This window comes from Burkholderia reimsis (assembly GCF_003294055.1).
GTDB lineage: Bacteria > Pseudomonadota > Gammaproteobacteria > Burkholderiales > Burkholderiaceae > Burkholderia > Burkholderia cepacia.
Genome location: NZ_QMFZ01000004.1, coordinates 227059 through 316649, shown reverse-complemented (window position 1 = coordinate 316649; position 89591 = coordinate 227059). Strand labels below are relative to the sequence as shown.

Annotated in this window: 81 protein-coding genes, 1 other RNA gene and 1 pseudogene (1 of these 83 running past the window's edge); 28 read left to right on the top strand and 55 right to left on the bottom strand. The window is 66.7% G+C overall.

Annotated features, from left to right (window positions below; genetic code table 11):
* From DPV79_RS08110 to DPV79_RS08095, 4 genes are all read right to left on the bottom strand, one after another.
* On the bottom strand, positions 1–142 hold a 142-nt coding region (locus DPV79_RS08110; protein ID WP_479891151.1), incomplete at its 3' end, for a thiolase family protein.
* Positions 143–241: 99 nt separating this feature from the next.
* A complete protein-coding gene (locus DPV79_RS08105; protein ID WP_113045134.1) occupies positions 242–2107 on the bottom strand; it encodes a PHA/PHB synthase family protein in 1866 nt (621 codons plus the stop codon).
* Positions 2108–2466: 359 nt separating this feature from the next.
* Positions 2467–3306 (bottom strand): peptidoglycan editing factor PgeF, encoded by an 840-nt coding sequence (gene pgeF / locus DPV79_RS08100; protein WP_113045138.1) that lies wholly within the window; start codon positions 3304–3306, stop codon positions 2467–2469.
* A gap of 6 nt (positions 3307–3312) precedes the next feature.
* Complete coding sequence (locus DPV79_RS08095) at positions 3313–4521, bottom strand: RluA family pseudouridine synthase (protein ID WP_042977625.1); 1209 nt, start codon at positions 4519–4521, stop codon at positions 3313–3315.
* Between the two features lie 41 nt (positions 4522–4562).
* Between DPV79_RS08095 and DPV79_RS08090 the strand changes: the two genes are divergently transcribed.
* Positions 4563–5387: an outer membrane protein assembly factor BamD gene (locus DPV79_RS08090; RefSeq protein WP_021163132.1), complete on the top strand. Its 825-nt coding sequence runs from the start codon at positions 4563–4565 to the stop codon at positions 5385–5387.
* Positions 5388–5507: 120 nt separating this feature from the next.
* On the opposite strand, the gene yoaA is transcribed toward DPV79_RS08090, so the two are convergent.
* The 3 genes from yoaA to DPV79_RS08075 all read right to left on the bottom strand — a co-directional run bounded on the left by yoaA (position 5508) and on the right by DPV79_RS08075 (position 8855).
* Entirely contained in the window at positions 5508–7754 is a 2247-nt protein-coding gene (yoaA, locus tag DPV79_RS08085) for a DNA repair helicase YoaA (protein ID WP_021163130.1), read from the bottom strand.
* Positions 7755–7809: 55 nt separating this feature from the next.
* Entirely contained in the window at positions 7810–8025 is a 216-nt protein-coding gene (locus DPV79_RS08080; RefSeq protein ID WP_006478692.1) for an HP1242/YdcH family protein, read from the bottom strand.
* A 77-nt stretch (positions 8026–8102) separates the two neighbouring features.
* Positions 8103–8855, bottom strand: a complete 753-nt coding sequence (locus tag DPV79_RS08075; protein ID WP_113045133.1) for a hypothetical protein — start codon at positions 8853–8855, stop codon at positions 8103–8105.
* A 160-nt stretch (positions 8856–9015) separates the two neighbouring features.
* On the opposite strand from DPV79_RS08075, the gene DPV79_RS08070 reads away from it, so the two are divergent.
* Entirely contained in the window at positions 9016–11340 is a 2325-nt protein-coding gene (locus DPV79_RS08070) for a Tex family protein (RefSeq protein ID WP_059489917.1), read from the top strand.
* Between the two features lie 411 nt (positions 11341–11751).
* Positions 11752–12780 (top strand): terpene synthase family protein, encoded by a 1029-nt coding sequence (locus DPV79_RS08065; protein WP_060217551.1) that lies wholly within the window; start codon positions 11752–11754, stop codon positions 12778–12780.
* Positions 12781–12802: 22 nt separating this feature from the next.
* Here the strand turns inward: DPV79_RS08065 and DPV79_RS08060 are convergent, their stop codons facing one another.
* The 17 genes from DPV79_RS08060 to ndk all read right to left on the bottom strand — a co-directional run bounded on the left by DPV79_RS08060 (position 12803) and on the right by ndk (position 31529).
* Complete coding sequence (locus DPV79_RS08060; protein WP_021163125.1) at positions 12803–14719, bottom strand: potassium transporter Kup; 1917 nt, start codon at positions 14717–14719, stop codon at positions 12803–12805.
* 276 nt (positions 14720–14995) lie between these two features.
* On the bottom strand, positions 14996–15592 hold the full coding sequence (locus DPV79_RS08050) for a phosphoribosyltransferase (RefSeq protein WP_021163124.1): 597 nt from the start codon (positions 15590–15592) through the stop codon (positions 14996–14998).
* A 6-nt stretch (positions 15593–15598) separates the two neighbouring features.
* The gene (locus DPV79_RS08045; protein ID WP_011352252.1) at positions 15599–16945 is read right to left on the bottom strand and encodes an adenylosuccinate synthase; all 1347 of its coding nucleotides are present in this window, start codon (positions 16943–16945) and stop codon (positions 15599–15601) included.
* A 113-nt stretch (positions 16946–17058) separates the two neighbouring features.
* Entirely contained in the window at positions 17059–18207 is a 1149-nt protein-coding gene (locus tag DPV79_RS08040) for an ATP phosphoribosyltransferase regulatory subunit (RefSeq protein ID WP_059687423.1), read from the bottom strand.
* Between the two features lie 103 nt (positions 18208–18310).
* Positions 18311–18502, bottom strand: a complete 192-nt coding sequence (locus DPV79_RS08035; RefSeq protein ID WP_011352254.1) for a DUF2065 domain-containing protein — start codon at positions 18500–18502, stop codon at positions 18311–18313.
* Between the two features lie 36 nt (positions 18503–18538).
* Positions 18539–19438 carry a protease modulator HflC gene (gene hflC / locus DPV79_RS08030; protein ID WP_069253581.1) on the bottom strand — a complete coding sequence of 300 codons (900 nt, stop codon included), beginning with the start codon at positions 19436–19438 and terminating at the stop codon, positions 18539–18541.
* A 15-nt stretch (positions 19439–19453) separates the two neighbouring features.
* The gene (gene hflK / locus DPV79_RS08025) at positions 19454–20794 is read right to left on the bottom strand and encodes an FtsH protease activity modulator HflK (RefSeq protein ID WP_021163120.1); all 1341 of its coding nucleotides are present in this window, start codon (positions 20792–20794) and stop codon (positions 19454–19456) included.
* Positions 20795–20841: 47 nt separating this feature from the next.
* Positions 20842–22017 (bottom strand): GTPase HflX, encoded by a 1176-nt coding sequence (gene hflX, locus DPV79_RS08020; RefSeq protein ID WP_175829770.1) that lies wholly within the window; start codon positions 22015–22017, stop codon positions 20842–20844.
* A 72-nt stretch (positions 22018–22089) separates the two neighbouring features.
* A complete protein-coding gene (gene hfq / locus DPV79_RS08015; protein WP_006399927.1) occupies positions 22090–22329 on the bottom strand; it encodes an RNA chaperone Hfq in 240 nt (79 codons plus the stop codon).
* Between the two features lie 155 nt (positions 22330–22484).
* Positions 22485–23822, bottom strand: coding sequence for a ribosome biogenesis GTPase Der (gene der / locus DPV79_RS08010; protein WP_051392374.1), 1338 nt, complete (start codon positions 23820–23822; stop codon positions 22485–22487).
* A gap of 247 nt (positions 23823–24069) precedes the next feature.
* Entirely contained in the window at positions 24070–25215 is a 1146-nt protein-coding gene (gene bamB, locus DPV79_RS08000; RefSeq protein ID WP_042977620.1) for an outer membrane protein assembly factor BamB, read from the bottom strand.
* 41 nt (positions 25216–25256) lie between these two features.
* Complete coding sequence (locus DPV79_RS07995; RefSeq protein ID WP_021163115.1) at positions 25257–25886, bottom strand: tetratricopeptide repeat protein; 630 nt, start codon at positions 25884–25886, stop codon at positions 25257–25259.
* Positions 25887–25941: 55 nt separating this feature from the next.
* A complete protein-coding gene (gene hisS / locus DPV79_RS07990; protein ID WP_027787236.1) occupies positions 25942–27282 on the bottom strand; it encodes a histidine--tRNA ligase in 1341 nt (446 codons plus the stop codon).
* A 16-nt stretch (positions 27283–27298) separates the two neighbouring features.
* Positions 27299–28603: a flavodoxin-dependent (E)-4-hydroxy-3-methylbut-2-enyl-diphosphate synthase gene (gene ispG, locus DPV79_RS07985; RefSeq protein ID WP_027787235.1), complete on the bottom strand. Its 1305-nt coding sequence runs from the start codon at positions 28601–28603 to the stop codon at positions 27299–27301.
* A 112-nt stretch (positions 28604–28715) separates the two neighbouring features.
* Positions 28716–29744, bottom strand: a complete 1029-nt coding sequence (locus DPV79_RS07980; RefSeq protein WP_113045132.1) for a helix-turn-helix domain-containing protein — start codon at positions 29742–29744, stop codon at positions 28716–28718.
* Positions 29745–29908: 164 nt separating this feature from the next.
* Positions 29909–31048 carry a dual-specificity RNA methyltransferase RlmN gene (gene rlmN / locus DPV79_RS07975; protein WP_048021097.1) on the bottom strand — a complete coding sequence of 380 codons (1140 nt, stop codon included), beginning with the start codon at positions 31046–31048 and terminating at the stop codon, positions 29909–29911.
* 55 nt (positions 31049–31103) lie between these two features.
* Positions 31104–31529: a nucleoside-diphosphate kinase gene (ndk, locus tag DPV79_RS07970; RefSeq protein WP_006478674.1), complete on the bottom strand. Its 426-nt coding sequence runs from the start codon at positions 31527–31529 to the stop codon at positions 31104–31106.
* Positions 31530–31778: 249 nt separating this feature from the next.
* Between ndk and DPV79_RS07965 the strand changes: the two genes are divergently transcribed.
* A complete protein-coding gene (locus DPV79_RS07965; RefSeq protein WP_006761414.1) occupies positions 31779–32477 on the top strand; it encodes a Bax inhibitor-1/YccA family protein in 699 nt (232 codons plus the stop codon).
* Between the two features lie 65 nt (positions 32478–32542).
* On the opposite strand, the gene rlmD is transcribed toward DPV79_RS07965, so the two are convergent.
* Positions 32543–33940, bottom strand: a complete 1398-nt coding sequence (gene rlmD, locus DPV79_RS07960) for a 23S rRNA (uracil(1939)-C(5))-methyltransferase RlmD (protein WP_081052719.1) — start codon at positions 33938–33940, stop codon at positions 32543–32545.
* A gap of 211 nt (positions 33941–34151) precedes the next feature.
* Here rlmD and DPV79_RS07955 point away from each other — a divergent pair, with 211 nt between their 5' ends.
* On the top strand, positions 34152–35006 hold the full coding sequence (locus DPV79_RS07955; protein ID WP_113045131.1) for an endonuclease/exonuclease/phosphatase family protein: 855 nt from the start codon (positions 34152–34154) through the stop codon (positions 35004–35006).
* A 30-nt stretch (positions 35007–35036) separates the two neighbouring features.
* Here the strand turns inward: DPV79_RS07955 and DPV79_RS07950 are convergent, their stop codons facing one another.
* The 10 genes from DPV79_RS07950 to ffs form a co-directional block, all read right to left on the bottom strand.
* Positions 35037–35813 carry a 3'-5' exonuclease gene (locus DPV79_RS07950; protein WP_021163110.1) on the bottom strand — a complete coding sequence of 259 codons (777 nt, stop codon included), beginning with the start codon at positions 35811–35813 and terminating at the stop codon, positions 35037–35039.
* A gap of 3 nt (positions 35814–35816) precedes the next feature.
* Complete coding sequence (gene rpoS / locus DPV79_RS07945) at positions 35817–36905, bottom strand: RNA polymerase sigma factor RpoS (protein WP_048021092.1); 1089 nt, start codon at positions 36903–36905, stop codon at positions 35817–35819.
* A gap of 11 nt (positions 36906–36916) precedes the next feature.
* Positions 36917–37801 (bottom strand): peptidoglycan DD-metalloendopeptidase family protein, encoded by an 885-nt coding sequence (locus tag DPV79_RS07940; protein ID WP_059489929.1) that lies wholly within the window; start codon positions 37799–37801, stop codon positions 36917–36919.
* A 5-nt stretch (positions 37802–37806) separates the two neighbouring features.
* Positions 37807–38739 carry a protein-L-isoaspartate(D-aspartate) O-methyltransferase gene (locus tag DPV79_RS07935; RefSeq protein WP_048021145.1) on the bottom strand — a complete coding sequence of 311 codons (933 nt, stop codon included), beginning with the start codon at positions 38737–38739 and terminating at the stop codon, positions 37807–37809.
* On the bottom strand, positions 38736–39497 hold the full coding sequence (gene surE, locus DPV79_RS07930) for a 5'/3'-nucleotidase SurE (protein WP_027787227.1): 762 nt from the start codon (positions 39495–39497) through the stop codon (positions 38736–38738). The genes DPV79_RS07935 and surE overlap by 4 nt, the downstream gene beginning before the upstream one ends.
* A 222-nt stretch (positions 39498–39719) precedes the next feature.
* The gene (locus DPV79_RS07925; RefSeq protein ID WP_113045130.1) at positions 39720–40925 is read right to left on the bottom strand and encodes a CaiB/BaiF CoA transferase family protein; all 1206 of its coding nucleotides are present in this window, start codon (positions 40923–40925) and stop codon (positions 39720–39722) included.
* Between the two features lie 48 nt (positions 40926–40973).
* Positions 40974–41570, bottom strand: a complete 597-nt coding sequence (recR, locus tag DPV79_RS07920; protein WP_006478665.1) for a recombination mediator RecR — start codon at positions 41568–41570, stop codon at positions 40974–40976.
* 31 nt (positions 41571–41601) lie between these two features.
* A complete protein-coding gene (locus DPV79_RS07915; RefSeq protein WP_006482124.1) occupies positions 41602–41928 on the bottom strand; it encodes a YbaB/EbfC family nucleoid-associated protein in 327 nt (108 codons plus the stop codon).
* A gap of 92 nt (positions 41929–42020) precedes the next feature.
* Positions 42021–44381, bottom strand: coding sequence for a DNA polymerase III subunit gamma/tau (locus tag DPV79_RS07910; RefSeq protein ID WP_113045129.1), 2361 nt, complete (start codon positions 44379–44381; stop codon positions 42021–42023).
* Positions 44382–44508: 127 nt separating this feature from the next.
* An RNA gene (gene ffs / locus DPV79_RS07905) (signal recognition particle sRNA small type) lies at positions 44509–44607 on the bottom strand.
* Between the two features lie 400 nt (positions 44608–45007).
* On the opposite strand from ffs, the gene trxA reads away from it, so the two are divergent.
* From trxA to DPV79_RS07860, 8 genes are all read left to right on the top strand, one after another.
* Positions 45008–45334 (top strand): thioredoxin TrxA, encoded by a 327-nt coding sequence (gene trxA, locus DPV79_RS07900; RefSeq protein WP_006402348.1) that lies wholly within the window; start codon positions 45008–45010, stop codon positions 45332–45334.
* Between the two features lie 193 nt (positions 45335–45527).
* Positions 45528–46790, top strand: a complete 1263-nt coding sequence (rho, locus tag DPV79_RS07895; RefSeq protein ID WP_006478662.1) for a transcription termination factor Rho — start codon at positions 45528–45530, stop codon at positions 46788–46790.
* A 133-nt stretch (positions 46791–46923) separates the two neighbouring features.
* Positions 46924–47424, top strand: a complete 501-nt coding sequence (locus DPV79_RS07890) for a MerR family transcriptional regulator (protein WP_113045128.1) — start codon at positions 46924–46926, stop codon at positions 47422–47424.
* A complete protein-coding gene (locus DPV79_RS07885; protein ID WP_113045127.1) occupies positions 47421–48977 on the top strand; it encodes an MFS transporter in 1557 nt (518 codons plus the stop codon). Before DPV79_RS07890 ends, DPV79_RS07885 begins: the two co-directional genes overlap by 4 nt.
* A gap of 38 nt (positions 48978–49015) precedes the next feature.
* The gene (locus tag DPV79_RS07880; protein ID WP_059687412.1) at positions 49016–49849 is read left to right on the top strand and encodes a M90 family metallopeptidase; all 834 of its coding nucleotides are present in this window, start codon (positions 49016–49018) and stop codon (positions 49847–49849) included.
* Between the two features lie 157 nt (positions 49850–50006).
* Positions 50007–50267, top strand: coding sequence for a type B 50S ribosomal protein L31 (locus DPV79_RS07875; protein WP_021156486.1), 261 nt, complete (start codon positions 50007–50009; stop codon positions 50265–50267).
* Positions 50268–50411: 144 nt separating this feature from the next.
* Positions 50412–52244, top strand: coding sequence for an ArnT family glycosyltransferase (locus DPV79_RS07865; RefSeq protein WP_113045126.1), 1833 nt, complete (start codon positions 50412–50414; stop codon positions 52242–52244).
* 2 nt (positions 52245–52246) lie between these two features.
* On the top strand, positions 52247–53602 hold the full coding sequence (locus DPV79_RS07860; protein ID WP_113045125.1) for an MATE family efflux transporter: 1356 nt from the start codon (positions 52247–52249) through the stop codon (positions 53600–53602).
* An 11-nt stretch (positions 53603–53613) separates the two neighbouring features.
* On the opposite strand, the gene lipA is transcribed toward DPV79_RS07860, so the two are convergent.
* From lipA to DPV79_RS07830, 6 genes are all read right to left on the bottom strand, one after another.
* Complete coding sequence (gene lipA, locus DPV79_RS07855) at positions 53614–54579, bottom strand: lipoyl synthase (protein WP_059489942.1); 966 nt, start codon at positions 54577–54579, stop codon at positions 53614–53616.
* A gap of 2 nt (positions 54580–54581) precedes the next feature.
* Complete coding sequence (locus DPV79_RS07850; RefSeq protein ID WP_113045124.1) at positions 54582–55697, bottom strand: acetoin dehydrogenase dihydrolipoyllysine-residue acetyltransferase subunit; 1116 nt, start codon at positions 55695–55697, stop codon at positions 54582–54584.
* 4 nt (positions 55698–55701) lie between these two features.
* Complete coding sequence (locus DPV79_RS07845) at positions 55702–56706, bottom strand: alpha-ketoacid dehydrogenase subunit beta (protein WP_021156489.1); 1005 nt, start codon at positions 56704–56706, stop codon at positions 55702–55704.
* A gap of 54 nt (positions 56707–56760) precedes the next feature.
* Positions 56761–57744: a thiamine pyrophosphate-dependent dehydrogenase E1 component subunit alpha gene (locus DPV79_RS07840; protein ID WP_021156490.1), complete on the bottom strand. Its 984-nt coding sequence runs from the start codon at positions 57742–57744 to the stop codon at positions 56761–56763.
* A gap of 77 nt (positions 57745–57821) precedes the next feature.
* Positions 57822–58598, bottom strand: coding sequence for an SDR family NAD(P)-dependent oxidoreductase (locus DPV79_RS07835; protein WP_113045123.1), 777 nt, complete (start codon positions 58596–58598; stop codon positions 57822–57824).
* Positions 58599–58657: 59 nt separating this feature from the next.
* Positions 58658–59716 (bottom strand): ATP-NAD kinase family protein, encoded by a 1059-nt coding sequence (locus DPV79_RS07830; RefSeq protein WP_021156492.1) that lies wholly within the window; start codon positions 59714–59716, stop codon positions 58658–58660.
* A 535-nt stretch (positions 59717–60251) separates the two neighbouring features.
* On the opposite strand from DPV79_RS07830, the gene DPV79_RS07825 reads away from it, so the two are divergent.
* On the top strand, positions 60252–62168 hold the full coding sequence (locus tag DPV79_RS07825; protein WP_059494235.1) for a sigma-54-dependent Fis family transcriptional regulator: 1917 nt from the start codon (positions 60252–60254) through the stop codon (positions 62166–62168).
* A gap of 25 nt (positions 62169–62193) precedes the next feature.
* Here the strand turns inward: DPV79_RS07825 and DPV79_RS07820 are convergent, their stop codons facing one another.
* Together DPV79_RS07820 and DPV79_RS07815 are read right to left on the bottom strand one after the other, a co-directional pair.
* The gene (locus tag DPV79_RS07820; protein ID WP_048021065.1) at positions 62194–62637 is read right to left on the bottom strand and encodes a carboxymuconolactone decarboxylase family protein; all 444 of its coding nucleotides are present in this window, start codon (positions 62635–62637) and stop codon (positions 62194–62196) included.
* Entirely contained in the window at positions 62621–63082 is a 462-nt protein-coding gene (locus DPV79_RS07815; RefSeq protein WP_060320209.1) for a MerR family transcriptional regulator, read from the bottom strand. The genes DPV79_RS07820 and DPV79_RS07815 overlap by 17 nt, the downstream gene beginning before the upstream one ends.
* Positions 63083–63372: 290 nt before the next feature.
* Between DPV79_RS07815 and DPV79_RS07810 the strand changes: the two genes are divergently transcribed.
* Together DPV79_RS07810 and DPV79_RS07805 are read left to right on the top strand one after the other, a co-directional pair.
* Complete coding sequence (locus tag DPV79_RS07810) at positions 63373–63984, top strand: ComEA family DNA-binding protein (protein ID WP_059489950.1); 612 nt, start codon at positions 63373–63375, stop codon at positions 63982–63984.
* Positions 63985–64072: 88 nt separating this feature from the next.
* A complete protein-coding gene (locus DPV79_RS07805; RefSeq protein ID WP_059651699.1) occupies positions 64073–64504 on the top strand; it encodes a YidB family protein in 432 nt (143 codons plus the stop codon).
* A 128-nt stretch (positions 64505–64632) separates the two neighbouring features.
* Here DPV79_RS07805 and clpB read toward each other — a convergent pair whose 3' ends face one another.
* Both clpB and DPV79_RS07795 read right to left on the bottom strand, forming a co-directional pair.
* Positions 64633–67230 (bottom strand): ATP-dependent chaperone ClpB, encoded by a 2598-nt coding sequence (gene clpB / locus DPV79_RS07800; protein WP_027787209.1) that lies wholly within the window; start codon positions 67228–67230, stop codon positions 64633–64635.
* A gap of 157 nt (positions 67231–67387) precedes the next feature.
* Positions 67388–67906: an Rrf2 family transcriptional regulator gene (locus tag DPV79_RS07795; protein ID WP_113045122.1), complete on the bottom strand. Its 519-nt coding sequence runs from the start codon at positions 67904–67906 to the stop codon at positions 67388–67390.
* A gap of 252 nt (positions 67907–68158) precedes the next feature.
* Between DPV79_RS07795 and DPV79_RS07790 the strand changes: the two genes are divergently transcribed.
* Positions 68159–68728 (top strand): group III truncated hemoglobin, encoded by a 570-nt coding sequence (locus tag DPV79_RS07790; RefSeq protein WP_113045121.1) that lies wholly within the window; start codon positions 68159–68161, stop codon positions 68726–68728.
* Positions 68729–68820: 92 nt separating this feature from the next.
* Here the strand turns inward: DPV79_RS07790 and DPV79_RS07785 are convergent, their stop codons facing one another.
* The 6 genes from DPV79_RS07785 to DPV79_RS07760 form a co-directional block, all read right to left on the bottom strand.
* Positions 68821–69297 (bottom strand): molybdenum cofactor biosynthesis protein MoaE, encoded by a 477-nt coding sequence (locus DPV79_RS07785; RefSeq protein ID WP_113045120.1) that lies wholly within the window; start codon positions 69295–69297, stop codon positions 68821–68823.
* Positions 69298–69307: 10 nt separating this feature from the next.
* Positions 69308–69565: a molybdopterin converting factor subunit 1 gene (gene moaD, locus DPV79_RS07780; RefSeq protein ID WP_059687399.1), complete on the bottom strand. Its 258-nt coding sequence runs from the start codon at positions 69563–69565 to the stop codon at positions 69308–69310.
* Positions 69566–69584: 19 nt separating this feature from the next.
* Positions 69585–70832, bottom strand: a complete 1248-nt coding sequence (locus DPV79_RS07775; RefSeq protein ID WP_113045119.1) for a molybdopterin molybdotransferase MoeA — start codon at positions 70830–70832, stop codon at positions 69585–69587.
* 251 nt (positions 70833–71083) lie between these two features.
* Positions 71084–72535, bottom strand: coding sequence for a threonine synthase (thrC, locus tag DPV79_RS07770; protein ID WP_059494224.1), 1452 nt, complete (start codon positions 72533–72535; stop codon positions 71084–71086).
* Between the two features lie 14 nt (positions 72536–72549).
* Positions 72550–73878: a homoserine dehydrogenase gene (locus DPV79_RS07765; protein ID WP_021156505.1), complete on the bottom strand. Its 1329-nt coding sequence runs from the start codon at positions 73876–73878 to the stop codon at positions 72550–72552.
* Between the two features lie 52 nt (positions 73879–73930).
* Positions 73931–75169 carry a pyridoxal phosphate-dependent aminotransferase gene (locus tag DPV79_RS07760; protein ID WP_021156506.1) on the bottom strand — a complete coding sequence of 413 codons (1239 nt, stop codon included), beginning with the start codon at positions 75167–75169 and terminating at the stop codon, positions 73931–73933.
* A gap of 316 nt (positions 75170–75485) precedes the next feature.
* Between DPV79_RS07760 and DPV79_RS07755 the strand changes: the two genes are divergently transcribed.
* The 9 genes from DPV79_RS07755 (at position 75486) to DPV79_RS07715 (ending at position 83847) form a co-directional block, all read left to right on the top strand.
* On the top strand, positions 75486–75860 hold the full coding sequence (locus DPV79_RS07755; RefSeq protein WP_021156508.1) for an Mth938-like domain-containing protein: 375 nt from the start codon (positions 75486–75488) through the stop codon (positions 75858–75860).
* A 123-nt stretch (positions 75861–75983) separates the two neighbouring features.
* Entirely contained in the window at positions 75984–77660 is a 1677-nt protein-coding gene (locus DPV79_RS07750; RefSeq protein WP_048021053.1) for a glycosyltransferase family 39 protein, read from the top strand.
* Positions 77661–77673: 13 nt separating this feature from the next.
* Positions 77674–78045, top strand: a complete 372-nt coding sequence (locus DPV79_RS07745) for an EamA family transporter (RefSeq protein ID WP_027787200.1) — start codon at positions 77674–77676, stop codon at positions 78043–78045.
* A gap of 130 nt (positions 78046–78175) precedes the next feature.
* Positions 78176–79327, top strand: a complete 1152-nt coding sequence (locus DPV79_RS07740) for a DegT/DnrJ/EryC1/StrS family aminotransferase (RefSeq protein WP_060067653.1) — start codon at positions 78176–78178, stop codon at positions 79325–79327.
* Between the two features lie 6 nt (positions 79328–79333).
* Positions 79334–80371, top strand: a complete 1038-nt coding sequence (locus tag DPV79_RS07735) for a glycosyltransferase (protein WP_027787198.1) — start codon at positions 79334–79336, stop codon at positions 80369–80371.
* On the top strand, positions 80368–81315 hold the full coding sequence (locus DPV79_RS07730) for a formyltransferase (RefSeq protein ID WP_091920893.1): 948 nt from the start codon (positions 80368–80370) through the stop codon (positions 81313–81315). The genes DPV79_RS07735 and DPV79_RS07730 overlap by 4 nt, the downstream gene beginning before the upstream one ends.
* Positions 81312–82367, top strand: a complete 1056-nt coding sequence (locus tag DPV79_RS07725; RefSeq protein WP_006482864.1) for a bifunctional UDP-4-keto-pentose/UDP-xylose synthase — start codon at positions 81312–81314, stop codon at positions 82365–82367. The genes DPV79_RS07730 and DPV79_RS07725 overlap by 4 nt, the downstream gene beginning before the upstream one ends.
* 13 nt (positions 82368–82380) lie before the next feature.
* Positions 82381–83277: a polysaccharide deacetylase family protein gene (locus DPV79_RS07720; protein WP_021156515.1), complete on the top strand. Its 897-nt coding sequence runs from the start codon at positions 82381–82383 to the stop codon at positions 83275–83277.
* Between the two features lie 108 nt (positions 83278–83385).
* Positions 83386–83847, top strand: a complete 462-nt coding sequence (locus tag DPV79_RS07715; protein WP_011657063.1) for a peroxiredoxin — start codon at positions 83386–83388, stop codon at positions 83845–83847.
* Positions 83848–84045: 198 nt separating this feature from the next.
* On the opposite strand, the pseudogene DPV79_RS43750 reads toward DPV79_RS07715, so the two are convergent.
* Positions 84046–84287 (bottom strand): annotated as a pseudogene (locus DPV79_RS43750) (hypothetical protein); the annotation flags it as partial.
* On the opposite strand from DPV79_RS43750, the gene DPV79_RS07705 reads away from it, so the two are divergent.
* Together DPV79_RS07705 and DPV79_RS07700 are read left to right on the top strand one after the other, a co-directional pair.
* Positions 84183–85985 (top strand): PhoH family protein, encoded by a 1803-nt coding sequence (locus tag DPV79_RS07705; protein ID WP_042972757.1) that lies wholly within the window; start codon positions 84183–84185, stop codon positions 85983–85985. The pseudogene DPV79_RS43750 and the gene DPV79_RS07705 overlap by 105 nt on opposite strands.
* Before the next feature lie 239 nt (positions 85986–86224).
* Positions 86225–87307 (top strand): C40 family peptidase, encoded by a 1083-nt coding sequence (locus DPV79_RS07700; RefSeq protein ID WP_113045118.1) that lies wholly within the window; start codon positions 86225–86227, stop codon positions 87305–87307.
* A gap of 144 nt (positions 87308–87451) precedes the next feature.
* Here DPV79_RS07700 and DPV79_RS07695 read toward each other — a convergent pair whose 3' ends face one another.
* The 3 genes from DPV79_RS07695 to DPV79_RS07685 form a co-directional block, all read right to left on the bottom strand.
* Entirely contained in the window at positions 87452–88462 is a 1011-nt protein-coding gene (locus DPV79_RS07695) for an inorganic phosphate transporter (RefSeq protein ID WP_021156518.1), read from the bottom strand.
* Positions 88463–88472: 10 nt separating this feature from the next.
* Positions 88473–89099, bottom strand: a complete 627-nt coding sequence (locus DPV79_RS07690) for a DUF47 domain-containing protein (protein WP_006478627.1) — start codon at positions 89097–89099, stop codon at positions 88473–88475.
* Between the two features lie 138 nt (positions 89100–89237).
* Positions 89238–89591, bottom strand: the end of a protein-coding gene (locus tag DPV79_RS07685; RefSeq protein WP_006486249.1) for a replicative DNA helicase. It continues 1029 nt past the right edge of the window; only the last 354 of its 1383 coding nucleotides appear in the window; its start codon lies beyond the right edge, outside the window; its stop codon occupies positions 89238–89240.

Sequence of the window (89591 nt, the reverse complement as noted above, 5' to 3'; positions counted from 1 at the left end):
CCTGCTCGGGCTTCACGCCCGCGCGCTCCAGCACCGCGCGGATCACCGTCGCGCCCAGTTCGGGCGCCGCAATCTTCGCAAGCGAACCGCCGAATTTGCCGACCGCGGTCCGCGCGGCCGATACGATCACTACGTCCGTCATTTCCCTTTCCTCCAGGCCCGCACGACACGGCGCATCGCTACCGGCCCTGTTAAAAAAACTGCGGTGCACCGGACAGCGTGCGCCGCTGTCCGTCTTTCGTCAATCGCGCTGCAATACGTACCGGCCCGGCGCCGGCTCGATCACCGGGAACTGTGCGGAACCGGGCTGGGCAGGCGGCGCCACCTTGCGGCCGCCGTACTGGTCGAGCCACTCGACCCAGGTCGTCCACCAGCTTCCCGGATGCTCGGTCGCACCGGCAAACCAGTCGTCCGCCGATTCGGGCAGGTCGCTGTCGTTGATCCAGTAGCTGCGCTTCTTCTTCGCCGGCGGATTGATCACGCCCGCGATGTGCCCCGACGCGCCGAGCACGAACTTCAGCGGGCCCGACAGGATCGACGTCGACGCATAGGCCGTCTGCCACGGCACGATGTGATCCTCGCGCGAGCCGTAGATGAAGGTCGGCACGTCGATCAGCGTCAGGTCGACCGATTCGCCGCACACGGTCAACGCGCCCGGCTCGCGCAACTTGTTCTCGAGATAGGTATTGCGCAGGTACCACGCGTACATCGGGCCCGGCAGGCTCGTCGAATCGCCGTTCCAGTACAGCAGGTCGAACGGCGCCGGCGTGCGGCCCTTCAGGTAGTTGTCGACGACGTAGTTCCACACGAGGTCGTTCGGCCGCAGGAACGAGAACGTGTTCGCGAACTCGACACCGCGCATCAGCCCCGGCTGCGTGCCGTTCTTGCCGCCGATGGTCTGCTCGCGCATCTGCACGTGCGCCTCGTCGACGAACACGTCGAGGATGCCGGTATCGCTGAAGTCGAGCATCGCGGTGAGCAGCGTCATCGACGCGACCGGATGTTCGCCGCGCGCGGCGAGCACCGCGAGCGCAGTCGCGAGCATCGTGCCGCCGACGCAGAAGCCGAGCGTGTTGATCTGCTCGCGGCCGCTCACCTGCTGCACGGCGTCGATCGCCGCGAGCAGCCCTTCGTTCATGTAGTCGTCCCACGTCTTGTGCGCGACCGATGCGTCCGCGTTGCGCCACGACACGAGGAACACCTGATGGCCGTTCGACAGCGCATGCGCGACGAGCGAATTCTCGGGCTGCAGGTCGAGGATGTAGAACTTGTTGATGCACGGCGGGACGATCAGGAGCGGCCGCTCGAACACCTTGTCCGTCTTCGGCGTGTACTGGATCAGCTGGATCAGGTCGTTCTCGTAGACGACCGCACCTTCAGTACACCCGAGGTTCTTGCCGACCACGAACTGCGATTCGTCGGTCTGCGAAATCTTGCCGCGCTGCAGGTCGCCGAGCAGGTTCATCATCCCCTGCCGCAGACTTTCGCCCTGCGTCTCGAGAATCGATTTCTGTGCGTCGGGATTGAGTGCGAGGAAGTTGCTCGGCGCGGCGGCGGCCGTCCACTGCTGGACCGTGAAACGAATGCGCTCGCGCGTCTTCGGATCGGTCTGAAGCGCGTCGGCCAGTTCCTGCAGATAGCGCGCGTTGAGCAGATACCAGGCCGCCGCGAACGCATGCGCCGGCGACGCCTTCCATGCATCGCCGCTGAAGCGGCGGTCCTTCAGTTCGGGCGACTCGAGCTTCGCGGCGGCGGCCTGCTGCATCAGCGCCATGCAATCGCGCGCGTAGTCGGCCTGCAACGACTGAAGCCGCTCGGGGGGAATCGCGGCGGCCGGCAGCTTCAGCCCGGCAAACGGCGACGCCATCGCGCCGAAATCGGGCATCGACGGCACCTGGAACGGAAATGAGGTCGGAAACTGGAATGTCGCGAACGGATTCACGGTGGCCGACGCAGTCGCGGCACGTGCCGGATCCGCAAAACCGCGCCACGCGTTCAACCACGACTCGAACATCTGCTGCATCGGCTGGGCGGCCGGATCGAAACCAATGCTGCCCGAGGAAGTGCCCGCCTCAGCGGACGTCGACGATTTTTTCGATGCTGTCATTACCTGCCTTACCGGTGATTCGTGAGCGTCTATCGTGAAATCCTGCTCGCGCGCGGCGTGCCGGCTGCGAGCCGGGCCGTCATGCTCTGGAGAGGCGTCTCCAGATTCTGCCGCAGTGCGGTATTTTTATCATTATCGTTTTCCCCATGTGAAGCGCCATATCAAACCGCTGAACAATTCCGCACGGAGATAATCCTCGCGCAACAGGCGGGACAAGGGTTCCGGCGAAACATAAAACATTTTGATTGACTTGACTTCGCATTTTTCATTCAGCCGCGCACGTAACGCGGCATGGCCACAGCAAAATCGAGATAACCCGATTTTGCAGCGCGACAAATTCCGCGCCCATGCGCATCCCGTCAATCCGCCAGCCAGATCGCCGCCGCCATGCGGCCCGTCACGCGATCGCGCCGGTACGAATAGAAGCGCGTCTGCTCGGTGACCGTGCAGGCCGTCCCGCCGCTCACGTGCGCCACGCCCGCACGGGCAAGACGCAAGCGCGCGAGCGCGTAGAGATCGGCCAGGAACTTGCCGGTCGCGCCATCGATCGCGACGAACGCAAGCCGGGTTTCATCATGCTCCGACTGCGGGGCCGTGTCGAGAAACGCGTCACGCACGTCGGCGCCGACCTCGAACGCTCGCGGGCCGATCGCCGGCCCGAGGTAAGCATGAAGCGCGTCCGTTGCACCGCCCGCGAGTGCCGCGACCCGCGCCGCCGTCTGTTCGACGATGCCGGCCGCGAGCCCGCGCCAGCCCGCATGCGCGGCGCCGACGGCGCGGCCCTGCATGTCGCACAGCAGCACGGGCAGGCAATCCGCGACCATCACGACGCAGACGGCGCCGGCACGGTCGGTGACACTCGCGTCGGCCTGCACCGGCGCGACCGCCGCGTCTGCCGCCGCGATCACCTCGTCCGCGCGCACGATCTGCGCGCCGTGAACCTGCTCGAGCCACGCGGCGCTCGACTGGCCAGCCAGCGCGAGCAGGCGCGCGCGATTCGCGGCGACACGAGCCGGATCGTCACCGGTATGCAGGCCGAGATTCATCCCGCCCGGCAGAGCTTCCGCGCCCTGCCAGCGCCCGTACGGGCCTTCGCTCACCCCACCGTCGCGCGTCGTGATCAGCGCGCGCACGCGCGGCGACACCTGCCAGTCGGGCTGTACGCAGTCCTGCCACGTCAACGGCGCCAGGTTCGTCATCGGCACTCACTCCTCCTCATCGTCCAGGTACGGCTCATCGTCGTGATACTCGCCGCCGAAATCGTCATCGTCGTAGACACCGTCATCGTCGTCGAATTCCTCGTCGCCCTGCCCGAAGCCGAGCGCCGCGACGAGGGCGTTCATGTCGTCCGGCAGCGGGCAGCGCCACTGCATCGCCTTGCCCGTGACCGGGTGTACGAGACCGAGCCGCCATGCATGCAGCGCCTGCCGCGCGAAACCGTCCGGCAACGGCGCGACCGAGCGCTTGCCGCGCGCACGCCCGTACACGGGGTCGCCGAGCAGCGGGTGGCCGGCATGCGCGCAGTGCACGCGGATCTGGTGCGTGCGGCCGGTCTCGAGATCGCACTGGATCGCCGAAACCGGCTGACGTTGCCACAGGCATGTGTCAACCGTGCGGAAATGCGTGCGCGCGGGCTTGCCCGATGCGCCGGTGACGACGGCCATGCGCGTGCGTTCGCGCGGATCGCGGCCGATCGGCGCATCGATCGTGCCTTCCTCGGGCATCGTGCCCCACACGAGCGCGAAATAGCGGCGTTTCACCGTGCGGGCCTGCAACTGGCGCACGAGATCCGTCTGCGCGGCCAGCGTACGCGCCACCACCATCAGGCCCGATGTCTCCTTGTCGAGCCGGTGGACGATCCCCGCGCGCGGCAGGCCGGCCGCCGCGTCGCCATAGCGATGCAGCAGCCCGTTGAGGATCGTGCCGCTCCAGTTGCCGGCGGCCGGATGCACGACGAGGCCGGCCGGCTTGTTGATGACGACGAGCGCGTCGTCCTCGTAGATCACGTCGAGCGGCACCGGTTCCGGTGTAAAGGCGAGCTGCTCGGGGAGCAGGTCGGGCACGAGCTCGATCCTGGCGCCGAGCGGCACCGGCTGGCGGATCTTCGCCGGCGCGCCGTCGACGAGCACGCGCTGCGCCTCGATCCAGCTCTGCAGGCGGCTACGCGAGAATTCAGGGAACAGTTGGGCGAGCGCCTTGTCGAGGCGCTCACCCGCGAGCGACAGCGGCACTTCGACGACGCGCGGCGCGTCGTCGGCCGCCGCGGACGGCACGACGGGCGCCTGCATGGCGTCGCCGGCCAGATCGTCATCGAGGGAATCCCCCGACGCAGCGTCGGCGGGCCGATCGCTTGGGCTATAATCTTCGCGATTTGGTGTGCCCGGCTGGGCATTCTGCGAACTTGAACGGGTCATTTAGACTGGGTCACCGAGACTTGAAGCTAGGACATGCGAGCATGATGAATTCGACCAAACGCACGGCCAGAACCGTCGCCGCCCGGGCTGCGGCGGTAGCGGCCGCGGCCCTCATCGCCGGCTGCCACGGCTTGCCGCAGAAGCAGGACGAGACGGCTACCTGGTCGAACAACAAATTATACTCAGAGGCCCAGGACGCACTGTCCGGCGGCGACTGGGGCAAGTGCGCGAAATATTTCGAATCGCTGCAAGGTCGCGATCCGTTCGGCCACTTCGCGCAACAGGCGCAGATCAACGTTGCGTACTGCAACTGGAAGGACAACGAAGCGGCCGCCGCCGACCAGGCCGTCGATCGCTTCATCCAGCTCCACCCGGATCATCCGGATATCCCGTACGCGTACTACCTGAAGGGGATGATCCACTTCAACGACGATCTCGGCCTGTTCGGCCGGTTCTCCGGCCAGGACATGAGCGAGCGCGATCCGCAGGCACTGCGTGAATCGTACGATGCGTTCAAGGTCGTCGTCGACCGCTTCCCGAAGAGCAAGTACGCGCCCGACGCCGCCGCACGGATGCGCTACATCGTCAACGCACTCGCGTCGCACGAAGTGCACGCGGCCGACTACTACTACCGGCGTGGCGCCTACGTCGCGGCCATCAACCGTGCGCAGCTCGCGATCAAGGACTACAAGGGCGCCCCGGCGATCGAGGACGCGCTGCACATCATGATCCTGTCGTACGGCAAGCTGAACCAGCCGCAACTCGCCGAGGACACGAAGCGCGTGCTCGCAGGCACGTTCCCCGACAGCCCGTACGTCACGGGCCACTCGCGCCCCGGCGCGAAGAAGTCGTGGTGGCAGTTCTGACGAAAGCACCATGCAGCGCCCGCTGCACGAACAAAAAACCCGGCCGTCGAGCCGGGTTTTTTATTGGCGCCGCGCTCAGGCAGCGTCGGTGCGAGCGCGCGACGAGCGCCGCGCGCGTCGTCACGTGCGCTTTGCGGAACGGTGCTCGTCGAAGAAGTCCTGGACGACCGCGATCTCGCGAGTCCGCTTGAACGGCGGCAGGCTCTGCCAGATCCGGCGCCCGTAGGGCTTGTCGACGAGCCGCGTGTCGCAGATCATCAGCACGCCGCGATCCGTCTCCGCGCGAATCAGGCGGCCCGCGCCCTGCTTCAGCGTGATCACGGCCTGCGGCAACTGGTGCACGGCGAACGGGCTCAGCCCCTTCTTCGTCAGCGCATCGAGGCGCGCGGCGAGCACCGGATCGTCCGGCGGCGCGAACGGCAGCTTGTCGATCACGACGAGCGACAGCGCATCGCCGCGCACGTCGACGCCTTCCCAGAAACTCTGGCTGCCGACCAGGATCGCATTGCCGTATGCACGGAAACGGTCGAGCAGTTCGGTACGGCTCGCATCGCCCTGCACGAGCAGCGGCGTGTTCCAGCCGCGCGATTCGATCACGTCGCGCAGCTTCGACGCGATCCGGTCGACCGCGCGCAGCGTCGTGCACAGCATGAAGACGCCGCCACCGGACGCCTCGATCGCCGGCAGCGCGGCGTCGAAGACGGCATCGGTAAACGCCGGCGAAGACGGTTGCGGCAGGTTGCGCGGCACGTACAGCAGCCCTTGCGACTGGTAGTCGAACGGGCTCGCGAGCGTCATCGAGCGACGCGAGCTGAGGCCCATCTGTGCCGCGTAGTGCGTGAAATCGCCGCGCACCGACAGCGTGGCCGACGTGAACACCCATGCACGCGGCACACCCGCGCGCTGCTTGGCAAAGATCGGCGCGACCGACAGCGGCGTTTCGTGCAGCTGGACCGTGTGCGCGAACACTTCGACCCAGCGCACCTTCTCGTTCGGATCGCCGTCGGATGCCGCCTTGTCGCCGGCCGCCGCCGCATCGGCCTTCGCGGCCGCCTCCGTCGCGCCGGGCGCGACCCAGCCGGCCAGCAGGTCCTGCAGTTCGCGTGCGCGCCGCAGGCACGCGCCGAGCGATTCCGCCCGTTCGGCCTGGCTGGCAAGCGCCGACGCAAGCGCATCGAGCGCGGCCTCGAGCGCGTCGAGCGCGCCGAACATCGGGTGATCGTCGCCGAGCTGGGCGAGCGACATCCGGACGATCTGGTCGTTCGCGAACGCCAGGCGCAAGTCGCGCGCCGCGCGCTCGAGATCGCCGCCGAGCTTCACCCATTCGACCGCGTCGCGCGCATGGCTCAGGCCTTCGGCTACCGTGTCGCGTGCGAGTTCGAGAATCTGCGTCGTCGACAGCGTCTCGCCAAAGAACAGCGTCGCCGTTTCCGGCAACTGGTGCGCTTCGTCGAAGATGACCGTGTTCGCGTTCGGCAGCAGCTCGGCCATCCCCGTGTCGCGCAGCATGATGTCCGCAAAGAACAGGTGGTGGTTGACGACGACGACGTCGGCCTGCTGCGCCTCGCGCCGCGCCTGCATCACGAAACATTCCTTGTAGTGCGGGCATTCCTGGCCAAGGCAGTTGTCGCGCGTCGACGTGACCATCGACCAGACGGGCGCCGTTTCCGGCACGCTCGCGAGCTCGGCCTTGTCGCCGCTCTTCGTGATCTTCGCGAAACGGACGATTTCCTGCAGGTAGGCAGTATCCTGCCGCGACGGCAGCCGGCCGTTGTCGGCCGTGCGTTGCAGGTAGTAGTGGCACAGGTAGTTTGCGCGCCCCTTGAGCATCGCGACCGACACCGGCACCGCCAGCGCGTTGCGCACGGTCGGGATGTCGCGCTGGAACAGCTGGTCCTGCAGGTGTTTCGTGCCGGTCGACACGATCACCTTGCCGCCCCACAGCATCGCGGGCACGAGGTACGCATAGGTCTTGCCCGTCCCCGTGCCGGCCTCGACGATCAGCGTGTTGTCCCCGGCATCGCTGTCGGGTTCGGCTGCGGCAGCGTCCGCGCCCGGCTCGGCCGCCTTGTCGCCGTCGCCGAGGCGACGCGCCGGCCGCTTGCGGGTTTCGAAGATCTCGGGCTCGGGCATCCGGCGAGCGGACGCCTCCATCGCGGACGCGACGGCGCGCGCCATCTCGATCTGCGAGGTACGCGGCCGATAGCCGTCGAGCGCGCGCGCGAGCAATCCGCCCTCGCCGAAAATCGTGTCGAGTTCGTCGACGCGCTTGCGGCTCAGTTCAAAGGTGCCTTCGGGCGCACGAGCGCGCCCGGCGGACGACTCGTCGCGCCGGGCATCGGGGGTGGCTTCAAGCGGTGAATTCAAGGCAAGCGTTCCTGTGTCCAGCGCCCGGGCGGCGCCGGCGCTTGCCAGGCCGCGCTCAGGCGCGCTTATCCGGTTCCAGCTGCGATTGCAGCAAAATGATTTTGTCCTTGGCCGCCAGCTTTTCCTTCTTCAGCCGGTGCAGCGTGATGTCGTCGATGTCGGAGTGTCCTTCCTTCAGCTCGATCTCCCGAGCGAGCTGCTGGTGCTGCTCCTGCAATGCAGCCAAACGGTTGTGCAATTCCTGCTGCTGTTCCGTGTGACGGTTTTGCATAGTTGCCTCCTCATCGAAGCAGCGCGCCGGCTGGCGTGCCAGCGCGCACGAGACTGATTCCGGATCAATCCAACACGTTACTGCCCCTGCTGTTGCTTCTGCTGCGCCTTTTCGGTCGCTTCCTTCTGACGCCGCTCGACATCGGCCTTGTGCTGCTCGGCTTCCTTCTGCTTCTGCTCGTAGCGCGCGGCGTTGTCCGCCCGCTCCTGCGCCTTCTGCGCGGCCTGCTGGTGCGCCTGGTCGAGCTTGCGCTGGAAGTCGCCCTGCTTCTGGTCGTACGCCTGCTTGTTCGCCGCGCGCTGCGGCCCTTCCGCGCCGCGCTGCGCCTGCTTCAGCGCATTCTGCTCCTGCTTGTCGCGGAACGCAGCCGCGTTTGCCGCGTCGTTCGCCGCACGCTGCGGCGCTTCCGCCGCGTCCTGCGCCTGCTTCAGCGCCTGCTGCTGGTCGCGCTGCTGCGCGCGCACCGCCCGCTGCTCGTCGTTGAGCGCGAGCTGCTCCTGGCGGATGCTCGCCCGCTCGTCGCGCATCTGGTCACGCGCCTTGCCGAGACAGTGATTGACGAAGAACTTGCTGTAGCAATCGTGCTCGGCCACCGCATAACGATAATCGTTTTCCGCGGAGCGTTGATTGAGCACTTTTTGACGGGCGTCGAAATCCGGTGCGGCCGTGGCCGTCACGGGTGCGGCCGCGGCGGTGGCCGGCGCGGTGGCGCCCGAAGCTTGCGCGAACGCACCGGAAGGCCCGGCAGACAAAGCCGCGGCGAGCGCTGCGCCGAGCGCGACGAGAGAAATTCGGGAAGTTGGCAACGTCGTAGGAAAGCTGCGGGACATGTGTCAAATTCTATCACCCCCGGCTGGACGCTCCGCCATTTATGGCAAAATGCCCCGCTTCACTCACCCGCGGCATCTGGCCCGTCGGGCCCGCCACGCAGCCCGCCGCTTCGGGCCTGCCGGCCCGCGCCGCGATTTCAGCAGGCAGATCATCCACGACATGACGGAAACCGTAGCACTCAAGATCGTACAGCGCATCGCCACCGAACTGTCCGTCCAGCCGCGCCAGGTCGCGGCGGCCGTGCAACTCCTCGACGAAGGCTCGACCGTTCCGTTCATTGCCCGGTACCGCAAGGAAGTGACCGGCAACCTGGACGACACGCAGTTGCGCCAGCTCGAGGAACGCCTCCTGTATCTGCGCGAGCTCGAGGACCGCCGCGCGGCGATCCTGTCGAGCATCGACGAACAGGGCAAGCTGACCGACGAGCTGCGCGCCGCGATCGACGCGGCCGACAGCAAGCAGGTGCTCGAAGACCTTTATCTGCCGTACAAGCCGAAGCGCCGCACGCGTGCACAGATCGCCCGCGAGGCCGGCCTCGAGCCGCTCGCACAGGCCCTGCTCGCGAACCCGCTGCTCGACCCGCAGGCCGAGGCGGCCGCCTACGTCGACGCCGACAAGGGCGTTGCCGACGTGAAGGCCGCGCTCGACGGCGCGCGCGACATCCTGTCCGAACAGTTCGGCGAAACGGCCGAGCTGCTGGGCAAGCTGCGCGACTACCTGCACAGCCAGGGCGTCGTGTCGTCGGCCGTCGTCGAGGGCAAGGAAAACGAGGAAGGCGAGAAATTCCGCGACTATTACGACTACGCGGAAACGATCAGGACCGTGCCGTCGCACCGCGCCCTCGCACTGTTCCGCGGCCGCAACGCGGGTGTGCTGACGATCAAGCTCGGCCTCGGCGAAGAGCTCGACGCCCAGGTGCCGCATCCCGGCGAGGCGATGATCGCGCGCCATTTCGGCATCGCGAACCAGAACCGCCCGGCCGACAAATGGCTGTCCGACGTATGCCGCTGGTGCTGGCGCGTGAAGGTGCAGCCGCACATCGAGAATGAACTCCTCACGCAGCTGCGCGAAACGGCCGAAACCGAAGCGATCCGCGTGTTCGCGCGCAACCTGAACGACCTGCTGCTGGCCGCGCCGGCCGGCCCGAAGGCCGTGATCGGTCTCGACCCCGGCCTGCGCACGGGCGTGAAGGTCGCGGTCGTCGACCGCACCGGCAAGGTGCTCGCGACCGACACGATCTACCCGCACGAGCCGCGCCGCGACTGGGACGGCTCGATTGCAAAGCTCGCGCGCCTCGCCGCGCAGACGCAGGCCGAGCTGATCAGCATCGGCAACGGCACCGCATCGCGCGAAACCGACAAGCTCGCGAGCGAACTGATCGCAAAACATCCGGAGCTGCGCCTGCAGAAAATCGTCGTGTCGGAAGCAGGCGCGTCGGTCTACTCGGCGTCCGAACTCGCGGCGAAGGAATTCCCCGACATGGACGTGTCGCTGCGCGGCGCCGTATCGATCGCACGCCGCCTGCAGGACCCGCTCGCCGAGCTCGTGAAGATCGAGCCGAAGGCGATCGGCGTCGGCCAGTACCAGCACGACGTAAACCAGCGCGAACTGGCCCGCTCGCTCGACGCGGTCGTCGAGGATTGCGTGAACGCGGTCGGCGTCGACGCGAACACCGCGTCGGCCGCTCTGCTGGCGCGCGTGTCGGGCCTGAACGCGACGCTCGCGCGCAACATCGTCGACTACCGCGACGCAAACGGCCCGTTCCCGTCGCGCGAGCACCTGCGCAAGGTTCCGCGCCTCGGCGACAAGACCTTCGAACAGGCCGCCGGCTTCCTGCGCATCAACGGCGGCGAGAATCCGCTCGACCGCTCGTCGGTGCACCCGGAAGCGTATCCGGTCGTCGAGCGGATGCTCGCGAAGATCAGCAAGCGCATCGACGACGTGCTCGGCAACCGCGAAGCGCTGTCGGGCCTGTCCCCGACGGAATTTGTTGACGAACGTTTCGGCCTGCCGACCGTGCGCGACATCCTGTCCGAACTGGAGAAGCCGGGCCGCGATCCGCGCCCGGAATTCAAGACGGCCACGTTCCGCGAAGGCGTCGAGAAGGTGTCGGATCTCGTGCCGGGCATGACGCTCGAAGGCGTCGTGACGAACGTCGCCGCGTTCGGCGCGTTCGTGGATATCGGCGTGCACCAGGACGGGCTCGTCCATGTGTCCGCGATGTCGACGAAGTTCATCAAGGACCCGCACGAAGTCGTGAAGGCCGGCCAGGTCGTCAAGGTGAAGGTGCTCGACGTCGACGTGAAACGCCAGCGGATTGCGCTGACGATGCGCCTCGACGACGAGGCAGCAGCGCCCGGCATGTCGTCGCGCAGCAGCCAGGATCGCGGCAACGCGGGGCGCGGCGCCGCCCGCCCGCAGCGTTCGCGCGAGCCGGAACCGGCCGGCGCAATGGCCGCGGCGTTCGCGAAGCTGAAGCGCTGAGCACGCAAAAAGCGTCTCCGCACAAAAAACCCGCCTCCCGGCGGGTTTTTTTATTGAGTCGTCGTTTGCATTTCCGATATCCGGGATGAAAAACGAATATGCGCGTTTTCATCGTCATTCCCCTGCGTTTAATCGGCAAATTAAACAATCCACTTTGCGACATGCGTTTTCTTGACGCTTCACAAGCGACACATAAAATAAGTTTTCGAACGGCCGTATTTTGATGCTTCTGTATTGGGCAGTGATCTTGCCGTTCAGCGGCAGCGTTCTCCGCGGCGCTCGCATGCCCGGTGAATATCCTGCCTCCCGTATTTCGGCCTCGCTTTTTTGCAGTCGATTCGCGACGCATTGCATCCGGTATTCGCCTGACCGGCGAACCGGGACGGATTCGCGAAAATGGATCGGGGAACCATGACAGACGATCATCTGAAAACCGAACTGGCCGCATTGCGCGTGCCCGTTTTCGACGTGCCGTGGGCCGGAGCCTGTTCACCGCACGTCGAGCGAATCGAATCGCGCATGCTCGAGTGGGCCGACGCATACGGCCTGCTCATCAGCGACGCCTACCGGGAACGCGTCGTACGCACCCGATACGGCTGGCTCGCCGCGCGTTGTTACCCGAACGCCGATCCTTCCCTGCTGCAGGCGCTCGCCGATTATTTCGTGTGGTTCTTTCTCGTCGACGACCTGTTCGTCGATCGCGTCGAGCCGGTCGGCCCCGATACGTTGCGCAATCTGACCGCGATGATCGATGTGCTCGACTACGAATGTACCGGCCCCCAGCCCATATATGGCGAGCGAGCATGGCTCGATGTGTGCCAGCGCCTGCGCGCACGCCTGTCGGCCGAACATTTCGCGCGCTTCGCACAAGGCATGCGCCTGTGGGCCACCACGGCCGGACTGCAGATTATCGGCCACCTGAGGGCCGAGCCGATCGCAGTGCAGCAATACGAAACGATCCGGCGTCACACGAGCGGGATGAATCCTTGCCTCGCGCTGGCGGACGCGGCCAATGCCGGTGCCGTCCCGCCCGATACGTTCCATCGGCCGGAAATCCAGACACTGTTCCGGCACGCGAACCATATCGTCTGCTGGAGCAACGACATCCAGAGCGTTGGCGTCGAAGCGTGCCAGCCCGGGCAGTTCCGGAACATGGTGATGATCCACGCTTCCCGCGGCCATACGCTGCAGGCCAGCGTCGACTACACGGCCGAGCGTGTGCGCGCCGAGATCAGCGCATTCGTCCTCTGCGCCGATGCACTCGCCCAGCATGCCGACACGCGCGTGCGCGGCCTTGTCGACGGCTGCCGATACTGGATACGCGGTTATCTGGATTGGGTTGCGCGGGATACGCAGCGCTATACGGCTGCGGCCGCGGCCAGCGATGCGGACGATCGCGGCCTGATTGCCTGGTCGGCGGACTCGGCGGCGCGCGGCTGAACGACCCGCGCGCCGCACCCGGTCAGATCTCGATCTTCGTGCCGAGCTCGACCACGCGGTTCGCCGGAATCGAGAAGAAGTCGGTCGGCTTCGCCGCGTTCTGGTGCATCCACGCGAACACGCGCTCACGCCAGATCGACATCCCGGGCAGATGCGTCGGCACGACCGTTTCGCGCGCGAGGAAGAACGACGTGTCCATCAGTTCGAACGTCATGTCGTGCGTGCGGCCGAATTCCTCGAGCACGGCCTTCACGTCGGGCGTCTCGTTGAAGCCGTACTCGGCCTTCACGATGTACAGCCCGCCGCCCGCATCACGCGCGGTCTGGCGCTTGTCGTCGCGCACGTAGGGAAAATCGCGCGTCACGAACGTGAGGAAAATGGTCCGCTCATGCAGCACCTTGTTGTGCTTCAGGTTGTGCAGCAGGCTGACGGGCACGAGCTTGTCGTTGCCGGTCAGGTAGATCGCGGTGCCCGACACACGATGCGGCGGATGCGCGAGCAGGCCCTGCAGGAACGGCTCGAGCGGAATACCGTCGGCAGCCGTGCGCTCCTTGACGATGTGACGCCCCTTGTACCAGGTCATCAGCAGGAAGAACAGCAACGCGCCGATGCCGAGCGGCAGCCAGCCGCCCTGCGCAACCTTCAGCAGGTTCGCGCCGAAAAAGCCGAGGTCGACCGCGAGGAACACGGCGATGATCGCGCCGACCAGCAGCCGGTTCCAGTTCCACACCTTCACCATCACGACCGCGGCGAGCACGGTCGTGATCACCATCGTCGCCGTCACCGCGATGCCGTACGCGGCCGCGAGGTTGTCGGAGCTCTTGAAGCCGATGACGATGCAGAGGATCACGAACAGCAACAGCCAGTTCACGACCGGCACGTAGATCTGGCCGATCGCCAGTTCCGACGTATGCAGCACTTTCATGCGCGGCACGTAGCCGAGCTGGATGGCCTGCGACGTCAGCGAATACGCGCCCGAGATCACCGCCTGCGACGCGATCACGGTCGCGACCGTCGACAGCACGACGAGCGGCAGCAGCCCCCATTCGGGTGCCAGCAGGAAGAACGGGTTCTCGATCGCCTTCGGGTTCTGGATCAGCAGCGCGCCCTGGCCGAAGTAGTTCAGCACGAGCGACGGCATCACGAGCCCGTACGCGGCGATGCGGATCGGCTTCGCGCCGAAGTGGCCCATGTCCGCGTAAAGCGCTTCCGCACCGGTCAGCACCAGCACGACCGAGCCGAGCACGACATAGGCCTGCAGCACATGCTCCGACATGAACGACGCGGCGTAATACGGGTTGATGGCCGCCATGATGCCCGGCACGCGCACGATGTGGTACACGCCGAGCGCGGCAATCACAACGAACCACAGCACCATGATCGGGCCGAACAGCTTGCCGACCAGCGCGGTACCGTGGCGCTGGATCCAGAACAGCGCGATCAGGATCACGATCGTGATCGGCATCACGAGATGGGACAGGTGCGGCGTCGCGATCTCGAGACCTTCGACCGCCGACATCACCGAGATCGCCGGCGTGATCACCGCGTCCCCGTAGAACATGCATGCGCCGAATATCCCGAGCGCCATCAGCGCGCCCGCGACGCGGGTCTTCGAGTCGAGCGGCCGCAACGACAGCGCCATCAGCGCGAGCACGCCGCCTTCGCCGTTGTTGTCCGCCCGCATCACGAACAGCAGGTACTTGATGCCGACCACCAGGATGATTGCCCAGAACAGCAGCGAGATCACGCCGAGGATCGATCCTTCGGTGAGCGGAATGCCGTGTGCGGGGCTGAACGCCTCCTTGAGCGAATACAGCGGGCTGGTGCCGATGTCGCCGAACACGACGCCGATGGCTGCTATCGCTAGCGCCCGCATCGAGTGTTGCTGCGTCGAATGCGGCGCGTGTGCTGCGTCGGTCGCGTGGATCGTGTCGTTCATATGAAGCGTAATAATCGGGTCCGGGTCGGACAAAACGAGCGCTATTCTACTCGCGCCCCCTTGAAACGCCGCCCTGCTCTGTTGCCATGGAACCACGTGAGCCACGCCATGCATGCAATCCGGCGCAAGCTGTGGCAGGGCTGCCAATCATAGCCGGGGCAGCGCCGTCTGCCTACCGGATCCGCGGCCCGCGCGCCGCCGGCGTGCATGGCGCCCCAATGAAAAACGGCGCCGCAAGCGGCGCCGTACAAGGCTTTCCTTCGATTGGCCGGCCGCTTACGCGCCCGAACCGTCGCGCTGGGCGCGACCGCGCTTGATCCACGCCTCGAGGTTGTGCGGGCGAACCGTGTCCCACTCCTCGAACGGCTGATGAATCCACGGATTCGTCGGCAGATACTGCGTGTGATAGTCGGGCTTGACCTTCGAGCAACCCTTGTACCAGAGCACGGCAGAACGCACGGCCGTCACGGACGGGTAGCGCTCCTTCAGGTGCTCCTGCACGCGCGCAAGCGTGACGCCCGAATCCACGAGATCGTCGACCAGCAGCACGTTGCCCGCCAGGTTGCCGCGCGTCATCGTGATGTACTGCGCGATGTCGAGCTCGCCCTGCTCCGTGCCGGCCGCTTCCCGGTACGAACTCGTCGCGAGGATCGCGAGCGGCACGTCGTAGATGCGCGACAGTTGATCGCCGACGCGCAGGCCGCCGCGCGCGAGGCACAGGATCTGGTCGAACTTCCAGCCCGATGCATGCACCTGGAGCGCGAGCAACTCGATGAGACGGTGATATTCGTCCCAGCCTACCCACAGGTTCTTGTCGTCGTTGCGCGGATCGGTCATCAAGTCTGCCGCCGTCATCGTGATTTGCTGCGTCATCTGGGGTTACACCTTGAACGGATGGCGGAGCAGGATCGTTTCGTCGCGGTCCGGGCCCGTCGATACCATGTCGACCGGCACACCGGCCACTTCCTGGACGCGGGTCAGGTAAGCCTGGGCGTTTGCCGGCAGCGCTTCCCACGTCTTGATGCCGACCGTGCTTTCCTTCCAGCCGGCAAACGTTTCGTATACGGGCTCGCAACGGGCCACGTCGGCGGCACCACGCGGCAGGATGTCCGCATCCTTGCCGTCGATCTTGTAGCCGACGCACAGCTTGACTTCGTCGAGGCCGTCGAGCACGTCGAGCTTCGTCATGCACAGGCCCGACACGCCGTTGATCTGGATCGAGCGGCGCAGCGCGGCCGCGTCGAGCCAGCCCGTGCGGCGCGGACGGCCGGTGACCGAACCGAATTCCTTGCCGACGTTCGCGAGCGTGACGCCGACCTGGTCCTGACGCTGCGGGTTGTCCGCATCGTACAGTTCGCTCGGGAACGGGCCCGAGCCGACGCGCGTGCAATACGCCTTCGTGATACCGAGGATGTAGTTGAGCTTCTGCGGGCCCACGCCCGCGCCGGCCGACGCCGCACCCGCGACGCAGTTGCTCGACGTGACGAACGGATAGGTGCCATGATCGATGTCGAGCAGCGTGCCTTGTGCGCCTTCGAACAGCAGGTTCTGGCCCGCATTGTTCGCGTCGTACAGGCGGCGCGACACGTCGGCCACCATCGGCTTCAGGCGGTCGGCATAACCGAGCATCGTGTCGAGCGTCGCCTGGAAATCGACGGCCGCGCCACCCAGGTACTGGGTCAGCACGAAGTTGTGGAAATCGAGGTTTTCGCGCAGGCGGTCGGCGAAGGTCTTCGCGTCGAACAGGTCCTGCACGCGCAGCGCGCGGCGGCCGACCTTGTCTTCGTACGCGGGGCCGATGCCGCGGCCCGTCGTGCCGATCTTGCCCGCGCCCTTGCGCGCTTCGCGCGCCTGGTCGATCGCGATGTGGTACGGCAGGATCAGCGTCGTCGCTTCGGAAATGAACAGGCGGTCGCGCACGTTCACGCCGGCCTCTTCCAGCTCGCCGATTTCCTTGAACAGTGCTTCCGGGGACAGGACGACGCCGTTGCCGATGTAGCAGGCGACGCCTTCACGCATGATGCCCGACGGAATGAGGCGCAAGATCGTTTTCTTGCCGCCGATGATGAGGGTGTGGCCGGCGTTGTGACCGCCCTGGAAACGCACGACGCCCTGAGCGTGGTCCGTCAGCCAGTCGACGATCTTGCCCTTGCCTTCATCACCCCATTGCGTTCCCACGACGACGACATTGCGCCCGGGAGTCACGTTCACTGCGCTGGCAGACATGTTGATTCGTTAGCTGGTTAAAAACGTATTCTACCTATGTTCGCGGGCGATTCCGAATTTTTCCGTTTCGCTTCAACGATATGCACGCCGAAGCACGTCCCGCGAACGCCTGTTTATCGGGGTTCGACCACCCATGCGCCGTCGCGCTCGACGAGCGAACGGTCGCAGGCGAACTCGTCGAGCACGTGATCGTGGCCCGGCAGTGCCTGGATCACGACCTCGCCCGCATCGCGCAGCGCCGCAACGGCCGCGCTCAGCGCGTCGTCCTGCGCCCACGGCGCGAGAATCGCGGTACCGCGAGCCTCGACCGGCGAAATCCGGGCGAGCTCGCGCAGGTCGAGCGAGAAGCCGGTGGCCGGACGCGCACGACCATACGCCTGGCCGACGTGGTCGTAGCGGCCGCCGCGCGCGATCGCGTTCGGCACGCCGTCGATGTAGGCGCTGAACATCGCGCCGCTGTGATACGCGTAGCCGCGCAGATCGCCCAGATCGATCGCCACTTCGGCCCCCTTCGCCTGCGCCGCGAGTTGCGCCAGATCGTCGAGCGCCCGCGTGATTTCGGGCAGCACCGGCAACCGCGTCCGCGCCTCGGCGAGCACGCTCGCATCGCCATAGAGGTGGGGCAGCGCGCGCAGCGCGGCGCGCGTATCGGCGCCGAGATCGTCGGTCAGCTCGTTCAGCAACGGCACGTCCTTGCCCGACAGCGCGTCGTACAGCGACTCGCCACGCTCCGCGGCCTGCGCGTCGCGCGCCAGCAGCGCCGCGAGCACGCCCGCGTGGCCGAGGTCGAGACGGATGCGCGACAGGCCTGCGAGATGCAGCGCATCGAGCATCAGTTGCTGGATCTCGAGGTCGGCTTCCAGCCCGGCATGCCCGTAAATTTCGGCGCCGATCTGGATCTGCTCGCGCGTCGCGTGCAGGCCGCGCGGACGCGTATGCATCACGTGGCCCGCATAGCAGAGGCGCGTCACGCCCTGGCGGTTCAACAGGTGCGCGTCGATCCGCGCGACCTGCGGCGTGATGTCCGCGCGCAGGCCGAGCGTACGCCCCGACAGCTGGTCGACCAGCTTGAAGGTGCGCAGGCGCAGGTCGGCGCCGCCGCTCGTCAGCAGCGACTCGAGATACTCGAGCAGCGGCGGCATCACCATTTCGTAGCCATACGAACGGAAGCGGTCGAGCAGCCTGCGGCGCAGCTCCTCGATCTTGCGCGCTTCCGACGGCAGCACGTCGGCGATATTCTCGGGAAGTAACCAGGTCGACATCGGTACGGTCCTACGACGGGAAACAGCGCGCGACCACGCGCGCCGCGATGTGAATCGGAAATTCTGAATTCGGGCGGGACGGACGGCGGATGCGCCGTCCGGATCAGGTGGCGAGCAGCAGCAGTATGAGCCCGAGCACCATCACGATCAGCCCGCCGATCCGGATATGATGCGGCGGCCGCTCAGCTATTCTACGAAACGTGTCGCGCCAGGCGACGGGAAACACGAAGGGGAACGCCCCCTCGATGATCAGCATCAGCGCTACTGCGAGCAACAACGAGCCAGCCAGGTCCATGCGAGCGACGGCGCCGCTCGACGCGGCGCCCCAAGGTCAGTGTTTGCGGGGAGCAGCCGCCGCCGGTGCGGCACCGCCCGTCGGGCTGCGCATGAAGCGGAAGAACTCGCTGTCGGGATCGACGACGATGATGTCGTTGCGCTTGAACGTGTTCCGGTAAGCCTGCAGGCTCGCGTAGAACTGATAGAACTGCGGATCGCGGCCGAACGCATCGGCGGCGATCGTCGCGGCCTTCGCGTCGCCCTCGCCCTTGATCGTCTGCGCGGATTTGTACGCGTTCGCGAGCACGGCCTGCTGATCGCGTTCGGCGTCGGCCTTGATCTGCTCGACGTCGGCCGCGCCTTGCGCACGCACCTGCGCGGCCTGATCGCGCAGAGCGCCGATCATCCGCTGATAGACGGCATCGGTTTGCGCAGCGGGCAAGTCGACGCGCGTCAACTGGACGTCGACCACGTCGACGCCGAAACCGGACGCCTTTGCCTTCACTTCGTCGCGGGCCGCATCGGCGATCGCACGCTGGCCGCCGAGCGCATCGTCGAGCGCATGCTTGCCGAACGCGTCGCCGAGTGCGCCCTTCAGTGCGCCGGCCAGACGTTCGCTGGCGGCCGCCGGGTCGCCCCCCGTCGCCGTGAAATACTTCATCGGATCGCCGATCCGGTACTTCACCGCATAGGCGACGAGCAGATCGTGCTTGTCTTCCGTCGCCACTTGCAGCGGATCCGACGACTCGAGCGATTGCAGCCGCGTGTCGATCAGCGTCGCCGTCTGCAGCGGCGGCGGCAATTTGAAATGGATGCCGGGCCCGGCCAGTTCAGGCTGCGCGCCGTCGCGCCCCGACAGCACGGCCGCATGGCGCGGATCGACGGTAAGGACTGTCGAGGATGCCGCGAAGGCAACGATCACGATTGCGACGACGAGCGCAATGATTCGGTTCATGTTCTGCGCTCCCCGTTACTTCAGATCGTCTTCGCGCGACCGGCTGCGAAACGCCTCGCGCGATCGCAGCACGTCGTTGCCCGACGCTGCCGCGGCCGACGCCGCACTCGCGGGCGCCGCTACCGCCGGCGCGACGGCCGCCGGTGCCGACGCCGCATCGGGTGCGGATGCCCCCGTGGACGCCGCGGCGTTTTGTCGCCCCTGCTCGACGAGCTTGTCGAGCGGCAGGTAAACGACGCTGTTGCCGCCCTTGTTGCCGACGAACACCTTCGTCGAGTTCGAATAGATTTCCTGCATCGTCTCGAGATACATCCGCTCACGGATCACCGCAGGCGCCTTCGAGTACTGCGCATAGACCTGCTTGAAGCGGTCGGCATCGCCTTCGGCTTCCGTGACCACGCGATCGGCATACGCCTTTGCTTCGTCGACGAGCTTCGCGGCATCGCCCTGCGCCTTCGGCAGCAGGTCGTTTGCATACGCCTGCGCGGCGCGCTTCGCGGCCTCGCGCTCGTCGCGCGCCTTGGCGACTTCGCCGTACGCGGCCTGCGTCTGCTCGGGCGCCGCAACGCTCTGCATCGTGACGGCCGTCACCTCGAGTCCCGACTGATAGCGATCGAGATCACGCTGGATCGCAGTGGAAAGCTGCTCGCGCAGCGCGTCGCGGTCCTGGTTCAGCACGTCGGCCGCGCTGCGCGTACCGACGATCGCACGCACCGCGGCCTGCGCGGCCTGCGACACGCTGCGCTCAGGATCGACGCTGCGGAACAGGTAATCGGTCGCGGAACGGATCCGGTACTGGACGATAAAGCGCACGTCGACGATATCGGCATCGCGCGTCAGCATCGCGGCTTCCTTCACGTTCGCGAGGCGCACGACGTTGTTGCGGCCGATCTCGATCGAGCGGACCTGCGACGTGTCGACGATCTCGTGCGACGCGAACGGATACGGCGCGCGCCAGTGCACGCCCTGGCCGACCGTGCCCGACAGCTTGCCGAGCTGCAGCACGACGCCTGTCTGGCCTTCCTGCACGACGAACAGCCCGCTGCCCGCGTAGACCGCGACCAGCACGCCGATCACGATGCCTACGCCGACTCGTGCGGCCCGCCCGTTGTCAGGACGAAAACCGTTGCCGCCCTTGCCGCCGAAAAGGCCGTTCAGGCGCCGGTTGAAGTTGCGCCACATCTCGTCGAGATCGGGCGGACCATCGCCGTCGCCGCCTTGCGGACGCTTCGATTCGTTCGCACGGGGACGGGATCCGTCTTTGCCATTGCCTTCGCCGCGTCCCCAGCGGGGATCGTTGATCGACAGCAAGGCGCGCATCCGCCGCCAGGTACTCCGCTCGTTGTATTCGTTCACCAGAGTTTGTTCACCAGATTAGACGCCGGCGAACCGGCCGGGACCGGTTAGCGCCCGTGTTCGGAAATCGTGTGGTCTTCGTGTGGTTCAGCGGGAGCGCCGTCGAGCGCGCCGTCGGGTAACGTCGCGCTGGAAAGGTGTTCCGCGGAGGCGATTTCGGCGATGGCGGCACGCAACGCGTCAAGACCCTGACCGGTGCGCGCGCTCAAAAAGACGCGCGAAATATTACCATACTCGTCCCGCTCGACCGCGTCGCCGCGGGCCGCCAGCTCAGGCACGGCGTCGATCTTGTTGAACACCAGTACCTGCCGGATCGTGTCCGCGCCGATCTCGTGCAGCACGCCGTTGACCTGCTCGATCTGTTCGAGCCTGACCGCGCTCGATGCATCGACCACGTGCAACAGCAGATCCGCGTGAATCGTTTCCTCGAGGGTCGCGCGGAATGCGGCGACCAGCTGGTGAGGCAACTCGCGGATGAACCCGACCGTATCCGACACGACGATCTGGCCGACCTCGTCGCCGAGGTACACGCGCCGCGACGTCGTGTCGAGCGTGGCGAACAGCTGGTCGGCCGCATAGGCCTGCGCTTTCGTCAGCGCATTGAACAGCGTCGACTTGCCCGCGTTCGTATAGCCGACCAGCGACACCGACATCGTGCCGCTGCGCGCGCGTTGCCGGCGCTGCGTGCTGTGTTGCCGGCGCAGCCGGTCCAGCCGCGACTTCAGCATCTTGATGCGTTCGCCGATCAGCCGGCGGTCGGTTTCGAGCTGGGTTTCACCAGGACCGCGCAGGCCGATACCACCCTTCTGCCGTTCGAGGTGGGTCCACGCGCGAATGAGTCGCGTCGACAGGTACTGGAGCTGCGCGAGCTCGACCTGCAGCTTGCCTTCGTGGCTACGGGCGCGCTGCGCGAAGATGTCGAGGATGAGGCTGGTGCGATCGACCACACGCCTGTTAAGTGCCTGCTCCAGATTACGTTGCTGGGCCGGCGCCAATGCGTGATTGAAGATGACGATTTCGACGTTGTGCGCGTCGCAGGCGAGCCGGAGTTCTTCGGCTTTGCCGCTGCCGATGAACATCTTGGCATCGGGACTGGAGCGACGACCCGTGAGGGTGACGGCGGGACGGGCCCCCGCACTGGAGGCGAGAAGACTGAGTTCTTCGAGACTGGCTTCGAAATCGGTCTTGCCGAAATCGATGCCGACGAGCGCTGCGTTGATCAAATTTTCAGGTGTCAAGATAAGGCGGCTGGCATCGGTCGCTCGCGGCGACCGGATGCCGGCCGCTGCGATAGGTTAGGACGAGGCTTCCGCGTCCGGGTGGAAATTCACCGGGCGCGCCGGCACGACCGTCGAGATGGCGTGCTTGTACACCATCTGGGTCACCGTATTACGGAGCAACACGACGTACTGGTCGAACGATTCAATGTTCCCTTGAAGCTTGATGCCGTTGACGAGGTAGATCGAAACGGGAACGTGCTCTTTGCGCAGTGCGTTCAAAAACGGGTCTTGTAACAATTGCCCTTTGTTGCTCATGGCGTACTCCATCTTTTTTTGCAGGTTGATCTGGATTGGCGGCGAAGAAAAAGAGATCCGGCGCCAATCGCTACACTATAGCCGATTTTGCCTGGCCCACCCGGGGCATAGGCCGTGCGGCCTACCCCTCGTGTAACGCGTGTAACAGGCGTGCTTCAGCTCTTGTCCGCGTACGGATTGTTCGACGAACGGAACTCTATGCGCAATGGAGTCCCCGTCAGTGAGAAAGTTTCGCGGAACCGGTTTTCCAGGTAACGCTTGTACGTTTCCGTCACGGCGTCGAGCGCATTGCCGTGGATGACGATGATCGGCGGATTCTGGCCGCCCTGGTGCGCGTAGCGCAGCTTCGGACGCACCGGGCCGCGACGGCGCGGCTGCTGGAACTCGACTGCCTCGATCAGCGCGCGCGTGAGCTTCGGCGTCGGCAGCTTCGCCATTGCCGCCGCGTACGCGTCGTCGACCGAGCGCATCAGCGTGCCGATGCCGGTCTTCTTCGTGGCAGAAATGAAGTGCGATTTCGCGAAGTCGAGGAATTTCAGCTTGCGGGTCAAATCCGCTTTCGCCCGATCGCGCGCATGCTCGTCGAGCCCGTCCCATTTGTTGACGCCGATCACGAGCGCGCGACCCTGTTCGACGACGAAGCCGGCGATGTGCGCGTCCTGGTCGGAAATGTCCTGCTGCGCATCCAGCAGAAGAATGACGACGTTCGCGTCGGAGATCGACTGCAGGGTCTTCACGACCGAGAATTTCTCGATCGCCTCGAACACCTTGCCGCGGCGCCGCAGGCCGGCCGTGTCGATCAGCGTGTATTTCTTGCCGTTACGCTCGAAGTCCACGTAGATCGAATCGCGCGTCGTGCCCGGCATGTCGAATGCGATCACGCGGTCCTCGCCGATCAGCGCGTTCACGAGCGTCGACTTGCCGACGTTCGGGCGGCCGACGATCGCGATCTTGATGCCGCGCGACGGATCGTCGAGGTCTTCCTCTTCCGGCTGGCCCGCGTACGCGACCTCCAGCGCCTCGTTGATCATGTCGGTCACGCCGTCGCCGTGCGCGGCCGAGATCGCGCGCGGATCGCCGAGCCCGAGCTCGTAGAAGTCGGTCGCGACCGCCGTGTACTTCATCCCCTCGGCCTTGTTGACGACCAGGAAGATCGGCCGGCCGGTCTTGCGCAGGTAGTCGGCGATCGACTTGTCCTGCGGCGCAAGCCCGTTGCGGCCGTCGACGATGAACACGACGACGTCGGCTTCCTCGACGGCCTGGCGCGTCTGGCGCGCCATCTCGTGCAGGATGCCGTCCTTCGCGACAGGCTCGAAGCCGCCCGTATCGACGACCAGGTACGGCCGCTCGCCGACGCGCCCTTCGCCGTAATGGCGATCGCGCGTCAGGCCGGGCAAGTCGGCGACCAGCGCATCACGCGAACGCGTGAGCCGGTTGAACAGCGTGGATTTCCCCACATTGGGGCGCCCAACGAGGGCAATGACCGGTTTCATCTGTGTTTTCTACGGTGAAGCGCAGCAGCGGGAGGCCCGCTGCTGCGGGCGGCTGCGCTGAATGAAAATATCACGAATTCGCGCCGCGCCGGATGCGCGCGCCTGGCGCGCGATGCGCGCCGTCGTCTTTCGTCTCGAACTGCCTTTCAAATACCGAGCGGCCGGGAGCACCGGCCGCCTTCAAGTCGCACGACCACGGCGCGCGGGACAAGCCCGTCGCGCTGCGGTCGCGCATGTTTCCTGTGCGTCAGCGCGGACGGAATCCGTACAGGCCGCCGTCCTTCGTCTGCACGACGAGCGTATTGCCCGCGAGGACCGGCGCCGCCGTGATCGCGCTGCCGTCGGTCTTCATCCGCGCGATGAAGCTGCCGTCTTCGCGCGACAGGAAGTGCACGAAACCCTTGTAATCGCCCATCACGACCGCGTGCCCCAGCAGGTACGGCACGCCGACGTCGCGGCTCTTCAGCTTGTCGTTGCGCCAGAGCTGGTTGCCCGAAGCGGCATCGTACGCGGTCACGACCGACCAGTCGTCGCCGCCGGCAACGACCGAATCGTCCTGCGCGAGGCCGCTGCGGCTCGAGAACGGCTTTTCCCACAGCGGGCGCCCCGAGTTCGCATCGAAGCAGCCGAGCTGACCCTGGAACGTCACCGCGCAGGCTTCCGCACCCACGAGCGTCGGCGGGCCGCTGACGTCGTTGATGCGCTCGACCTCGGTCACGCCCTTCGGGAACGACACCGGCGTCTGCCAGAACGGTTCGCCCGTCTGCAGGTTGATCGCGACCAGCCCGCCGCCGGGGAAACCCGCCAGCACCGCCGCGTCACCGGCGAACGTCATCCCGGCCGACACACGCAGGTTCAGCGGCACCGCGCGGTTGCGGTAGTTCCACTTCTGCTCGCCCGTCTGCGCGTTGAACGCGACCACCTGGCCGTCGATCGTGCGGACGACCACCAGGCCGTTGCCGACGAGCGGCGGCGAGAAGATCTCGCCCTGCACGCTGGTCTTCCACAGTTGCTTGCCGTCCGGGCCCAGTACGAACACGCCGCCCTTCAGCGCGCCGACCGCGGTCAGGTTGCCGTCGCTGCCGACACCGGCCGACAGGTCGGAGCCGACCTTCGCGCGCCAGACCGTCTGGCCCGTCTTCGCGTCGATCTTCTCGACCGAACCGTTTTCGCCCGCCGCATAGACGGCGTCGCCCACGGCCACCGGCGAGAACAGGTAGCGCCCGCCCTTGCCGACGCTCGCCTTCCAGACCTGTTGCACGTCCATCACGGGCTTGAACTCGGTGAGCGGCGTCGGCACGCGGCGCGCGTCCTTCGACGACGAGCAGGCCGCCAATGCGAGGACAGCCGCCGCGCAGGCAACGGGCACAGCGTAACGTTTCAGCAAATTCATCGGTTAGCGAAGCAGAGTTAAGAGGTTGAGGGGACCGGGGTTCAGCCGCCGAGCGCGTCCAGCTTGAACTGCACGAGCTGGCGGGCAGACTGGTCGTCCTTCGACAGGCCGTCGAGCGCGAGCTTGTATGCGGCGCGCGCGTCGTCGGTCTTGCCTTGCGCGGCAAGCAGATCGCCGCGGCGATCGGCCACGAGGCCCTTGAATGCATCGACCGGCGTACCCGACAGCAGCGCGAGGCCCGCGTCGTACGCCTTCTCGTCGAGCAGCAGCGACGCGAGGCGCAGCTTCGCGATCTGCTTGTACTCGTCATCCTTGGCGTGATCGACGGCCCATTGCAGCTGCGCCTTCGCACCTGCCGTGTCACCGGCCGCGTACAGCGTCTTTGCTGCGGAGAGCGCCGTCATCTGTGCATACGGCGTGCTGCCGAACTTGGCTTCCATGTCGGCGGCCGCGCGAGCCATCGTCGCCTTGTCGTTCGCGGCGGCAGCCTTCTGGACCTGTTCGTACAGCCCGGACGCCTCGGCAGCCTGACGGCGCTGCCAGTAGTTCCAGCCATTGAAACCGGCCGCGACGACGAGCGCCGCGAGCACGATCCACGTGGTGAGGTTGCCCCAGCGGGCCCACCACGCCTTCAGACTTTCAATCGATTCTTGTTCGTCGTGATAACTCATCGGCGAGCGATTCCTTCCTGTTCAGGCCTTTCTTGTCGAGCGGATGCCAGCGCGATCAGTCGTCGCCGTCTTCGGCGGATGCAACCATCGCATTGATTAGGAATTCGGTCAAGCCTTCGACCGGTACGGTCTGCTGAACGTTCTTTTCCCCGTCTCCGCCCGCACCGCGCAGCGCCTTCACGCCCACCGTACCGTTCGCAACCTCCTCTTCGCCGAAGATCACCGCGAACGCGGCGCCACTGGCGTCGGCCCGTTTCATTTGCGACTTGAAGCTCGCCGGTGCGCCGTCCGCGCTGCAGTGGAAGATCACGTCGAGGCCCGTATCGCGCAAGCGTTCGGCCGCGATGAACGCCTGTTCGCGCGCGGTCTCGCCCTGGTGCACGACGTACACGTCGACGCCTTCCTGCTCGGGCGCGAGATCTTCTTCCTTCAGCAGTTCGAGGATCCGCTCGATGCCCATCGCCCAGCCGCACGCCGCGGTCGGCTTGCCGCCGAGCTGCTCGATCAGCGGATCGTAGCGACCGCCGGCCGCGACCGTGCCCTGCGCGCCGAGCTTGTCGGTCACCCACTCGAACACGGTCAGGTTGTAATAGTCGAGACCACGCACGAGACGCGGGTTGATCTTGAACGGGATGTTGTTCGCGAGCAGCAGGCGCTGCAGCCCTTCGAAGTGCGCGCGCGATTCTTCGCCGAGGAAGTCGATCAGCTTCGGCGCGTTCTGCGCGATTTCCTGCAGCGCGGGATTCTTCGTGTCGAGCACGCGCAGCGGGTTCGTATACAGACGGCGCTTCGCATCCTCGTCGAGCACGTCGGCGAACTGCTCGAGGTACTTGATCAGTTCGACGCGGTGCGCGGCACGCTCTTCGGCGAGACCGAGCGAGTTGATCTCGAGCTTGATGCCGGTCAGGCCGAGGTCATCCCACAGGCGCTGGCACATCATGATGATCTCGGCATCCGCATCGGGGCCCGCAAAGCCGAGCGCCTCGACGCCGACCTGGTGGAACTGGCGATAGCGGCCGCGCTGCGGACGCTCGTGACGGAACATCGGGCCGATGTACCACAGGCGCTTCGGGCCGTCGTACAGCATGTTGTGCTCGATCGACGCGCGCACCACCGCCGCGGTATTTTCCGGGCGCATCGTCAGGTTCTCGCCGTTCAGCGCGTCGGTGAAGCTGTACATCTCCTTCTCGACGATGTCCGTGACCTCGCCGATACCGCGCGTGAAGAGCTGCGTGTGTTCGACGATCGGCGTGCGGATGTTCTGGTAGCCGTATGCGCGCAGCAGCGATTTCACGGTGGCTTCGAAGAACTCCCAAAGGCCGGCATCCTGCGGGAGGATGTCGTTCATGCCCTTGACGCCGGTGAGCTTCTCGATCTTGCGTTTTTGTTCAGTCATCGTGTGTGTGGACGAATTAGTTCAGGGCCTCGGTACGGCCGTAATTGCGTGCGACGTAGTCGCTGACGATCTGCTGGAATTCCTCGGCGATCCGCTCGCCGCGCAGCGTCTTGACCTTCTCGCCGTCGATGAAGACGGGCGCTGCCGGGTTCTCGCCCGAACCCGGCAGGCTGATGCCGATGTTTGCGTGCTTCGATTCGCCCGGGCCGTTGACGATGCAGCCCATCACCGCGACGTTCATCTTCTCGACGCCCGGATACTCCTTGCGCCAGACCGGCATCTGTTCGCGCAGGTAGGTCTGGATCTGCATCGCGAGCTCCTGGAACAGCGTGCTCGTCGTACGGCCGCAGCCCGGGCACGCGATCACCATCGGCGCGAACGAGCGCAGGCCCATCGTCTGGAGGATTTCCTGGCCGACGATCACCTCGCCCGTGCGCGATGCGCCCGGTTCCGGCGTCAGCGAGATGCGGATCGTGTCGCCGATCCCTTCCTGCAGCAGCACGCCGAGTGCGGCCGTCGAAGCCACGATGCCCTTCGAGCCCATGCCGGCCTCGGTCAGCCCGAGGTGCAGCGCGAAGCCGCAGCGGCGGCCGAGTTCGCGGTACACGGCGATCAGGTCCTGCACGCCGCTGACCTTGCACGACAGCACGATACGGTCGCGGCCGAGGCCCAGTTCGACCGCACGCTCGGCCGAGCCGATCGCCGACTGGATCAGCGCCTCGTACATCACGCTCTGCGCATCCCACGGCTGCGAACGCGCACCGTTCTCGTCCATCATGCGCGCGAGCAGATCCTGGTCGAGACTGCCCCAGTTCACGCCGATCCGTACCGGCTTGTCGTACTTGGCCGCGGCCTCGATCATCTGCGCGAACTGCGTATCGCGCTTCGCGCCCTGGCCGACGTTGCCCGGGTTGATCCGGTACTTCGACAGCGACTCGGCGCAGCCCGGGTAGTCACGCAGCAGCAGGTGGCCGTTGTAGTGGAAATCGCCGACGAGCGGCACGGTCACGCCCATGCGGTCGAGCTGCTCGCGGATCGCCGGCACGGCGGCCGCGGCCTCGGGCGTGTTGACCGTGATGCGCACCAGTTCGGAGCCCGCGTTCGCGAGTTCCTTGATCTGGATTGCCGTGCCGATCGCGTCGGCCGTGTCGGTATTCGTCATCGACTGCACGCGCACCGGCGCGTCGCCGCCGATCGTCACGAGCTGCCCGCCCCAGCGGACATCCACCGCATGCGATACGCGGCGCGGCTGATGCCCGCCGAACACCGGCTCGGTTGAACAAATCTGACTGCTGCGTGGGGATTGAGCTTCGGATTGCATCGATAGATCCATTTACGCGGAATGCGCCGCGACGCGGCGCATGAATTGAAAAAGCGCCGTGCCCTCACGGCCTGCCGATATCGACGACAGGCCTTCGCCACGGCGCTTGACGTCAGGGCAACGTGAACCGCGCCACGTTACCCCGCGCTGCCGAATATTTTGCCGGATCGACGGGTTTTCCGTCGAACGCAACGGTGTCGAGGCCCGCCTTGTTGCCGATCGTGACCTTGAACGGGCCGTCGCCCGCGACCTGCTTCACCTCGCCGCCGCGCACCAGCCCGGAGAACAGCTCCTTGCCGCTCTTGTCGCGCACGCTGAACCAGCTGTCCTGCTTGACCTTCAGTTCGACCATGGACTGGCCGGCCGCGACCGCGACGCTCGCCGGCTGAGCCGGCGCGGCGGCGCTTGCCGCCGTCGTCGCCACGACCGGCTGCGATGCGGCGGCCGTCACGGCCGGCGCCACCGGCGCGGGCGCCGGAACTGCCGATGCAATAACCGGCGCCAGCGCAGTAGATGCAGCAGCCGGGGCCGGAACCTCATTCGCGACCACGGCAGCCGCACCGCTCGAGGCCGCCTCTTCGACGGTTGACGAGGATGCCGCCGCCGGCACGCTCGCGGCCGACGCATGCTCCGCGTCGCCGCCCTTGAAACGCGCGAGCAGGCTCGACGAATCGCCGCCAGTGTGCCACATCAGTACGGCGACCACCGCGACGACGACGATCGCCGTGCCCCACAACCACGGATGATGCCGCGACGATCCGCCCAGCGGAATCGACACGCGGCCGCGCGGCAGATCCGTCCCCGACGACGCGGGCATCGACAGGTCGACTTCCGGCACCCCGCGCTCACGGCGCAACGCCTGCGCGAACGGCTCCGGATCGACGCCGAGCATCTTCGCGTAGCTGCGTACGACGCCGAGTGCAAACGTCACGCCGGGCAAGTGACTGATGTCACCGGCCTCGAGCGCCCGGAGCTTCTGCGGTGCAACCTTGAGTCGCGCCGACACGTCGTCGACGGTCCACCCTCTTGCCTCCCGAAGCTGCGCCAGCCGGCTGCCGACCGCCGCAAGCGATTCCAACCCTGCCGGTGCCGGCTTCGCGCCATTCGTCTCTGCGCCGTTAGACGGCTGCGGCTCACTCATCCTTGTCCTCGCGTCGATTCTTCTTCACTGGCGGCCGCCGCCGGCTCCCGCCGGCCGGCTCCCGCAACTGTCCATACCATGCGCGACGCCGTGGCGCCGCGACCGATCGCTATTCGCGTGTTGTACCGCCCAAAAGGCGCTGGCATCCCCGGCCAGGCGCCCTGTCAAATCGCCCGAACCTCGATGATTTTCCCTGCTGCGCCCGTTCGTTCCGCGAGGCGCGTGCGATCCTTCACTGCGCCGGCCAGCTGGCCGCACGCGGCATCGATGTCGTCGCCGCGCGTCTTGCGCACGGTCGTGACGACACCCGCGTCGATGAGGACCTGCGCAAAGCGCTTGATCTGCTCCGGTTTCGAGCGGATGAGGCCCGATTCCGGAAACGGATTGAACGGGATCAGATTGAACTTGCATGGCACGTCGCGCGTGACGGCCAGCAGTTCGCGCGCATGCGCTTCGGTGTCGTTGACGCCGTCCAGCATGCAGTATTCGAAAGTAATGAAGTCGCGCGGCGCGACTTTCAGGTAGCGCTGGCAAGCTGCCATCAGCTCACGCAGCGGATACTTCTTGTTGAGCGGCACCAGCTCGTCGCGCAGCGCATCGTTGGGCGCGTGCAGCGAAACGGCCAGCGCAACCGGCAACTCGGCGCCGAGGCGGTCCATCATCGGCACCACGCCGGACGTGGACAGCGTGACGCGGCGGCGCGACAGGCCGTACGCGTTGTCGTCGAGCATCAGCCGCATGGCCGGCACGACCGCACTGTAATTCAGCAGCGGCTCGCCCATGCCCATCATCACCACGTTGGTGACGACCCGCTCGGCCTTGCCGTTCGGGCCGGGTGCGCGACCCAGCGACGCTCGCAATGCAAATTCGGCCATCCGTAGCTGGCCGATGATTTCGGCTGTCGACAGGTTGCGGGAAAAACCCTGCTTGCCCGTCGAGCAGAAGCGGCAGTTCACCGCACACCCGGCCTGCGACGACACGCACAGCGTGCCGCGCGTCTCTTCCGGGATGAACACGGTTTCGACCGCATTGCCGTTTCCGACGTCGATCAGCCACTTGCGCGTGCCGTCGGCGGAAACGTGATCGCTGGCGATCTCGGGCATGACGATCGACGCGCGGCCCTTGAGTTTCTCTCTCAAGGACTTCGCAAGATCGGTCATGCCGTCGAAATCGCCAGCGTTGTACTGGTGGATCCAGCGCTGCAACTGCTTGGCGCGGAACGGCTTCTCGCCGAGGCTGCCGCAGTACGCGACAAGACCCTCGGCATCGAAGTCGAGAAGATTGACGGAAGTTTCGCTCGTCATGATGTGCTGCCTTGCCGCGTGCGCTGAATCCTGCCTACTTGCTGCCAGCCAGGGCTTAGCGCGAGTAAACGTTCATTTCCGGGAAGAAGAACGCGATTTCGACCGCTGCCGTTTCCGCAGCGTCCGAGCCGTGCACGGCGTTCGCGTCGATGCTGTCGGCGAAGTCGGCGCGGATCGTGCCCTTTTCCGCCTTCTTCGGATCCGTTGCGCCCATCAGGTCGCGGTTCTTCAGGATCGCGCCTTCACCTTCCAGAACCTGGATCATCACCGGGCCCGAGATCATGAAATCGACGAGGTCCTTGAAGAACGGACGCGCTGCGTGAACCGCGTAGAACTTCTCTGCGTCAGCACGCGACAGGTGCGCCATGCGCGATGCGACGATCTTCAGGCCGGCGCCTTCGAAACGGCTGTAGATCTGGCCGATCACGTTCTTTGCCACCGCATCCGGCTTGATGATCGACAGGGTGCGCTCGATTGCCATAAAAACTCCAAAAAATTAAGAAGTTACAGGTTCAAATGAATCCGCTATTGTAGCACGATCCCGTGTATCATTGCGATTGAACCCTTACACGCATGAAAGGTTCAGAATCCATATGTTTTGTGCTGCCCGGCCATTGAAACCTCCCGGCACGGAACGTATCTTAGCCATAGCTGCTCCGGTTTGCTGCGCCGCACACCGCGCGCGCCGAACCGGCCCCGGACGCCCACGCGTTCAATGTTAGGAGAAACCATGAACGACTATCCGTACAATTTCGGCCGCGGCGGTTCCGTCAGCACCGCCGAGGTTCGCAACCGCGTGCTGCGGAACACGTACTGGCTGCTCGCGCTGTCGATGGTGCCGACCGTGCTGGGCGCCTGGGTCGGCGTCGCGACGGGCTTCTCGCTGTTCGCGGCCACGAGCCCGATGATGAGCCTGCTCGCGTTCTTCGCGATCGCGTTCGGCTTCATGTTCGCGATCGAGCGGACGAAAAACAGCGCGGCAGGCGTATTCGTGCTGCTCGGCTTCACGTTCTTCATGGGCCTGATGCTGTCCCGGCTGCTGAGCTTCATCCTCGGCTTCTCGAACGGCCCGTCGCTGATCATGCTCGCGTTCGGCGGCACCGGCATCATCTTTGCCGCGATGGCGACGATCGCCACCGTCAGCAAGCGTGATTTCTCGGGGCTCGGCAAGTGGCTGTTCATGGGCGTGATCGTCATCCTGCTTGCCTCGGTCGCGAACATCTTCCTGCAACTCCCGGCGCTGATGCTCACCGTGTCGGTACTCGCGATCGCGATCTTCTCCGCCTACATGCTGTTCGACGTCCAGCGCGTCGTGAACGGCGGCGAGACGAACTACATCTCGGCGACGCTCGCGATCTACCTCGACCTGTACAACGTGTTCACGAACCTGCTCGCGCTGCTCGGCATCTTCGGCGGCAACCGCAACTGACGTTCGCCACGCATCATGAAAAAACCGGCCCGCGGGCCGGTTTTTTTACGTCCGCCGCCCGGAACTCAGTCGCGCTCGAACAGCGCGATCGATTCGACGTGCGACGTATTCGGGAACATGTTCACGACACCGGCGCCCTTCAGGCGGTAGCCGGCCTCGTGCACGAGCAGGCCCGCGTCGCGCGCCAGCGTCGACGGGTTGCACGACACATAGACGATGCGCTTCGGCAGCGGGCCTTCACCGCTCTGCGCGATCTCGGCCAGCGCCTTCGATACCGCGAGCGCGCCTTCGCGCGGCGGGTCGATCAGGAACTTGTCGAATGCGCCGAGCGCACGGATGTCGTCGCCCGTCACTTCGAACAGGTTCCGGCACGCGAACGTCGTGTGGCCGTCGACACCGTTTTCGCGCGCGTTCGCCAGTGCGCGCGTCGTCAGCGTGTCGCTGCCCTCGATGCCCATCACCTCGCGCGACAGCCGCGCAAGCGGCAGCGTGAAGTTGCCGATCCCGCAGAACAGGTCGAGCACGCGGTCGTCGCGCGACGGCGCGAGCAGGCGCAGCGCACGGCCCACCAGCACGCGGTTGATCTGATGATTGACCTGCGTGAAGTCGGTCGGCTTGAACGGCATGCGGATACCGAATTCCGGCAGCGTGTAATCGAGCGACACGTCGAGCGGATAGAACGGCGTCACCGTATCGGGGCCCTTCGGCTGCAGCCAGAACTGCACCTTGTGCTCGTCCGCGAATGCGCGCAGCAACGCTTCGTCGTCCGCGTTGATCGGCTCCAGCACACGCAGCACGAGCGCCGTGACTTCCGAGCCGACCGCGAGCTCGATCTGCGGCATCCGATCGCGAATCGACAGCCCCTCGACGAGCCGGCGCAGCGGCACCAGCATCGCCGACACGTGCGGCGGCAGCACTTCGCAGCTCGTCATGTCGGCCACGTAGCTGCTCTTCTTCTCATGGAATCCGACCAGCACGCCGCCCTTCTTCGCAACGTTGCGCACGGTCAGGCGTGCACGGTAGCGATAGCCCCACGACGGGCCGTGGATCGGCGCGAACATCGTTTCCGCGCGCAGCTTCGCCAGGTGCCACAGGTTGTCTTCGAGCACGCGCTGCTTGACCGCCACCTGTGCGCGCATGTCGAGATGCTGCATCGAGCAGCCACCGCAGGTGCCGAAGAACGCGCATTTCGGCTTCGTGCGCATCACGCTCGGGCGCAGAATGTCGACAACCGTCGCCTGCTCGTAGCTCGGCTTGCGGCGGAAGCTCGAATAAGTCACGCGCTCACCCGGCAGCGCGCCCTCGACGAAGATGACCTTGCCCGGCTCGCCGTCCTCGGTGATCGTGCGGCCGACACCGCGCGCTTCCATGTCGAGCGATTCGATCTCGAGAACCGGGGCGATTCCGGGCGCAACGGGCGCATTTCTTGATTTGCGCGCAGAAGTGGGGACGGCTTCGGACACCAGCTTTTCCTGACAAACGTTGAAGAAGGCGAGATTGTAGACGACGAAGGCCCGCATCGCCCGCTTTGCATGAGGCAGGCGTCCATACTTGAGCATGGACCGCACGACATTGCGCCGGAATGGCCAGGGACGCAACTCCGCCCGGGCGGGCGCGGCGAAGCCGAGCGGGCGCCTCCCCCGGCCTGGAATCCACCCGTCAGGAGATTCGACCATGCGACTGATCGACTGGAACATCCAATGGGGTCGGGACGCGGACGGCGTCGTCGATCTTTCGCGCACCGTCGCGGCAATCCGCGGGCTCGGCGACTTCGACGTGCTGTGCCTGCAGGAGGTCACGCGCGGCTTCGGCGCATTGCCCGGCTGGCCCGGCGCCGACCAGTTCGCCGAACTCGCGGCGCTGCTGCCCGGCCATACGATCGTCGAAGCGATCGGCGCCGACCTGCCGCCGATCGAAGCCGGTGCACCGCGTCGCCAGTTCGGCAATGCGATCGCGACCCGGCTGCCGGTCGGGCGCGTGCTCCGCCAGTTGCTGCCGTGGCCGGCCGACGCCGGCGCGCCGTCGATGCCGCGCGTCGCGCTCGACGTCGAGCTGCAGGCGCCCTTCGGACCGCTGCGCGTGGTCACCACGCATCTGGAATACTATTCGGCGCGCCAGCGGCTCGCCCAGGTCGACGCGCTGCGCGACCGGCACCGCGAGGCCTGCGCACACGCTGCACGACCAGCGCCCGCCGAAACCGCCGAGGGGCCGTTCAGCGCGACCGGCCAGCCGTGCGACGCGATCGTCTGCGGCGATTTCAACAGCGCGTTCGGCAGCGATGCCTATTGTCGATTCCTGGCGCCGATCGCAGACGCGCCGCGCTTCGTCGACGCATGGGTCGCCCGGCACCCCGGCCGGATGCCACCGCCGACGGCGGGTGTCTACGATACGGCGCAATGGTCGGAGGGGCCGCTCGCGTGCGACTTCGTATTCGTGACCGATACGCTGCTGCCGCACGTGATGCGCTGCGAAATCGACGGCGACGTCCGCGCATCGGATCACCAGCCGGTGCTGCTCGAACTCGATTGATCGCGCCGGCCTCGGCGCACCCCACCCGCGCTACGCGGTGAAGCCGGCGAGGTATTCGGCCCAGTGCGACGCCGGCTCCTGCGCAAGGGAGTTCTTCACGAGCAGGATCTCGTCCGCATACTCGCTCGGCGTCAGGCCGCCGCGCATCAACTGGAACCGGCAATACAGCAGGTACGTATTGACGACGTCGGTTTCGCAATAGTTGCGGATTTCCTCGATCCGCCCGTCCAGGAACGCTGGCCACACCTGGCTGCCGTCCATCCCGAGCTTGCCCGGAAAGCCGCACATCTTCGCGAGTGCGTCGAGCGGCGCGTTCGCGCGCGCCTGATACATCGCGAGCACATCCATCAGGTCGGTATGCCGCGAGTGGTAACGCGAAATGTAGTTGTTCCACTTGAATTCGCGGTCGTCCTCGCCGAGATCCCAGTAGCGGGTCGCGGGAATGCCGTGCACGAGCGCGCGGTAATGGAGCACCGGCAGATCGAAGCCACCGCCGTTCCACGACACGAGCTGCGGCGTGTATTTCTCGATCACGCGGTAGAACGACTGGATCAGCGTGGCTTCGTTGTCCTGCGGCGTGCCGAGCGAGCGTACGCGAAACCCGTTGTTGTCACGGAACACACACGAGATCGCCGCGATGCGCTGCAGGTGGTGCGGCAGGAAATCGCCACCGGTCTTCTCGCGGCGCGCGGCGAACGCATGTTCGGCCACCGCGGCATCGTCGAGCGTTGCGGGCAGGTCTTCCAGACGGCGAATGCCGTCGACATCGGGAATCGTCTCGATGTCAAAAACAAGAATCGGAGTCATCAGTTACAGAACGGCGTCCTTGCGCACGCCGTTGGAGGCGAAAAACCGCTTGAGGCGCACCAGCGCTTCCTGCTGGATCTGGCGCACGCGCTCGCGCGTGAGCCCCATCTCGTCGGCCAGCTCCTCGAGCGTCGCCGGTTCGATGTGATTCAGGCCGAAGCGGCGCTCGATCACGTGGCGGTGCTTGTCGGACAGCCGCGACAGCCACGCGCGAGTGAGCGTCTCGAGTTCGCGATGCTGCACTTCGGCGTCGGGCGACTGGCTCTGGTCGTCGGGCAGCAGGTCGAGCAGGCTGCTCGCGGGATCGAGGTCGAGCGGCGCGTCGAGCGACGCCGTGTGCTCGTTGAGCGCGAGGATGTCGGTGACTTCCTCGGCGGTCTTGCCGGTGAGATAGGCGATGTCGTCGATGCTGGCTTCGCGGCGCTCGGCCGCCTCGCCCGTCGACATCGAATTCTTTTCGAGGTGGCGCTTCGCGCGCAGCACCTGGTTCAGTTCGCGGATCACGTGCACGGGCAGGCGCACCGTGCGGGCCTGGTTCATGATCGCCCGCTCGATGCTCTGGCGGATCCACCACGTCGCGTAGGTCGAAAAACGGAAGCCGCGCGTCGGGTCGAATTTTTCGATCGCATGCATCAGGCCGAGGTTGCCCTCCTCGATCAGATCGAGCAGCGGCACGCCGCGGTTCAGGTATCCCTTCGCGATGCTGACGACGAGACGCAGGTTGCGCTCGATCATCACCTGCCGCGCCTCGAATTCACCGGCCTTGGCCAGACGCGAATAGCGCTGCTCCTCCTCGACGGTGAGCAGCGGCTTCACGCTGATGCGGTTCAGGTAATGCTGGATCGTGTCGGCCGTGAGTTCGGCCTGCAGCAGCGTGCGGAAATCGTCGACGTCGGGCGACGCCTCGGGCCGGCCTTCGCGCTCGTCGTCGCCACCGTCCGCCTCCGCGTCGCGCGCCTCGAGATCGCGTTCGTTATCCGCGTTGTCGTCTTCGTCGTCCGTCGAAGCACCCGCTCGCCCCACCGATGCTTGCGTGGCACGACTGATCTTCTCAGACTCGGCTTGCGGCTCGTGGCGCTTCGATTTCGGCATGGTCGTCTCGGTTATTGAGGCGGCAAATACTTCAGCGGATCGACAGGCTTACCCTGCCGGCGAACCTCGAAATGCAGCATCACGCGGTCGGAATCGCTGTTACCCATCTCGGCGATCTTCTGCCCCTTCGTCACCGCGTCCCCCTCTTTTACCATCAAAGCGCGATTGTGTGCATACGCCGTGAGGTAAGTTGCATCGTGTTTGATGATAATGAGGTTGCCGTAGCCACGCAGGCCATTGCCGGAATAAACGACGCGGCCATCGGCTGCCGCCTTCACGGCCTCGCCGGCCGTACCGCCGATATTGACGCCCTTGTTCTTCGCGTCGTCGAACCCGTTCAACACGGGGCCGCGCGCGGGCCACGCGAACGTCACGGGGCCGCTCGGCGCAGCTGCCGTGTCGCTCGATGCGGCCGCCGCGGCAGGCGGCGTCGCGACCGACGACGTACCGGCGGCCGGCGTTGCCGGGCCGCTGCTGAGCGGCGCGGTAGCGACGGCGGCGCCCGCGATCGGCGCGGCGACCTGCGTGCCCGCAACAGCGGCACCGGCCTGCGGCGACACGCGCAGCAGCTGGTCGACTTCGATCTGATTCGGGTTCGCCAGGTTGTTCCACGCGGCGATGTCGCGATAGTTCTGCCCGTTTTCGAGTGCGATCCGGTACAGCGTGTCGCCCGGCTTTACCCGGTAGTAACCCGGCGGCGCCGGCGGAAGCGGTACCGCGGGCTGCGCGGCGGCAGTCGTGCCGAGCGAACCGGAGCGATCGACGACGGGCGCGTTGTCGAGCCGCGTCGCACAGGCGGCCAGTAGCGTGGAGAACGCAGCTACGCAGATCGCGCGCTGGGCGAGCGTGAGCGGTTCCCTGGAACGGTTGTTTTGCATCGCGCGCAACATACTCATCGGTTTCAAATTACTCCGGATTTTAAAGGGACAAAGAAAACGCGATCAAGCCGTGACTCCCGCCATTGCGCGTGCGCGACGCGCTCGACGAGCGTGAGCACCTGGTGCTGCCCGCTCTGCGCGCCGACCGGCGCGACAAGGCGCCCGCCGATCGCGAGCTGCTCGAGCAGCGCCTGCGGCACGTCGAGCCCCGCCGCCGCGATCACGATCGCGTCGAACGGGGCCGCGGACGGCAGGCCGACACGCCCGTCGCCGTAGTGCAGACGGATGTTCGGCACGCGCAGCGGCCGCAGGTTCAGCTTCGCGCGCTCGTAGAGCGGCTTGATGCGTTCAATCGAATACACGTCGCGTGCCACGTGGCTCAGCACGGCGGCCTGATAGCCGCAGCCCGTGCCGATCTCGAGCACGCGCTCGAGCGTGCGGCCGGCCATCGCGAGCTCGATCATGCGCGCGACAACCGACGGTTTTGAAATGGTCTGCTGGTGGCCGATCGGCAGCGCGGAATCCTCGTAGGCCTGCGTCGCCAGCCCCGGATCCACGAACAGGTGGCGCGGCACCGCGGCCATCGCGTCCAGCACGCGCGCGTCGGTCACGCCGTTCGCGCGCAGCCGTTCGACCATCCGTTCGCGCACGCGTTCCGACGTGAGCGCGAACGCGCCGGCCGGCGCAACGCTCGGCGCGGCCGGCTTCGGCATCGCGGGCTTCAGCGCGGTCGGCTTCGGTGCGGTCGCGGGCTTCGCGGCGGGGGAACCGGGCATGGCCGTGCGCGCTGCAGCGGCTTTCACCGCAACCGGTTTCAGCACGGCCGCGGGCTTGTCGGCGGCCTTCGATGCCGCGACCGCCGCATGGCGTTCGCCGGCCCGACCTTCCGACTTGCGTGGCGCTCGCTTGAGATCTTCGAGCGCGAGCGGAAACCGCTTCGCGCGCTCGCCGCTCATGAAGCCCGCCCTCCGGCGCGCGCCCATTCGCGCGTCGCGGGCAGCATCTGCGTATGCGTAAGGTCCAGCTGCAGCGGCGTGATCGATACGAAACCGTTTGCCACCGCATGAAAATCGGTGCCTTCGCTGGCGTCCAGCGCTTCGCCCGCCGCGCCGATCCAGTAGATCGGTTCGCCGCGCGGGTCAGTCTGGCGAATCACCGGCTGCGACGGATGGCGTTTGCCGAGACGCGTGACCTTCCAGCCTTTCAGTTCGTCGTAAGGCAGGTTCGGAATATTGACGTTCAACAGCGGCTGCCCCGGCAGCGGATGCGCGAGAGAGTGCTCGACGATCTCCGCGGCGACGCGCGCGGCGTCCGCGAGATGGGCCCAGCCCTTGTCGACCAGCGAGAACGCAATGGCCGGCACGCCGAACATGATGCCTTCGGTGGCGGCCGCAACTGTCCCCGAATAGAGCGTGTCTTCGCCCATGTTCTGGCCGTTGTTGATCCCGGAAACGACGAGGTCCGGCCTGGCGTCGGCCATCCCTGTCAACGCGACGTGCACCGAATCGGTCGGCGTGCCGTTCACGTAGAAGAAACCCGTACTCGCTGCGCGCTGCACCGACAGCGGCCGCGACAACGTGAGGGAATTCGACGCGCCGCTGCAGTTCTGCTCGGGCGCGATCACCGTGAGTTCGGCCAGCGGCCGCAGCGCGTCGCTGAGCGCGGCGAGACCGGGGGCGAGATAGCCGTCGTCGTTGCTGAGTAGGATTCGCATCCGGCGATTGTAACCGAGGAAAGATGGCGCGAGAGCGACAGTCCGGCGACTGCGGGAGGACGGTTGCGGGCGGCCGTACACGCTGCACCGCCGCGTTGCGCGGCGGCGTTCTGCGCGCTCAGGAAAACGCCTCGCCGCCCCGGGTTTTCCAGCACCAACGGCGCTCGCTTGTGGAATGTGCCCTTCGGGGAGCCCGGCGCGAGGCGACGGGCCGAGGGGCGTTCAGATCGCACCCGCGTCGCGCAGTGCGGCAATCGCCTGCGCATCGTAGCCGAGGCCGCGCAGCACCTCGTCGGTATGCTCGCCGAGTTCGGGCCCGAGCCAGCGCGTTTCGCCCGGCGTGTCCGACAGCTTCGGCGTGATGTTCGGCAACGGAATGTCGGTGCCGTCGGCCAGCTTGAAGCGCTGGATCATCTGCCGCGCGACGAACTGCGGATCGGTGAACATGTCGGCGGCGCTGTAGATGCGCCCGGCAGGCACATCGGCCGCGTTGAGCACGACGAGCGCTTCATCGATCGTGCGCGGCGCGAGCCATGCGGCAATCGCGTCGTCGATCTCCTGCGTGCGCGGCACGCGCCCGTCGTTTTGCGCGAGTGCGGGATCGTCGGCGAGGTCGTCGCGCTCGATCGCCTTCATCAGCCGCTTGAAGATCGGGTCGCTGTTGCCGCCGATCACGATGCTGCCGTCGCGGCATGCATACGTGTTCGACGGCACGATACCCGGCAGCGACGCGCCGGTGCGCTCGCGCACCATCCCGTACACGCCGTATTCGGGCACCACGCTTTCCATCATGTTGAAGACGGCTTCATACAGTGCAACGTCGACCACCTGCCCCGCGCCGCCGTTGACCTTGCGGTGATGCAATGCCATCAGCGCGCCGATCACGCCATGCAGCGCGGAGATCGAATCGCCGATGGAGATGCCGATACGCGGCGGCGGCAGGTCGGGATATCCGGTGATGTGGCGCAGCCCGCCCATCGATTCGGCGATCGCGCCGAAACCGGGCCGGTCGCGGTACGGGCCCGTCTGCCCGTAGCCGGACAGGCGCACCATCACGAGGCCCGGGTTCTCGGCCGACAGCACGTCGTAGCCGAGCCCGAGCTTTTCCAGCAGGCCCGGGCGGAAATTCTCGATCACGATGTCGGCCTCGCGCGCGAGTTGCCGCGCGATCGCCTTGCCGGCGTCGGCCTTCAGGTTGAGCGTGACCGATTTCTTGTTGCGCGCCTGCACGGACCACCACAGCGACGTGCCGCCCTGCTCCGGATGGAGCTTGCGCCACTTGCGCAGCGGGTCGCCGCCGTTCGGATCCTCGATCTTGATCACTTCCGCGCCGAATTCGGCGAACAGCCGCGACGCGAACGGCCCCGCGATCAATGTTCCGAATTCGAGCACTTTGACGCCCGCGAGCGGGCCCTGGCTGGTGCTCATGTGTCTCCCTGGCATGAGGAACGGCGCCGCCGACCGGCGGCGCCCGGCTTACATCGTGCGGCGGTCGAGCATCGCGCGGGCGATGGTGCCCGCGTCGACATATTCGAGCTCGCCGCCCACCGGCACGCCACGCGCGAGGCGTGTGACCGCGAGCCCGCGCGCCTTCAGCGTCTGGCCGAGGTAGTGCGCGGTGGCCTCGCCCTCGTTCGTGAAGTTGGTCGCGAGCACGACTTCCTTGACGACCCCGTCGGACGCGCGCCGCACGAGGCGGTCGAAATGGATTTCCTTCGGACCGATCCCGTCGAGCGGGCTCAGCCGGCCCATCAGCACGAAATACAGCCCGCGGTAAGTCATCGTCTGCTCGAGCATGATCTGGTCGGCCGGCGTCTCAACGACGCACAGCAGCGTCGGATCACGCTCCTCGTCGCTGCAGACCTCGCAGATCTGCGCTTCGGTGAACGTATTGCACTTCTCGCAATGCTGCAGGTGCTCGGTCGCGAACAGCAGCGACCGGCCGAGCCGCTCCGCGCCCTCCCGATCGTGCTGCATCAGGTGGACCGCCATGCGCTGGGCGGATTTCGGCCCGACACCGGGCAGCACGCGCAACGCTTCGACGAGAGCGGACAGGGCGGACGGCTGTTTCATACGGCGGCAAAAAGTGGCACGGACGCCGCGTTCAGAACGGCAGCTTGAAGCCCGGGGGCAGCGGCAGGCCGGACGTCATGCCGCTCATCTTTTCCTGCGACGTCGCTTCGGCCTTGCGCACCGCGTCGTTGAACGCAGCCGCGACGAGATCCTCGAGCATGTCCTTGTCGTCCGCGAGCAGGCTCGGGTCGATCGACACGCGACGCACTTCGTTGCGGCACGTCATCGTCACCTTGACGAGGCCGGCGCCCGACTGCCCTTCGACTTCGATCAGTGCAAGCTGCTCCTGCATCTTCTTCATGTTTTCCTGCATTTGCTGCGCTTGCTTCATCAGTCCGGCGAGGTTGCCTTTCAACATGGGAATACTCCTTCTTGATCGTGTGAACACCGGCACGCGGCGCGTGCCGGCCAATGTGTGGGCGTGATTGTGCCTGTCGCGGGGCGCTCAGTTCAATGCAGCGTCGGCGGCGGGCCGTCCGGCGCCGCGTCGGCCAGCGGGCGCACCGAACCCTCGACGATGCGCGCACCGAAGTCGCGCACGAGCTGCTGGACGAACGGATCGCCGTGAATCTCCTGCTCGGCCTCACGCTGGCGCGCCGCGCGCGCAGCCGCATCGAGTGCCGCCGCCGTACGCCGGGCAGGCCCGACCTCGACGGCCACCTCGACCGGCTTGCCGAGCGCATCGGCCAGCGCGGCCTTCAGCTTCGCCACCTGCGCAGCGTCCGCATATTGCGGCACCGGCACTGAAAGTTTCAACGTAGTCGCATCGACGGCCGTCAGCTCGCTGTTGAACGCGAGCTGGTACGCGACGCCCTTGAGCGGCAGCCGCGCGGCCAGCGCCGGCCACTCGCCGTCGAAGCCGACTGGATCGAGCGCGATCGCGGGCGGCAGCGGACGCGTGTCGACCGGAGTGGACGGGCGGGCTTCCGCCGGCTTCGGCGTCACGCGCACATCGTCGGGGCCGCTGTCGAATACCGGCACGAAGCCGTCGTCGGGCGGGCCGCCAAACATCTCGTCGGCACTGAGCGGCACGTATTCGTCGGGCGGGATGTCCTCCCACGGCGGCGGGGCCTGACGCGCATCGGCTGCCTGCGGCGCACGGGCCGCCGCGCGCGGCGTCGGTACCTGTACGGCGGCGGGACGCGGCGCGACGGGCTTCTCGGCGGCCGGCTGGGCGGCCGGTTTCGCGGCGGCGCCTGCGCGACCGCGGTCGGACGACACGCGCATCCCCGCATTGCGCAGCACGTCCAGCGCGGCGGCGGCTCCCCCGGAACGCGCTGCCGGACGGGCGGCGGGCTCGGCCGGCGCAGCGCGCGGCACCGGTTCGGCCGGCGCAGCCGGCGTGTCGCTTCGCTGGACAACCGCAGCCGGCGGCTCGGGTTCATCGCGGGCGGGTGTCGGCCTCTCGCTGGCCGGCTCCGCTTGCGGTACTGCGGCCACGCGCGGCTGCGGCGTTTCGACGACCGGCCCATCAACCGGGGCCGGCGCGGATGCGGGGACGGCAGCCGGCTTCTCGGCCGGCTGGTCTGCTTCGCCGCCAGCCGGTGCCGGCGCCGCACGCACAACCGGCGCCGCTGGCGCAGCCGTTGCCGTAGCCTGCGGCCGCGCTGCCTCGACGGGTGCGGCGGATGCCGGCTTCGCCACGGCAGCCGATGCCGCCGCGACGCGCGGACCTGGCACCGCTCGCGGCACGGACGGCTGTCCGCCCGGCGCGCTGCCGGCTGCCACAGCCGGCTCGAACGCGAGCATCCGCAGCAGCGTCATCGTGAAACCGGCGTATTCGTCCGGCGCCAGGCCGAGTTCCGCGCGGCCGACCGTCGCGATCTGATAGAACAACTGGACCTGCTCGGGGCTCAGCGTCTCCGCGAAGCGGCGCAGGTCGCCCGCTTCGGGCCATTCGTCGAGCACCGAGCCCGGCGCGAACTGCGCCCACGCGATCCGGTGCAGCAGGCTCGCGAGATCCTGAAGCGCGGTCGAGAACGACAGGCTGCGCAGCGACATCTCGTCGGCAATCGCAAGGATTTCCGGGCCGCTGCCCGCGGCAAGCGCGTCGAGCAGACGCACCATGTAAGTCTGGTCGAGCGCGCCGAGCATGCCCGACACGGCCGACTCGGTCACCTCGTTTGCCGAATAGGCGATCGCCTGGTCGGTGAGGGACAGCGCGTCACGCATGCTGCCCTGCGCGGCACGCGCGAGCAGGCGCAGCGCCTGCGGCTCGAACGTGATGTGCTCTTCGCCGAGAATCCGTTCGAGATGCGACACGATATGCCCGGCCGGCATCTGCTTCAGGTTGAACTGCAGGCAGCGCGACAGCACGGTGACGGGAATTTTCTGCGGATCGGTCGTCGCAAGGATGAACTTGACGTGCGGCGGCGGCTCTTCGAGCGTCTTCAGCATCGCGTTGAACGCGTGATTCGTCAGCATGTGCACTTCGTCGATCATGTAGACCTTGAAGCGCGCATCGACGGGCGCGTACACGGCGCGCTCGAGCAGCGCGGCCATTTCATCGACGCCGCGGTTGCTCGCGGCATCCATCTCGACGTAATCGACGAAACGCCCTTCGTCGATCTCGCGACAGGCGCGACACACGCCGCACGGCTGCGACGTGACGCCGGTTTCACAGTTGAGTGCCTTGGCGAAGATCCGCGACAGCGTCGTCTTGCCGACACCGCGGGTTCCGGTAAACAGATAGGCGTGATGGAGACGCCCGCCGTCGAGCGCGTGCGTGAGCGCCCTGACGACGTGCTCCTGGCCGACGAGCGAAGCGAAATCCTTCGGACGCCACTTGCGTGCGAGAACTTGATAGGTCATCGGGAAATTGTATCAGTAACGCTGCGTCGCGCCGACACGCGAAACGGTGCGAAAGACAGGCAACGCGCAGGTAAAACGGAGTGTGGTGCAGAAATAAAAAACGCCCGGCGAACGGGGCGAGAAGGAAGGTGACGAGCCCAACCCTCGGCACTGGCGGAAAACGATTGTGGCTGCTTCGTTCCCGACCTGACCAGGTTCACCGCCCCACCATGCGAGGAGGCCCGTCACGGCATATTCTATCACCGCTTCCGGACGAATGCGACCGTTTGTTCGCACCAATGCGATTATGACCGGGCAAACCGGCGCGCATCGGGTCGCACGACGATCGCCCGCATCGAATTGCCTGCGTCCCCTTGTAATTTGCGGGCCGGCCTCCACCTGCAAGGCACAACGGTCGAACGGCGCGCCGTACCCCTACTCGCGTAGCGGCTACTATCGCCGCCCGCAGCAGATAGCAATTTAGGCTAATATGACGCCCGAACGACCCGCGAGCCGCGGCATGCAGCGCTTACACCCCTCCTGTCCGGAGAGCGGAGTGACCTGCCGCAGCGGCCGGCAGCCAACGGCGGCCGGTACGCCGCAACGCGCAAGCAGGCAGTCCCCGAACCGTAAGAGGTATTGACCCAATGAGCGAACAGATCAAACACATCAGCGACGCATCGTTCGAACAGGACGTCGTCAAGTCCGACAAGCCCGTGCTCGTCGATTTCTGGGCCGAATGGTGCGGCCCGTGCAAGATGATCGCCCCGATCCTCGACGAAGTCGCGAAGGACTACGGCGACAAGCTGCAGATCGCGAAAATCAACGTCGATGACAACCAGGCAACGCCCGCCAAGTTCGGCGTGCGCGGCATCCCGACGCTGATCCTGTTCAAGAATGGCGCGGCCGCCGCGCAGAAGGTCGGCGCGCTGTCGAAGTCGCAGCTCACCGCATTCCTGGACAGCCACCTGTAATACCGGCAGTTCCGCGGACGTGTTGTCAACCGGCAACACGTCCGTCGTCAAGCCGCCGTTCGCTCGCTCAAGCGCGAATCGGCCTATGCTAGAATTAAAAAACGTCTACAAGACGCATTTAAGTCTCTGAGCGCTTCCGCTCGCCCTCCTCCCTTTATTTCTTTCGTCGTCTCCTCCCTGGCGGGTTCTCCGTATGCATTTATCCGAGCTCAAGTCTCTGCACGTGTCCGAACTGATCGAAATGGCCAATGGCCTCGAGATCGAAAACGCGAACCGCCTGCGCAAGCAGGAGTTGATGTTTGCCATTCTTAAAAAGCGCGCCAAGACGGGTGAGACGATCTTCGGTGACGGTACGCTCGAAGTGCTGCCGGACGGTTTCGGCTTCCTGCGCTCGCCGGAAATGTCGTACCTCGCGAGCACCGACGACATCTACATCAGCCCGTCGCAGATCCGCCGCTTCAACCTGCACACCGGCGACACCATCGAAGGTGAAGTCCGCACGCCGAAGGACGGCGAGCGCTACTTCGCGCTGGTGAAGGTCGACAAAGTCAACGGGCAGCCGCCCGAGGCCTCGAAACACAAGATCATGTTCGAGAACCTCACGCCGCTGCACCCGAACAAGCCGCTCTCGCTCGAACGCGAAATGCGCGGCGAAGAGAACGTCACGGGCCGCATCATCGACATGATCGCGCCGATCGGCAAGGGCCAGCGCGGCCTGCTCGTCGCATCGCCGAAGTCGGGCAAGACCGTGATGCTCCAGCACATCGCGCACGCGATCAAGCAGAACCACCCGGACGTGATCCTGTTCGTGCTGCTGATCGACGAGCGTCCTGAAGAAGTGACCGAAATGCAGCGCTCGGTCGCGGGCGAAGTGATCGCCTCGACGTTCGACGAACCGGCCACGCGCCACGTCCAGGTCGCCGAAATGGTGATCGAGAAGGCCAAGCGCCTCGTCGAAATGAAGCACGACGTCGTGATCCTGCTCGACTCGATCACGCGTCTCGCACGTGCGTACAACACCGTGATCCCGGCATCGGGCAAGGTGCTGACGGGCGGCGTCGACGCGAACGCACTGCAGCGTCCGAAGCGCTTCTTCGGCGCGGCACGCAACATCGAGGAAGGCGGCTCGCTGACGATCATCGGCACCGCACTGATCGAAACCGGCAGCCGCATGGACGACGTGATCTACGAAGAGTTCAAGGGCACCGGCAACATGGAAGTGCACCTCGAGCGCCGCCTCGCGGAAAAGCGCGTCTATCCGTCGATCAACCTGAACAAGTCGGGCACGCGCCGCGAGGAAATGCTGATCAAGCCCGAGATCCTCCAGAAGATCTGGGTGCTGCGCAAGTTCATCCACGACATGGACGAAGTCGAGGCAATGGAATTCCTGCTCGACAAGATCCGCCAGACGAAGAGCAACTCCGAGTTCTTCGACCTGATGCGCCGCGGCGGCTAAGCGCCCCCGCCCCGCACCGAACGGCCGCCCGCGCATCCTGCCCGGCGGCCGTTTTTCGGCGCCAACCTGAACGTGAACGTACAGGTTGATCTACAATCGCATCATCGCCCCGATCGAACTCCCTCCACACCCCATGCCGAACGACACCTCCACCCCGTTGCTGACCGTAAGCGACGCCGCGTCGCGACTCGGCGTCACGCCGCGCACGCTGAAGTATTACGAGGAGCGCGGGCTCGTCACGCCGTCGCGCAGCGAGGGCCGCTACCGCCTCTACGACGAAGCCGACCTCGAGCGCTTCGCGCGCATCCTGCGGCTGCGCGCGCTCGGCTTCTCGCTGCACGGCATCACCGAAATGCTGAAGCGCCCGCTGGAAGAAATGGGCGACGGCCGGCGCCGCTACTCGGAAGCATCGCTGCGCGACATCCGTACCGGCCTCGCCGAGCAGGTCGATACACTCGACCGGCGAATCGCGGCCGTCCAGCGCGAACTGAAGGAAGCCGTCGCGCTGCGCAAGGAACTGCAGCACGACATCGACTACGTCGAGCGGCGTCTTGCCGGCGAAAGCGCCGACACGTTGATCGCGCAGCGGCAGGCCGAAAGCGGCACGCGGCGCGCGCGCAAGGCGCGCGAATGAACGCAATGCCCGGCCGCCCGCCGCTGTGGAGCCGCGCGAACCTGCGCGCGGACCTGTTCCCGTGGGCGCTCGCGCTCGTCACCGGCATCGACTATTTCGACAACGCGGCCTTCTCGTTCTTCGCGAGCTACATCGCGGGCGGCATCAACGCTTCGCCCGACGAACTCGTGTGGTCGTCGAGCGCTTACGCGGTCACGGCCGTGCTCGGCATCCTGCAGCAGCAATGGTGGGTCGACCGGCTCGGCCATCGCCGCTACGTCGCCGGCTGCATGCTGATGTTCTCGTTCGGCGCGATCGCGGCCGCGCTCGCCGACACGTCGCTCGAACTGGCGTTCGCGCGCGGTTTCCAGGGATATTTCATCGGCCCGATGATGGGCGCGTGCCGGATCCTGATCCAGATCAGTTTCAAGCCGCAGGAACGGCCGCCCGCGACACGCGCGTTCCTCGTCATGATCCTGCTCGGCAGCGCGCTCGCGCCGATCGTGGGCGGCGTGCTCGTCGCGCATGCGACATGGCGCGCACTGTTTGCATGCACGGCGCCGGCCGGCATCGCATTCGCGATCCTCGCGCTGCTCACGCTGCCCGACTCGGGCCGGACGCCCGACGACGAACGCGGCTCCGGACATTTCTGGCCGTATGTCGTGTTCGCGCTCGCACAAGGCGCGCTGCAGATCGTGCTGCAGCAGGTGCATTACCAGCTCTACAGCGGCTCGCCGATGCTGATCCTGCTGACGATCGCGGGGATCGGCGCGCTCGCGTGGTTCGCGTATCACCAGTGGAACCATCCGACGCCGCTCGTGCGCCTTCACGCGTTCCGCGAACGGACGTTCCAGGTCGGGCTGCTGCTCTACATGTTCTATTACTACGAGTCGACAGGCTTCAGTTACCTGACCTCGCGGCTTCTCGAAGGCGGGCTCGGCTATCCGGTCGAGAACGCCGGGCGGCTCGTCGGCACGATGTCGCTGATTTCGGCCACCGCGCTGTTCGCCTACCTGCGTTACGCGAAATTCGTCACGCACAAGAAGTGGTTCGTCGTGCCGGGGTTCGCGATCGCCATCACGGCCGCGCTGTGGATGACGCGAATGACGCCGCAGGTCGGCGAAGCCGCACTGATCGTCCCGCTGCTGCTGCGCGGACTGCTCCTGCTCTTCATCGTGCTGCCGGTGGCCAACCTGACGTTCCGGATCTTCGCGATCGACGAATACACGCACGGCTACCGGCTGAAGAACATCGTGCGGCAACTGACAATCTCGTTTGCGACGTCGTCGGTGATCATCGTCGAACAGCACCGCGTGGCCGTGCACCAGACGCGACTCGTCGAGCGCGCGAACGTGTTCGATCCGCTGTTCCAGCAGACCGTCGATGCGCTGACGCGCAGCTATGCGGCCGCCGGCCACGCGCTGAACGACGCGCACGGGCTCGCGATCGCGTCGATCGCGCGCATGGTCGCGCAGCAGGCGTCGTTTCTCGCGTCGCTCGACGGCTTTTACTTCCTGGCGGGCGTGGCGCTCGTCGGCGGCCTCTTCGCGGCATGGCAAAAAGAGATCGATTGAGTTAAAAGACAGGCTTTGGATTTCCGCGAGCCGCCTTCATGCTCTCGAAACTGACCCGCTGGTTCGACGACCGCCGCCGCGACCGCGCGCTGCGCAGCCATCCGATCCCCGACGCGCTATGGCAGGACACCGTCGAGCGCCTGCCGTTCCTCGCGGCGCTGTCGCCCGACGCGCTCGGCCGGCTGCGCGAACTGACGAGCCTGTTCGTCGCGAAGAAATCGTTCTCGACCGCGCACGGGCTCGAGCTGACCGACGCGATGATCGTCGCGATCGCCGCGCAGGCCTGCCTGCCCGTGCTGAATCTCGACCTGTCGCTGTACGACGGCTGGGTCGGCGTCGTCGTGTATCCGGGCGAATTCGTGATCCGCAAGACGGTGCAGGACGAGGACGGCGTCGTCCACGAAGTGGAGCAGGACGCGAGCGGCGAGGCCTGGGAAGGCGGCCCCGTGATCCTGTCGTGGGAGGATGCGCAGATGACGGACGGCCGCGACGCGTACAACGTCGTGATCCACGAGTTCGCGCACAAGATCGACATGGTCAACGGCGCAGCCGATGGCTATCCGCCCCTTTTTCGCCGCTGGCACGCGCCGTACCTCGATGCGCAGGCCTGGGCCGACGTGTTCGAGCACGCATACGACCAGTTCTGCGCGCGCGTCGACGCGGTGCCGGACCGCGCGTGGGCGCGCTTCGAGCGGGAATCGCTGATCGATCCGTATGCGGCCGACCACCCGTCCGAATTCTTCGCGGTATGCAGCGAAGCGCTGTTCGTACGACCGAAAGCGTTCGAGTCCGAATTTCCGGAGCTGTACCGGCTGCTCGCGCGCTACTACCGGCAGGATCCGGCCGGCACCGGCGCGCTCGACGCACCGTGAAAATAATTCGTCAACCATCTGATTTTCTGGCATAATCGCCGTTTTTCGACCTTAGGCAAGTGGCTCGCGCCGGGCTTGACGTCGGCTGGATCGCGCAACTTTGTGCGGCACGGCACGGCAAGCGGCGGGTTGGCTACCGCTCTCACCAAGGAAAATCATGAAACCTGGCATTCACCCGGATTACCGCGAAGTCGTCTTCCAAGACATGTCGAACGGCTTCAAGTTCATCACGCGCTCGACGATCCAGACGCGTGAAAACATCGAACTCGACGGCAAGACCTACCCGCTCGCCAAGATCGAAGTGTCGTCGGAATCGCACTCGTTCTACACGGGTCAGCAAAAGATCATGGACACGGCCGGCCGTGTCGAGAAGTTCAAGAACAAGTTCGGCGTTCGCGCCAGCGGCAAGGCGAAGTAAGCTTTGCACCGCATCCGGTGGTAGCAACGCGCCGGTATCGCACAAAAGGGCAGCCCAGGCTGCCCTTTTTTGTCTCTGCTCGCCGGAAAAGCACCGGCCGGCGTCCGGGCATCGGCCTGACGCGCAACTGCCGGCGCGTCTACAATGCCGGATGCTCGAAACCGGCTCGACCGCGCGCACCCGCGCCGGCCGCCCGCCCATAACAAATCGCTCATCTGCATGAAGCCTGTCGTCCGTCTCACCGCCTCCGCCACGCGTGCGCTGCCGCGCTGGCTGCTGCTTACCCTCTGCTTCGTCTACGCAGCGTTCGGCCTGTTCGGCCGCGACCCGTGGAAGAACGAGGACGCGGCGGGCTTCGGCGTGATGTGGACGATGGCCAAGGGCGGCTGGCACGACTGGCTGCTGCCGAACCTCGTCGGCAAGTTCATCACGACCGACGGGCCGCTCGGCTACTGGCTCGGCGCGCTGTCGATCCGCGGCCTCGGCCCGTGGGTCGATGCGAGCAACGCGTCGCGCGTCGATACCGGCGTGCTGTTCTGCGTCGCGTGCGCGTTCGTCTGGTACGCAGCCTACCTGCTCGGCCGGCGTGCCGAGGTCCAGCCGTTCAAATACGCATTCGGCGGCGAACCCGAGCCGCGCGACTACGGCCGCACGCTCGCCGACGGCGCGCTGCTGGTGCTCGTCGCCTGCTTCGGCCTCGCGGAACGCGGGCACGAAACGACGCCGCAGCTGGCGCAGTTCGCGTGGATCGCCATGCTCGTCTACGGGATCGTCCGCGGCATCGACAAGCCGATGCAGGGCGCGCTGTGGTGGGGTCTCGCGATCGGCCTCGTCGCCCTGTCCGGCAACCCGGTGCTCGTCGTCGCCCTGCTCGCCGGCACGACCGTGCTGTGGCTCGTCACGCCCGAGATGCGCAACCTGCGCCTGCCGCTGGTCGGCGTACCGCTCGCGGCCGCGATCTTCGCGCTGTGGCCGCTTGCCGCGTTCGTCGCGGCGCCCGACGACGCCGCATGGTTCTTCAACCAGTGGATTCACGGCAGCCTGATGCGCTTTTCCGGCCCGCCGACCGCCGTGCTCGGCTATGCGGCAAAGAACCTGCCGCTGTTCACGTGGCCCGCGTGGCCGCTCGCGATCTGGGCATGGTGGAGCTGGGCCGGCATGCGCCGCCGCGCGCACGTCGCGATTCCGCTGTCGGTCGCCGTGCCGCTCGTCGCGCTCGTGATCCTGCAGAGCCAGCAGTCGAACCGCATGTACATGCTGCTGATGCCGCCGCTGGCGGTGCTCGCGACGTTCGCGCTGCCGACCCTCAAGCGCGGCGCGATCAACGCGATCGACTGGTTCGCGGTGCTGAGCTTCACGATCCTCGGCACCTTCGTGTGGCTCGTGTGGCTCGCGTCGCTCACGGGTTTCCCGCATCCGCTCGCCCGCAACCTCGCGCGCCTCGTGCCCGGCTACGAGCCGCACTTCAAGATCCTGTCGTTCATCTGCGCGGTGATCGCCACGGTGTGCTGGTGCTTCCTCGTGCGCTGGCGCATCTCGCGGCAGCCGAAGGTCCTGTGGCGCAGCGTCGTGCTGTCGGGTGCGGGCACCACGCTGATGTGGGTGCTGCTGATGACGCTGTGGCTGCCGATCGTCAATTATGGCCGGACCTATCGCGACGTCGCGCAGCAGATCGCCGTGCACCTGCCGTCCGACTACGAGTGCATCTCGCCTGTGCGGCTCGGTGACGCGCAGCTCGCGACCTTCGCGTATTTCGGCAACATGCGCTTCGATTTCTCCGGCGACTGCGACGTGATCCTGCGCCAGGACCGCGCGGACTTCGGCGAGCCGAGCTCGATGTCGCAATACGTGTGGCGTCTCGTGTGGGAAGGCCGCCGCGTCGCCGACCGCGACGAGCGCTTCCGCCTGTACGAGCGCATCGAACGGCCGAAGACGCCCGTCAAGCGGCGTCCGCCGCGCCGTCAGCCGGCCGACTGACGATGTTCGGCGACATCCGCCGGATCGTCGGTCTCGCGTGGCCGGTGCTCGTCGGCCAGCTCGCGATCATCGCGTTCGGCGTGATCGACACCGCGATGGTCGGCCGCTACTCGGCCGTCGATCTGGCCGCGCTCGGGCTCGGCTCGTCGATCTACGTGTCGATCTACATCGGCCTGACGGGCATCCTGTCCGCGCTGCAGCCGATCACCGGGCAACTGTACGGTGCGCGACGCTATGCCGAAATCGGCGAGGAAGTGCGCCAGGCGCTGTGGCTCGCGCTGCTGCTCGCGGTGCCCGGCTTTCTCCTGCTGCATTTTCCCGAGCCGCTGCTGCGCGTCGCGCACGCACCCGCCGCGCTGCACGACCGCACCGTCGACTACCTGCGCATCCTGTCGTACGGGCTGCCCGCCAGCCTCGTCTTCCGCATCTACAACGCGCTGACCAACGCGGCCGGCAAGCCGCGCCTCGCGATGATCCTGCAGATCGGCGCGCTGGTGCTCAAGTTTCCGCTCAACGTGTGGTTCATCTTCGGCGGGTTCGGCGTACCGGCCCTCGGCGGCCCCGGCTGCGGGCTCGCGAGCACGCTGATCAACTGGGCGCTCGCACTGATCGGCTACACGCTGCTCGCGAAGCTCGACGTGTTCGCGCCGCTCGCGATCTTCTCGCGCTTCTGCTGGCCGGTGTGGGAACGCCAGAAGGCGATCCTGAAACTCGGCGTGCCGATGGGCCTGTCGTACCTGATCGAGGTCACGTCGTACACGTGCATGGCGCTGTTCATCGCGCAATTCGGCACGACGACGCTCGCCGGCCACCAGATCGCCGGCAACATCGGCGCGGTGCTGTACATGACCCCGCTGTCGATCGGCGTGGCGGCATCGACGCTGGTCGCGCGCGCGCTCGGCGCCGGACGGCCCGAAGAAGCCCGGCTGCTCGGCCGGCACAGCGTGATCTTCGCGTGCGGCATTGCCGCGACATACGGCCTGCTCGTGTTCGTGCTGCGACCGCTGATCATCGGCGGCTATACGCCGAACCCGGCCGTCGCCGCGGCCGCGATGCCGCTCGTCGCGATCGTCGCGTGCTACCACGTCTTCGATGCGCTGCAGGTCACGTCGGCGTTCGTGCTGCGGGCCTACAAGGTCGCGGTCGTGCCGACCGTGATCTATGCGGTCGCGCTGTGGGGCGTCGGGCTCAGCGGCGGCTACGTGCTCGGCTTCGACGTGGGCGGCATCGCGCCCGTTTGGCTGACCGGCGCGCGCGGCTTCTGGTTCGCGAATACGGTCAGCCTGATGCTCGCGGGCGCCGGGCTCGTGCTGTACCTGCGCCGGGTGAGTCGCGCGCACGCCCCGGCGCCGGCCTGACGCGCCGCCCGCTACCTGTCCTCCAGCACGTCGGCCGCATGGTATGACGACCGCACGAGCGGGCCGGCGACGACTTCCCTGAAACCCAGCGCCAGCGCGTGGTCGCGCCACGCGGCGAATGCCTCGGGGCTTACGTACCGTCGCACCGGCAGGTGGTGCGCCGACGGCGCCAGATACTGGCCGAGCGTCAGCACGTCGACTTCGTGCGCGCGCAGGTCGCGCAGCGTGTCGCGCACCTCGTCGTCGCGCTCGCCGAGCCCGAGCATCAGTCCCGACTTCGTCACGAGCGTCGGCCGCGCGGCCTTCGCCTGCGCGAGCAATTCGAGCGAGCCGCGATAGTCGGCGCCCGGCCGCGCCGCGCGATACAGCGACGGCACCGTCTCGATGTTGTGGTTGAACACGTCGGGCCAGGCCGTCGACAGTGCATCGAGCGCACGGGCCACGCGGCCGCGGAAGTCCGGCGTCAGCACTTCGACGCCGATGCCCGGCACGCTCGCGCGCACCGCCGCGATGCACGCGGCGAAATGCGCGGCGCCGCCGTCGCGCAAGTCGTCGCGGTCGACCGACGTGATCACGACGTAGCGCAGCCCGAGCGCCGCGGCCGCGTCGGCCAGCCGCGCCGGCTCGTCGGGATCGAGCGGCTCGGGACGACCGTGCGCGACGTCGCAGAACGGGCAGCGCCGCGTGCACAGGCCGCCCATGATCATGAAGGTCGCGGTGCGCTGCGCGAAGCACTCGCCGATGTTCGGGCACATCGCCTCCTCGCAGACGGAATGCAGCCGATGGTCGCGCAGCACGGCAGCCATGTCGGCCACCGCCGCGCTCATCATCGGCCGCGCGCGCAGCCACGGCGGCTTCGGCAACGCCGCGCCGGCAGCGGGCTCGACGCGCACCGGAATGCGCGCGAGCTTGTCGCGGCTTCTCGCGCCCGGCTGGCCGAGCGCCGTGAGGCTGGGTCGTTCGAGCGCGGCGGCCATCGTCAGTCTCCGAGGAACGCGACGATCAGGCGGTTCACGTCGGCGGCCGCCTCCATCTGCACCATGTGCCCGCTGCCGGCGATCACTTCGGCACGCACGCCGTCGGCCAAACCCTGCGCGTGATGCGCCGGGATCACCTGGTCGCGCTCGCCCCAGATCACGAGCGTGCGCGGCGCAAGCGTCGCGAGCCGGTCGCGGAACACACGCCGCTGTGCGGTGCCCTCGAACGCCGCATTCGCGATCTTCTCGAGCGCGGCCTGCACGCCTTCGAGCCGCTTGTACTTGACGAGATCCTCGACGAGCTGCCGCGTGACCAGCGCGTTGTCCGCAAACAGCGCGCCGAGGTGCGGCTTCAGCGTATTGCGGCTGTTGCCGGCGACGAAACCATCGATGTAAGCGCGGTTGATGTCGGTGCCGAGCCCCGCGCTCGCGATCAGCGTCAGCGACGCGACGCGTTGCGGCGCGCGTTCCGCTGCCGCCATCGCAACCGCACCGCCCATCGAATGGCCGATCAGGTGTGCCTGGTCGATGCCCCTCGCATCGAGCAGCGCGAGCACCGCGTCGGCGAGTTCGTCGAGGCTGCCCGTCTCGACCGCCTTGCCCGATTCGCCATGGCCGGGCAGGTCCAGTGCCCACACGGGCCGGTGCGCGGCGAGATCCGCGTGATTGAACAGCCAGTTGTTCAGGTCGCCGCCGAAGCCGTGAATCAGCACGGCGGGTGTGCCGGTGCCTTCGCCGAGCTTCAGGAAGCGCACCGTCCGGCCGCCGATCTGCGCCTTCTCGGGTTGCGGGCCGGCCGCTTCGTCGGAGGCCGCGCTCGGCACGAAATCGCGCTGGAAATCGGCGATCGCCGCGTCGATGTCCGCATCGCTCGCATCGGCCGCCGCGACGACGCCGAGCAGCGCGCCGACCGGCAGCGTCTCGCCTTCCTGCGCGACCTGCCGGCGCAGCATGCCGTCGAACGCGCATTCGACGCCCGACGAGATCTTGTCGGTCTCGACGTCGAGCACTTCGTCGCCCTTCGTCACGCGTTCGCCGATCGTCTTCAACCAGCCGTTGACCTGCCCCTGCTCCATCGACAGCCCCCACTTGGGCATCGTGATCATGTGAATCGACATCGTGTCAGCTCCTCGTCTTCAGGACCGCCTGCGCAATCGCATCGGCGGACGGGATATACAGGTCTTCCAGCACGCTCGCGAACGGCGCGGGCGTGTGCGGCGCGGTCACGAGCTCGATCGGCGCCTTCAGCGCATGGAACGCGCGCTGCGCGACGAGCGCGGCAATGTCGGTCGCGATCGAGCAGCGCGGGTTCGCTTCGTCGACGACCACGACGCGCCCGGTGCGCTCCGCGCTTTCGAGGATCGTTTCCTCGTCGAGCGGCGACGTCGTGCGCAGATCGATCACGTCGACCTGGATGCCGTCCTTCGCGAGCGTCGCGGCCGCGTCCATCGCGAGATGCACCATCCGGCCGTACGTGACGATCGTCGCGTCGTCGCCGTCGCGCATCACGTTTGCCTCGCCGAACGGAATCGCATAGGACTCCTCCGGCACGTCGCCTTCGCGCGTATAGAGCAGCTTGTGTTCGAGGAAGATCACGGGATCGTTGTCGCGGATCGCCTGGATCAGCAGCCCCTTCGCGTCGTACGGCGTCGACGGGCACACGACCTTCAGCCCCGGGATGTGCGTAAACAGCGACGTGAGCATCTGCGAGTGCTGCGCGGCCGCGCGCAGCCCGGCGCCGTACATCGCGCGAATCACGACCGGCGTCACGGCCTTGCCGCCGAACATGTAGCGGAACTTGGCGGCCTGGTTGAAGATCTGGTCGAAGCACACGCCCATGAAGTCGATGAACATCAGCTCCGCGACGGGCCGCATCCCGCATGCGGCCGCACCGACCGCCGCGCCGATGTAGCCGCCCTCCGACAGCGGCGTATCGAGCACGCGGCCCGGAAACTTGTGGAACAGCCCCTTCGTCACGCCGAGCACGCCGCCCCACGCGTCGTCCTCGCCCGGCGCGCCCGCGCCGCCCGCATTGTCCTCGCCCATCACGATCACGCTGTCGTCGCGCGCCATTTCCTGCGCGAGCGCCTCGTTGATCGCCTGCGAATAAGTAATCTTCCTTGCCATGTCTGTCTCCTGGAATGTTCGGTTCGCCGTGTCGGCCGCGGTGTCAGGCGGCGCTCACGGGTACGACACGTAGACGTCGGTCAGCAGGTCGGCTGCGTCGGGCAGCGGCGCGGCCTTGGCCTGCGCGACCGCGTCGTCGATCAGCGCCTTCACCTGGGCATCGACCGCGCGCAGATCGGCGGTCGTCAACGCTTCGGCCCGCACGACGCGCGTCTCGAAATGCTTCAGGCAGTCCTTCTCGTCGCGCAGCTTCTGCACCTCGCCGGGTGCGCGATAGGTCTGCGCGTCGCCTTCGAAGTGGCCGAAATAGCGCGTGAACTTCACCTCGACGAGCGTCGGGCCGCCGCCGTTGCGCGCGCGCTCGACGGCTTCGCCGAGCGCTTCGTGCACCGCGAAGAAGTCGAAGCCGTCGACGATCACGCCCGGCATCCCGAACCCGTTCGCGCGATCGGCGATGTTGTCGGTCGCGACCGACCAGCTCGACGACGTCGCTTCCGCGTAGCCGTTGTTTTCGGCCACGAAGATCGCGGGCAGCCGCCACACCGACGCGAGGTTCATCGATTCGAAGATCACGCCCTGGTTCGACGCGCCGTCGCCGAAGAAGCACACGCCGACGCCGCCCGTCTTCTTGTGTTTCGCCGCGAGCGCGGCGCCGCACACGAGCGGGCCACCCGCGCCGACGATCCCGTTGGCGCCGAGCATCCCCATCGACAGGTCGGCGATGTGCATCGAACCGCCCTTGCCGTGGCAGACGCCGGTTTTCTTGCCGTAGATCTCGGCCATCATCCCGTGCACGTCGACGCCCTTCGCGATGCAATGGCCGTGGCCACGGTGCGTGGTCGCGACGTAGTCGTCGAGGCCGAGGTGCAGTATCGTACCGACCGCGGACGCCTCCTCGCCCGCGTACAGGTGAACGAAGCCGGGGATCTCGCCGGTCGCGAATTCGACGTGCAGGCGTTCCTCGAATTCGCGGATCGTGCGCATCAGCCGGTAGGCGTCCAGCAGCTTGTCCCTGCTGAGCTGTGTCGAAACGGTCATGTGTGTCTCCTGGGTAGGTCTGACTGCGAATGCCGCCGCGGCGATGCCGTGGCGACGGATTGCACGGCCTGCGGCCGTCAGTGGAACGTGAAGCCACCGTCGACGTTCACGGCCTGGCCCGTCACGTTGTCCATCGTCGCGAAGAACAGCGCGAGCCGGCCCATGTCTTCCGGTGTCTGCGCGCGGCCCTGCGGGATCAGCGCCAACTGGTGCCGCTGCCACGATTCCTCGACCGTTTCGCCGTCGGTCTTCCATTCGTCGGACAGCCGGTCCCACATATAGGTACGGACGATGCCGGGGCAGATCGCGTTGACGGTCACGCCGTCGCGCGCAAGCTCCTTCGCGAGCGCGTTCGTGAAGCCGACGACCGCGAATTTCGATGCGCTGTAGTGTGCGAGATTCGGAAAGCCTTCCTTGCCGGCGATCGACGCGACGTTGATGATCCGGCCGCGGCCCTGCGCCTTCAGGTGCGCGAGCGCCGCGCGGCAGCCGAGGAAGGTGCCCTTCGCGTTCACGTCCATCACGACATCCCAGTCGCGCTCGGTCAGTTCGGCGACCGGATGAATGCTGATCACGCCCGCGCAATTCACGAGGATGTCGAGCCGGCCGAGTTCGGCGAGCGCCTGCGCGACCATCGCGTCGACCTGCGCGGCCTGCGTGACGTCGACCTTCGCGACCGCCGCCCGCCGGCCGAGCGCGCGTACCTCGCGCGCGGTGGCGTCGAGCGCGTCGTCGAGCAGGTCGGCCAGCAGGACGTCGGCGCCCGCGCCGGCAAGCGTCAGCGCAATGCCGCGGCCGATGCCGCGCGCGCCGCCCGTGACGATGGCGACCTGTCCTTCGAGTGAAGCCGTCATGGCAATGTCTCCTTGAGGATCGTTATGGATGTCGAAATGTCATGCGAAAAAGCGGCGGCTCAGTCGTGCCACGCACCGGCATCGCGCAGCAGTTGCCGCGACGACGCGTAACGCAGCGTGCGGCCGACATCGACCGTCAGCGGCCCGCGCCAGTCGAGCGAGATCTCGTAGCGATCGCCGCGCGCGACCTCGATCTCGCGTTCACCGTCGAACGCCAGCGTGCCGCGCTCGAACGGGATCGTCTGCCACGCGCCCGGCTCGAGCCGTTCGCAACTGCGCATCACGACGCGGTCGACGCGGCCCGGCGCAATCGGCGCGACGAGCGGCGTGCCGGCCGCGTTGCCTTCAGCCGCGAAACGCATCGCGAGCCCGTGCGGCGCGCTGCGTTCGAGCGGCGCCCACGCGCCGCCGAGCGCGGACAGGCCGATCCCGTCCGGTTCCGCGAACGTCAGGTAGAGCGAATCGATGTCGTCGGACCCCGAGATCGCGCGGGCGCCGATGAAGCGCTGGCGTGCGGCGCACACGTCGACGAGCGCGATCTCCTCGCGCCCCGGCTGCGCACCCGCCACGCAGCGCACGACGAGCCGCTTGTTGCGCGTGAACGCGACTTCGGCCGGCACCGCGCCGGTCGCGGCGAGTCCTGCCGCAACGCCCGCGACGGTTGCCTCGCGATGTTCGGGAAACGCGTTGTTGGTGCCGGTGGACAGCGCGACGAGCGGTGTCGCGCCACAGTGCGCAGCCACGGCGCGATGCGTGCCGTCGCCGCCGAGCACGACGATCAGCGCGACCTCCATCCGGTGCAGGTACGCGGCACCGGCCTGTGTATCGGCGACGGTATCGGTGATCGGCAGGTCGACGAATTCGACCTCGGGCCAGCGCTCGTGCGGCGCGACCGCGCGATGCGTGTCGATCGCGCGCAGCAGCAGCGTCGCGATGCCCGTGCGGTCGCGCAGCGTCAGCACGCGCTCGACGCCCATCGCGCCGAGGCCGGCCAGCAGGCGCACGATCATGTTCGCCTTCTCCGCCGTCGGAAACACGGAGGCATGCGTCGTGAGGCGGCGAATGTCGCGCCCCGATGCGGGGTTCGCGATCACGCCGACGGTAACGGGCGTCGTCACGGGTTTGTCTCCATCCAGTTGGCCGGCCCCGGCGCATGGGTGTACGCCGCGGCCTGCCTGTCTCGTCCGCTGCCATCGCCGGGCGGCGGATCTTCATCGTCGACGCGACCGCGCCGACCTGCCCGTGATCTCTGCAAGCGGCGTGCCATCGTGCGTGCGATGACCGTGAAACCCGTGTGCACGCTGGCGCGGCGGGAATGTCGACGCCGCCGGTTCGCTGCCGGAGCCACGGCGTGCGCGGCAATTCCGCCCGTTCGTCTCACCCCGTCGATGCGACGAAATGGCCACCGCGACGCCGATGCAAGCGCGCCGTTGCGCCCGCAAACCCCGCGCTGTCGCGGCGCCGCGCGGGCCGCGTCATGCCGGACGATCCGCGCATGCCGCACATGCGCGCGTCTCAGCGACACGAGACAGCGCGCGATACCGGTGAGACGAACGTCTCACGCCCGCCGCGTGCTGCGATGCAATGTGATCCGTCGAACGGGATGTGCTACAAGAACATCGCATTCCCCGCCGTACGGAACCGGAGCCGACCATGCCCTACGCCGTCCCCCAGGCCCAGCACGCCGACCGTGTGCTCGGCGCGCTCGCCGGACGCCTGCCCGCGCCGGCCGAATCCACGCGCCTCGTGTCATCGTGGCAACGGTCGCTCGAGCGCTACCGTCTCGACCCCGCTTCGTCGATCGGCCCGCGCGTGCTGACCGCGGCGGAGCTGCGCGAAGTGCGCGACAAGGAAGAGGCCTTCCTGCGCGCGTCGGGCCAGTGCCTGACGCGGCTGCACGACATGATCCGCGTCGCCGACTACTGCGTGATGCTGACCGACGCGCACGGCGTGACGATCGACTACCGGATCGACCGCGAGCGTCGCAACGACTTCCGCCACGCGGGGCTGCACATCGGCTCGTGCTGGTCGGAAAGCGAGGAAGGCACCTGCGGTGTCGCGAACGTGCTGACCGATCTCGCGCCGATCACCGTGCACAAGACCGATCACTTTCGCGCGGCCTTCACGACGCTCACCTGCAGCGCGGCGCCGATCTTCTCGCCGGGCGGCGAGCTGATCGGCGTGCTCGACGCGTCGGCCGTTCAATCGCCCGACGGCCGCGACAGCCAGCGTCTCGTCTATCAGCTCGTGCGGCAGAGCGCGGCACTGATCGAGGACGGCTACTTCGTGCACAGCACCGCGCAGCACTGGATCCTGTTCGGGCATCCGAATCGTCACTACGTCGAAGCCCAACCCGAGTGGCTGATCGCGTTCGACGAATGCGGCAATATCGTCGCCGCGAACCGGCAGGCGCGCGACGCGCTGCCGGCACTGCGCGAACCGCGCCATATCGACGAGATCTTCGATGCGACCGAGATGCCGCTGCGCGATGCCGCGCGGCTCGATGCGATCGTCGCGCTGCGACTGCGCGCGACCGGCGCGCCGCTCTATGCGCGGCTGCGCGCGCCGCTACGGCGCACCGGCCGCGAGCCCGGCACGGCCTCGCGCCGCCCGGGCACCACGCAACGTCACGTCGGCGCGCTGACGCCGTTCCTGCACAGCAGTGACGCGCATATCGCGCAACAGGCCGAACTCGCGTTGCGTGTCGCGAGCAAGCGGCTGCCGATTCTCGTGCTCGGCGAGACCGGTGCGGGCAAGGAAGTGTTCGCGCGCGCGATCCATGACGCCGGCGCGCGGCGCGCGCGGCCGTTCGTCGCCGTCAACTGCGGCGCACTGCCGGAAGCACTGATCGAGAGTGAATTGTTCGGTTATGCGGCCGGTGCGTTTACCGGCGCACGCAAGCACGGCGCGCGCGGCAAGATCGCACTCGCCGACGGCGGCACGCTGTTCCTCGACGAAATCGGCGACATGCCGCTCGCGCTGCAGACACGCCTGTTGCGCGTGCTCGCCGATGGCGAGGTCGTGCCGCTCGGCAGCGATACGCCCGTGCGCGTCGATCTCGACGTGATCTGCGCGACGCACCGCGATCTCGCGCGCATGGTGGCAGACGGCACGTTCCGCGAGGATCTGTACTACCGGCTGAGCGGCGCGACGTTCGAACTGCCGCCGCTGCGCGCGCGCGCGGACGTGCGCGACGTGATCGCCACCGTGTTCGCCGAGGAGGCGCAGGCAACCGGCCACGTGCTGACACTCGATGCAACGCTCGCGGAACAGCTCGCCGCGTATCCGTGGCCCGGCAACGTCCGGCAGTTGCGCAACGTGCTGCGCTATGCGTGCGCGGTATGCGACGCCGCGCGCGTGACGCGACAGGATCTGCCGGCCGATATAGCCGCGCAGCTCGGCGGCGCGTCGATCGGCACCCTGCCTGACGACGAGCGCGGCCGCATCGTCGCGGCGCTCACCGCGCACCGCTGGCGGCCCGACGCCGCCGCGCAGGCGCTCGGCATCTCGCGCGCGACGTTGTACCGGCGCATCGCGAAGCACCGGATCGTCGCGCCGCACCGCGCGTGACGCGCGGGTGCCGACGCATGCCCCGTCACGCGAGCTGCCCGACCGCGTCGTGCGCGTCGTTCGCGTCGTTTTCCTCTGCGGCCGCTTCGTCGAGCCGCGCGAACACCTCGCGCGCCGCGAACAGCGCGTTGAGCGCGGCCGGGAAACCCGCGTAAACGGACATCTGCATGAACACCTCGACGATCTCGTCGCGCGTGCAGCCCACGTTCAGCGCGGCCTCGATATGCACCTTCAACTGCGGCTGCGCGTTGCCGAGCGCGGCCAGTGCCGAGATCGTCGCGATCTCGCGCGCCTTCAGGTCGAGTTGCGGCCGGCTGTAGATGTCGCCGAAGCCGAACTCGACCAGCAGCCGTGCGAAGTCCGGGGCGATCGGCGCAAGCGCCGCGATCACGCGTTCGCCCACCTCCCCGTCGATTTCCTTCAGTTTGTTCCAGCCGCGCGTGTAGCGGTCTTCAACGAGTCGTTCCATGGTGTTCGTCCTGTTCCGATGGGGAGTGAGAGGGTTTTGCCCGTCGTGCCGCATCGCGCTCCTGTGCCTCGTAGTACGCGATCTTGTCGCTGATCACGTCGAGGCTCGCCTGCAGCTCCGCGAGATGCGCGCGCACCGCGTCGCGATGCGTGACCAGCAGGCTGCGCCGCGCACCGAAGGTCGGCTCGCCCTGCGCGCGCAGCGCCGCGAATTCCTGCATCTGCGCGATCGGCATGCCGGTCGCCTTCAGGCGCATCACGAAGGCCAGCCAGTCAAGGTCGGCCGGCGCATAGAGCCGGTGCCCGGCCGCCGTGCGCGAAATCGCACGCAGCAGGCCGGCCTGCTCGTAGTAGCGCAGCGTATGCGTGGACAAGCCGGTCAGCTCGGCGACTTGCCCGATCGTCAGCGGGCCGGCGGCGGAAGGTTTGGATACGGTTTTCGACATGGCAGGAACAAGGTTAGGAGTTAGAGTCAACTCTAAGTCAAGCGCTTTTGAACGGCCAGCGCGACGACGACCCACGACACCCCGCGACACCGTAAAGAATGGTCAAAACCGCCGCCCTGCACGGGTTTCGGTCTTTACAGCGCCGCAAGCCTTCAGCAAGATTCGGTCAGCCTGTCTTAAAAAGGGCACGCATTTGTCCTATGCTTAACGGCGACGCCCGGCCAAGTCTCGCCCGCCGTCCGTTGCAACAGCCATTCATCCGTCAGAATCAGAACCAGGGAGCCTTTGCCATGCTGAAAAAGCTGCTGATGCTGTTCGTCGCGCTGTCGCTGTCACTCGCCGCAGGCCTTGCCGCGGCCGTCGAAGTCAACACGGCCGACCAGGCCGCGCTCGAATCCGTGAAGGGTCTCGGGCCGGTGAAGTCGAAGGCGATCATCGACGAACGCACCAAGAACGGCCCGTTCAAGGACGCGGACGATCTCGCGAACCGCGTAAAGGGCCTCGGCACGAAGTCGGTCGGCCATCTCGAGGAAAACGGCCTGACGATCGGCGGCTCGTCGACGCCGCCGAAGGGCGTGAAACTGTCGAAGCCGGCCGCGACGACACCGGCGACCCCGTCGGCAACGACGTCGGCAGGCACCGCGTCGACGTCCACGACCGCGACGGCCGGTACGACGGCCACTGCGCCGGCACCGGCGGCAAGCGCGCCGGACACGGCGGCGAAACCGGCCAAGGCCAAGCGCGCGTCGAAGAAGGAAAAGGCCGCCGCGGCCGCAGCGGCATCCGCCGACGCGGGTGCGAGCGCACCGGCCGCCGCGTCGTCGACCAAGGCGACGAAGGGTTCGAAGAAGAAAAACAAGAAGGACAAGGCAGCCTCCGCCGCCGCGGCGTCGGGCGCCTGATGTGCGCCGCGCGCGCGACGGCGTGCGCGCGGCATTCGTTCAACGGGCGTCGTCGTCACGACGCCCTTTTCAGTAAAGGTGAAGCACCATGGGTCTCCTCGACATCGTTGGCGGTCTGCTCGGCGGCCAGGCCGGCGGCAACTCGCAAAGCGCGCTGATCACGACCGCGCTCGAATTCATCAACAACCAGCCGGGCGGCCTGAACGGCCTGATCGAGAAATTCAAGGCAGGCGGCGCCGGCGACATCATCGGCTCGTGGGTCGGCAACGGCGAAAACCAGCCGATCTCGGCAGACACGCTGCAGAACGTGCTCGGCTCCGACGTCGTCGGCTCGCTCGCGAGCAAGGTCGGCATCGATCCGTCGCAGGCTTCGTCGATCCTCGCGCAGGTGCTGCCGCACGTCGTCAACGGCGCGACGCCGAACGGCGAAGTGCCGGCAGGCGGCCAGATCGATACGTCGAACGTGCTCGGCACGCTCACGCAACTCGCCGGCATGTTCGGCGGCAACAAGCAGGGCTGAGCCCGCACCACGCCGGCTGACGGCCCCGGCGGCGGTTTTGGCCGCCCCATAACCAAACACCCCGCCGAGGCGGGGTGTTTGTTTTTGCGCGCCCGGCGCGAACCGGGCGGGCAGCCGATGGCAGGCGATCAGTGAACGACGCGGTCGAACACGAACTTGCCGTCGTTGACGTCGACCGGAATCACGTCCTTCGGACCGAAACGGCCCGCGAGGATGAGCTTCGCGACCGGGTTCTCGATCTCCTGCTGGATCGCGCGCTTCAGCGGCCGCGCACCGAACAGCGGATCGTAGCCGACCTTGCCGATCTGTTCGAGCGCCGCCGGCGACACGTCGAGCGCCATGTCGAGCTTCGCGAGCCGGTCGTGCAGGCGGGCGAGCTGGATCTTCGCGATCGACTCGATGTTGCTGCGGTCGAGCGCATGGAACACGACGACGTCGTCGATCCGGTTCAGGAACTCGGGGCGGAAATGCTGCTTCACCTCGAGCCACACCGCGTCCTTGATCTCTTCCTGCGGCGCGCCCGTCATCGCCTGGATCACCTGCGAGCCGAGGTTCGACGTCATCACGATCACCGTGTTCTTGAAGTCGACCGTGCGCCCCTGCCCGTCCGTCATGCGGCCGTCGTCGAGCACTTGCAGCAGCACGTTGAACACGTCCGGATGCGCCTTCTCGATCTCGTCGAGCAGGATCACGCTGTACGGCTTGCGGCGCACGGCTTCCGTCAGGTAACCGCCTTCCTCGTAACCGACATAGCCCGGCGGCGCGCCGATCAGCCGCGCGACGCTGTGCTTCTCCATGAACTCGCTCATGTCGATGCGGATCAGGTGCTCTTCCGAATCGAACAGGAACGACGCCAGCGCCTTGCACAGTTCGGTCTTGCCGACACCCGTCGGACCGAGGAACAGGAACGAGCCGTACGGACGGTTCGGATCGGCGAGACCCGCGCGCGAACGGCGGATCGCGTCGGCCACCGCGCCGATCGCCTCATGCTGGCCGACCACGCGCTCGTGCAGCTTTTCCTCGATGTGCAGCAGCTTCTCGCGTTCGCCCTGCATCATCCGCGACACCGGAATCCCGGTCGAGCGCGACACGACTTCCGCGATTTCCTCGGCACCGACCTGCGTGCGCAGCAGGCGCGGCCGCGTCGGGTTGTGCTGCTCCTGCTCTTCGGCCTGCGTGACCTGCTTCAGCTGCGCCTCGAGCTGCGGCAGCTTGCCGTACTGCAGTTCGGCGACCTTCTCCAGCTTGCCGTCGCGCTGCAGACGCGCGATGTCCGCCCGCACCTTCTCGATCTCTTCCTTCAACTGCGCGCTGCCCTGTACCGCGGCCTTCTCGGCAGTCCAGATCTCCTCGAGGTCCGCATATTCGCGGCCGAGGCGCTCGATCTCTTCCTCGATCAGCTGCAGGCGCTTCTGCGATGCTTCGTCCTGCTCCTTCTTCACGGCTTCGCGCTCGATCTTCAGCTGGATCAGCCGGCGGTCGAGCTTGTCCATCTCTTCGGGCTTCGAATCGATTTCCATCTTGATCTTCGAAGCGGCTTCGTCGATCAGGTCGATGGCCTTGTCGGGCAGGAAACGATCGGTGATGTAGCGATGCGACAGTTCGGCCGCGGCGACGATCGCCGGATCGGTGATGTCGACGCCGTGGTGCAGTTCGTACTTCTCCTGCAGCCCGCGCAGGATCGCGATCGTCGCCTCGACGCTCGGCTCGTCGACGAGCACCTTCTGGAAGCGGCGCTCGAGCGCGGCATCCTTCTCGATGTACTTGCGGTATTCGTCGAGCGTGGTCGCGCCGATGCAGTGCAGCTCGCCGCGCGACAGCGCCGGCTTCAGCATGTTGCCCGCATCCATCGCGCCTTCGGCCTTGCCCGCGCCGACCATCGTGTGGATTTCGTCGATGAAGACGATCGTCTGGCCTTCGTCCTTCGCGATGTCGTTGAGCACCGCCTTCAGGCGCTCCTCGAATTCACCGCGATACTTCGCGCCGGCGAGCAGCGCGGCCATGTCGAGCGACAGCACGCGCTTGCCCTTCAGCGTCTCCGGCACTTCGCCGTTGACGATCCGCTGCGCGAGCCCTTCGACGATCGCCGTCTTGCCGACGCCCGGCTCGCCGATCAGCACCGGGTTGTTCTTGGTGCGGCGCTGCAGGATCTGGATCGAACGGCGGATTTCGTCGTCGCGGCCGATCACCGGGTCGAGCTTGCCCGCACGGGCGCGCTCGGTCAGGTCGACCGTGTACTTCTTCAGCGCCTCGCGCTGGCTTTCCGCGTCCTGGCTGTGCACCTGCGAGCCGCCTCGCACCGCGGCGATCGCGGCTTCGAGCGACTTGCGCGTGAGGCCGTGCTGGCGCGCGAGCTTGCCGGCTTCGCCCTTGTCGTCGGACACGGCGAGCAGGAACATTTCGCTCGCGATGAACGTGTCGTTGAGCTTCTGCGCTTCCTTGTCGGCCTGGTTCAGCAGCCCGGCCAGTTCGCGGCCGATCTGGATGTCGCCGCCCGTGCCCGTCACTTGCGGCAGGCGCGAGATCGCTTCGTTCAGCGCGCCTTGCAGCGCCTGGATGTGAACACCCGCGCGCGACATCAGCGAGCGCGCGGAGCCGTCCTGCTGCGCGACCAGTGCGGCCAGCACGTGAACGGGTTCGATGTATTGATTGTCGCGGCCAGCCGCAAGGCTTTGCGCGTCAGCGAGTGCTTCCTGGAACTTGGTGGTGAGCTTGTCGATTCTCATTTTGTCGAGACCTCCAATTTTCGATTAACACCAAGATGAGGATGGTTATGCGGCTTTCAAGCGAAATTCGGGTTGATTCAGCGCAAAAATCGATGGATACCCTCGAAGCGGCCCCGGGACGGGCCGCTGCCGGGTCGCGGAGCACGGCGCTCGCGTATCAGTCGGCCGTCGACGGCGGTTCGACGGACACGGGCGCGTCTTCCGACAGCGGCGCGGCGGGATGCACGCGCACGACCGGGCGAATGCCGAGCAGCGCCATGAGCGGCGCAGCGGGTTCGACCAGTTCACCGAGCATGTGACGGTCGAGTTCGGCGAAGAACGCGTCGCGCGCGGCCGCCAGTACGCCCTTCAGGCGACACTGCGGCTCGATCACGCAGCCGCGCGACTCACCTTCGGCCGAAAAGCAGCCGACCAGCGCGAAATCGCTCTCGGTTGCGCGCACGACCTGACCGACGGTCAGTTGCAGCGATTCGGGGAACAACCTCAGCCCGCCATTGCGGCCGCGAACGGTGTCGACCCATCCCAGCTCGCCGAGCTGCTGCACGACTTTCATCAGATGGTTCTTCGAGATGCCGTAGGCGTCCGAGATCTCCTGGATCGTCGCGAGTCCCTCGCCGCGCACGGCAAGGTAAAGCATCACGCGCAGCGAATAGTCGGTGTAGTCGGTGAGTCTCATGGGTGAATACGGAAGAGATCGATCGTGTCCCATTTACGTGAGCCGGGCCGATCGGGATGCGCACGGGGCCGGTCGACAGCCCTGTTCCGCGGCCCCGGGTTGCCGGGATGGCGCGCGCGCAATAAGATGCGTGACATCTACACGTTTTTCAGGGGTCGTTGGTCGCTATTTTGCGTCAAAATCCGGCCGGCGTCCTGCACGATGCCCGCGCCGCCGCCCCGTCGTTATCCGTCTCTCCCGGCCCTTTTTGCCATGACCGTCCTGCCCGCCTCACCCGATACCGCACCGGCCCGCCCTCGCGACGCCGAGCCGACCGAAGAAAACATCCGCGATCTCGTCTACGCGTTCTACGACCGCGTGCGCGCCGATCCGCTGCTCGGGCCCGTGTTCGACGCAAAGCTGGCCGGCCGCTGGGACGACCACCTGCCGAAGATGGTCGCGTTCTGGTCGAGCCTCGTGCTCGGCACCAAGGGCTATCGCGGCAACGTGCAGCAGGCGCACCAGCCGCTCGACGGGATCGAGCCGGCCCATTTCAGCCGCTGGCTGTCACTGTTCCTGAAGACCGTCGAGGCGCGCTACGCCCCGCCCGCGGCGATCCGCTTCATGGAGCCGGCGCTGCGGATCGCACAGAGCCTGCAGTTGAGCCGCTTCGGCTGGGATTACCGGATTCCGCCCGAGCAGCAGGCGCTGCTCGACGCGATCGCACCGCGCCGCCGCGGCGGGGACGACGGGGGCGACGATCCGCACGCGTTGCCGTCGCGCGCCCGCGGCGAGCCGTTTCCGACGAAGATCATCGGGCGCAGCACCGATCCGGACGCGTAACGGGTTGCCGTCACGGGTTGCCGTCACGGGTTGCCGTCACGCGCGGCGCTTGCGTGCATGCGGCACCTTGCCGCACGTTGCCGGCGCCGCGCTCAGCGCCGCGTATTGCCCGATTCGATCCCCCAGCGCGCGAGCGCGGCATCGTCGGTGCTGCGCGCGTCGACCCAGCGCTCGCCGTCCGGCGTGGTTTCCTTCTTCCAGAACGGCGCTTCGGTCTTCAGGTAGTCCATCACGAACTCGCACGACGCGAACGCGTCGCCGCGGTGCGACGCAACCGTGGCGACCATCACGATCTGGTCGAGCGGCAGGAGCCTGCCGACGCGATGCACGATCGCGACGTCGATGCCCGGCCAGCGCCGGCCGGCCTCGGCGGCAATCTTCTCGAGTGCCTTCTCGGTCATCCCCGGATAGTGCTCGAGTTCCATCGCGGCAACCGCATCACCTTCGTTCAGATCGCGCACCGTGCCGACGAAGCACGCGACCGCGCCGATCTTCGGGTTGCGCGCACGCAATGCCGCGACCTCGGCGTTCAGGTCGAAGTCGTCGATCTGGATTCGTACCGTTGCCATTGCCGGTGCCTCAACCGCCCGTCACCGGCGGAAAGAACGCCACTTCGCAGCCTTCGGTGAGCCGCGTCTCGGGATCGGTCATCTCGTGATTGCACGCCATGCGCAGCGCGCGCCCTTCCGCGAGCGTCTCGGCCCATGCCCCGCCGCGCACGCGCAGCCATGCGCGCACGTCGCCCACGGTCGTGACGCTGTCCGGCACGTCGGCCTGCTCGTCGGCAACACCCAGTGCCTCGCGTACGCTTGCAAAAAATTTCAGCTGAATCTTCATGGTTCGGGAAGCCGTCGCGTTACGACAGCAGTTCGGAAAACGGAATGAAACGCACGGTCTCGCCGGCGCTGATCGCGTGCTGCGGCGGATTGTCGATCAGGCCGTCGCCCCACACCGTCGACGTCAGCACCGCCGAACTCTGGTTCGGGAACAGGTCGAGGCCGCCGGCCGCGTTCACGCGGGCACGCAGGAATTCGTTGCGGCGGTCGCCCTTGCCTTGCGAGAAGTCGGCGCGCAGCGACAGCGCGCGCGGCGCGACGTCGCGCACGCCGGACAGGCGCAGCAGGAACGGCCGCACGAACAGCAGGAACGTGACGAAACTCGATACCGGGTTACCGGGCAGCCCGATGAAGTGCGCGTCGGGGCGATCGTCGCCGCGGCGCACCGCGCCGTAGGCAAGCGGCTTGCCGGGCTTCATCGCGATCTGCCACAGCGCGAGCCGCCCTTCGGCCTCGACGGCCGGCTTCACGTGATCCTCGTCGCCGACCGACACGCCGCCGCTCGTCAGGATCACGTCGTGATCGCGCGCGGCCGCGCGCAGCGTGTCGCGCGTCGCGGCGAGCGAATCGGGCACGATCCCGTAGTCGGTCACGTGGCAGCCGAGCCGCTCCAGCAGCCCGCGCAGCGTGAAGCGGTTCGAGTTGTAGATCGCGCCGGGCTTCAGCGGCTCGCCCGGCATCGTCAGTTCGTCGCCGGTGAAGAACACCGCGACACGAATCCGCCGCGCGACCGGCAACTGCGCGCAGCCGACCGATGCGGCAAGACCGAGCGCCTGCGGCGTGAGCCGCGTGCCGGCCGGCAGGATCACCGAGCCCTGCCGGATATCCGCGCCCTGCGCGGTGATCCATTCACCGGCCTTCGGCGTGTGCAGGATCTCGACCGCACCGCCGTCGGCCGACGCCTGCTCCTGCATCACGACAGCGTCGGCGCCGGGCGGCACCGTCGCGCCGGTGAAGATCCGCGCGGCCGTGCCGGCAACGAGCGGCGCGGCCGGATGGCCCGCCGGAATGCGCTGCGACACCGGCAAACGCCGCTCGCCATGCAGCAGGTCGGCGACGCGCACCGCATAGCCGTCCATCGCGCTCGTATGCATCGGCGGCACGTCGAGCGGCGAACTCACGTCGGCCGCCAGCACGCGGCCGAGCGCATCGAGCGTGGCGACGGTTTCGACGCCGGGCAACGGCTTCGCGGCATCGAGCAGCGCGGCGAGCGCCTCGGCGGTCGACAGCATCGGCGCGCGCGGCGCCGCGGGATTCGGGTTCGACATCGATGGAATCGGGGATCGTTGGATGCAATACGTCATTGTAGCGACGCCGTCGCGCGGACGCGCGATATGGCGGACATGCGGAAACTGTGATTCGCGCGAACGCGCGGGTCTGGCACTTGTTTCACGCGCGATGCCGGTTTGACCGCAGCCGCGCGGCGGCACCGCCAAACGAAACGGCCGGAACCCCGATCCGTTCGACGAATCGGCATTCCGGCCGTCCTGCGCTGCCGGGCCCGCGGCCCGGCCACGCGTCATGCGCCCGTATGGGCGGCGATGAAGTCCTTCACCTGCTGCGCGTCGGCCTTCACGACCTCGAAACGCTGCGGCAGCGCCTCGAGCCCGTCGAATGCGGCCGGACGCTCGGCCTCGCGATCGAGCGCCTCGCGAATCGTCTCGCCGAACTTGATCGGCTGAGCGGTCTCGAGCACGACCATCGGCACGCCCGCGTCGAGATGCTCGCGCGCGACCTTCACGCCGTCGGCCGTGTGCGTGTCGATCATCGTGTCGTAACGCGAGAACACGTCGCGGATCGTCGCGATGCGGTCCGTGTGGCTGCTGCGGCCCGACACGAAACCGAACTCGGCGACCCGTGCGAAATCGCCGCTCGCCGCGAGATCGAAGCCGCCTTTCTCCTCGACGTCGCGGAACAGCTGCATCACGCGCGCCGGATCGCGGCCGAGCAGGTCGAACACGAAGCGCTCGAAATTCGATGCCTTCGAGATGTCCATGCTCGGGCTGCTCGTGTGATAGGTGTTCTCGGCGCTGCGCACGCGATACGCGCCCGTGCGGAAGAACTCGTCGAGCACGTCGTTCTCGTTGGTCGCGACCACGAGCTTCGCGATCGGCAGGCCCATCATCCGCGCGATGTGGCCCGCGCAGACGTTGCCGAAGTTGCCCGACGGCACCGTGAACGACACGCGCTCGTCGTTGGACTGCGTCGCCGCGAAGTAGCCCTTGAAGTAGTACACGACCTGCGCGACGACGCGCGCCCAGTTGATCGAGTTGACCGTGCCGATCTTCTGCTGCGCCTTGAACGCGTGATCGTTCGACACCGCCTTCACGATGTCCTGGCAGTCGTCGAACACACCCTCGACCGCGAGGTTGAAGATGTTCGGATCCTGCAGGCTGAACATCTGGGCCGTCTGGAACGCGCTCATCTTCTTGTGCGGCGACAGCATGAACACGCGCACGCCGGCCTTGCCGCGCATCGCGTATTCGGCCGCGCTGCCCGTGTCGCCGGACGTCGCGCCGAGAATGTTCAGCGTCTGCCCGTGCTTCGCGAGCGTGTACTCGAACAGGCTGCCGAGCAGCTGCATCGCCATGTCCTTGAACGCGAGCGTCGGGCCGTTCGACAGTTCCAGCAGCGACAGCGCCGCGCCGTTCTCGGTGCCGAGCGTCTTCAGCGGCGTGATGTCGGACGCGTTCTCGCCATGGCGCGTGTTGCGGTACACGTCGGCCGTGTACGTGCGGCGCGTGATCGCGCGCAGGTCGTCGGCCGGCACGTCGTCGCAGAACTTCGACAGGATCTCGAACGCGAGATCCGCATACGACAGCGTGCGCCAGCGCGCGAGCTCGTCGGCCGACACCTTCGGATATTCGGACGGCAGGTACAGCCCGCCGTCCTTCGCGAGGCCACCGAGCAGGATGTCGGAGAACGTGTGGCGCTCGCCGATGCCGGCGCCGCGCGTGGAGATGTAGTTCATGTCGCCTTCCGTCCTCAGTTCAGCGCTTCCATGCGCAGCTTCGTTACCTTCGAGACCACCGTCGAGAGGCTCTCGATCTGCGCGATCGCCGCGTTGACGTTCTTCTCGACCGTCTCGTGCGTGATCAGGATGATGTCGGTCTCGCCGTTCGCGCCGTCGATCTGCTCCGATTCCTTCTGCAGCAGCGCGTCGATCGAGATGCCCGACGCGGCGAGGATGCGCGTGATGTCGGCCAGCACGCCCGTCTGGTCGGCGACGCGCAGGCGCAGGTAGTAGCCGCTCGTCACTTCCTCGATCGGCAGGATCGGCGTGTTCGACAGGCTGTCCGGCTGGAACGCGAGATGCGGCACGCGATGCTCCGGGTCCGCCGTGTGCAGGCGCGTGACGTCGACGAGATCCGCGACCACGGCCGACGCGGTCGGCTCCGCGCCCGCGCCCTTGCCGTAATACAGCGTCGTGCCGACCGCGTCGCCGTGCACGACGACCGCGTTCATCGCGCCCTCGACGTTCGCGAGCAGGCGCTTTTCCGGAATCAGCGTCGGGTGCACGCGCAGCTCGATGCCGTTTGCGGCGCGGCGCGCGATGCCGAGCAGCTTGATCCGGTAGCCGAGCTCTTCCGCGTAGCGGATGTCGGTCGCGTCGAGCTTGCTGATGCCTTCGACGTATGCGCGGTCGAACTGCACCGGCACGCCGAACGCGATCGCGCTCATGATCGTCGCCTTGTGCGCGGCGTCGACGCCTTCGATGTCGAAGGTCGGATCGGCTTCCGCGTAGCCGAGCTCCTGCGCGGCCTTCAGCGCGGTCGCGAAGTCGAGCCCGCGATCGCGCATTTCCGACAGGATGTAGTTGGTCGTGCCGTTGATGATGCCCGCGATGTACTGGATGCGGTTCGCGGTCAGGCCTTCGCGCAGCGCCTTGATGATCGGGATGCCGCCGGCGACGGCCGCCTCGAACGCGACCATCACGCCCTTCGCGCGCGCGGCCTCGAAGATCTCGGTGCCGTGCACCGCGAGCAGCGCCTTGTTGGCCGTCACGACATGCTTGCCGTTCGCGATCGCGCGCAGCACGAGGTCGCGCGCGATGCCCGTGCCGCCGATCATCTCGGCGACGATCGCGATCGACGGATCATCGACGACCGCGTTGAAATCGTCGGTGATCTGCGCGGCGCCGGCATCGCCGCCGAGCGCAGCCAGCGCCTTGGCCGGGTTGCGCACCGCAATGCGCGTCACCTCGATGCCGCGCCCCGCGCGTCGCTTGATTTCTTCCTGGTTGCGGCCCAGCACCGTGAAGGTGCCGCTGCCCACCGTGCCGAAGCCCAACAGGCCAACTTTGATCGGTTCCATGCTGCGTGTGATCGATGAGTAAGAAGTAGTGAGTACCGTGTGGCCCTGCCGCTCAGGCCGAATGGCGCTTGCGGTAGCCGTCGAGGAAGCGTGCGATCCGGTTGATCGAATCGGTCAGGTCGTCGAGGTTCGGCAGGAAGACCACGCGGAAGTGGTCCGGCGTCGTCCAGTTGAAGCCCGTGCCCTGCACGAGCAGTACGCGCTCCTCGAGCAACAGGTCGAGAATGAACTGCTGGTCGTTCTGGATCGGATAAAGCTTCGGGTCGAGGCGCGGGAACATGTACAGCGCGGCCTGCGGCTTCACGCAGGTCACGCCCGGGATCGACGTGAGCATGTCGTACGCGAGTTCGCGCTGCTTGTACAGGCGCCCGCTCGGCACGATCAGCTCGTTGATGCTCTGGTAGCCGCCGAGCGCCGTCTGGATCGCGAACTGCCCGGGCACGTTCGCGCACAGGCGCATCGACGACAGGATGCCGAGCCCCTCGAGGTAATCCTTCGCGCGCCGGCGGTTGTCGCCGCCGAGGCCCGACACGGCCATCCAGCCCGCGCGGTAGCCGCACGAGCGATAGCTCTTCGACAGGCTGTTGAACGTGACGGTGATCACGTCCTCCGACAGCGAACCCAGCGCCGTGTGCTCGAGGCCGTCGTAGACGATCTTGTCGTACACCTCGTCGGCGAACACGATCAGCCCGTGCTGGCGCGCGATCTCGAGCAGTTCGAGCAGCAATTCGTCCGAATAAAGCGCGCCCGTCGGGTTGTTCGGGTTGATCACGACGATCGCCTTCGTGTTCGGCGTGATCTTGCGGCGGATGTCGTCGAGATCGGGCATCCACGCGTTCTGCTCGTCGCAGATGTAATGCACCGGCGTGCCGCCCGACAGGCTGACCGCCGCCGTCCACAGCGGGTAGTCGGGCGCGGGCAGCAGCACTTCGTCGCCGTCGTTCAGGAGCGCCTGGGTCGCCATCACGATCAGCTCGGACGCGCCGTTGCCGATGTAGATGTCGTCGAGGCCGACGCCCACGACGCCCTTTTCCTGCGTGTAGTGCATCACGGCCTTGCGCGCCGAGAACACGCCCTTCGAATCCGAATAGCCGGACGACGTCGGCAGGTTGCGGATCATGTCCTGGATGATCTCGTCCGGCGCATCGAAACCGAACGGCGCGAGGTTGCCGATGTTCAGCTTGATGATGCGGTGGCCTTCTTCCTCGAGGCGCTTCGCGTGCTCGAGCACCGGGCCACGGATGTCGTAGCAGACGTTGAGCAGCTTGTTCGACTTCTGAATCGGTTTCACGACGACACGGTTCCTGGGTTGGCCTTGCGGCCGGGGGGACGGGATCAAAACTGGAAAGCGGCCGGTCTGTGCGCGCTGTCTAGACTGGGGAAAAGCGGGCGGTCGGGCGCGGCTTGTGGCGACGCGCGACGCAAGTGGCGCCCGGGGGCGACCAAAAAGTTATAATTTAGCGGATTTTGGCCGACTTTCGCAATGCACCATAGCCGCGCCGGGCCCACGCCGTCAGGCGTCCCGCGTGCCCGGGCAAGCGAAACCGGCCTTCCGGGCCCCCTGTGGCCCTGCAACACATTCCCCTTCGGAACCGCGGAATACCGACTTGAAACTGCACCAGGACGCGAGCGGCGCGCTCAACACCGTCACCGGCTACGGCCCCGATTATGTCGACGTCAATCTCGAACGCCATGAAACGAGCGTCATCGTGCTGCCCGGCGCGCCGGTCCAGACGTGGCCCGTGTCGTCATTCGACGCGCTCGCGCCCGAGCATTTCGCGATGCTGCTCGAACCGACCCCCGAACTCGTGATCTTCGGCAGCGGCGCACGGCTGCGCTTCCCGCACCCGCGGCTCGTCGCGGCGCTCACGGCCAAGCGGATCGGCGTCGAGACGATGGATTTCCAGGCGGCCTGCCGCACCTACAACATCCTGATGGCCGAAGGCCGCAAAGTCGCCGCCGCGCTCTTAATTGAACGTTAATCCGCGATGCGGTAAAACTCGGGCCGGCGCAGCGGGTCGATCCCCGGATCGGCCCAGCCAGGCCGCCCGCCCCCGGCGCAACCCGCCGGCGGCCCGTCACAACAACCAACAGGCTGAAAATCCATGAACGATACGCCGTCGAGGCTACCGCTCAACCGCATCACGCTCGTCCTCCTCGTCGTCGCGCTCGCGATCGTCTGGTTCGCGCCGCTCGGGCTGCGCCACCTGATCCCGAGCGACGAAGGCCGCTACGCGGAAATGGCGCGCGAGATGTTCGTCACCGGCGACTGGATCACGCCGCGCTACAACGGCTACAAGTACTTCGAGAAGCCGCCGCTGCAGACCTGGCTGAACGCGCTCACGTTCGCGTGGTTCGGCATCGGCGAATGGCAGGCGCGCCTCTACACGGCCGTCGCGAGCTTCGCCGGCGTGCTGCTGGTCGGCTTCACGGGCGCGCGCCTGTTCAATCCGCTGTCGGGTTTCCTCGCCGCCGTCGTGCTCGCGGCGTCGCCGTACTGGAACCTGATGGGCCACTTCAACGCGCTCGACATGGGCCTTGCGTTCTGGATGGCACTGTCGCTGTGCTCGCTGCTGCTCGCGCAACGGCCCGGGCTGCGCCCGGCCGCGGCACGCGGCTGGATGTGGGCGTGCTGGGCCGCGATGGCGTTCGCGGTGCTGTCGAAGGGCCTCGTCGGCCTGATCCTGCCCGGCGCCGTGCTCGTGCTCTATACGTTGATCGCGCGTGACTGGGCGCTCTGGAAGCGCCTGTACCTGGTGAGCGGCCTCGTGATCTTCTTCGCGATCGTCACGCCGTGGTTCGTGCTCGTCCAGCAGCGCAACCCCGAGTTCTTCAACTTCTTCTTCATCGTCCAGCAGTTCCGCCGGTACCTGACCCCGGAACAGAACCGTCCGGGCCCGCTCTACTACTTCGTGCCCGTGCTGCTGGTCGGCTTCCTGCCGTGGCTGTCGGTTGCGTGGCAGAGCATCCGCCATGCGCTGCGGATGCCGCGCCAGCCGAACGGCTTCTCGCCGATGCTCGTGCTGCTGATCTGGAGCGCATTCATCTTCCTGTTCTTCAGCGCGTCGCATTCGAAGCTGATCTCGTACGTGCTGCCGGTCGCGCCGGCGCTCGCGCTGATCATCGGCGCGTACCTGCCGCTGATGACCGCCGACCGGTTCCGCCGCCACCTGCTCGGCTACCTCGTGTTCTTCGTCGCCGCAGCGTTCGGGATCATCTTCCTCGCGTACCAGGGCGATGCCCGCACGCCGAACGCGCTGTACCGCGCGTTCCAGATGTGGCTGTACGCGGGCCTCGCGGTCGCCGCCGCGCTGACGCTCGCGGCCGCCTGGCTGAACCGCCGCACGGGCGTCGCCGCCGCGCTTGCCGCGTTCGGCGCCGCGTGGCTCGCCTTCGGCACGATCGGCGGCACCGGGCACGACGAGTTCGGCCGCTACAGCTCGGGCGCGCTGCTCGCGCCGACGGTGCGCGCCGAACTGGCGAAACTGCCGCCCGACACGCCGTTCTACTCGATCGAGATGCTCGATCACACGTTCCCGTTCTACATGGGCCATACGACGATCATGGTCCAGCGCCAGGACGAGCTCGCGTTCGGCATCTCGATGGAGCCCAACAAGTGGATTCCGACCGTCGACGAATGGATCACGCGCTGGAAGCAGGAAACCCATGCGCTCGCGATCATGCCGCCCGGCCAGTACGACGCCCTGGTCAAGCAAGGCGTGCCGATGCGCGTGATTGCGCGCGACAACCGTCGCGTGATCGTCGAGAAACCGCAATCGTAAGGACGCCCATCGCATGAATCCCGTTTCGCTCGTCTGCATCGTCACCGGCGTGATGCTCAACGCCGTTGCGCAACTGCTGCTGAAGGCCGGCGTCAACGCCGTCGGGCACTTCGAGTTCAGCCGTGCGAACATCATCCCGGTCGGGCTGAAGATCGCCACCCAGCTGCCGATCATCGGCGGCCTCGGCTGCTACGTGCTGAGCGTCGTGGTCTGGATCCTCGGGCTGTCGCGGGTCGACGTGTCGATCGCGTACCCGATGCTGTCGCTCGGCTACGTCGTCAACGCGTTCGCGGCCTGGTACCTGTTCGGCGAGGTGCTGTCGGTCCAGCGGCTCGTCGGCATCGGCATCATCCTGATCGGCGTGCTGGTGCTCGCGCGAAGCTGAGCACGCTCCGCCGCGTTAAGCGTCCGCCTACAAAAAATCACGGTGCGTTTCCGCCAACCGGTGTTTAATGCCGGTTTCGGCCGGGATCGCCCGACCCTTTTATTACACGCCATTACAGGCCAAAGCGTACATGAGCCAGACTACCGCTCCGTTTCTGCCGTTCACCCGCCCCGAGATCGATGAGGAAACCATCCAGGGCGTCGTCGAAGTGCTGCGTTCGGGCTGGATCACCACCGGCCCGCAAAGCCAGAAATTCGAAGCGGCGCTGTCCGAATACTGCGGCGGCCGTCCGGTCCGCGCGTTCAACTCGGGTACCTGCACGCTCGAGATCGGCCTGCGCATCGCGGGTGTCGGCCCCGGCGACGAGGTGATCACGACGCCGGCGTCGTGGGTCTCGACCAGCAACGTGATCCTCGAGACGGGCGCGACGCCCGTGTTCGCCGACATCGATCCCGTCACGCGCAACATCGACCTCGACAAGCTCGAGCAGGCGATCACGCCGCGCACGAAGGCGATCATCCCCGTGTTCCTGTCCGGCCTGCCGGTCGACATGGATCGCCTGTACGCGATCGCGCGCGCGCACAAGCTGCGCGTGATCGAGGACGCCGCGCAGGCGTTCGGCTCGACGTGGAACGGCAAGCGCATCGGTGCGATCGGCGACATCGTGTCGTTCAGCTTCCACGCGAACAAGAACCTCACGACGATCGAAGGCGGCGCGCTCGTGCTGAACAACGAGGAAGAAGCGACGCTCGCGCAGAAGTACCGGCTGCAGGGCATCACGCGCACGGGCTTCGACGGGATGGACTGCGACGTGCTCGGCGGCAAGTACAACCTGACCGACGTCGCCGCGCGTGTCGGCCTGGGCCAGCTGCCGCACCTCGAACGCTTCACCGCGCAGCGCCGCGCGCTCGCCCGTGCGTATTTCGACGCGTTCGACGGCAGCGCGGCCGTGAAGCTCGGCGTCGGCCTGCCGGTCGCCGAATTCGAGAACGGCAACTGGCACATGTTCCTGATCACGCTGCCGCTCGAGCGGCTGACGATCACCCGCGCCGAGTTCATGGCGCAGATGAAGGAACGCGGCATCGGCACGGGCATCCACTACCCGGCGATCCATCTTTTCACGCTGTACCGTGCGCGCGGCTTCAAGGAGGGCATGTTCCCCCACGCCGAACGGTACGGCGCGTCGACCGTCACGCTGCCGCTCTTCACGCAGATGACGGAAGGCGATGTGCGTCGCGTGGTCGACGCCATCAACCAGATTTGCGAACAATACGGAAATTAAGCGTACATGAGTCACCTTGAAGCACGCGCCGGGCATCCGGGCGCCGGGCACCTGGACGCAGGCCGTCCCGAAGTATCGGTCATCATCCCCGTGTACAACGAGGAAGACGGCCTCGCCGCGCTGTTCGCGCGGCTGTATCCGGCGCTCGACGCACTCGACACGTCATACGAAGTGATCCTGATCAACGACGGCAGCCGCGACCGCTCGGCCGCAATGCTCGCCGATCAGTTCCACGTACGTCCCGACACGACGCGCATCGTGCTGCTCAACGGCAACTACGGCCAGCACATGGCGATCCTCGCCGGCTTCGCGCAATCGCGCGGCGAGATCGTCATCACGCTCGACGCCGACCTGCAGAACCCGCCCGAGGAAATCGGCAAGCTGATCGCGAAGATGCGCGAGGGCTACGACTACGTCGGCTCGATCCGCAAGCAGCGCCAGGACAGCCTGTGGCGGCGCAAGGCGTCGCAGATGATGAACCGGCTGCGCGAGCGCATCACGCGCATCAAGATGACCGACCAGGGCTGCATGCTGCGCGCGTACAGCCGTCGCATCATCGATACGATCAACGTGTGCGGCGAAGTCAACACGTTCATCCCCGCGCTCGCCTATACGTTCGCGCAGAAGCCGACCGAGATCGAGGTCGCGCACGAGGAGCGCTTTGCCGGCGAATCGAAGTACTCGCTGTACAGCCTGATCCGCCTGAACTTCGACCTCGTGACGGGCTTCTCGGTCGTGCCGCTGCAGTGGCTGTCGTTCATCGGCGTGATCCTGTCGCTCGGCTCCGCCGCGCTGTTCGTGCTGCTGCTCGTGCGACGCTTCATCGTCGGCGCGGAAGTGCAAGGCGTGTTCACGCTGTTCGCGATCACGTTCTTCCTGCTCGGCGTGATCATCTTCGCGCTCGGCCTGCTCGGCGAGTACGTCGGCCGCATCTACCAGCAGGTGCGCGCGCGGCCGCGCTACCTGATCCAGGCCGTGCTCGAGCAGCACGACGGCGTGCCGCCGGTGCCGGCCGGCACGAACCGCACGGGAGCCGGGCAATGAAACCGCGCGCAGTCGTCTTCGCGTATCACAACGTCGGCGTGCGCTGCCTGCAGGTGCTGCTCGCGCGCGGCGTCGACGTCGCACTCGTCGTCACGCACGAGGACAACCCGAACGAGAACATCTGGTTCGGCAGCGTCGCATCGGTCGCCGCCGAGCACGGGATCCCGGTCGTCACGCCGGCCGATCCCGCCGATCCGGCGCTGCGCCGCGCGGTGTCCGACGCACGGCCCGATTTCATCTTCTCGTTCTACTACCGTCACATGCTGCCGGTGGACCTGCTCGCGATCGCGCCGCGCGGCGCGTACAACATGCACGGTTCGCTGCTGCCGAAATACCGGGGTCGGGTACCGACCAACTGGGCCGTGCTGAACGGCGAGACCGAAACCGGCGCGACGCTGCACGAGATGGCCGCGAAGCCCGACGCGGGCGCGATCATCGCCCAGACCGCGGTGCCGATCCTGCCGGACGACACGGCCACGCAGGTGTTCGACAAGGTCACGGTGGCCGCCGAGCAGACGCTCTGGCGCGTACTGCCCGCGCTGCTCGCGGGCGAGGCGCCGCACCTGCCGAACGACCTCGCGACCGGCAGCTACTACGGCGGGCGCAAGCCCGAGGACGGCCGCGTCGACTGGTCGAAGCCGGCCGCGCAGGTCTACAACCTGGTGCGCGCGGTCGCGCCCCCGTATCCGGGCGCGTTCACGGACGTCGACGGCACGCGTTTCGTGATCGCGCGCGCGCGCCTCGCGGCGCCCGGCAGCGCGGCAGCGGCCGCCGCGGCAGATTTGCCGCCCGGCCTGCACGTAAGCGATAATGCGCTATTCGGCGTCTGCGGCGACAGCCGCGCCCTATCCATTCTCGAGCTGTGGCAGCAGCGCGACGGCAGCGAAACCGTCGTGACGCCCGCGGAATTCGCGCAGTTCATTCATTCTTCCCGTCATTCATGAAAGCAAAAAAAGTCCTGATCCTGGGTGTGAACGGCTTCATCGGCCATCACCTGTCGAAGCGCATTCTTGAAACCACCGATTGGGAAGTGTTCGGCATGGACATGCAGACCGATCGGCTGGGCGACCTCGTCAACCACGAGCGGATGCATTTCTTCGAAGGCGACATCACGATCAACAAGGAGTGGGTCGAGTATCACGTGAAGAAGTGCGACGTGATCCTGCCGCTCGTCGCGATCGCGACGCCCGCCACCTACGTCCAGCAGCCGCTGCGCGTGTTCGAACTCGACTTCGAGGCGAACCTGCCGATCGTGCGTTCGGCCGTCAAGTACGGCAAGCACCTCGTGTTCCCGTCGACCTCCGAGGTCTACGGCATGTGCTCGGACGAGCAGTTCGACCCGGATGCATCGGCCCTCACCTACGGCCCGATCAACAAGCCGCGCTGGATCTACGCGTGCTCGAAGCAGCTGATGGACCGCGTGATCTGGGGCTACGGGATGGAAGGCCTGAACTTCACGCTGTTCCGTCCGTTCAACTGGATCGGCCCGGGCCTCGACTCGATCTACACGCCGAAGGAAGGCAGCTCGCGCGTCGTCACGCAGTTCCTCGGCCACATCGTGCGCGGCGAGAACATCAGCCTCGTCGACGGCGGCTCGCAGAAGCGCGCGTTCACCGACATCGGCGACGGCATCAGCGCGCTGATGAAGATCATCGAGAACAAGGACGGCGTCGCGTCGGGCAAGATCTACAACATCGGGAATCCGAAGAACAACTTCTCGGTTCGCGAACTCGCGCACAAGATGCTCGAACTGGCGGCGGAATTCCCCGAGTACGCCGATTCGGCCAAGCAGGTGAAGCTCGTCGAGACGACGTCCGGCGCGTACTACGGCAACGGCTACCAGGACGTGCAGAACCGCGTGCCGAAGATCGACAACACGATGCAGGAGCTCGGCTGGGCACCGCAGGCGACGTTCGACGACGCGCTGCGCAACATCTTCGAAGCGTATCGCGGCCACGTCGCCGACGCGCGCGCGCTCGTCGAGCAGCAAGGCTGAGCGGGACGTTCGCTTGGCTCGCATCGTCCTCAAGATCGACGTCGACACGCTGCGCGGCACGCGCGAAGGCGTGCCGAACCTCGCGCGCATCTTCGACCGCTTCAGTGCGCGCGCGACCTTCCTCTTCAGCCTCGGGCCCGATCACACGGGCTGGGCGCTGCGGCGCGTGTTCCGCCCCGGCTTCCTGAAGAAGGTGTCGCGCACGTCGGTGGTCGAACACTACGGCGTGAAGCAGCTGATGTACGGCGTGCTGCTGCCGGGCCCCGACATCGGCCGCCGCGCGATCGCCGACATGCGCGCGATTCACGAGGCCGGCTTCGAATGCGGGATCCACACGTGGGATCACGTGTACTGGCAGGACAACGTCCGTGCGCGCGATCGCGACTGGACCGCGCGTGAAATGCAGAAGAGTCACGCGCGCTTCATCGAGATCTTCGGCGCGCCGCCCGTCACGCACGGCGCGGCCGGCTGGCAGATGAACGATTCCGCGTTCGAGCAGATCGACGCATGGGGGATGCGCTACGCATCCGACGGCCGCGGCCATTCGCCGTACCTCCCCGTCGTCGACGGCCGCACGCTGTCGCACGTGCAGATGCCGACCACACTGCCGACGCTCGACGAAGTGCTCGGCATCGACGGCGTCGACACGCACAACGTCGCCGCGCACATCCTCAAGTTCACCGAAACCAATCCGCACGACCAGGTGTTCACGCTGCATGCGGAACTGGAAGGCCAGAAGCTCGCGCCCGTGTTCGAGCAACTGCTCGCCGGCTGGCGCGCGCAAGGCCACACGTTTGCGACGATGGGCGACTACCACGCGACGCTGGACCGCGACTCGTTGCCATCGTACCCTGTCACGTGGGGCGAAATTCCCGGCCGCTCCGGCGAACTGATCGTCCAGCCCGACTGAGTTCGCGCGCGCCGGCGTCGCCCGCGCCGCCCATGCGGCGCGCTGCCGCGACGCCCCGCCGAACCGCGCCGCCGCAGCGGCGCCTTTCCATAACAACAGGAGAAACACGTGTCCGTCGAAGTTGACCGTCAAGTTCCCGATTTCACCGCACCGGCCACGGGCGGCGACATTTCGCTGTCCGGCCTGAAGGGCAAGAAACTCGTGCTGTACTTCTATCCGAAGGACAACACGCCGGGCTGCACGACCGAAGGGCTGCAGTTCCGCGATCTCTATCCGAAGTTCAAGAAAGCCGGTGCGGAAGTCATCGGCGTGTCGCGCGACAGCCTGCGCTCGCATGACAATTTCAAGGCAAAGCTCGAACTGCCGTTCCCGCTGATTTCCGATGCCGACGAAGCGCTGTGCGCGCTGTTCGATGTCATCAAGATGAAGAAAATGTATGGGAAGGAAGTGCGCGGAATCGAGCGCTCGACGTTCCTGATCGACGCCGACGGCGTGCTTCGCCAGGCATGGCGCGGGATCAAGGTACCGGGTCATGTGGACGACGTGCTAAGTGCTGTACAAGCGCTTTGAGGCGCGTTATATTGGGCCGCAATGAATGCCAGTTCGCCCCATATTTCTCGTAGCTGCGCCGGTGCCTGTTGCAATGCTTCACGGCACCTGACGCGCATCACGACGGCATCAGCCGAGCCGCATGTCCCTGTCGACGGGGCAGCGGCTTTTTTTATGGAACGCGCGCCGGCCCTCCCCGGTCCGGCCTTTACCGCATCGAGGAGCTGATCGACACTTAGGCGAACCGGCTAGACGAAATTCCTGTGCGCCACCGCGCGCAAACTGCATGCATCTACGTCACGCAGGATGCGATCAGCGGCGCACGCCATGCGACACGATTCCTCCCGAGGGACACCATGCCTTTGCCTACTCCCCCCAGCAAGCTCGGCAGCCTGCTGCCGCCCGACGAATACAAGGCGAAAGCGCGGCCCGCGAAAGCCGCGAAGAAATCCGCCGAAGGGGACGCATCCACAGCCGGTGACTACGGTCCGGCGAGCGTGGCCCAACCGATGATCGAAGCCGCGAACACGGCCGCGCCACTGCGCGCCGTCGCGTCTTCGGCGCAGGAAACCGCGAGCGCACCCGCACGCGGTCGCAAGACCAGACAGACGGCCGCACTGTTGCAGCCGATGCCGGCACCCGCCGAACCCGCGGCGCCGGTCGTCGCGCGCAACGACAAGCCGGCCGCCGGCAAACCGGCCGCGGCTCCCGCGCGCGACACGGGCGCCGCGACGAAATCGCGCAGCCGCAAGGCCGCCGAAGCCGAACAGCAGAAACTGTTCGTGCTCGACACCAACGTGCTGATGCACGACCCGAGCAGCCTCTTCCGCTTCGAGGAACACGACGTCTATCTGCCGATGATGACGCTCGAGGAACTCGACAACCACAAGAAGGGGATGTCCGAAGTCGCGCGCAACGCACGCCAGGTCAGCCGCACGCTCGACGCGCTGGTCGCCGACGCGGGCCCGATCACGGCCGGCATTCCGCTGTCGCGCCTCGGCAGCCGCGAGGCGGTCGGCCGCCTGTACTTCCAGACGAAGCTCACCGACATCGCGCCCGTCGAAGGCTTGCCCGAAGGCAAGGCCGACAACCAGATCCTCGGCGTCGTGCGCGCGCTGCAGCGCGACCGGCCGGACCGCCAGGTCGTGCTGGTGTCGAAAGACATCAACATGCGGATCAAGGCGCATGCGCTCGGCCTGCCCGCTGAAGACTACTTCAACGACCAGGTGCTCGAGGATTCGGATCTCCTGTACAACGGCGTGCGTGAGCTGCCGCAGGATTTCTGGACCAAGCATGCGAAGGGCATGGAGAGCTGGCAGGACACGAAGACGGGCACCACGTACTACCGCGTGACGGGCCCGCTCGTCGCGTCGATGCTCGTCAACGAGTTCGTCTATCTCGAGCCGCAGAACGGCGAGCCAACTTTCCATGCGATCGTCCGCGAACTGAACGGCAAGACGGCGCTGCTGCAGACGCTGCGCGACTACAGCCACCACAAGAACAACGTGTGGGGCATCACCGCGCGCAATCGCGAGCAGAATTTCGCGCTGAACCTGCTGATGAACCCGGAGATCGACTTCGTCACGCTGCTCGGCCAGGCCGGTACCGGCAAGACGCTCGTCGCGCTCGCGGCCGGCCTCGCGCAGGTGCTCGACGACAAGCGCTACAACGAGATCATCGTGACGCGCGCGACCGTGCCCGTCGGCGAGGACATCGGTTTCCTGCCCGGCACCGAGGAAGAGAAGATGCAGCCGTGGATGGGTGCATTCGACGACAACCTCGAAGTGCTGCAGAAGACCGACGACGCCGCCGGCGAATGGGGGCGTGCCGCGACGCAGGAACTGATCCGTTCGCGCCTGAAGGTGAAGAGCATGAACTTCATGCGCGGCCGCACGTTCGTCGACAAGTACCTGATCATCGACGAGGCGCAGAACCTGACGCCGAAGCAGATGAAGACGCTCGTCACGCGTGCGGGCCCGGGCACGAAGATCGTGTGCCTCGGCAACATCGCGCAGATCGACACGCCTTACCTGACCGAAGGCAGCTCGGGGCTCACGTATGTCGTCGACCGCTTCAAGGGCTGGGGCCACAGCGGCCACGTGACGCTCGCGCGCGGCGAACGCTCGCGACTCGCCGACTACGCGTCGGACATCCTGTAACGCGACAGGCCGGCCCGTCGGCCGGCCGTCGACGCATCGCGGCGCTCCGTTCCCGGAGCGCCGTTTTTATTTTTGGGGTCTGAAACGTTGGTCATGCATCGTTACGCAACAGCCGCACTTACGCGCGAAACTTCAAGTAAATTCTCAGGAACGGTTGATTAAGTCCCGCCGGAACGTCTACCATCGGGTCTGTCTGTTGTCATACGATTCGCGAGCGTCCCGCGCTCGCCCGCCTTGCCATGCTTCGAATCTGGGTTCCCGTTGCTGTCGTTTCACTGCTTGCGGCCTGCTCCAGCGTGCCGCCGCAGTCGGCATCGCGCCCCGCGTCGGGCATGAGGATCACGACGCCGCGCGCATTCCCCGCTCCCGCCAATTTCCCGAAGTTCGTCGATCACAGCGTCGGCCAGGAAGAAATTTCGATCCAGGCGATGAGCCTCGTCGGCGTCCCGTATCGCTGGGGCGGCAACACGCCGACGAGCGGCTTCGACTGCAGCGGGCTCGTGCGCTACGTGATCGGCCGCGCAGCCGACGTGAACCTGCCGCGCACGACCGCCGACATGAGCGGCCGCGGCGTATCGGTCGAGCCCGACCAGATCGCGCCGGGCGACCTGATCTTCTTCAACACGACCGGACGGCCGCATTCGCACGTCGGCATCTACGTCGGCAAGCTGCGCTTCGTCAACGCACCGTCGACGGGCGGCACCGTGCGGCTCGACTACCTGACGAACCCGTACTGGGCCAAGCGTTTCGACGGCATTCGCCGCGTCGCGCCGCCGCGCGGGGCACCTGCGCCGTTCGATGCGCCGACCTACGAGGCCAAGCGCGACGAGCCGCGCAATTCGCCGGCGGTCGCGGCTGCTCCGGTGGTCGTGACGGCTGCCACCGCGCCGCGGCAACCCGCGACTGCGTCGTCGCAAGCGAGAGCGGCGCAGGTGCAGGCGCCCGCCCCGACCACGCCGGTCGTGACGACGGCCGCAGTTGCACCGGCAGCATCGGCCGCCGATCCGTACGAACCGCCGCCCTCGCGGATGCAGGCGGCCCAGCAGCAGGCCACGTCGATGAATGACGAGGTGACCGCGACGACGGCCAATGCCGCACCCGCCGCCACGACGGAAGTCGGCACGCAGATTCCGACGACTGCGCTGACGGCCGCCCAGGCCGCCGCCTTCGATGCCGAACCGCCGCCCGCCACCGCGTCGATGCCTCCACGCAGCATCGAGCCCGTGCAGGTGTGGCGTGCGTCGACGCAATCCGCGCCCGTCAGTCCGCGCGCGAGTACGGCAGACGATCCGATCGCGCGGTTCGCGAACGGCAGTTACTGACCGGTCGCTCGACCTTCGACCGCAGCGAGGTTGGCGGCATCCGCCGCCCTCCACCTCGTCGCCCCCTTCCGCCGCCCCAATAGAAAATGCGCCGCAGCCTTTCGGCTTGCGGCGCACTTCATGTCCGTTCGACAGTGCTGGCGATCAGAAGATCTGATGGCCGAGCCACCATCCGCCGGCCGCGAACAGCGCGGCTGCGGGCAGCGTCAGCACCCACGCCCACACGATGTTGCCGGCGACACCCCAGCGCACGGCCGACAGCTTCTGTGTCGCACCGACACCGACGATCGCGCCGGTGATCGTATGCGTGGTCGATACGGGAATGCCGAGGAACGACGCGATGAACAGCGTGATCGCCCCGCCGCTTTCCGCGCAGAAACCGCCGACCGGCTTGAGCTTCGTGATCTTCTGGCCCATCGTGCGCACGATGCGCCAGCCGCCGAACAGCGTGCCGAGGCCCATCGACAGGTAGCACGCGCCGATCACCCACGCGGGCGGCGCATCGGCGGTGGCCGATGCGTAGCCGCTCGCGATCAGCAGCATCCAGATGATGCCGATCGTCTTCTGTGCGTCGTTGCCGCCGTGGCCGAGGCTGTACAAGCCGGCCGACAGCAGCTGCAGCCGGCGGAAGCGCCGATCGACCTTGCTGGGCGCGGTACGGAAGTACAGCCACGACACGCCGAGCATGAACAGCGAACCGAGGATGAAACCGAGCAGCGGCGAAATGAAGATGAACGCAACCGTCTTCAGCAGCCCGTCGATGTTCAGCGAGCCCCAGCCCGACTTCGCGAGCGCGGCGCCGACGAGGCCGCCGATCAGTGCGTGCGACGAGCTCGACGGAATCCCGTAGTACCAGGTGATCACGTTCCAGCCGATCGCACCGACCAGCGCGCCGAATATGACGTAGTGGTCGACGATCTCGGGGTCGATCGTGCCTTTGCCGACGGTCTGCGCGACTTTAAGGTGGAAGATGAAATACGCGATCACGTTGAACGCGGCCGCGAACACGACGGCCTGCTGGGGCTTCAGCACCCCGGTCGACACGACGGTGGCGATCGAGTTCGCCGCGTCGTGAAAGCCGTTCATGAAGTCGAATACGAGCGCGACGAGAACGAGCGTCGCGACCATCCAGAGGGCGAGTTGTATCGAATGCATCGTGGTCCGCTCAGGCGTTTTCCAGCACGATGCCTTCGATGATGTTCGCGACGTCCTCGCACTTGTCGGTGATCTCTTCGAGCAGCTCGTAGATCGCCTTCAGCTTGATGAGCGTCTTCACGTCGTCTTCCTCGCGGAACAGCTTCGACATCGCCGCGCGCAGCACGCGATCGGCCTCCGATTCCCAGCGGTCGATCTCCTCGCACTGCTTGAGGATCTGCGCGGACTGCTTCATGTCGGACAGCAACCCGACCGCCTGCTGCACGTGCTGGGCGGACTGCGTGACGATGTGCGCGAGCTGGCTCGCCTCGGACGTGACGGACTGCACGTCGTACAGCGACACGGCGGTCGCGACGTCTTCCATCAGGTCGAGGATGTCGTCCATCGTTGTGATCAGCTTGTGGATCTCGTCGCGATCGAGCGGCGTGATGAAAGTCTTGTGCAGCAGATCGATCGCCTCGTGCGTGAGCTTGTCAGCAGCCTTCTCGGCAATTTGCACGTTTTGCTTGTGAATCTCGGCGTCGGCGAGATTGTCGATCAGCAGTTCGAGCTCGCGGCCACCGGAAACGATGTGCTTCGCGTGCGCGTTGAAGAGTTCAAAGAACTTGCCCTCGGTGGGCATGAATCGACCGAACATGGGATTCCTGAGAGATTGTCAAACTACTGTCACGAAAACGGGCGACATTGTACCGTTTTCGGTCGCGCCGCGACGCGCGCACATGCGCGCACCGGGATTGGATACAACGTTTGGCGATTTAGGACTTTACAATCGGCGTTACTCGCCGTAGAACGTCTGCGCTCCCGCAAAGTTGTCGAACTTCGTGTATTGCCCCAGGAACGTGAGCCGAACGGGGCCGATCGGGCCGTTACGCTGCTTGCCGATGATGATCTCGGCCGTGCCCTTGTCGGGGCTGTCCGGGTTGTAAACTTCGTCGCGGTAAATGAACAGGATCACGTCCGCATCCTGTTCGATTGCGCCCGATTCGCGCAAATCGGACATCACCGGACGCTTGTTCGGGCGCTGTTCGAGGCCACGGTTCAACTGCGACAGCGCGATCACCGGCACGTCGAGTTCCTTCGCGAGACTCTTCAGCGATCGCGAGATTTCCGAGATTTCGGTCGCGCGGTT

Coding starts and splice junctions, on each gene's coding strand:
- DPV79_RS08105 (WP_113045134.1), bottom strand. CDS start 2,107: ATGACAGCATCGAAAAAATCGTCGACGTCCGCTGAGGCGGGCACTTCC.
- pgeF (WP_113045138.1), bottom strand. CDS start 3,306: ATGACGAACCTGGCGCCGTTGACGTGGCAGGACTGCGTACAGCCCGAC.
- DPV79_RS08095 (WP_042977625.1), bottom strand. CDS start 4,521: ATGACCCGTTCAAGTTCGCAGAATGCCCAGCCGGGCACACCAAATCGC.
- DPV79_RS08090 (WP_021163132.1), top strand. CDS start 4,563: ATGATGAATTCGACCAAACGCACGGCCAGAACCGTCGCCGCCCGGGCT.
- DPV79_RS08080 (WP_006478692.1), bottom strand. CDS start 8,025: ATGCAAAACCGTCACACGGAACAGCAGCAGGAATTGCACAACCGTTTG.
- DPV79_RS08075 (WP_113045133.1), bottom strand. CDS start 8,855: ATGTCCCGCAGCTTTCCTACGACGTTGCCAACTTCCCGAATTTCTCTC.
- DPV79_RS08070 (WP_059489917.1), top strand. CDS start 9,016: ATGACGGAAACCGTAGCACTCAAGATCGTACAGCGCATCGCCACCGAA.
- DPV79_RS08065 (WP_060217551.1), top strand. CDS start 11,752: ATGACAGACGATCATCTGAAAACCGAACTGGCCGCATTGCGCGTGCCC.
- DPV79_RS08060 (WP_021163125.1), bottom strand. CDS start 14,719: ATGAACGACACGATCCACGCGACCGACGCAGCACACGCGCCGCATTCG.
- DPV79_RS08050 (WP_021163124.1), bottom strand. CDS start 15,592: ATGACGCAGCAAATCACGATGACGGCGGCAGACTTGATGACCGATCCG.
- DPV79_RS08045 (WP_011352252.1), bottom strand. CDS start 16,945: ATGTCTGCCAGCGCAGTGAACGTGACTCCCGGGCGCAATGTCGTCGTC.
- DPV79_RS08040 (WP_059687423.1), bottom strand. CDS start 18,207: ATGTCGACCTGGTTACTTCCCGAGAATATCGCCGACGTGCTGCCGTCG.
- DPV79_RS08035 (WP_011352254.1), bottom strand. CDS start 18,502: ATGGACCTGGCTGGCTCGTTGTTGCTCGCAGTAGCGCTGATGCTGATC.
- hflC (WP_069253581.1), bottom strand. CDS start 19,438: ATGAACCGAATCATTGCGCTCGTCGTCGCAATCGTGATCGTTGCCTTC.
- hfq (WP_006399927.1), bottom strand. CDS start 22,329: ATGAGCAACAAAGGGCAATTGTTACAAGACCCGTTTTTGAACGCACTG.
- der (WP_051392374.1), bottom strand. CDS start 23,822: ATGAAACCGGTCATTGCCCTCGTTGGGCGCCCCAATGTGGGGAAATCC.
- bamB (WP_042977620.1), bottom strand. CDS start 25,215: ATGAATTTGCTGAAACGTTACGCTGTGCCCGTTGCCTGCGCGGCGGCT.
- DPV79_RS07995 (WP_021163115.1), bottom strand. CDS start 25,886: ATGAGTTATCACGACGAACAAGAATCGATTGAAAGTCTGAAGGCGTGG.
- hisS (WP_027787236.1), bottom strand. CDS start 27,282: ATGACTGAACAAAAACGCAAGATCGAGAAGCTCACCGGCGTCAAGGGC.
- ispG (WP_027787235.1), bottom strand. CDS start 28,603: ATGCAATCCGAAGCTCAATCCCCACGCAGCAGTCAGATTTGTTCAACC.
- DPV79_RS07980 (WP_113045132.1), bottom strand. CDS start 29,744: ATGAGTGAGCCGCAGCCGTCTAACGGCGCAGAGACGAATGGCGCGAAG.
- rlmN (WP_048021097.1), bottom strand. CDS start 31,048: ATGACGAGCGAAACTTCCGTCAATCTTCTCGACTTCGATGCCGAGGGT.
- ndk (WP_006478674.1), bottom strand. CDS start 31,529: ATGGCAATCGAGCGCACCCTGTCGATCATCAAGCCGGATGCGGTGGCA.
- DPV79_RS07965 (WP_006761414.1), top strand. CDS start 31,779: ATGAACGACTATCCGTACAATTTCGGCCGCGGCGGTTCCGTCAGCACC.
- DPV79_RS07955 (WP_113045131.1), top strand. CDS start 34,152: ATGCGACTGATCGACTGGAACATCCAATGGGGTCGGGACGCGGACGGC.
- DPV79_RS07950 (WP_021163110.1), bottom strand. CDS start 35,813: ATGACTCCGATTCTTGTTTTTGACATCGAGACGATTCCCGATGTCGAC.
- rpoS (WP_048021092.1), bottom strand. CDS start 36,905: ATGCCGAAATCGAAGCGCCACGAGCCGCAAGCCGAGTCTGAGAAGATC.
- DPV79_RS07940 (WP_059489929.1), bottom strand. CDS start 37,801: ATGAGTATGTTGCGCGCGATGCAAAACAACCGTTCCAGGGAACCGCTC.
- DPV79_RS07935 (WP_048021145.1), bottom strand. CDS start 38,739: ATGAGCGGCGAGCGCGCGAAGCGGTTTCCGCTCGCGCTCGAAGATCTC.
- surE (WP_027787227.1), bottom strand. CDS start 39,497: ATGCGAATCCTACTCAGCAACGACGACGGCTATCTCGCCCCCGGTCTC.
- DPV79_RS07925 (WP_113045130.1), bottom strand. CDS start 40,925: ATGAGCACCAGCCAGGGCCCGCTCGCGGGCGTCAAAGTGCTCGAATTC.
- recR (WP_006478665.1), bottom strand. CDS start 41,570: ATGAAACAGCCGTCCGCCCTGTCCGCTCTCGTCGAAGCGTTGCGCGTG.
- DPV79_RS07915 (WP_006482124.1), bottom strand. CDS start 41,928: ATGTTGAAAGGCAACCTCGCCGGACTGATGAAGCAAGCGCAGCAAATG.
- DPV79_RS07910 (WP_113045129.1), bottom strand. CDS start 44,381: ATGACCTATCAAGTTCTCGCACGCAAGTGGCGTCCGAAGGATTTCGCT.
- trxA (WP_006402348.1), top strand. CDS start 45,008: ATGAGCGAACAGATCAAACACATCAGCGACGCATCGTTCGAACAGGAC.
- rho (WP_006478662.1), top strand. CDS start 45,528: ATGCATTTATCCGAGCTCAAGTCTCTGCACGTGTCCGAACTGATCGAA.
- DPV79_RS07890 (WP_113045128.1), top strand. CDS start 46,924: ATGCCGAACGACACCTCCACCCCGTTGCTGACCGTAAGCGACGCCGCG.
- DPV79_RS07885 (WP_113045127.1), top strand. CDS start 47,421: ATGAACGCAATGCCCGGCCGCCCGCCGCTGTGGAGCCGCGCGAACCTG.
- DPV79_RS07880 (WP_059687412.1), top strand. CDS start 49,016: ATGCTCTCGAAACTGACCCGCTGGTTCGACGACCGCCGCCGCGACCGC.
- DPV79_RS07875 (WP_021156486.1), top strand. CDS start 50,007: ATGAAACCTGGCATTCACCCGGATTACCGCGAAGTCGTCTTCCAAGAC.
- DPV79_RS07865 (WP_113045126.1), top strand. CDS start 50,412: ATGCCGGATGCTCGAAACCGGCTCGACCGCGCGCACCCGCGCCGGCCG.
- DPV79_RS07860 (WP_113045125.1), top strand. CDS start 52,247: ATGTTCGGCGACATCCGCCGGATCGTCGGTCTCGCGTGGCCGGTGCTC.
- lipA (WP_059489942.1), bottom strand. CDS start 54,579: ATGGCCGCCGCGCTCGAACGACCCAGCCTCACGGCGCTCGGCCAGCCG.
- DPV79_RS07850 (WP_113045124.1), bottom strand. CDS start 55,697: ATGTCGATTCACATGATCACGATGCCCAAGTGGGGGCTGTCGATGGAG.
- DPV79_RS07845 (WP_021156489.1), bottom strand. CDS start 56,706: ATGGCAAGGAAGATTACTTATTCGCAGGCGATCAACGAGGCGCTCGCG.
- DPV79_RS07840 (WP_021156490.1), bottom strand. CDS start 57,744: ATGACCGTTTCGACACAGCTCAGCAGGGACAAGCTGCTGGACGCCTAC.
- DPV79_RS07835 (WP_113045123.1), bottom strand. CDS start 58,598: ATGACGGCTTCACTCGAAGGACAGGTCGCCATCGTCACGGGCGGCGCG.
- DPV79_RS07825 (WP_059494235.1), top strand. CDS start 60,252: ATGCCCTACGCCGTCCCCCAGGCCCAGCACGCCGACCGTGTGCTCGGC.
- DPV79_RS07820 (WP_048021065.1), bottom strand. CDS start 62,637: ATGGAACGACTCGTTGAAGACCGCTACACGCGCGGCTGGAACAAACTG.
- DPV79_RS07815 (WP_060320209.1), bottom strand. CDS start 63,082: ATGTCGAAAACCGTATCCAAACCTTCCGCCGCCGGCCCGCTGACGATC.
- DPV79_RS07810 (WP_059489950.1), top strand. CDS start 63,373: ATGCTGAAAAAGCTGCTGATGCTGTTCGTCGCGCTGTCGCTGTCACTC.
- DPV79_RS07805 (WP_059651699.1), top strand. CDS start 64,073: ATGGGTCTCCTCGACATCGTTGGCGGTCTGCTCGGCGGCCAGGCCGGC.
- clpB (WP_027787209.1), bottom strand. CDS start 67,230: ATGAGAATCGACAAGCTCACCACCAAGTTCCAGGAAGCACTCGCTGAC.
- DPV79_RS07795 (WP_113045122.1), bottom strand. CDS start 67,906: ATGAGACTCACCGACTACACCGACTATTCGCTGCGCGTGATGCTTTAC.
- DPV79_RS07790 (WP_113045121.1), top strand. CDS start 68,159: ATGACCGTCCTGCCCGCCTCACCCGATACCGCACCGGCCCGCCCTCGC.
- DPV79_RS07785 (WP_113045120.1), bottom strand. CDS start 69,297: ATGGCAACGGTACGAATCCAGATCGACGACTTCGACCTGAACGCCGAG.
- moaD (WP_059687399.1), bottom strand. CDS start 69,565: ATGAAGATTCAGCTGAAATTTTTTGCAAGCGTACGCGAGGCACTGGGT.
- DPV79_RS07775 (WP_113045119.1), bottom strand. CDS start 70,832: ATGTCGAACCCGAATCCCGCGGCGCCGCGCGCGCCGATGCTGTCGACC.
- thrC (WP_059494224.1), bottom strand. CDS start 72,535: ATGAACTACATCTCCACGCGCGGCGCCGGCATCGGCGAGCGCCACACG.
- DPV79_RS07765 (WP_021156505.1), bottom strand. CDS start 73,878: ATGGAACCGATCAAAGTTGGCCTGTTGGGCTTCGGCACGGTGGGCAGC.
- DPV79_RS07750 (WP_048021053.1), top strand. CDS start 75,984: ATGAACGATACGCCGTCGAGGCTACCGCTCAACCGCATCACGCTCGTC.
- DPV79_RS07745 (WP_027787200.1), top strand. CDS start 77,674: ATGAATCCCGTTTCGCTCGTCTGCATCGTCACCGGCGTGATGCTCAAC.
- DPV79_RS07740 (WP_060067653.1), top strand. CDS start 78,176: ATGAGCCAGACTACCGCTCCGTTTCTGCCGTTCACCCGCCCCGAGATC.
- DPV79_RS07735 (WP_027787198.1), top strand. CDS start 79,334: ATGAGTCACCTTGAAGCACGCGCCGGGCATCCGGGCGCCGGGCACCTG.
- DPV79_RS07730 (WP_091920893.1), top strand. CDS start 80,368: ATGAAACCGCGCGCAGTCGTCTTCGCGTATCACAACGTCGGCGTGCGC.
- DPV79_RS07725 (WP_006482864.1), top strand. CDS start 81,312: ATGAAAGCAAAAAAAGTCCTGATCCTGGGTGTGAACGGCTTCATCGGC.
- DPV79_RS07705 (WP_042972757.1), top strand. CDS start 84,183: ATGCCTTTGCCTACTCCCCCCAGCAAGCTCGGCAGCCTGCTGCCGCCC.
- DPV79_RS07700 (WP_113045118.1), top strand. CDS start 86,225: ATGCTTCGAATCTGGGTTCCCGTTGCTGTCGTTTCACTGCTTGCGGCC.
- DPV79_RS07695 (WP_021156518.1), bottom strand. CDS start 88,462: ATGCATTCGATACAACTCGCCCTCTGGATGGTCGCGACGCTCGTTCTC.
- DPV79_RS07690 (WP_006478627.1), bottom strand. CDS start 89,099: ATGTTCGGTCGATTCATGCCCACCGAGGGCAAGTTCTTTGAACTCTTC.